The sequence below is a fragment of the Gordonia rubripertincta genome, from assembly GCF_038024875.1.
GTDB lineage: Bacteria > Actinomycetota > Actinomycetes > Mycobacteriales > Mycobacteriaceae > Gordonia > Gordonia rubripertincta.
In genome coordinates this window covers 3,391,932-3,507,274 of the sequence record NZ_CP136136.1, presented here as the reverse complement: position 1 = coordinate 3,507,274, position 115,343 = coordinate 3,391,932, and the positions used below count along the sequence as shown (strand labels likewise).

Below are 115,343 nucleotides of genomic sequence, written 5' to 3'. Positions count from 1 at the left end.
CGCGTGCGGTGATCTGCAGTTCGACCTTCGCCGCGTCGCTGATCTCGACAGCGGTCGCCCGCTCCCCGGCGATCGCCCACAGCCGGTTGACCAGACGCGCCGCCGGGCCATCCGGATTCGGTTCGGCCGCAACGAGTTCGGGGACCGGATCGGCGACCCGGCGAGCCCGGACGTTGGTCTCGAACGGCACCAGCCGGTCGTCCCAGACCCGCGCGGCGGCAGCGGCGAGATCTTCGGCCGATCCGGAGTTGTCCAGCCAGACGTCGGCGACCGCACGACGCTGCTCGTCGGTGGCCTGCGCGGCGATCCGAGCACGAGCATCGGCCTCGTCGACGCCGCGCATCGTGGTGAGGCGGTGCAGTCGGACGTCGGCGTCGGCGAACACGATCACGACGAGATGGAAGAACGGCGCGGTGTGATTCTCGACCAGCAGCGGGATGTCCTGGACGACGATGGCGTCGTCGGGCGCCGCCGCGAGCAGTTCCTGGGTGCGGGCGCCGATCAGCGGGTGGGTGATCCCGTTGAGCGTTTTCCGCGACTCCTCGTCGACGAACGCCTTGGCCGCGAGGGCGGGACGGTCGAGGCTTCCGTCGGCGGCCAGGATGTCGGAGCCGAAGGCCTCGACGAGCGCGGCAAGGCCCTCCGAACCGGGTTCGACCACCTCGCGGGCGATCTTGTCGGCGTCGATGATGTACGCGCCTCGTTCGACGAAGGTCTTTGCCACGGTCGATTTGCCGGCGCCGATGCCACCGGTCAGTCCAAGCCTGATCACGCCACCAGTCTGGCAAACAGGCTCCTGCCCGGTGCGCACCGGCGCCCCGTGTGTCGCCGTCGCGTCAGCCCGTGACCGCGACGAGTTCGACGGTCTCGTGCGGCAGGGTGGACTCGGCGACCTTCTCACCCGACTCCAGGTCGATCGCGAGGACCTTCTTCGACGCGGGTTCACTGACGTACGCGATGCCGCCCTGCACCACGACATTCGGCATCGGCGACTGCCACTCGTCGGGTTCGGACCACTCCCCGATCGCCGGGATCCGGGCGGTGCGGTTCCCGGTTGGGGCGTCGAAGACGTGCAGCGCGCCGTCCGTTCCGAGGATCACCGCGGAGCCGCCGGGCCCGCGTTCGAGCGACCGGAAGCTGTAGGAGGTACCGAGGTCGACCAATCGGAGGTCGCCGGTGCGGGTATCGGTGAGAGAGAAGCGCGTAGGCCGTTCGAGTTCCGCGTCCTCGTCACTCTTGTAATCCCCCAGCACGATCGGGGACCCGTGGTCACCGGCCTGGTTACCGATTCGGCCATAGGGGTCCGGGCTGGACACCTTGCGGATGTCGGTGCCGTCGACGATCAGGATCCCGTCCTCACAGCCGAAGGTCAGGCGTCCGTCGGACGCGGCCGCCTCGCCGTGGACACCGGGACATTCGTCGTTGCGGACGATCTCGGCCCGCTCCTTGTCCAGGATCGCGATACCGCTGCGCGATTCCTCGTCGCCGCGTGTGACAACCACCGATCCGTCCCCGCGGAACACCGCCACACCGTGATGGGGTTGTGGGACCGTGAACGTGGTGGCGACCGGGTTGCCGCGCAGCAGTTCTGCGGGTTCGACGATGTCGACCTGTCCGGTGCCGTCACTGAACAGACTGATGCGCGAGTCGTGGACCACGACATGTCCGGGTTCCGCTCCGCCGAAACGCATCTCGGTGAGCGACGGCTGGGTCGTGTAGTGATGCCCGTGGTCGCCGTGCGCCTTCGTCCAGGTCCCGGCGTCGAGGACCCGGAACCCGTCGGCCTCGGAGACGAACACATGCCGCCCGTTGCCTGCGCTGTTCAGTCGAACGAACCCGTCGAGGGGAAGGTCGGCGACCTGATCGAGTGTGGTCGCGTCGAGCACGAGGATTCCACCGTCGTAGCTGAGTGCGAGTCGCGGTGTCGCGCTTTGCTGTTCCGCGGGTCCGCTCGAGGACTCGGCGGACGGGGTCACCTGCTCGGTGTCACCGCATGCGACGAGCGCGATGGAGGACGCCGCGAGCAGGGCGAGGGAACGGGTCAGAGTTGTCCGTGGTGATAGCACTCGGACAGTCAACCGTCTAATGAAAATGATTGTCAACAACGCATGGTTACCGGCGACACGAGAGGAGTCAGGCGTCGCCGATCAGCGGCGCCAACCCGTCGAGCAGTCGCGCCAGGCCGAAATCGAACACCTCGTCGGGAGCCCCCGGCGCCTGATGATGCTCGCCTGCAACGGTTCCCACGCGATCGGCGAGCGGGAACTCGCCTTCGGGGATCACCGCGTCGAGTTCGGGTGCGACAGCCTCCCACCACTCCACGTCGGTCATGCCGCTGTCGGCCACCGCCGCGTCGGCCGCCAGTGCCTCCCGGGCGTTGCCGGTCACGAAGGCGGACAGGAGACCGAGGATGTGGTCGCGGTCGAGGTCCGAGACGTCCAGGGGTTCGAGCAGTTCGAGTTGGCGTTCGTAGCGGGCGAGCCGATGGGGGCCGAGAACCTGGCGCCACGGATTGGCGTCGATCAACCAGGGATGGGCCAGGTATTCGGCCCGCAGGTGGCGTGCGACCTCGGCGAGGGACTCCCGGATGGTCGAAGCCGGCCCAGGCATCGGATCGCCGGCGACCTGGTCCACCATGAGCGCGACCAGAACGTCTCGCGTGGGCACGTAGGTGTAGAGGGTCATCGGGCCGACGCCGAGCTCGGCGGCGAGTGTCCGCATCGACACCGCGGCCAGTCCTCGCTCGTCCGCGAGCGTGATCGCCTTGCCGACGATCTCGTCGACGGTAACCCGTTGGCGCGGACCACGCCTGGGCGCCTGAGGCTCCCGGCGTCCACGCCACAGCAACCGAACCAGGGCCCGCGCATCATCAGCGGTCGACACGTTGCACCCTTTCCGTACAGCGTACGAGATCAATACCGTACCCACCGGGTCCCGGCCGGTGTGGCAGGGACACGAAAACCCTCCCGGGAAGTTTCCCGGGAGGGCTTTCGTGTGCTCAGTGCAGATCTACTGCGGGAGCGGAGCTATCAGGCGTTGCCCGACAGCTTCTCGCGCAGAGCGGCGAGCTGCTCGTCACTGGCCAGCGAACCGCCGGTGGACGCGCCACCGGTGTTCGACGAGCCACCGCGGCTCTCCGAAGCCGACGAGTAGTCGGTCGGTGCGTTGGCAGCCTCGGCTGCCGCAGCGGCGAACTTCTCCATCTGGGCGGTGTGCATCTTGTGGCGACGCTCGGCCTCGGCGTACCGGGCCTCCCATGCCTCACGCTGCTTCTCGAAGCCTTCGAGCCATTCGTTGGTCTCGGCGTCGAAACCCTCGGGGAAGATGTAGTTGCCCTGCTCGTCGTAGCTGTCGGCCATGCCGTACTTCGAGGGGTCGAACTCCTCGGTGTAGTCCTCGTTGGCCTGCTTGAGGCTCAGCGAGATACGACGACGCTCGAGGTCGATGTCGATGACCTTGACCATCGCATCGTCGTTGACGGCGACAACCTGATCCGGCACCTCGACGTGACGCTCGGCCAGCTCGGAGATGTGGACCAGACCCTCGATGCCCTCGTCGACGCGGACGAACGCACCGAACGGCACCAGCTTGGTGACCTTGCCCGGGACGATCTGACCGATCGCGTGGGTACGGGCGAACTGGCGCCACGGGTCTTCCTGAGTAGCCTTGAGCGACAGCGAAACACGCTCGCGGTCCAGGTCGACGTCGAGGACCTCGACGGTGACCTCGTCGCCCACGGCGACGACCTCGGACGGGTGATCGATGTGCTTCCAGGACAGCTCGGAAACGTGGACCAGACCGTCGACGCCGCCGAGATCGACGAACGCACCGAAGTTGACGATCGAGGACACGACGCCCTTGCGGACCTGGCCCTTCTGCAGCTGGTGCAGGAACTCGCTGCGGACCTCGGACTGGGTCTGCTCGAGCCATGCACGACGCGACAGGACCACGTTGTTGCGGTTCTTGTCGAGCTCGATGATCTTGGCCTCGATCTCCTTGCCGATGTACGGCTGCAGATCGCGGACGCGACGCATCTCCACGAGCGATGCCGGGAGGAAGCCGCGCAGGCCGATGTCCAGGATCAGGCCGCCCTTGACGACCTCGATGACGGTGCCCTTGACGGCCTCGTCCTTCTCCTTGAGCTCCTCGATGGTGCCCCAAGCCCGCTCGTACTGCGCACGCTTCTTGGAGAGGATCAGACGGCCTTCTTTGTCCTCCTTGGTGAGGACCAGGGCCTCGACCTCGTCACCGACGTTGACGACCTCGTTGGGGTCAACATCGTGCTTGATCGACAGTTCGCGAGAGGGGATGACGCCTTCGGTCTTGTAACCGATGTCGAGCAGAACCTCGTCCCGATCGACCTTGACGATGGTGCCTTCCACGATGTCGCCATCGTTGAAGTACTTGATCGTGGAGTCGATGGCGGCGAGAAAGTCCTCGGCAGTGCCAATGTCATTGATGGCTACTTGCGGCGAGGTGATCGTGGGGGACGACATATGTTGAGTTGCTCCGGACAGGTGTGTAGTAGGTACAGTTCTTGACGTATTGCGCGGCACAAAACCCCTGATCAGAAGCATTTCGACCGGGGCGTGTGCCTGTCGCGCGTCATCGAGCGCACGCGCGTTCTCAAAGCCTACTCCAGCGGCATTGTGCTGGGCAAATGCCCTCGAGACGGCCACGCCGGGCGCACCCTGCAACGGCCCCTCGGATGACTTCGGCCGGATCGTGAGGCGTCAGGAACCCGGGTGCCGCTCCCCGGTGACCGAGTCGAGGAGAGAACGCAGCCGTGACCTCCGCCGGAATCGTGGACATGTCCCGTCCGGACACAGCGCACAGTCGGTGCCCGCCCGGTGATGCCGGTGTGCCGACCGGTCGTGACCGCACCGGCAGATGTCGTCGTCCACCCGGGAGAGGTTACCGGTCTCCCCCCTCGACGCCGGGTTCGACGAGTCGTCGGTCACGCCGGTCCCACTTCGGTGCACGTTCTTGCTAGACCGGATACTCGGCGACCCAGTCGACGAACATCTTCCCTCCGGGCGCCGTCACGCCGCCGAAGTTGTCGAGCTGCAGACACAGATGCATGGCACGCGGCGGAAACCGCGCGGTGTCGGTGGTCACGGCCCACCGGACGCCGTCGAGATACACCGCGATCCGGTCCGGGGTCCACTCGACCGCCCAGCTGTGCCACATCGTGGCGTCGGCGAACAAACCCGGAACAACCTGAGCGACACGAATTAGGTTGCGCGGCCAACGTTTACCGAATCGGCCAGAAAGAATCCGGCTGAGTATTGGCTCCTTGCCGGTACCACATAACACGTGCTATTCGTCCGCACGGATCACTCTCGATACTCTGAGGTACGCGCACGAAATACGACTCAATCGCGCTGTGACACGAGTGCCGCGGCAACCGTCCAGGCGATCGTGGGCCGAACCACCGGGTGCTGCACGCGTCTCTGGTTGACTGGTTCCGTGGCACATTCGATCGAGTTGTTACCCGACGACGACACCGACGCCTGGGTGCGGCGCCGCTGGTCGGCGCTCGCCGACGTCGGCCTTCCCAGTGCGCAGCGCGTGCGATCGGACACCAACCGTCCGCACGTCACCCTGTTGGCGGCCGGCCACATCACGTCGGCCGCCGATGCCGCCCTCGGTCCCGCCGCCCAGCGCCTACCGTTGCGGTGCATCATCGGGGCACCGGTCGTGTTCGGACACGGGTCCCGCCACACCCTGGCCCTGCTCGTCGTCCCCAGCACCGAGTTGCTGTCGCTCCACGCCCAGGTGGCACGCACGGTTCGCCCTCACACGGTTCACCCGGACGACGCCGCGGCCGGCGCCGAGAACCCGAGCACTTTCGCGCACGTCGAACCGGGCGGGTGGACCCCGCACATCACTCTGGGACGCCGCTTCACGTACCGCCAGATCGGCGAGGCCCTCGCCACGCTCGAACCACTGGGGTGAACCCGACCGGATCTGCACCTTCACCGCGCTGCGACGCTGGAATCCCGACGCCGGTACCGAGCACGTCGTGGCCGGTCGCGCCTGCTGACCAACAAAGATGTGAACCGAGTCGAAACCGCTCCGTGACCGGCCCGAGAGGCAGCGCTGCGATCGTTCCACCATGACGATCACACCCGGCAGCACCACACCGCCCGGTCCCGGCACCGACAGGTCGACTCTCGCCGCGTCGTCACCGAGCGCCGACGAGTTCGCCGAACGATTCCTCGACTCCACCCTGGCCACCGCGGAGACCATGAGCGTCTATCTCGGCGAACGCCTCGGCTGGTACCACTGCCTCGTCGACCACGGTCCGTTGACCGCCGACGACCTCGCTTCCCGCACGGCCACCGATGCACGGTACGCCCGCGAATGGCTCGAGATGCAAGCGGCTTTCGGCATTCTCGATGCCGACCTGTCCAGCAGTCCGGCGACATTCGGCATCTCACCCGGTGTCGCCGAGGTCCTCACCGACACCTCCAGTCGTTCCTATCTGGGCGCGCTCCCCCGGATGTTCGCCGCCGCATTCAACCGGCTCCCCGACCTGCTCGACGCCTATCGGTCCGGCGGCGGTGTGAGCTGGGAACAACTCGGAGCCGACGCACGCGAATGCCAGGCCGCGCTCAACAAGCCGTGGTTCGACGCCGAGCTCGCACCCGCACTCGCGGCCGTCGACCATCTCCATCAGCACCTGTCCCGACCGGGCGCGACGATCGCCGACATCGGCTTCGGCGCCGGCCATTCGACGATCGCCCTTGCTCGCGCGTACCCGCAGGCGACGTTCGTCGGTCTCGACGTCGACGCCGCGTCGGTGCAGATGGCACGGGACAACGCCGCTACCGAGGGGCTCGACGACCGGGTGCGGTTCCATCTCGCCGGCGGAGAGGAAGCCGCGTCACACGGACCGTTCGACGCCGCCTTCGCGTTCGAATGCCTCCACGACATGCCCCGGCCCGTCGAGGTTCTCAGCGCGGTACGGCAGGCTCTCGCACCCGGGGCGTCGATGATCGTCATGGACGAAGCCGTATCCGACGAATTCTCCGGTCCCGCAGACGAACTCGACAAGCTCATGTACGGGTTCTCGCTGTTCGTGTGCCTACCCGACTCGATGAGTTCACCGCCGTCGGTCGCCACCGGCACCGTGATGCGACCCGCTACCCTGCGGTCCTATGCCGAACAGGCCGGCTTCCAGAGCGTCGAGGTGCTGCCGATCGAGGACTTCGCCTTCTTCCGGTTCTACGAACTCCGCACCGGCTGAGATACGGCCTGCTCGCTCCGCTCCCGGCACCGAGTAACGAGCGGGCCGGCGGCGAGCAATATCATCGCAGCATGCCCACCGACGACGACGGCCGCGAGAGCACCACCGAGCAGGAAGCCTCCGTGCGGCCCCCGCGCATCCTGGGCGACGTCGACTCCGCGACGAGTGACCGAGCGAGCCGCTGGTGGTGGGACCACGACGCGGAGAACTACCACGACGAACACGGCGCCTTCCTCGGCACGTACACCGGCGGCGGCGACTTCGTCTGGTGCCCGGAGGGCGTCCGCGAGTCCGAGGCCGGACTCCTCGGCGAGATCGAGGGCCGCACGATCCTCGAGATCGGTTGCGGGTCGGCACCGTGTGCCCGCTGGCTCGCGGCGCACGGTGCACATGCCGTCGGCGTCGACCTGTCCCGGCGGATGCTGGGGATCGGTCTCGACGCCATGGACGCCGACGAGGTGCGCGTGCCGCTGATCCAGGCGACCGCCGAAACCCTGCCCTTCACCGACGAGTCCTTCGACGCCGTCTGCTCCGCGTTCGGTGCCATCCCCTTCGTCGCCGACTCCGCCGGGGTCATGGTCGAGGTGGCACGGGTCCTGAAGCCCGGCGGCCGTTGGGTTTTCGCGGTCAACCACCCGATGCGCTGGATGTTCCTCGACGACCCGGGTCCCGAGGGGCTGACCGTACGAATCCCCTACTTCAACCGCACGCCATACACCGAGACCGACCCGAGCGGGCAGATCACCTACGTAGAACACCACCGGACCATCGGCGACCGCGTGCGCGAACTACGTGCCGCCGGTTTCATCCTCGACGACATCATCGAACCCGAGTGGCCCGACGACCACGACCGTGAGTGGGGCCAGTGGAGCCCGTTCCGTGGACGCTACTTCCCCGGCACCGCGATCTTCTGCAGCCACAAGCCCGGATAGCCGCGGGTACGCCCGGCGTCTCAGAGCAACTTCGACAGAAACTCCCGCGTCCGCTCCTCCTGCGGGTTGGCGAGGAGTTCGCGTGGGTCGCCCTTCTCCACGACGACACCGCCGTCCATGAAGACCAGTTGGTCGGCGACCTCGCGCGCGGAACCCATCTCGTGGGTCACCACCATCATGGTCATGCCCGACGCGGCGAGTTCGCGCATCACCTTGAGAACGTCGCCGACGAGTTCGGGGTCGAGAGCCGAAGTCGGCTCGTCGAAGAGCATGAGCTTGGGTTCCATCGCGAGAGCGCGGGCAATCGCGACGCGCTGCTGCTGACCGCCCGACAGCTGCGCCGGGTAGGCGTCGGCACGGTCGGACAAACCGACCCGCTCCAGCAGGTACTCGGCGCGTTCGATCGCCGCCGCCCGCTGCTGCTTCTTCACCTGGATCGGCGCCTCGATCACGTTCTCGAGGGCGGTGCGGTGCGGGAACAGGTTGAAGTGCTGGAACACCATGCCGATGTCGCGACGTTGCGTGGCAGCGTCTTTGGCACTCATCTCGTAGAGCTTGCCGTTGCGCTCGCGGTAACCGATGAGGTCGCCGTCGACGTAGAGACGGCCGGCGTTGACGACGTCGAGATGGTTGACGCACCGGAGGAAGGTCGACTTACCCGAACCCGAGGGTCCGATCAGGCACGTCACCTCGCCTCGCGCGACCTCGAGGGAGATGCCCTTCAGGACCTGGACCGAGCCGAAGCTCTTGCACACCCGGTCAGCGAGGACCATCGGTGTCTCGGCGGAACTCATGCGTTCTCTCCCCCGGTCGTGCGGCCGGCTCCCGGTCCGTCCAGGATGTCCTCGGCCGTGGCGGTCTGCCCGTCGGCCATCGCCTTGAGCTGGCGTGCGGTGAGCGCGCGGGTGGCGCCCCGCGAATAGTGGCGCTCCACGTAGTACTGGCCGACCATCAGAATGCTGGTGACGACGAGGTACCAGGTGGAGGCGACGAGCAGCAGCGGGATCGGTTCGAAGTTGACGCCCGAGATGTCCCGCACTCGCCCGTAGAGGTCGAGGGTCAGCGGAACCGCCGCCACGAGGCTCGTCGTCTTGAGCATGGAGATCAGCTCGTTGCCGGTGGGCGGGATGATCACCCGCATCGCCTGCGGCAGTACGGTGCGGCGCATGGTCTGCGACCACGACATGCCCAGAGCGATCGACGCCTCGGACTGCCCCTCACCGACCGACGACACGCCTGCGCGCACGATCTCGGCCATGTAGGCGGCCTCGTTGAGACCGAGGCCGATGACCGCGAACAGGAATGCGGCATTGAGGGTTTGGATGTCGAAGGACGCGAACTGGTGGACGAACGGGATGCCGACGTCGATCTGCTTGTAGATCGCCGGGAACAATCCCCAGAAGACCAGCTGCACGTAGACCGGCGTCCCGCGGAAGATCCACAGGTACACCCCAGGCGGTGCCGCGCAACACCGGGTTCGGTGAGAGCCGCATGATGGCGAGCGCGACGCCGAGGACGATCGCGATGGTCATCGCCAGCACCGTGAGCGCCAGGGTGTACCCGACGCCGGACAGCACGCGCTGGTCGAACATGTACTGGGCGTAGGTACCCCACGCGTACGCCTCGTTGGTGGCCGCACCGTAGACGAACAGAGCCGCCAGCACGAGGATGATGACGGCGGCGATCCACTGGCCCGGTCTGCGGAGCGGCACCGCCTTGATGGGTTCCGGTTCGCCGGACGTGGTGGTGTCGGTCAGCGGTGAGGTCATCTCAGCTCACCGCCCCGTTGATGACGGAGACATCGATCATGCCCTCCTGCAGGCCCCAGTTGGCCGCGATCTCGTCGTACTGTCCGTTGTCCATCAGGTATTGGACCGCCTTCTGCATCGCTGGTCCCAGCGGTGAGCCCTTACGCACCGCCCATCCGTACGGCGCCGAGTCGAACACTTCCCCGGCGGCCTTCAGCTTCCCGTTGGTGCGTTTGATGGCGTACGCGGTGACCGGTGAATCCGCCGACATCGCGTCCACCCGGCCGAGGATCAGCGCGTTGACCGCCTCGTCCTGACTGTCGAACTTGACCTTGTCGATCGCCGGAAGGCCCCGGGCCACACATTCCGCGCTCTTGGCGGGGACCTCGTCGGTGTCCTCGTAGGTGGTGGTCTGCACCGCGACCCGCTTGCCGCAGGCATTCGACGGGTCGATGTCCTCGTCGGAGTCGGCGGCCTGCGCCCATTGCACGCCGGCGCTGTAGTAGGTCACGAAGTCGACCTGCTTCTCTCGTTCGAGTGTGTCGGTGAAGGACGACATCCCGACGTTGTACGTCCCCGCCTGCACCGACGGGATGATGGTGTCGAACTGCGATTCCTTGTAGACCGGCTGCAGGCCCAGTACCTTGCCGACGGCATTCATGAGGTCGACGTCGTAGCCGATGATCTGCCCGTTCGGACCCTTGAACTCGTTGGGCTGGTACGGCACGTTGACGCCGACGACGAGTCGGCCGGTACGCGCGATCTCGGGCGGAACGAGCGCCGCGATCGCCGGGACCTTCTGCACCTCGACGTTGATCGGGGTCACCTGGTTGGCGCGTTCGCGTTCCTCGTTGTTCACGCAGCCGGTGAGCACGACCGCGAGCGCGAGGAACACGCTGAACAGCTGGGCCACGCGCGACCGGACACAGCGCTGGTCGACCCGCGTCGAGGCCCGTTCCACAACACATCCCTTCGATGACGTACAGATCACCTGATCAGACCAACTCACTGTAGTTTGCGCCGGCTTCCACGGCTGGCTACCGGGGGTTCACGCATGTCTCCGCGCGCGTCACGCGACACGGGTCCGCCGCGCCACCTCGTCGGCGAACTCGCTGGTCGACGCTGTCCCGCCCAGGTCAGCGGTCGCGATCGCGGCCGCGAGGGTGGCGGCGACGGCGGCATCCATCCGCTCGGCCGCCCCGACGAGTGCCGGGTCGTCGGTCATCAGTCCGTACCGCCGGAACCCCATCGACACCGAGGCGATCATGGCGACCGGGTTGGCGACACCGCGGCCGGCGATGTCGGGAGCGGCACCGTGCGTCGCCTGTGCCATCACCTGGGTCGTCGAGCAGTTGACCGAACCGGCGATGCCGAGCGAGCCGGCGAGCTCCCCGGCGAGGTCCGACAGGATGTCGCCGAAGAGGTTCTCGGTGACGACGACGTCGAAGTCGGCGGGGCGGCGCACGAGCAGCGCCGCCATGGCGTCGACGTGCTGTTCGGTGACCTCCACGTCGGGGAACTCCTCGCCGACCTCCCGGCACGCGTCGCGGAACAGGCCGGTCGTCAGGCGCAGCACGTTCGCCTTGTGCACGATGGTCACCCGAGCCGGGCGCGCCGACGCCGCGCGGTCGCACGCGGCCTCGAAGGCGACCCGCGTGATGCGCTCACTCGCCGCGCGGGTCACGAGCCCCACGGCCAGCGCAACGTCGGGAGTCGGCATGAACTCACCGCTCCCGACCGCCATGTTGCGGTCGGCGTACAGGCCCTCGGAGTTCTCCCGGACGATCAGCACGTCGATGTCGGGTGCGTTGGCGGGCACCCCCGAAAAGGCCTTGGCGGGACGGAGATTGGCGAACAGCCCGTACCGGGTACGCAAAACCGCGCCCGGGGTGCGGCTGCTGTGCTCGGGCGGATACGACGCCGAGTCGTGCGGTCCGACGATCCAGAGGCCCAGTTCGTCGAGCGCCGACAATGTCGCGTCCGGCACTGGGTCGCCGTGGGACCCGATGGCGGTGGCGCCGAAGGGGAGTTCGTCCCAGTCGATCCGGAGGTCCTCGGCCGCCGCGGCCGCGTCGGCGACCGTGATGGCGGCGGGCACGATCTCCAGACCGATGCCGTCGCCCGTGAGAACGCCGACCCGCCTGGGCGAGGAGACCATCAGTGGGCCGCGTCGTCCCAGGACCGACCGAACCCGACCGACACCTCGAGCGGGACCGACAGCGTGATGGCGTTACCCATCTCCTCGCGCACCGCGGCCTCGACCGCGTCGCGCTCGCCGGCGGCCACCTCCACCACGAGTTCGTCGTGGACCTGCAGCAACACCCGCGACGTCAGTCTCTCGGCGAGGAAACGCTTGTGCACGTTGATCATCGCGACCTTGATGATGTCGGCGGCGGTGCCCTGGATGGGTGCGTTGAGCGCCATCCGCTCCGCGGACTGGCGTCGTTGCCAGTTGTCGCTGTTCAGATCGGGCAGGTAACGCCGTCGGCCGAACAGCGTCGCGGTGTACTCGTTGCGCCGGGCTTCGGCGACCACGTCGTGCAGATAGTCACGAACACCACCGAATCGCGCGAAGTACGCCTCCATCTGGTCCTTGGCCTCGTCGCGGCTGATCTTCAGCTGGGCCGCGAGCCCGAAAGCGCTGAGGCCGTAGGCGAGTCCGTACGACATCGCCTTCACACGGTGGCGCATCTCGGTGGTCACCTCGTCGATCGGCACCCCGAAGGCACGCGATCCGACGAAGTTGTGCAGGTCCTCGCCGGTGTTGAAGGCCTCGATCAACCCTTCGTCCTCCGACAGGTGCGCCATGATCCGCATCTCGATCTGGCTGTAGTCGGCGGTCATCAGGCAGTCGTAGTTCACTCCCGACGCCTGATCCGTCCCCACGATGAAGCCGCGTCGGATCTCGCGTCCGGCCTCGGTGCGGACCGGGATGTTCTGCAGGTTCGGTTCGGTCGACGACAGGCGGCCGGTCGCGGCGATGGTCTGGTTGAAGGTCGTGTGGATGCGACCGTCGTCGGCCACCGACTTCAGCAGCCCGTCGACGGTCACCTTCAGCCGCGTCGCGTCGCGATGCTCGAGAAGGTGTGCGAGGAAAGGATGTTCGGTCTTCTCATACAACGACTGCAGCGCGTCGGCGTCGGTCGTGTAACCGGTCTTGGTCTTCTTGGTCTTCGGCATGTCGAGCTTGTCGAAGAGCACGGTCTGCAGCTGCTTGGGCGAGCCGAGGTTGATCTGTTCGCCGATGACCTCGTAGGCGGACTCGGCGGCCGCGCGGATCCGGTCGTTGAACATCTGCGCGAGTGCGTTGAAGTGGTCGACGTCGACGGCGATGCCGGCGGCCTCGAGGTCGGCGAGCACGAACGACAGCGGCAGTTCCATCTCGGTGAGCAGCGGCTTGGAGTCGATGCGGTCGAGTTCGGTGTCGAGGGTGTCGGCGAGTTCCTGCACCGCGCGCGCCTCGAGCATGTGCTGTTCGGCGACCTTGCCCTCGGTGTCGTCGTCGAGCAGCGACATCTGGCCGTCGCCCGCACCGGTGTCGGCGCGCAGCTCACGGCGCAGGTACCGCAGGGCGAGGTCGTCGAGGTTGAAGGTCCGCTGCCCGGGGCGGACGAGGTACGCGGCCAGCGAGGTGTCGCTGGTGACACCGTCGAGCTCCCACCCGCGCGAACGCAGCGCGTGTACCGCCCACTTGGCCTCGTGCACGGCCTTGAGCGCCTGCGGGTCGGCGAGCCAGTTGGCCAGCGCCGCATCGTCTTCCGGCGTCAGCGCGGTCACGTCGACATAGGCCGACGAGCCGTCGGCGGCCGCGATCGCCAGTCCGGTCGGGTCGGACCCCACGACGACGTGCGGCGCGGTCACCGCGAGACCGGTCCGGCCGGTCCGGGCGTGTTCGTCCAGCCATCCCGCGACCTCGCCGGCGCCGAGGACCGAACCGTCGAGATCGAATCCCGCCTCGGCCTCCGGCTCGACGGAGCTCAGGGTCGAGAACAGGCGGTCGCGCAGGACGCGGAACTCGAGGTCGTCGAAGAGCTGGTGGATGCGGTCGCGATCCCAACCGACCATCGCGAGGTCTTCGGGGCCTGCGGGGAGCTGCATGTCGCGGATGAGCTCGGTGAGCTGACGGTTGGTCTGCACCGAGGCCAGATTCGCGCGCAACGCATCGCCGACCTTGCCCCTCACCTCGTCGACGTGATCGACGAGCGAGGCCAGCGACCCGTACTCGCGAATCCACTTCGACGCGGTCTTCTCCCCCACACCCGGGATGCCGGGCAGGTTGTCACTCGGGTCGCCGCGCAGAGCCGCGTAGTCGGGGTACTGGGCGGGGGTCAGACCGTACTTCTTCTCCACCTCTTCGGGGGTGAAGCGGGTGAGGTCCGAGACGCCCTTGCGGGGGTAGAGCACGGTGGTCGACGGGTCGACCAGCTGCAGCGAGTCACGGTCGCCGGTGACGATCAAGACCTTGAAGCCCTGTTCGCGCGCCTGGGTCGCGAGAGTCGCGATGATGTCGTCGGCCTCGAACCCCTCGATCGCCATGACCGTGACACCCAGCGCGTCGAGTACCTCCTTGGTGAGGTCGACCTGTCCGTTGAACTCGTCGGGCGACTTGGAGCGCTGCGCCTTGTACTCCGGGAACATCTCCGACCGGAACGTCTTCCGCGAGACGTCGAAGGCGGCCGCGATGTGCGTGGGTTCCTCGTCGCGCAGCAGGTTGATGAGCATCGAGGTGAATCCGTACACCGCGTTGGTGGTCTGCCCGGTGGCCGTCTTGAAGTTCTCGGCCGGAAGCGCGAAGAACGCCCGGTATGCCAGGGAATGCCCGTCGAGGAGCATGAGGACCGGTTGCTTGGTCTTGCCCTTGCTGCCGGTACGGGTAGCTGCCGGGGAACTCTGCGCTGGACTCACAGTCGCTGAGTCTAGTGATCCGTCCCGACACCCGGACCCGCCCCGCCTGGGGCGGCCGGAAGGGGCGGTCGGCCGGGTGGCGGCCGGGCGTCACATCGGCCGGTACATCGCCCAGACCTTGGGGCCGTCGAGAGGCAGTTCGAATTCCTCGGTGACCTGGAAACCGAACCGCTCGTACAGCGGGACGTTGAGAGCGTTGGAGCTCTCGAGGTAGGCCGGGCCGTCGATCTGCTCGAGCCGGTGCTGCAGCAGCGCCGTGCCGACACCGGCCCCCTTCACCGGCGCGCCGATCTGCCCCAGGTACCAGTGCGGTTCCTTCGGCCGGTGCTTGGCGAACTCGGCCTCGAGCTTGATCCCACGCCCGATCCGCGGTCCGAGGGTCCGGAGGAACTCCCAGGACGACACGAGCTGGGCCCGCGTCGAGATCTTGTGCCCGGGCGGATCCCAGGCGGCCGCACCGACCGGCTGCCCGTCGCGCATCGCGAGGTCGATCGTCGACCCCTTCCCGTGGATGTGGACGAGCAGCGTCCGGAACACCGCGCGGTGCCGAGAGGTGTCCGGATCCATCCAGACCGTCACCGGGTCGTCGGCGAACGCCTGCGCGAGCAACGCACTGGCGAGTTCGACGTCTTTCGTCTGTGTGATGGTCACCGGCACCATCCGACCAGCGTACGGCCCCGCCGGAGACGCCGGCACCACCTCGCGTCGACCGGAGCCGCCCTGCGCCCCAGCAGATGTAACTTCCGGGAAACCTCGTTGTCGTCACGTGGCGACGACGCTGCGGCTAATGTCCCGCAGGGTGACCGGCCGCGCACAGATCGCCCCCGGTCACGTGCCGATGGATGTCACTGGCGAACAGGTCCACAAGGAGGTACCTCCCTCGATGACAGAGCCTGACCGGCAGGTCGCACTCGTGTCCGACGACCGCACCGATCGGATTCACGCGCATCGCCCCGAGTGTCGGCCCGCCCGCCAGACCCGATCACCGTCCCGCCGCCCGCCATCCCGGCGTCGCACGTCGGTGTCGACGCGGCGCACCGCGCTGGCCGTACTGCTGTTCATCGCCGCGTCGATGCTGTGCGGGCTCGTCGGGACACCGTCCGCCGACGCCGCGCCCGACGAGGTCCGGGTGTTCGGTGTGCTGCGGAACGGCACCGAGAAGGTCGAGGGGGTGAAGCTCGAGGCCAAGGACGCGTCGGGCACCGTCGTCGGGACGGCAACGTCGTCGGCGACCGGCGCCTGGTCCATCATGGTCCCGCCCGGGAAGTACACCGTCGTCGTCGACACCGACTCTCTCCCAGACGATGTCGAGGTCCAGAGATCCGAGCTGCCGGTCGACGTCAGCGGTGGAACGGCACGCCCGGTCATCTTCTCGTTCGGCGAGGTTCGGACCGGCACGGAGGTCTCGGCGGTCGCCGAACTCACCCGTCTGGCCATCGACGGCATCCGCTTCGGTCTCATCATCGCGATCACCGGTGTCGGCCTCAGCCTGATCTTCGGGACGACCGGACTGACCAACTTCTCTCACGGTGAGCTGGTGACCCTGGGCGCAGTGGTGGCGTGGGTGTTCAACGTGAAGGTCGGGCTGCAACTGATCCCGGCCACGATCCTCGCGGTCATCGTCGGCGTCGGCATCGGCATCCTGAACGAGCTCGGTCTCTGGAGACCGCTGAGACGACGACGAACGGGGCTGATCGCGATGCTCGTCGTGTCGATCGGCCTCGCCCTGGTGATGCGGTATCTGATCCTGATCTTCTTCTCCGACCGGGCCGAACCGTTCAAGGACTACCAGGCGCAGACGCAGATCGGCTCGGGTCCGTTCGCGATCACCCCGGTGAATCTCGCCTGCATCGTCATCTGCATCGTCGTACTGCTCGGCGTGGCTCTGTTGTTGCAGCGCACCAGGATCGGCAAGGCCATGCGCGCCGTCGCCGACAACAAGGACCTCGCCGAGTCGTCCGGTATCGACGTCGACCGCGTGATCCTGTTCGTGTGGGCGCTCGCCGGTGGCCTGGCGACACTCGGCGGCGTGATGTTCGCGCTCTCCGAACTCGGCGGCCGCGTCCAGTGGGAGATGGGATTCAAGCTCCTGCTGCTGATGTTCGCGGGCATCACACTCGGCGGACTCGGCACGGCCTACGGCGCATTGCTCGGCTGCCTCATCGTCGGATTGTTGGTGCAGTTGTCGACCTACATACTCAGCCCCGACCTGAAGTACATCGGCGGCCTGTTGATCCTGATCATCATCCTGACCATCCGGCCCCAGGGCATTCTCGGATCGCGAGCGAGGATCGGCTGACCCATGGACATCATCTCAGCGCTACAGATTGCCTTCGCACAGCTCATCGGCCCGTCGGCGATCTTCTACGCTCTACTGGCCATCGGCCTCAACCTGCACTTCGGCTATGCCGGGCTGCTCAACTTCGGCCAGATCGCCTTCGCCCTCCTCGGCGGATACGGCGTGGGCATCATGGCCGTCAACTACGACCAGCCGCTCTGGCTCGGCGCCATCGTGGGTATCGCCGCAGCCGGCATGCTCGCGGTGGTCCTCGGCATCCCGACACTTCGTCTGCGAGCGGACTATCTGGCGATCGTCACCATCGCCGCGTCGGAGATCCTCCGCCTGGTGTTCCGGTCGACGTCGTCGGACGATTTCACCCACTCCACCAACGGGATCTACGGCTACGCGAGCGGGTTCTTCTCGATCAGCCCGTTCGACAACGGCAAGCAGTACTCGTTCTTCGGGGTCAAGTTCCTCGGCGGCGACCTGTGGTCGATGGTGGTGGGCTGGTCCGTCGTCCTGCTCCTGTGCCTCATGGTCTACCTGCTCGTCCACTCCCCCTGGGGTCGCGTGCTGAAGGCGGTGCGCGAGGACGAGGACGCCGCCCGATCGCTCGGCAAGAACGCCTATTCCTTCAAGATGCAGGCACTCATCCTCGGTGGCTGTATCGGCGGCCTCGCGGGCGTGTTCAACGCCCTCGCGACGCAGTCGATCAACCCGGACTTCTACTCCACCGCCCAGACCTTCTTCGCCTACGGCGCACTCATTCTCGGTGGTGCGGCGACGGTGTTCGGACCGGTCCTCGGCGCGATGCTGTTCTGGTTCCTGCTGGCCATCCCCGACGCACTGCTGCGCCAGGCCACGTCCGGCGACAACCCGATGCTGGACCTCTCGGCGCAGCAGGTCGGCGCGATCCGCTACGTGCTGCTGGGTCTGGCGATCATCCTGATGATGGTGTTCCGACCACAGGGACTCCTCGGCAACAAGCGGGAGGTGCAGCTCGATGCCTGATGACGGACGCCATTCGGCACACGACGACGAGCCCTCGACGCCGGTGGGCGACGCCGGGATCGTCGTCGACGAGACCGATCCCGACGTCGCCGCCACACGGGCGACGCGTCGCGATCTCACGACACTGTCGGCGCCCGAGCGCTCGCGACTGTTCGCGGAGGTGTCACCCGAACCGGGATCGGGAAAGCCCGACCCGATCATCGTGGTGGACAACATCTCCCGCACCTTCGGCGGCATCAAAGCGGTCCAGGTCGATCACCTCGAGGTGCAGCGCGGCGCCATCACCGGCCTCATCGGTCCCAACGGCGCCGGAAAGACCACGTTCTTCAACCTGATCACCGGTTTCGACAAGCCCGATTCCGGTACGTGGTCACTGAACGGCGAATCCCTCGGCCGGATGGTCCCGCACCAGGTCGCACGCCGCGGCATGGTCCGCACCTTCCAGCTGACCAAGGCGCTGTCGAAGATGTCGGTGCTCGACAACGTGAAGCTCGGCGCCACCGGCCAGCGCGGCGAGCACTTCCTCGCCGCCCTCGCCCCGTGGACCTGGCGCAAACAGGAAGCCGAGATCACCGAGCGCGCACACGAACTGCTGCGGCGGTTCAAGCTCGACGCCAAGGCCGACGACTTCGCCGGTTCGCTGTCCGGTGGTCAGCGCAAGCTGCTGGAGATGGCACGCGCGCTGATGACCGATCCCGAGATCGTGATGCTCGACGAGCCGATGGCGGGGGTGAACCCGGCCCTCACGCAAAGCCTGCTCGAACACATCAAGTCGCTGCGCGACGAAGGTGTGACCGTGGTCTTCGTCGAACACGACATGGACGTCATCCGCGACATCAGCGACTGGGTGGTGGTGATGGCCCAGGGCCAGATCATCGCCGAATCCCTGCCGGATCGCCTGGGCGACAACGATGCCGTCGTCGACGCATACCTCGGCGGACACCACGATCAGGCACTGGAGTTCGACGACCAGGGTCAACCCGTCGGTGCGACCGCGGTGCTCGCCGAACAGGTCGGGGCAGCCATCGAGGCCACTCTCGAAGAAGGTGGCGACCTCTCCGAGCCGGTCGAGTTGCCGCCCGTCGACCCGGGCAGGGTCGGAACAGACAAGAAGGAGACCGAGTGATGAGCTTGGCATCGAACGGCGGCTCGCTGACGCCGGCTCAGCTCGCGGCCACTCCCGACGAACACCGCAAACTTGCCACGAACGCACTGATGCGGGCCGACGACATCACGGCCGGTTACCTTCCCGGGATCAACATCCTCGAGGAGTGCAACTTCTTCCTGAACGACGGGGAGATCGTGGGCATCATCGGGCCGAACGGCGCCGGTAAGTCGACGCTGCTCAAAACCCTGTTCGGGCTGATCCCGGTACGTAAGGGCTCGGTCACCCTGCGCGGCGACGACATCACCTCGGCCAAGGCACACGTTCTCGTCGACAAGGGTGTCGGATACGTCCCGCAGACGCAGAACGTGTTCCCGGCGTTGACGATCGAGGAGAACCTCGAGATGGGCGTGTACCTGCGCCCGAAGACCTTCGCCAAGCGGTTCGAGTTCGTCTCGGAGCTGTTCCCACTCTTGTCTGAGCGTCGGAAGATCAAGGCGGGCGCGCTGTCCGGCGGGGAACGGCAGATGGTCGCGATGGGCCGGGCCCTGATGATGGACCCGGCGGTCTTGCTGCTCGATGAGCCGTCGGCAGGCCTGTCCCCCATGTTCCAGGACGAGGTGTTCATCCGCTGCAAGGCGATCAACGCGACCGGCGTCTCGATCATCATGGTCGAGCAGAACGCCCGCCGCTGCCTCCAGATCTGCGACCGCGGTTACGTTCTCGACCAGGGTCGCAACGCCTACACCGACACCGGTAGCAACCTGGCGAAGGACCCCAAGATCATCGAGCTCTACCTGGGCACACTGGCCGGCAGCTCGGAGAAGAAGACCTAGTGTCCTGAGTCATTAATTCGTGTGCAGTAGTGGGCGATGGAGTCGAGGATCTGGTCAGCGGTCTTGACCCACACGTAGGGGCGGGGGTTGTCGTTCCAGGTCTCGATCCACGCTCTGATGTCGGCATTGAGTGCTCGTACGGTGCGATGGGTGGAGCGTTGGAGTTTCTTGGTGGTCAGTTCGGCGAACCAGCGTTCGACGAGGTTCATCCAGGATGAGCTGGTGGGAGTGAAGTGGACAACAAACCGCGGGTGCGCGGTCAGCCATCGCTTGACCGCGGGTGTCTTGTGGGTGGAGGCATTGTCCATGACCAGGTGGACGTCGAGCTCGTCGGGTACCTCGGCGTCGATCTTGCGGAGGAATCCGATGAATTCCGTTGCGCGATGCCGTGAGTGAAGCGAACCGATGACTTTGCCCGACGCGATGTCCAACGCCGCGTACAGGCTGGAGGTGCCGTTGCGCACGTAGTCGTGGCTGGCCCGTTGCGGGGTGCCCGGGAGCATGGGAAAGATCGGCTGGGTGCGATCGAGCGCTTGGATCTGGGTCTTCTCGTCAACGCAGAGCACCAGGGCACGTTCGGGTGGGTTCATGTAGAGCCCGACGACGTCGCGGACCTTCTCGGTGAACATGGGATCTTTCGACAGCTTCCACGAATCCTGTTTGTGTGGAGCCAATCCGAACGCTCTCCATACACGCGACACGGTTGACTGTGACATGTCGAGATGCTCGGCCATCGCCCGCGTCGACCAGTGTGTCGCATTCGTCGGAGTGGTCTCGAGAGTCGCGGTGATCAAGTTTTTGATCTGCTCGTCGTCGACGGTGCGAGGTCGCCCAGGCCGGGGTTCGTCGAGCAACCCCTCGCAGCGGTGCTCGACGAACCGGCCTCGCCAGCGCCGCACGGTACCTCGGTTGAGGCCGAGTCGTTGTGCCACTTCAGTATTCGAACCGCCATCAGCGGCGGCGAGAACGATTCGTGAGCGCATCGCCAAACCCGAGGCCGTCGTTCGCCGACGCGCCCACCCTTCGAGCTCACGGCGCTCGTCATCAGTCAGAACACTATCCACTGCTCGCGGACCCCGGGTTGCCATTCCCTAGCCTAACAACCGAACGGAAATTAATGACTCAGGACACTAGTCTCGATCACGCGATCCGTTTCCGCTCACACGGGGACGGTGCGCGGCAACGGATTTCGTGGGCGGACAACCGCAGGGACCCTCGGCTCGTGAGCCGAGGGTCCCTGGTCTTGTGTGACTACTGTGCGGCCACCGACACGTACTTGCGGGTCGGGGTCAGCAGCTTGTTGTCCCCGTCGAACTCGAGGACACCATACGAGCCGACGCTGGGCTCACCGGCGGCGTTGAACGCCAAGTTGCCGGTCTTGCCGACGTAGGCGATCGTCTTGCCGCTCTTCAGCGCATCCAGGCACGCCTGGTACGAGTCGCAGTTCTCGTCGCCGTTGGTGACGCCGATGATGTTGGCGGCGATCGTGCGGCCGTCGGTCGACTTGGCTGCGGTCGCGGCGAGCGCACTCAGCACCGCGCCGTCGTAGCTCTCGCCCGAGTAGTTGAAGTCGATCAGCTTGGGATCGAGATCTTTCAGCGCGGACTGGAACTCACCGCTGGTCTGGGGTGAGCGGAGTCGTGCCCTTCATGCCCTTGAGCAGGCCGGAACCGACCGATTCACCGAGTGCGTTACCCATGTTGCCGTCTACGCCGTAGACGAGCTTGCCGTCGCTCGGTCCGATGCCCACCTCGTGCATACGGGTGAGGATCTTGGCGCTCTCCTCGAAGCCGATGAGAGCGATGCCGTCCGGGTTGAAGTTCTTCACCTGGTCGACCTCGGCATTGAACGACTGGGCGTTCGGGTCGTAGATGATCTTCTGGATCTGGTCGGCGGGCACACCGGCGGCCTCGAGGTCGCGAACGGTGTTGTCGGCCAGGCCCGTTCCGTACGGGTCGTTGAGCGCGAGGATGGACACACGCTGGACGCCGTCCTCGGCCATCGTCTGCGAAAGCGCCTGCGCCTGAAGGACATCTGCGGGCGCGGTACGAAAGTACTGTCCCTTGTCCTGGTAGCAGGTGAACTCGTCGGACGTGTTGGCCGGCGAGAACATGACGGCGCCCGCGTTGGCGATCTTGTCGATGACCTTCAGCGACACCGACGACGACGCCGCACCGATGATCACCTGGGTGCCGGCGCTGAGCTCGCGGTCGACGGTGGCGTTGGCGGTGTCGGTGGTGGTGTCGCCGGAGTCACCGGTGACCAGTTCGACGGGCTTGTCGAGCACGCCGCCGGCGGCGTTGATGTCCTTGACGGCCAGGTTGACACCGGCCACCATCGGCGGCCCCAGGAACGCGAGGGAGCCGGTCTCGGGGAGCAGCGTGCCGATCTTCAGCGGAGCTGTGCTCGCGGGGCCCGGCGTGGCCTTGGGGTGGGTTACAGGCCAGCTTCTGTGCGAGGCCCAGGCCGGGGGGTGCGGGCGTGGACTCAACGGCCGCGCTGGCCGACCCTCCGGAGCCTTCGTCGGAACCAGAGTCAGAGCTGCTGCAGCCGGCGACGACGAGTGCTGCCGCCGCCGTCATGACCACTGCCCCGCTCGTCAAAGAACGAAAGGACATCGATGTTCTCCTTGCGATTGGAGTTGTCACACGAAGGCGGTGCATCGAGATCGACGCTTGAACCGCGCCTCGCTGGAGAAAAGCTAGCGTGATCTTGTTGCCCCTGCGTAAAGACAGTGAAACTGACTTGCGCGCAGACGCATTGCGTCAAATCAACCTGTCCTTGGTCAGGGTGTTCCGAGAGTCTCCACCACGACCTGGGCCACGGCTTTCATCGTGGTCCGACGGTCCATCGCGGCACGCTGGATCCACTTGAACGCCTCGGGCTCGGAGAGGCCCTGCTTCTGCATGAGCAGGCCCTTGGCGCGTTCGACGAGCTTGCGGGTCTCCAGCCGCTCGTTCATCGTCGCGACCTCACGTTCGAGCAGCTTGAGCTCGTGATAGCGGCTGACGGCCACCTCGATGGCCGGCACGAGGTCGGCCTTGGTGAACGGCTTGACCAGGTAGGCCATCGCCCCGGCGTCGCGGGCCTTCTCGATGAAGTCCCGCTGACTGAACGCGGTGAGCATGACGACCGGCGCCAACCGCTTCTCCGCGATCTCCGTCGCCGCGTCGATACCGTCGCGGATGGGCATCTTGATGTCCATGATGACGAGGTCGGGGTTCAGGGACTCCGTGAGCTCGACGGCGACCTGCCCGTTCGGAGCCTCCCCCACGACGTCATAACCCTCTTCACGGAGCATCTCGATCAGATCCATACGGATCAGCGAGTCGTCCTCGGCCACCAGAACACGATGTGTTTTCGTGGTCTCCCCGGCCGTAGTGGTCGCACTGTCTGTCACTGTCACCATCCCCTCCTCCACGCCGTCGTCGAAACAGAAGAGTACCGGTTGCCGGGCCGGTCGGCCGATCATCTAGAGTTGGCTCCTGCACGGGGCAACCCGCGCACTGGCCCCCGTAGCCCAATTGGCAGAGGCAACGGATTCAAAACCCGTCCAGTGTCAGTTCGAGTCTGACCGGGGGCACACAATTGACCTGTTTGCAGGTGGTCCATTGTCTGTTGGCCTCGCCATGCACCCATGACGCATGGCAGTTGCATGACAATTGGCCTCCCCGCGCTTGGTTTCTACCCCGTCGGTCGCCACAGGTCCTGGGCGATCGCGACGATGTGCCACCGGCCAGCGGGGCGGAGTCCTCCGGTGTACGAAGAGGCGGCGCAGCTGCCGATTGAACCGAGCAACATCGTGTCCGCGTGTGGCCGACGAGACATCGCTACGCGCCGCGCGGAGTCGACATGAGTGTCGATGTAGAACGCCCGCGCGGAGTTATCGACCCAGTCGAGGACCAGAGCTGCGTCTCTTCCAAGGCCGCTGCGTCGAGTACGTCCGATGACGCGATGGTTCTTCCCGGCGTGTCCTTGGCGAGGTCGCTCAACCTGGCCGCTTCGTTCACCGGATCGCCGATGACGGTGTATTCGAAGCGATTCGCCGCACCGACATTGCCAGCCAGGCGCTCGCCGTATGAGACCCCGATGCCCGCGTCGAGTCGACCGTCGAACTGGATGTTGGCACACTAAGGCTTCGTGCCGTCCGCAGCGCGGCTCCGGATGCGCCATCGTGAGGCAGCGGCGCCCCGAACACCACCAACGCCGCATCCCCCTCGAATTTGTTTACGAATCCGTCGTGCAGCTCCGCGGTACTGACCACGCAAGCGAAGAAGTCGTTGAGCAGAGCGACTATTCGATCCGGCGGGTGAGTCTGGGACAGCGAGGTCGAACCGATCAGATCGATGAACAGCACTGCAACTTCGCGGAGTTCACCGCCGAGTGTCGGCTCCTCCTCTATAGCTCGAGCGGCGACGGCGTCGCCGACGTGCATTCCGAACAGTGATCCGTACTCCGGCCGACCTCGCCGGACGGAGACTTCTCGTTCCACGGCGAAGTGAGGCGTCGATCGATTTCTGGGCAGCGTCGACCTTCAAGGTCTACGAGTCGGCCCTCGCCTCTGCGAATCTCACACTCGCCGACGTCGACCTGGTCGAGGTGTATGGAGACGTTCACCGCATCTTTGACGCCGCGACCGCCACCGACGAAGGTCGACGGCGTTGGAACCTGCACGACCGCAACAGTTTCGCGCGCGCCATCCTCGGGCCTCTGGTTCGTGGCGAGGTCGATGCGGTGACTACCCAGGGCCCGATGGGCAAACAGATCGCCGCCATCACCGGCGCACGACGAGTCTACGAACAAACCGAGGAAGTCGACCCGGGGCGTCTGGCGAACAATGGGAACCCGGACCTTCTCACGGTCAGCGGCACCCTTGTAGACGAACAACCAGATCACGTCGCGGCAGTCATACGTGTCCTGCTCGAGGCCTCGGCCTGGGACCGCGACAACCCGGAGTCGACAGTGGATCTCTTCAGTCGCCGGTTGCAGACCCCGGCCGTCGAACTCACCCTCGGATATCGGGACATACCCACACATCTCGGCATCTCGTTACCCGACCACACCGTTGCGGTTCTCGACGCTCAGCAGGACTTCCTCGTATCCCAGGGCTTCGTGGCGAATCGCTTCGACCTCGGCACGTGGATCGACTCCCGACCCCTGCAGCTGGCCCGCACGCAGTTGACGCCCGGATAGTCCGGTGACTCCTGAGGCTGCATCCTCGTCCGGTTCACCTCACTCTATCGAGGAGCACTTCTTGCCCACGGTCACCTGGTCAACCGTGGATCATCAGATCGAAAAGCTCTGAGATTGTCGAGCACCGCTTCGGCGGCCTGTCGCATGGCCAGTGATTGCGACGGCGTGAGTGCGTTGAAAAACAGTTCACGGACACGGTCGACGTGTGCGGGCGCCGCGCGGCGGAGAATGGTCTGCCCTTTCTCGGTGATGCAGACGAGCTGGGCACGACGGTCATCTGTGCAGGCCTCGCGCCGGACGACGCCGCGCTCCTCCATCCGCCGCAGTTGGTGCGCCAGCCGACTTTTCTCCCACTGGAGTTCGCATCGCAAGTCGAGCGCCTGCAGACGGCCCTCCGGCGCTTCAGAGAGGATGGCGAGAACTTCATAGTCCGCGATGGACAAGTCAGAATTCGTCCGGAGGTCCTGCGCCAATGCGGCCGTCAGCTGCGCGTGCATCCTCAGCACACTTCGCCAGGTCCGGTGCTCGTCGGCGTCGAGCCACTCTGTCATGAAGATCGCTCAGTCCGGGCGGCGGCGACTGCTTCTCTGACTGCCGGTGCAACTTCGGCGGCGTATGTCTGGGTCGTGACGGTGTCGTCCGACGCCAGGACGAATCCGCTTGTGCCGTACGTCATCGCGACCTCGGTGAGCTGTTCCACCCACTGAGCCGGCGGGCCCTGCAGGAAGCCGCCGCCCTGGGGTGCTGAACCGGCCTCCGATGTTGAGGAAACGACGGATGTCCCGCGGATCGCGACCCGCCGCCCGAGCGGCGTCGTCGATGTGCCGGTTCATGTCGGTGAGCTGGCCGAGCCCATTCTCCAAGTACTGCATCGACGGCAACCAACCGTCGGCAGTGCGCCCGACCAGTCGAAGAATCCGGGGCTTGTAGGCGCCGACCCAGATTCCGACCGAATGCGCCGGTGCCGGGCCACGTTTGGCGCCGTCGACGCTGTAGTGCTCGCCGCTGATCGAGAGACGGGAATGATCGTCGGTGTCCCAGATGGCTCGGATGATGGCGATGGCCTCCTCCAGCGCGACGACGGATTCCCCGGGGGTCCGCTTCGGTCCGCCCATGCCTGCCACGCCGTCCCAGAATGCACCGGCGCCGATTCCCAGCTCTGCTCGACCACCGCTGAGCTGGTCGAGTGTGGCCGTGGCGCGCGCAAGTACGGCCGGTGGTCGGAGTGGGAGGTTGGCGACGTTGGCCGCGAGGTGGATGTGTTCGGTACGTGCTGCGGCGTACGCCAGCAAGGTCGAGGTGTCGTGGAAGGTGGGGATGTAAGGGTGATCCTGGAACGTGACGAGATCCATGCCCGCCCGATCGGCGACCACAGCCTGCTCGACGGCTCGATGGACGGGTTGGCTGACCGGCGTGACGAATGTGCCGAACAGCAGGTCGTGGCCGTAGTCGACGGCTCCGCCTGTGGTCATGAGATCCTCCGGTTGTCGTGCTGGGCAGGTGTGACGTTGAAGTTGTCCTGAAACAAGTTGTCGGAGTCCAGCTTCGCCTTGAGTCGCCGCAGTCGCTTCAGAGTGGCCGGCGGGAAGGCGTCGGTGAGTCGCGCCGGATCGCGGTCGCTTTCGAAGCTGAGGTACAGACCGTTGGACTGCCGGCGAATGGGTTCGAACCATCGGTCGACACGCTGGGCATTGCTTCCCATCACCGACAACGCAAAGTTCGCGTCGCGATGGGCGTACGCAGTCGCATCCGACGGCACATCGCCGACCGCTCCTCCGACGGTCCGGATCTGATACCAGTGAGACGCACCCGATCGAATCAGATCCGCTGACGCCGAGGCGAACCCGGCAGTGATCTCGTCCGTAAACGCGGAGCGCGACACCGGTTCACCGCGACCGTGATGGGGTGACTCGGGAAACATGGTCATTACTGCCGCGTACGGCGCGATGACGACCTGCTGTTGCACGAGCGGGGCGATCTCTGCGAATGGTTGCAACTGGTCGACGATCACCGACGGATCGGTGGAGTCGACCATCGCCATCACCTGCGCTGTCCCCTGTCCCAGTATCAGAAACGGGGTGGTCTCGCGCGGGGCGTCCTTGGCTACACGGCCGAAGTCTCGGAGGTAGGCCGCTGGGTCCGGGGCGTCGAACGCCAGTTGAGCCCACCCGACATTGTCGACCTCGTCAACGGTGAACTCGAAGGCCACCGCGACGCCGAAGTTCGCACCTGCTCCGCGAGCTGCCCAGAACAGCTCGGAGATGGTCGATGGTCAGACCGTGTGCGCGGCTGAGGAATCCGATGCCGCCGGCGGTGGCGAGGCCACCCACACCCACCCCGCCGTAGTCGCCCGAGCTCAACGCCCAGCCGAACGGCTGGAGTGTGGTGGCGACGTCGCGCCATCGGGCGCCGGGCCCGATGCGGACCAGTCGAGTGGCCTCGTCGAGGACCGTGATGTCGTTGAGTGCCCCGACATCGATGACCAGTCCACCGTCGTTCGTGGATCTGCCACTGATGCCGTGACCGCCGCTGCGCAGCCCGAGTGGAAGGTGCCGGTGCGTGCCTGCGAAGCTCACCGCACTGGCTACTTCCGAAACCGTCCTCGGCCTCAGGACGAGCCCGGGGTCACCCCCGCGTAGGTACGTCGAATGGAGCGTCCCGAAGGCGGGATCACCCGGTTCGACCGCACCGCCCACGAGATCCTCCGGGATCTCGTCGTAGCCGATCCCGGCCCGACGCCGGGCACGGACATCGTGACGACGAAAACGCTTCGAGGAGAGTGAGTTCGCCGGAAGGACGGTCTCGACCTCGGCCCGTGCGGCGGAGACGGTGATGAAGAAGGCACGCATGTCGCGCGAGACGACGTCGATGCCGTGTGTCGCGTCGATGCGAAGTACGAAGAGGCTCACGCCGTGATCGACCACCGACGACACGAGGGCTGATGAGTCGATTTCCGATCCACCAGGCAGCGTCACTCCGCGTCGTATTTCGCGGGGGTCGCGGCCGACCTCGACGGCCGCATGATCCACAGCGCTGTGTAGTTCGGCGAGCCGGGCTGGATCGTAGTCGCCGAAGTCGGCCATCCAGCCATCAGCCAGTCGGCCCGACACCGCCGCGATCGAGGAGTCAGATCCCGAGATCCAGATGGGGACCTCGCGGTCGAGGCTCGGGCCGGGTTCGGCACCGGCCAGGCGGTGATGAGTGCCGCTTCGACTGACGCGGCCGGGCCCGTTCGTGTCATGCAACGAGCGGATGACGGAGACTGCCTCGTCGATCCAGTCGACTTCTGTCGTCGCGGGGTCGCGCGTAAACGCGACCGCCGCTCGATTGTCCGAAAGCAACTGCAGGCTGCTCGTCGCCCGCGCAACAACGGACGCAGGTCGAGTAGTCGCCTCCAACCGGGGGACTACATTCACGGTGGTGGTCACCCCTGCTGACCATGCAGCAAGAGTCAGGGCGTCTAAACCGGTGTCGGCTGAGTCAGCGACGAAAATTACCTCGTAACCATGTTGTTCAGCTGCCCGGGCCAGGTCGGCAGTCAACCGGGGGTCCTGCGCCCCCGTCACCTCGACGCCGGTCCGGATCGAGTGGCCGCAATTGGTCATCACAGAACTCCCAGCATTCCGAACAAGACAGATGTTGACATATCAACCACTGTACTCGGAGTCGTTGATGTGTCAACCAAATCGGGGATTGCGGAGTTTTCGCTGGGTCTGGCCTAGGTATCTGGTGGGGCAGGCAGCGCACGACGCGCGGGGCGGTGCGTAACGGAGTGTTCCACGCACCGCCCCGGGTCGTTTCAGGATCGGCTGAGGATGGTTTCCAATGCCGCCGTGAGGGTCTGCTCAGGCTGTGCGTCTCGGTCCAGGGCGCGCCAAGCCACGTGGTTGTCGGGCCGGATGAGCACGGCGCCGGCGTTGCCGATCTCACCGACCTCGCCCCAGACGCCGTCGGTGTCGTCGAGGTCGACGCCGATGCGCGCGACCTTGATGGTGATGCCGAACTTGTCCGCGGCCACGGTTGCGGAGCGCGACCATTCGTCAGCATCGGTTCCGGCGATCAGGGCGAACGATCCGTCGTTACCGGTCAGGTCGTGGGTTGAAACCCGGTTGCCGTCCTTGGTGACCCAGGCGTGGGGTAGCCGGTGCCCGGGGCGGGTGGTCGGGGTGTAGATGGTGCCGCTGGCCGATCGGGGTGCGGGCGGGGTGCCGTCGGGAACCACTGCTCCGTTGTCGTAGCGGAAGCCGATCTCGACGTCGTGTGCCTGGAACTCGGCGCGTTGTGTGCCGATGGCGATGGCGGCTCGGTGACGCAACGCGTCTCCTAGGAGGCCGTCGGCGAATAGAGCATGGAACGCCGCGATGTTCGCTTCCAGCGGGGCGCCGGGGGTGAGGCCGATCCCGGCATCGATGACGGTGTGGTTGGTGAAGGCCATCAGCGCCCAGTCGGCGCCGTCCGTGCTGACTGGCTTGCGCTCGGATTCGTAGCTGTCGAGCAGCGCATCCGTGGCAGACCCCGAGAGCACCTGGGCGAGCTTCCAGGTCAGGTTGTGCGCGTCCTGGATTCCCGTGTTGAGTCCCAGTCCGGTGGTGGGCGGTTGGCGATGCGCGGCGTCACCGGCAAGGAAGATGTTCCCGATCCTCCAGCGGTCAGCGACGATCCGGTCGAGAATCCAGTGACTGACTTTGTGCACCTGGAGTTCGACCTCGGGCAGTCGCAGGAGTTCACGCAGCCGTGGTGCGATGGCTTCTTCGTTGAAGCGCTCGGGATCGTCGGGCCGGAAGGCGAAGTGCACGACCCACTCTTCGGAGTTGCGGCCCCAGGTCGGTCCCATCTGGACCATCGCGCCCGCGCCCCAGGAGTTCTCACCCTCCGGATTGAGGAACCAGGTGATCAGGGTGTGGTCGTCCCAGTACTCGGACAGATCGGCGGTGAAGTGGGTGCTGACCATGTCGACCATGTCGGTGGGGCCCACCATCTCGACGCCTTCGCGGGGGCCGATGGTCTTTCCACCATCGGCGGCGATCACGTATTTCGCGTTGACCGTGAACTTTTCATCGGTGTCCCGGTTGACCACCTCAGCCGTGACTCCATCATCGGTCTGCGACCAGCCGAGAACTTCGTGGTTGTAACGGATCTGTCCGGGAGCCCGCTTCTCGGCTTCCTTACGCAGCAACGGCTCGAGTCGAAGCTGTGGGTAGTTCGTCGAAAGGACGGGGCTGTCCGCCTGGTAGCGCTCGGCGAGCTCGCCGCCGCCGAAGGCGTCCATGCGGTGGATAACTTTGCGGTCGAGTGGTCCGTCGCCGCCCAGAGAAGTCATCCAGCGAATCTGGCCGAACTTGTCGATCGGCGCGCCGACCTCGTAGAGCGCGTCAGCGATGCCGTGCTGACGGAATACCTCCATGGTGCGCTGGTTCAGGTAGTGCGCCTTGGGCAGGATCGAGGTGCCCTGGTGACGCTCGACGAGCAGATGGTCGACACCGTGGTTGGACAAGAAGATGGAGCTGGTCAGTCCGCATCCCCCACCTCCGATGATGAGGACGGGGGTTTCGATGGTGGTCATCGCTGTTCCTTCACTTTCGTTGTTTACGTCGGCGGCGGTCGCCGCGCGGGAGTTGCGGTGATGGTGAGTGTTGACCGCCCATGGGGGTCAGACGCCAGCGAGAAGGGCCATGGGGTCTGAAAGATCCGGACTCGCGGCCAGCGCCCGTTCTTGAGTGGCGATCTCATCAGGAGCGTGCGCGTCCAGTACCGTGTAGTACCAATAACCCACTTGGGCGAGACCGCCTGTTTGGAACACGACGTGAGCGAACGTCCGCGTGCTGGACATGGCAACTCCTGATCACTCGCCACGTTCGTCAATCGCGTGTGGCTCCTGACACACATGACATACTGATGTGATCGCGGTTACCACTGGTCAGGGCACAGAGTTCGTCGTTCACTTTGAGCTCGAGACCAAAAGCGCCGGTCAGACGGGTGGACTTGGGAGTGATGAGCACGTGGTAGCTCACTGGACGAGTAGGTTGACCCCAGAGGGCCACTTCGCGGCAGACATCGACTCGTTGGGTCGCGACGGTCTTGTGGTGCGAGCTGAGCTCGGTGACGAGGTGGCCCGCTGGACGGTGCAGGTGGGCACACGTATCGCTGTGCGAATCACGGAAGAGATTCCGGTGCTGGGTGATTCGGCCCCGCACTTCGACGCCTTGCGGGTGGCGACCACGTCCACGACACTGCGGGCGTTGACATTGGTAGCTGGGTTGTCCGCAGAATCCGACAGTTTGACCAGCGACGAGGAAACAGAGATTGCAGCAGACTTTGCGCGGCGCGGTCTCGAACTCGAAGACCTGTTGCAGCTCCATTCGCGTCGGCTACGCCGAGCTGGCTGCTTCCTTGTTGGACGGCGCAGCCGAGAACGCCTCCGACGCCACAGCAGAAGTGCGCCGAGTGTCGGTGCTCCTCTTCGAGGCGATGGACGACTTCTCGAGCGGTGCGACCACGTCGTTCATGCGCGCGCAGGAACATTGGGCAGCGAGTGTTTCCGCGGCTCGACTCGACCTCGTGCAGACGATTCTGAAGGACTCGCCGATCGACCTTCTCCAGGCGGACTCGCTATTGAGCTACCCGCTCGCCGGCAGCCATTTGGCGATGATCGCGTGGACCGATCCCCAAGTGGGCCTGACCGATCGCGACCTTCGAACGACCGTCGAGGAACTGGCTCCTGCTGGGGCACGCCGTCGGGCACGCTGGTCATCCCGGTGGGTGCGCGAACTATATGGGCGTGGGCGGCGATACACACGCCCCATCGGCGACGTCTCGCTTTGCCCTCGATCGAGGGTCTGCAGATCGCTGTCGGCCAACCTGGCGCGGGTCTTCAAGGATTCCGACGCAGTCATCTCGAAGCACGTAGCATCGAGCGGCTGATCGGCCTCCGTCCAGATTCCCCCCACCGTGCGGTTGTGGCGACACACCAAGACCTCGACATGCTTGCTCTCGCCCTTGCCGATCCTGCTTCAGCCCAGAGTTTTGTCGACCGGCATCTGGGGTGCACTCGCTGATCCCGATGTACGTATGGCCGAGTTGCGCAGCACGCTGAGCCGCTACCTCGATGCGGATCGAAGCATCTCCAAAGTAGCCAACCTGGAGCAGATCTCACGTAATACAGTGACCTACCGGGTGCAACAGGCCCTATCTGTGTGCAATCATCCCGAGGGTGGGCCGACCACCCGGCTTCGGGTGGCGTTGATGATCTATGAGTGGCTCGCAGCCGCCGACTGATGAACGGCGCACCCCGCGGGTCTTCACGCCGGCGCGACGACCCGAGACAGTAGATCCCGGCCTCCGCTCAACGATCTCGACGTGCCGCCGCACGAGCGGCTTGGAACCGCTGCGCGTAGTCGACATACCAGTCCAAGGACCGAGAGTCAGCGACGGTCGCCCGGTTGATGGCCGCCTCGGGTGGCATCCCTTGGATCAGCTTCTTCACCGGAATCTCGAGGCGCTTACCCGTCCTGGTGGCCGGTATTGCCGGTACGTCGAGAATGTCATCGGGTACGTGTCGAGGGGATACGTTGCGGCGGACGGTGTCTCGGATCTTCTCGATGAGCTCGTCAGTGAGCTCGTGACCCTGCTTCAACACGACGAACAACGGCATGTGGTAGTCGCCGCCCGGTAGTTCGGCGCCGATGACAAGTGATTCCGCGATCTCGGGCAGTGTCTCGATAGCCTGATAGACGTCTGCGGAACCCATACGGATACCGCCACGGTTGAGCGTCGAGTCGGATCGACCGTGAACCTGGAAGGTACCTCGGGCGGTCCGTGTGATCCAGTCCCCGTGCCGCCACACTCCGGGAAAATCCTCGAAGTACGCGCCGCGATAACGGATTTGTTCCGGGTCGTTCCAAAAGTAGATCGGCATCGACGGCATCGGCGCGGTGATCACCATCTCGCCGACCTGGTCCATGACCGGCTCGCCGACATCGTTCCATGCCTCCACCGCCACCCCCAGGCAGGGCCCTTGCAGTTCGCCGGTGACCACGGGTGACATCGGATTCGCCCCAATAAAGGCCGTGGCAACGTCGGTGCCACCGCTGTCCGAACCCAGTTGGACATCCTCGGACACATGTTCATAGACCCAGCGCCACGTCGTGTCCGGCAGCGGCGAGCCGGTGGACATGATCGACCGCAGCGCGGTCAGATCGAAATCCCTTCCCGGTCTTGCTGCGGCCCTCTCGCACAAGGTCAGGTATGCAGCTCCGGTCCCGAATCGTGTCACCCGGTGTTCGGCGCAGATCTCGAATTGGTGGTCTGGGCGGCCGAGCGTGGGGCTGCCGTCGTAGGTGACGATGGCGCACCCAGTCGTCATCGCGTCGATCAGCATGTTCCACACCACCCAGGCGGTGCTCGCGGCAATGAACACCCGGTCGTCGGGACCCAGGTCGTAGTGCAACGCATTGGCTTTGAGCGACTCGAGCAGAATTCCGCCATGGGAATGAACGATCCCCTTCGGGAGACCGGTGGTCCCGGAACTGTAGAGCACCCACAGGGGATGGTCGAACGGTACCTGCTCGTATTCCGGGGCTGCGTCTCCCACCGCGAGGTCAGCGAAATCGAGGACACCGTCGAGGAATTCGAGCTTCTTGTCGCCAAGGTTGCGGACCATCACGGTGTGGCGGACGGTCGGCAGTTCCGCGGCCAGCGCCTCGACGGTCTCACGCCGGTCTAGGACCTTGCCGTTGAACTGATAACCGTCGACGCCGATTAGAATCGTCGGCTCAATCTGCGCAAATCTGTCGACCAGTCCCTTGACCCCGAAATCAGGCGCACAGCACGACCACACGGCGCCCACGCTGGCGGTGGCCAACACGGCGATCACTGTCTCGGTGATATTCGGCAACACCGCGGCCACGCGGTCTCCTGGCCGAACCCCGAGGCGTCGGAAGCCGGCCGCGACATTCGCTACCCGCTGTTCCAGCTCGCGCCAGGTAGTTGTGAGAGCCGATGCCGATTCGTGGAGTGCGATGATCGCCGGGTCGTCCCTGTCGGCACGGCGCAAGATGTTCTCGGCCCAGTTCAACCGGGCACCCGGGAACCACACGGCGCCGGGCATGTCAGCATCCTCGAGCACTGCCCTCGGTGGCGCCGATGCAAGGACGTCGAAGTAGGTCCAGATCGAATCCCAGAAAGCCGTCGGGTCATCGACCGACCATTGCCACAGTTCGCCGAACCCTTGGGTGCGGACCTCCCGGTCACTGGTCAGCCAGCGTTGATAGTCGGACATGCGGGTCGCGGCGACCCGGTCTGGTGACGGGGTCCACAGAACCTCGGGACTGGTCGTCACTTGTCGGCTCCTGTCACATGCGGGGCCTCGGCCAGCACTGCGGCTGGGTGCGGGCGTGTCGAGGAGATGAACCGATGCCGCATCTCACCGATCACATCAGCGTTGCTCACGAGCTCGTCCTCGGTCGTGATGAGTCGCTTCGGATCCCGGGTGAATCCGACTCCGGACGGGGTTCCGGTGAAGATCAGGTCACCGGGCCGCAGCTCGACGAAGGCCGAGAGGTACGCGACGAGGGCGGGCACGGAGAAGATGAGGTGGCGAGTGCTCGAACCCTGCATGAGCTCGCCGGAGAGGGTCGTCGACACCTCGACGTCGTCGGGATCGTGGAACTCGTCGAGGGTTACGACGGCCGGTCCGATGGGCGAAAAGCCGGCGAACGACTTGCCGAGGTTGAACTGCGGGGTGGGACCGGCCAGCTGGACCCCACGTTCTGACACGTCCTGCCCCAAGGTCAAGCCAGCGATGTGTGCCCAGCCGTCTTCAAGCGCCACATCGCGGGCCGGCGCACCGATGACGGCGACCAGCTCGACCTCGAAATCGACCAGATCACTCGGTAGCTCGATCGTGTCGTACGGACCCGCGATCGAGGCCGGGAACTTGGTGAAGATGACCGGAGCGTCTGGGTGCGGGATATTCGCTTCGGCGGCGTGGTCGGCGTAGTTCAGGCCGACAGCGAACACCTGACCCGGACGCGGAACCGGCGCTCCGAGCTCACCAGCCCGGAGGGGGGTCGTGGAAGACAGGTCAGCGCTCGAGGCCCAGTCCAGGAACTCGTCCCACCGGCCGTACACAGACTGGATGTCGCTGCTGAACTTTCCGGCGCTGACCTTCTCGACGTCCACGACACCGTCCCCGGTGTCGATCATCAGTCGATGGGATTGGTTGACGATCCGCATTGGTGTCCTCGCTGACGGAGTAGGCATGTGCTCGGCCTCAACGTTCGTGACCGAGAGTGGCGGTTCGGCCAGAGCTCTGGACAGCTTCGCCGTGGTGACATATGTTATAACAGTAGCGGTTGAGTGACAACCATCCCATACGTAGTCCCGACTGAATGCCCTCCGGCCGGCGAGTGGGTCGTTGACTCGACATCTGCGTGACCGCTCCTCGACCGCCGCGATAACGGATTCTTTAGCATTGTCAGCGACGAAAGGTAGCCAGTGCCTGACCCAGCAATCGAGGTAGGTGTCCTCGTAGGAAGCCTACGCCGCGAATCGGTGAACCGAAAACTCGCGTCCGCAATGGCTAGCCTTGTCCCCGAACGCCTTTCGTTCACCGAGGTCGCGCTCGGCGAACTGCCGATGTACAACGGCGACCTCGAGCCGGACCGACCTTCTCCGGTCGAGGTGTTCACCGACAAGATCCGGGGATTCGACGCGATCTTGATGGTGATGCCCGAGTACAACCGGTCGGTCCCCGCGGTACTCAAGAATGCCATCGACTGGGGCTCGAAGCCCCCACACGCGAACGCGTGGTTGGACAAACCTGTAGCTCTCACGGGGATCTCGCCGGGCGCGATCTCTACGGCGGCAGGACAACTACACCTGCGTCAGGTGCTCGGAGCACTAGGGGCCGCCGTCCTCGGCGGCGAGGCCTATCTGTCCACGCGTTCAGAACCGTTTCGCCCAGACGGAACCCTGCAAGATTCTGCGCGAGAGTTCCTCGGCGACTACCTGAATCGATTCGCGGACTTCGCCGGCAAGTTGCGCACAACCGAGGCTGCCCGGTGACGAGTACGAAGTCAACGCCCCCGGAGGAGATCGATGGACGCGTGCTCTCGGCCCTCCTCGCCTGCGAGCAGGTGATCGCGGACTCGTACGCACGGGCCGACGCCGATCAACGCGGGTCCGTCGCCGACCTGTTCGTGGAGGATGGGCGCCAACGGCTCGGCCCTGACGAAATGCACGGACGCGAGAACATCCGCGAAATCATGGGCGCTCGGGACGGTATGGGGCGTCGCACGCTCCATACCGTCAGCGACGTCCGAATGGTCGGCCCAGCGAGCGGCAACGAAGTCCATCTCTCATACAACGTGACGCTGTACCTGCTGTCCGGCGAAAGCCCCTGCATCCCCAACGCACTCGCTTCGGTTGCCGATGTCTTGGTTGAGCAGGATGGTCAATGGCTGCTGAAAAGTCGTGACCTGTCGGTACTGGCATCACACCACGGCTGAAGAGCTTTGTCGCGGTGGGGTTTCCACCGCGACACAGCCTGTGCAGTCACTCGAGGCCGTCGAACAGCGGCCGGATCCCGTCGGCGACCAGGATCTCGTTGTTGCTCGCCCCCGCCGCGATCATCGGCCACACCATCAAGTCGTCGCCGACGACGAAGTCGATGACCACGGGACGGTCGGTGACCGCCCGCGCCAGCTCGATCGTCTCCTCGAGCTGATCCCGCCGCTCGCAGCGCAGACCCACGCAGCCCAGAGCCTCGGCGAAGACGACGAAGTCCGGCACCCGTCGGGTCAGGGTGGCCAGGTCGACGCTGTGGTGACGGCCCTGGTAGTGCACCGTCTGCAGCTGGCGGACCATGCCAAGATTCCCGTTGTTGATCAGCGCCACCTTGATGGGCAGCCCCTCCTCCGCCGCGCACGCGAGTTCGCGGCCCGTCATCTGGAAGCAGCCGTCGCCGTCGACGGCCCAGACCTCGCGGTCGGGGTTCCCGACCTGGGCGCCGATAGCCGCCGGGACGGAGTACCCCATGGTCCCGAGGCCTCCGGAGTTCAACCACGTTCTCGGTGCATCGAAGCGGACGAAGTTCGCCGCCCACATCTGGTGCTGTCCGACACCGGACGCGAAGATCGTCCCGCTGCTGGACAGCTTGCTCACGGTTTCGATGACCCGCTCGGGTGACAGTGAACCGTCGGCCGGATCGTCGTAGCTCAGCGGATAGTCGGTGCGCATCCGATCCAGGTAGCCCACCCAGTGACCGATGTCAGGCTTCCGGCCGCGGGCAAGCTCGGGTCGCAAAGCTCTGCTCAAGGCCCTGATCGCGGTCCGCGCGTGTCCGACGATGCCGATGTCCGCGCGCCGGTTCTTGCCGATCTCGGCCGGATCGATGTCGACATGGATCACGCGAGCATCAGGCGCGAACGACCGTGCCGCACCGGTCACCCGATCGTCGAATCGCGCGCCGAGCGCGACGATGAGATCGCTCTTCTGCAGCGCCGCCACCGCGGCGACGGAGCCGTGCATCCCGGGCATCCCGTAATGCAGCGGATGGCCGTCCGGGAAGGCGCCTCGCGCCATCAGCGTGGTCACCACCGGGATGCCGGTCAGCTCGGCGAGTTCACGCAACGCATCTGCGGCGGACGCTCGCACCACACCTCCCCCGACGTACAACACGGGCGCGCTTGCGGCGAGGATCTCCTCCGCGGCGGACCAGATCGAATCGTCGGAAACCGTTGTGGGAAACTCGTATCCGGGGAGGTCAACCTCTGCGGGCCAGTCGAACGTGGTCGTGGCCGACAGCACGTCGGAGGGAACGGCGACGACCACCGGGCCGGGCCGGCCCGTCGCCGCGATGTGGAAGGCCTCGGCCAGAATCCGCGGCAGGTCGCCGGCGTCGGTCACCAGGAAACTGTGTTTGGTGATCGAACGCGTGATGCCGATGACGTCCACGTCACGGGACGAGTCCGTCCCGATGTCGTCGCGGTCGACCTGAACGGCAATCGCGACGACCGGGACCGAATCCATGTTGGCATCGGCAAGCGCGGTGATCGAGTTGGTGGCACCCGCTCCCGCCCCCGCCACGAACACACCGGTTCGACCCGTCGAAGCGGCGTAACCCGCCGCAGCGTGGCCGGCGCCCTGCTCGTGCCTCACACGGACGGCGCGCACCCCGGGCGAGTCAGACAGCGGCTCCCATACAGGGAGGAGGTCGGGAGTCGGCATCCCGAACACAGCCTCCACATGGAGCGCTTCGAGACCGCAGACGAGCGCGAGGGCGCCACTCATCCGCATGCGGTCGCGCGGGTCGGCGCCAGTACGGGTGCCGGCCAGATCGTTCGGGGTCGGACGCACACGCCGTCGACGAGGCGCTGCATCGGCGTCCAGAGTTGTCATGACAGTTGTCCTTATACTGCGGGTTTGTCGGTGGGTCGGTGCCGTTGTCACCCTAGGAGTGAGGCGATACGCTGGGCATTCTTGAGTCGGGTGATCTTGCTGGAACAGTGTCTGCGCAGGCGCATTCGTAGTCCGGGCTCGATATGGTTCGCGGCACCGGTGGAGATCAGCATGTTGATCCGGTGGTAGAACACAGCCGGCGTGACGCCGAAGTCGGGGAAGATGTACTCGTCCCCTGTTTCGAACGGCAGCCACTTGACTGCCCATCGCAGCATCTCGCGATCGGCGGTGGTGGGGAGTGCGCCTGCGTCTTGTAAATCAGTAGAGGTCGCTCGCATGGAACCCGCCTTCGAGTCGGTTCTTGATCGTGGTGAGGTACCGCGCGGCGTCGGCCCCGTCGACGACGCGGTGGTCATAAGAGATGGACAGGTACGCCATCGAGCGGACGTCAAGGCTTAAAGCACCGTCGCGGCGGGACGGTACAACCCGCTCGACGACTGCGCCGGTGCCGAGAATTCCCGTCTGCGGCTGGTTGATGATCGGGGTGTCGAACAATGCTCCGCGACTACCGGTGTTCGTCAGAGTGAACGTCCCGCCGCCGAGCTCGTCCGGCCCGATCTTGCCCGCACGCACGCGCTCGGCCTTGTCCGCGATCGCGCGTGCAAGACCCTCGATGCTGAGATCCTGGGCGTCACGAATGACCGGAACCATGAGCCCTTTGTCGCTGTCAACCGCAACGCCGAGGTGGACCCGACCGTGGTAAGTGATCTCGGTGACGTCGGCGTTCAGCGAGGCGTTGAGAACACGGTGGTCGGACAGCGCGGAGACCGCCGCCTTCGCAAAGAAGGGCAGAAACGAGAGCTTGACGCCCACGCGCGCGTAGAACTCGTCCTTGTGGGCGCGGCGAAGGTCGGCGACCGAGGTGACATCGGCCTCGAGCACCGTGGTGAGTTGCGCCGAGGTCTGCAGCGATTCGACCATGCGAGCGGCGATCGTGCGCCGGATACGCGGAAGCTTGTCGGTCACCGTCTCCAGCGAGCCCCTCGCAACGGACGGGGACGCCGAAATAGACTTACTGGCACCCTCTTTGAGGTCGCGAGGCTCCGGGGCCGCGGCGTGCTGCACTTTCTCCGGAGCCTTCTGCGCTGCCCCGTTCACCGAACCCAAGGCGGTTTCGGCTTTCGGGGCGGTCGCCTCGGGGGCCGGGGCAGCAGCGGGTTCCGGTTTCGAGGGTTCCAGTTCCGGCTGCTTGGGAGCCGGCGGCCGAGCGCGCTCTGGTGTCCGGTCGTCGGCCTCTGACGACGGACCCCGGTCCGTGTCGCCGTCGGGTGCGCCTGCTGATTCCGTCGACGAGCCTCCCTCGGTGTCGATGACGGCCAGGTCCGCACCGATCGCGACCACGTCGTCCTCGGACGCCAGGATCTCCACAAGGATCCCGCCGACCGGCGACGGGATCTCTGTGTCCACCTTGTCCGTCGAGACCTCGAGGAGCGCCTCCTCGGCCTCAACGCGGTCGCCGGGTTCTTTAAGCCATCGGGTGATGGTGCCCTCCTCGACACTCTCACCGAGGGCAGGCATGTGAACGGTCGTCGCGGACTGGGTACTGGTCATCGTGTGTCCTTGCGAGGTGGGTGGCCGGGCGGCGAATCGGTTGGGGCTGTATCGCTTCGGATCGGGAGAGGACTATTCGGGCAGGACGTCTAGCGCGGCCCGCACGATGCTGTCGGTGTCGATGCCGTGGTGGCGGTAGACGTCCTCGAGTGATCCGACCTGCCCGAACTGGCTGACGCCGAGCGACACCGAGGGAACGCGGTTCACGCCGGCGAGGAACGTCAGCGTGTGCGGGTGACCGTCGAGGACGGTGACCATCGGAGTTGCGCGCTCAGCGGGCAGCAGCTGGTCGAGGATCCAGGTGTCTGCTTCGCCCTGGCCCCGCCGGGCCTGCACTGCCTCGAACAGGAGTCCCGGGCTGGTGACGCACAGGATGTCGGCGTTGACCCCGGCCTGTTCCAGGCGTTCACCTGCGGCGATGGCCTCCGGCATCATCGCGCCCATGGCGACGATGGTCAGGCTCGCGTCCGGTCGCCGGATCAGCGGGTATCCGCCTGCGACGACCTGGCGTCGACGACGCTCGCGTGCGGCTGGGTCGGTGGGGACGTTGGCCAGAGACTGATCGACCGGGCGCGTCGACAACCGGAGGTAGGCCGACGTCCCGTTCGGACGTCCCAGACGGCCGATACTGGCCAGCAGGGTCCATTCGACGTCGATGCCGAACGCCGGCTCATACGAGATGCAGCCGGGCTGCTCCAGTCCGATCGACGGGGTCTTGATCGACTGGTGCGCACCGCCTTCGGCCGCGAGCGTCACGCCCGAGGGGGTACCGATCAAGATCGACTGCCCACCCGCGTAGATGCCGTACGACCAGGGCTCGAGGGCGCGCTCGACGAACGGGTCGTACATGACACCGATCGGAAAGATCGGCTCGCCCCAACGGCTCCAGGTCGCCCCCAGCTCGCCCATCAGGCCGACCAGGTTGGTCTCCGCGATGCCGAGCTCCATGTGCTGCCCCGTCGGCTTTTCACGCCAGTGCATCAGCGTCTCGGGGTCGTCGTCGAACCAGTTCTTGCGCTCGGCGGCCGACCACACGCCGACCTTGTTGACCCAACCGGCGAGGTTCGTCGTGCTGCTCACGTCGGGACTGACCGTGACGACTCGCTCAGCGACCTCCGGGGCGCTGCGGGTCAGGTCGAGGAGCACGCGTCCCAGGCCGGCCTGCGTGCTGGCCGTGCCCTTCGGGGTACGTCCGCTGTCGGCGGGAACCTCGGGTGTGTTCAGCGCCGGGATCGCGTCGCGCTTCAAACGCTCGGCGGTCGTCGCGCAGAGCCGACCCAATTCCGAGTCCTCGTCGAAGCGCCCCCACGGATTGTCGGCGTCGCGACCGAGGCGGCCGGCGAACTGTTCGAACTCCTCGACGCTCAGCAGGGACGAGTGGTTCTGCGGGTGGCCTTCGGTCGGCAGCCCGTAGCCCTTGATTGTGTAGGCGATGATGACGGTCGGCCGGGTGTCGTCGATCTGGCGGTAGGCCTCGATCAAGGCAGCCATGTCGTGGCCGCCGAGGTTGCGGATCGCCGCGGACAGTGTCGAGTCATCGAGGTCAGCGATCAAGCCCGTGATCTCGCTGCTGCCCGGCCCGTCACCCGGCAGACGATCGCGGACCTGTTCCGGCGTGCACCGCAGCAGACGCTGGTACTCGGCGTTGGGCATGTCCAGGATGCGGGTCCGCAAGGCCTGCCCGCCGGGCCGGGCGAAAAGGGACTCGAGCAGCGCGCCGAACTTGACGGTGATGACCTGCCACCCGGCGGCGTCGAACATTTTCTCCAGGCGTCCGGCGGCGATGTTGGGGACGACGCGGTCGAGCGACTGTCGGTTGAGGTCGACGATCCAGACCACCTCGCCCAGTTCGGCAACGCCCGGATCCAGGATCGCCTCCCAGACCGCACCTTCGTCGAGTTCGGCGTCACCGACCAAGGAGTACTGGCGGCCGCTCCCGGCGGTGCCCATGGCGGTCTGCACATAGCGGCGCGCGATAGCCGCCCAAATCGGTGCGGTGGCGCCGATTCCGACCGATCCCGTGGAGTAATCGACGGTGTCGGGGTCTTTGGAACGACTCGGGTAGGACTGCAGCCCCTTGTACTCACGGAGCGTGGTCAGGTACTTCTCTTCGAGATCGCCCAGGAGATAGTTGATGCTGTGCAGCACCGGCGACGCGTGCGGCTTCACCGACACCCGGTCCCCGGCCTGCAACTGCTCAAACCACAGCGCGGTCATGATCGCCACCATCGACGCGCTCGACGCCTGGTGGCCACCGACCTTGAGGCCACTCGTGTTCGGCCGCACCCGGTTTGCGTGATGGATGATCGCCGTCGACAGCCAAAGAACCTGTTCGGCAACCTCATCGAGAACCCGGGGGTCGATGTCAGCCGCCCGCGGGAAGACTGTCTCGGACCCGATCTCGGCCTTGTGCGTTGTGGACATTTATAGCTCCTGAGAATGGAATGCGCGATGGAGTCGCTGACGCCGTCGGATCTCGAAAGCGGGCCGGTTGCAAGGCTGGATGGCCACCGGGGTGCGAAGCGGCAGATCATCAGACGCGGCGTGGGTGACACCCTCCGACGAAACTGTTGTTATAACAGTGAACTATCAACGAGAAGTGCGCAATAGTCTGCTTCCACCATGCGCACTGTGCACACTATGCTGCAGAGACCCATCGAAGAGGGGTGCAATATGCCAAGATTCGGACTCGCCGACGCCATTGATGCGCGACTGCTCCTGGCCTTGAAGGGCGCCCCGCGGGCCACCGCCTTGGCGCTCGCCGAACACACCGGCCTGTCGCGGAACACAGTGCAGGCCAGAATCGCGAAGTTGGAGCAGTCCGCAACCTTGTATTCTTTCGAGCGGCGGGTGAACCCGGCGGCGTTGGGTTATCCGATTCATGCGTTCGTGTTCACGAATGTCCGTCAGCGACGGCTTGATTCGGTTGCGGACGCGCTGTCGGAAGTTCCTGAGGTCGTCGAAGTCCACGGACTCAGCGGCGTCGCGGATCTGCTCATCCACGTCGTCGCGCGAAACGTAGAGGACCTGTATCGGGTGGCCGGCGACATCTTGGCCATCCGAGGCGTCAAGCGGACCACGACGGGCCTGGTGATGCGTGACATGGTCCCGTACCGCGTGACACCGTTGATCGAGGCGCTGGCCGCCGATCGCCAAGACGAGCCGTAGCGAAACGGCCGTTATATCATTGCGCGGTCTATCGGAGGAGAGGTGACGACCATGGCTACGGCACGTGCCGACGAGGAGGCTCTGCCACTGCGGTCGCTGACCACAGTGTCGGTGCCCGATCAGGTGGCCAAGGAGATTCGTAGGGCAATCTTGTCCGGCGACCTCCGGGCAGGCCAGGCATTCTCACTGCGCAAGGTCTCGGCCCAGCTCGGCGTCAGTTTCATACCCGTCCGCGAAGCCCTCCGTGAACTCGAGGCGCAGGGTCTGGTAGTCATCCGTCCGGGCAAGAGCGCGATGGTGGCCCCCCTCAGTCACGACGATCTGCACGGCATCTATCGGCTACGGCGACAGATCGAGCCCGAACTCGCAGGACGGGCAAGCGCGTTGCTCACCAAGCAGGACATCGCGCAAGCGGAGAAGCACCTGGCGGTGTTCGCCGACGCCAGCCTGGACATCGACGACGTCTACGACGCTCACCATGCTTTTCATCAACAACTCCTCAAACCTGCTGCGACAGAATGGGATCTGCGAATCCTCGAGGGATTGTGGCATGCGGCCGAACGTTACGTTCGGTTGGCTTTTGCGGGGCTCGACTCCGATCCGAACGAGCCCGATCGTCGATGGCACACGCACCACGCGCTGCTTCAGGCGACGTTGACCGGCGATGCCGACACCGTCGCGGTGGCCACCCGTCAACACCTCGACGACAACGAGGAGATCGCCCTCCGTGCACTGGATCCCATAGCTTTTTGACCTGTGGTCGATACTGACCGCCGAGTGCCGGCGCCGCGCCCGAACGGTGACGCCCTGGACATGAAGCGCCGGTGGCGGTGCGGTTGGATGTGCCAACCGCACCGCCACCGGCGCGTCGTGTTGCGTATGTTACTGCCGTCAGTCAGTACGCCTCGGGGAGAAGGATGTCCCCGCGGGGAGTCTCGGGAAGATACTTGCCTTCACGGCATCCTTGGTGAATCTCGTCCTTCCCCAGACCGCTCGCGCGAGCCTCGACCAACTTGTCCGGATCGAACCACTCTCCGATGGGATTCTCGGCGAACTCTCGCGAGGCCCACATCCACTCCTTCGACTCACCCCAGCTGTCGAACGCGTCGACCTGGATTTCCACGCCGTTGCCTTCGGGGTCGGCGTAGTACATCGACATCGTCAGTCCGTGATCGAGGCACATGAACGGCTCGATACCCACCGCCTTGAGGCGGCTGTAGTTGTCGAGCCACTGATCGAAAGTGCCGTATTCGAATGCGGTGTGGTGCAAACCTGCGCTGGTCGGCTTGTCGATCGGCTTCTTGATCGCCGGGTGTGCGATCAGCGCGATGCGATGATTGGCTTCGTCGTTGGTCAGCCATGCAGCGGTCTCTGCGTAATGCACTGGAGTCAGGCCACATACGGTTTCGTACCAGGAGACCATCTCGTGCAACTTCAGCGTGAGGAACGTTGCGTGGTGGAACTTGGGAGCGATGACCGGACGCGGCCGGCGGGGGTATTCGGACATGATCACTTCTTTCTGTAGTGCATGGTCGAACGGCGCGACGGTCAGCGCGCCGAATGGTCAGGAGAAGAGCGGGCCGGTGAGTGTGAGACCCAGTGAGTCACCTGTCGATACGACGAAGCCGAACAAGAACAGTGCAGCGCCGGCGAGGGAGATGTCCTTGCTGAACTGGATCTGTTCGTTCATGCGCATCTCGACGTCGGTGTGACGCCAGAATGCGTGCATGAACGCGGCGGAGGGGATGAGGAAGGCCACGAGCATCAACGCCCCGAGATCCGTCCAGGCCCCCAGGACGATCAAGATGATCGCCACGAGCATCCAGATGCCGCTGCCGATCACGTACACACGTCCCGGGCGGAGTCCGCTGCTCTCGCAGTACTGACTCATCGCCGCGGTGTTGGTGAAATGTCCCAGCGCACCGCCGATGAAGATGGCGGCGAACAGGATTCGTCCGATGAGAATAACGATGTCCATGATGTTGTCCCGTTCTGGCGCTCAGACCGCTGCTGCAGCGGTTTCGACGGTGGCCTCCACCCGGCCGCTGATAATGCGGACGAGGCCGGCGACGTTGTCGAGTAGGGCGTCGCCGCGCCACGCGACGTGACCGTCCGGCCGCACGAGGACGAGATCGCGCTCATAGACCGCGCGCGCGTTGGCGTCGTCTATCGCAACGACCTGCAGGGGCAAGCCGGCGGCCGCAGCCTCTCGGACCAGAGCGTCGGCGGCATCGGTTCCGACAAAGGAGACCAGCGTGAACCGGTCGCGGAAGTGCTTGTGAATCGAACGCCCGTCGGCGAGGCGTACGTGAGGTGCGCGGGCGCCGGCGAGGGTGGACGGCGCGTAGGCCTCACCGTCGACCACGCTCAGCGGGCTGTCGTCGGCGACCACAACGGGCGATCCGTCGTAGCGGTAACCCATTTCGACGCCGTAGCTCTCATGCTCCCCGGTGTTAGACGCGAAGTAGTCGAACAGTTCACGACGGTGCTGGTCGCCCTCCGGGCCCTCGGCGTCGATGAGATCGAGGTCGATGAGCTGCTGAGCCTTCACATGGACATTGAGGTGCTTGAACGACCAGTCCCGCGCAGTGACCGCGACCGGGCGCCGCTCGAGTTCGTAGCTGTCGAGCAGGACGTCCCCGCCGGCTCCGTTCACGACCGCCGCCAGCTTCCAACCGAGGTTGAACACGTCGCCGAATCCGGTGTTGAGACCATATCCGCCAGTGGGGATCACCTCGTGGGCGGCATCACCGGCCACGAACAGACGCCCGTCCCGATACCTATCGGCGACAAGCACATTCGCATGCCAGACGCTGCTCTGCAGTACCTCGTCGATCTCGAGGCGACGGCCACATGCGGCGTTCAGCAACTCCTGCTTGTCGATGTCCTCGGTACGGACACCGTCCGTGATCGCGCTCGTCTGCAGGGTCCAGGTGTCGCGCTCGTCCTGGGCGATGATCGCGCCCACGCCTCCGCCTACGAAGAAGGTGTGCCAGAACTGGCCATGCGCGTGCAAGGTCTCGAGATCGCGGGACTTGAAATGGACCTGGCAGAACGAGATGACACCGCGTTCACCTTCCATGGTGAGTCCCATGGCACGCCGGACAACAGATCCTGCGCCGTCGCAACCGACGACGTAATCGGCCTCGAGCGCGAGTACCTCAGAAGTCGACGCCGAGGTGATCTGAACATGCGCGCCGGAGTCGTCCTGAGTGACGGCATCGACCCGCCACGGTCGGAGGACCTCGATGTTGTCGTCGGCCTGGCAACGACGCATCAGTAAGCGCTCGACCTCGATCTGAGTTACGCGTTGCCATGCCTGCGACGGCGTCGTGCCATCGTTGACCGACTCGATCCATGCCGTCATGCCGTCGACGCTCGGATACTTCCAGTGCCCGATCTGTCGTCCTGCCATAGAGGTCGCAAAGACGACGTCGTGCGAGTGATGCGCAGCCACACCGGCTGCTCGGATCTCCTCGGCGATTCCCAGTCGGTCCAGCAACTCCATGCTGCGGGCGTTCGTGAGATCCATTTTCGGGAATGTCGTTGTTACAGCATTGCGCTCGACGAGCGTCGATTTGACTCCATACAGGCTGAGCTCAAGCGCGAGGGTCATGCCGACGGGACCTGCCCCGGCGATGATGACCGACCGGCGGACGCCGGCGTCGGGAGCAACGGACGACGGGTCCGAGACGGCCGTTTGCGTCTCGTCGCTGAATGGATGACTCACTGGGTGCCTTTCTGAGAACCGGAGCGACTACCAGCCGATCCGGCTGACGAACCTGGCGTTATGCGGGTGATCTACCTCACACGCTACAGTCGTTATTTGTTATATCACCAGGTCGCTGTTGTGGACAATAATCCGCAAGTAGGGCTGAAAGCTGCTGACGTCTGTTCGGTGGCGAGGCCGACCGCTGGACGTTCGGTGTGGTGCTGGTCACTGTGTTCCAACCCATTGTGAACACTCCACCCGGCCGTTTCCAGCGGCTGAGACACAGTCACTCGTGCCCGAGTCTGTGCTACAGCCCAAACGCCACAACGAGTGCGGACGACTGAACGAGCGAAAGGATCGATCCGAATGCCCCACTGGACGCAAGGCCTTCATCGGAACCGCCAGTCCCAGCCGGAGGATGAATGGCTTAATCCGGACGCCGATCGCATTGGAACCACACTTGGCGCCGGCGCAGTGAGTTGGGCTGTTGAGGTGGGTGAGGACATCGCCGCAACGATCGTTCGCGAGTTGCCGACTATGGAGCAGACCGGGGCTCAGTTTCAGACCGTCCGCCGCGCGACCACGTCGACAGCGCTGCGTGCTCTTACCCTGGTCGCGGGAATTGCCGAGTCCGACGCCCAACTTTCCAGCCCGGAAGTAGAAGTGGTCGCCAAGGACTTCGCCCGCCGCGGCCTGGACTTGAATGATCTTCTCGCGACTATCCGCGTCGGTTACGCGGTATTGGCGGCGGCATTGCTCGACGCTGCACTACAACTCGTCCCAGCCCCACATAGCAGCCAAGAGATGCGTCGTGTTTCGGTTCTCCTGTTCAAAGTCCTGGACCACTTCACTTCCGTCGCCACCACGACCTTTCTCGAGGAGCGCAACGCATTCGTGGCCGGCGTGTCGGCGGCGCGTCTGGAGCTGGTCAAGAAAATCATCGAGGGCGATTCGGTCGATCGCGGTCGTGCGGACGAAGTACTCGGCTACTCGGTCGAAGCACACCACGTGGGTTTGGTGGCCTCGAGCCGCTCTCACTCGAATCACGACGTCCGGTCGGTGATCGATCCGGCCCTTCGTCACTGGGGCGTCGCCTCGGCAGTGCTGGTCATCCCCATCGGGTTGCAGACGATCTGGGCGTGGGGTGCGGTGAACCCGACGCACGGTACACCGACCCAGGGGCCACTTCCCGTCTTCGACGGGACGACCATCGCGATCGGCGAACCGGGTACGGGGCTCGAGGGATTTCGGCGCAGCCATTTGGAAGCGCGCGCCGTCGAGCGTCTTATCAACCTGCGGCGACCCCAGCGGACCGGACTGACCGTCGCCCATTACGAAGTCGGCCTGGAGTCCCTGCTGCTCACCGACCCGCCGGCGGCCGAGGACTTCGTCAAGCGGACGTTGGGTCCACTCGCAGACGATGACCCGCGATCCGCAGACCTACGTGGGACGCTCGGCCGGTACCTCGACATGGATCACAGCCTCAACAGGGTCGCTGCCGTTGAGCATATCTCGAAGAACACGGTGACCTACCGGGTCAATCGCGCACTGTCCTTGAGCGGACACGTGCCCGGCTCACCCACAACCGATCTACGCGCAGCGCTTCGGATAGACAGCTGGTTGAGAGGTCACACAACGGAGCCCTGACAGATGTCGTCGAGACCAGACGGTTTTGGGCTGCGACCCAAATCGCCGCGGCGCCTCTGTTCTGTGTACCAGTGCTTAATACGACGCCAACCGATGTACTTGTGTCACGCGCCACATACTGGGTTACGGCGAACCGAGAGATGGTTCGGGCGACCCGGCCCATTGTGATTGCAGCACAGCATTTTTCACTCATCTGCGCACGAGGCTGAGCGCCGAACCTCGACCTGCCCGTCACCAGCAGTGATCCCCCAAACCGGCACATCAGACAGAGAGATGACCATGACGACCACCACCCCCGAACTCGAGACGACGCGCACCCTTCTCGAAGCCGCTGACACGGATATCTCAGCGTTCTTCGCCCTCTTCTCCACCGACTGTGCTTTTCGTATGGGAAACAACGACGTGGTGACGGGCCGGGAGAACATCCAGGCCTGGGTCGCGACGTACCTGCGATCCGTCGCTGGTATGCGCCACGTGATCCTCGAGGAGTTCACATCCGGGAACATCACCGCGCTCCGGGTGGAGGTCACCTACACGATGCAGAACGGTGAGGAGTTCACCCTTCCCGCGGTCACCCGCACCAGGGTCGAGAACGGTGCAATCACGGAATACCTCATCTTCATGGATGTCAGCCCGGTGGTTGCCGCGACGTCGGGCCAGGCCATCCACCCGGGGTGAGCCGAGCGCCAACCCGCGCAACCCATTCGCGACTTCTCGACGACGAGAGAGTTCTCCTTTGCGACGCACTGTAAGTTCCAGATTGTCCGGTGGTTCCACGCTGTGCGCGTCTCTGTGCGCCTCAGCGCTTCTAGCGGTTGCCGCCAGTGGCTGCTCGAGTTCAGACCCGACGCCGTCGGCTCAACCCGCCGACAAACCGAACATCCTCATGGTCCTGCTCGACGACCTTGGTTACACCGACCTCGGTCCCTACGGCGGTGATGCAGCGACCCCCAACATCGACTCCCTTGCCCGGGAATCGCTGCAATTCACGAATTTTCACGCCTACCCCGTCTGCGCGCCCACCCGGGCCGCATTGATGACGGGCCAGGACCCCCACCGGGTCGGGCTGGGTTCGATGGAGGGGTTCACCGCGCCCGGCGTACCGACGACAACTCCGGGATACAAGGGAACGCTGGAAGGCGAGTACACCGGTGTGGCCGAGGTCCTCGCAGGAGCCGACTACTCGACTTTCCAGGTCGGCAAGTGGCACCTCGGCGAGGAGCCCGGGCAGACTCCTCGAGACCTCGGTTTCGAGCAGAATTTCACCATGTACGACGGGGCCGCTTCGCACTACGCCGACAAGTTGCGGCACGCTCCCCGCGATGTACCACCGGTGGACACGGTTGCCTATGAACGCAACGGAGAGCCCATCGAAGAGTTGCCCGACGACTTCTACTCCACCCACGCGTAGACCGATGAGTTGCTGCGCATGATCGACCAGAACGAGGAGACGGACAAGCCGTTCTTCGGATATCTGGCCTACACCGCGGTCCACGATCCCCTCCACGTGCCGGACGAGGCGCTGATTCAGAAGTATCTCAACGAGTATCTGGACGACAACGACTTCCAAGCGATGCGTACCGAACGCATCAACCGACTCGCCGACCGGGGCCTCATCAGTAAAGACGTCGCCACGCGTTGGCCGGCACAGACACCCGAATGGGACAGTCTGGATCAGGGGCAACGCCGCGACCTCGCCTATCGAATGGCCGTGTACGCAGCCATGATCGACGACGTCGATCAGCAGATCGGCCGACTGACGGATCGTCTGCGCGAGACCGGGGAATACGACAACACGCTGATCCTCCTGACCAGCGACAACGGCGCCGCCAGCGCGTCGCGAACCGTCTAGACCGCCAAACCGGGTGCCGCAGAATGGCAGGACGAGCACTATCAGCGCACCGGCGACGTCGAATCGTACGGTGCGCCAGGGTCGTACCCGACTCTCGGACTACCGAACGCGCAAGTGTCCTCTGGTCCATATTTCCATTCCAAGACAACCGTTTTCGAAGGCGGTACGCGCGTGCCGACCCTCGTGAAGACGCCAGGTGACAGTGGTTCGTCGTCGGGTCCCCGCGTGATAGACACCTACACGCATGTGGTGGATCTGTACCCGACCTTCACCGACTACGCGGGCACGGAAACGGTTGCCGGTGAGCCGCTTCTCGGGGGCTCGGCCAAGCCGCTGCTCGACGGGACGTCGGACAGTGTCGGCACCGACGAGTTCGGTATGGAGCTTTTCGGGCATCGGGTCTACCGCGAGGGCGACTGGAAGCTCGTCTACGCACCAGCGGTGGCCGGCGGGACAGGTCGCTACGCGCTCTACGACCTCGCCGCCGACCCCGGTGAGACCGCTGACGTGTCGACCCAGAACCCCGAGGTCGTCCAACGACTCTCGACCAAGTGGGATCAGTACGCGCGCGAGAACGGCGTGGTGCCGGCCCCCTTCGAAGCAGTCGAGGCGGCAGCCCCGCGGATCGCATCCCTGATGTACTCCATCGACTGGACGAACTAGGGACGCCGGCATGAGCGGTGACAGCACACAATCACCTTTACGTTGGAGTACGTCCGGGGCAGTCGCCTTGGACGCTCGTCCGCGGTTCGGGGCGTGACTCGACAATCACCTGTTGTCGCTGGTGGCTTGGCGTGGAAGGTCACCCCGGACCGTGACGGGTCGTTTCGGCCGCTGATTGAGATGTGTTCGCGAGCTTGTCGCTGTGTAAAGGTGTGCCGGCGAAACCACCCTGACGAGCCAGACGCATACGGAAGGGGCAGTATGGACGAAATCGTCTGGGTAGGAATCGATGTCGGTCGACATGCGCACCACGCCGCCGCGGTCGATGAGGCGGGAACGGTGCTGTGGTCTCGGCGGCTTCCCAACGATCAGCTGGCGATCGAAGCGCTCGTAGACCGGGTCGCCGACATGAAATTGGTGGTGTGGGCGATCGACATGACCGCACCGGAGTCCGCGCTGCTGCGGCATGTGCTGGCTGCGCGGCGCCAGGAGATCCGCTATGTGCCCGGCCGGGTCGTGCACAGCATGACTGGCGCTTTTGCGGGTGAGGGCAAGACCGATGCCCGCGATGCGGTCGTGATCGCCCAGACAGCCCGCCTACGTGGCGACCTCTCGGCGATTACCGCGCCCGACGACGTCGCGATCGAACTCGACCTGCTGACCGGACACCGCAACGACTTGGTCGCTGAACGCACACGAGGCATCAACCGCCTGCGCGGCCTGTTGACCCGCATCTTCCCTGCACTGGAGCGGTGTTTCGACTACTCAACACTGACCGGTCTGGCGTTCCTCACCCGCTTCGCCACGCCATCTGCGATCGCTGCGCTCTCCGACGACGAGATCTACGAACACCTCCGCGGGCACGGCGTCCGCCGACCGACCATTCCGAAGATGATCAACAAGGCGCGCGCCGCGGCAGCCTCGCAGACTATAGCTCTGCCTGGCGAGGCGACCACGGCCCTGCTCGTGCAGCAGGCGGCGGCCTCCCTGATGGCGCTTACACGCCAGATCGCCGAGCTGGACAAACAGATCACCGAGGTATTTCGCCGCCACCGTCACGCACGGATTCTCGAATCCGTTCCAGGTATCGGCACCCGAAGCGGCGCCGAGCTCGTTGCGATCACCGGCGGCGACCTCACTTCGTTCGGATCGGCCGCTAAACTCGCCGCCTACGCCGGTCTTGCTCCAGTGCCCCATGATTCAGGCAACCGTCGCGGCACCTTACGCAGGCCACAGCGCTACCACCGCGGACTACGCAAGGTGTTCAATATGGCCGCGCTCAACAGCTCTCAACGCGACGGCCCGTCCCGCGAGTTCTACCAGCGAAAGCGGCGCGAGAAGCGCTCTCACGTCCACGCGCTCATTGCACTCGCCCGACGCCTCGTCGATGTCGTGTGGGCGCTGATTCGCGACACACGAGAATGGGCCGCAGAACCTGCTTTTTCAGCGTCGGAAAGGTCTGCGTCGGCCGCTGCGTGAGATGGTCTCTATTGGGCGATCAGGTCTCGCATGACTTTACTGCCCGTGGGCAGAGGGAGACTGCTCTCCTTCAGGCCCCGCGGGGGTTGCGGGATAAACATCAGGCGGCGGCATGGGTAGGTCAGTGTGCTGAGGGCGGTAGCGGGTTCAGCCTGTCGCTGTGGTCAAGCCCCGAGTAGTGGTGTAACTCGTTTCTGATCCTTCGGGGGTCAGGCGGGTAGTTGCATCAGTGGATCGGTGGTCGCCTCCGTCGGTGTTGGGGTGTCGGTGGTCAGGGTAAGTCGGCAGCGGCTGAGGACTTCGAGTCCGAGGTAGCGGCGGCCTTCGGCCCATTCGTCGGTCTGTTCGGCCAGGACGGCGCCGATGAGGCGGATGATGGCGTCGCGGTTGGGGAAGATGCCCACAACGTCGGTGCGGCGGCGGATCTCGCGGTTGAGCCGTTCGGTGGGGTTGTTAGACCAGATCTGGCGCCACACGTCGTCGGGGAACCCGGTGAAGGCGAGCAGGTCCTCGCGGGCGTCGCCGAGGTGGTCGGCGACCTCGGGCAATCGGCCGTCGGTGTATTCGAGGAGCCGGTCGAACTGCTCGTGCACCGCGGTGGCGGTGGGCTGGTCATACACGCTGTGCAGCATCGCTTTTACCGCCGGCCACATGGACTTGGGGCACACTGCCATGAGGTTGGCGGCGTAGTGGGTGCGGCAGCGCTGCCATACCGCGCCGGGCAGGTTCGCTGCGATCGCCTCGATGAGCCCGGCATGAGCATCGGAGGTCACCAAGCGCACCCCGCCCAGGCCGCGGGCCACCAGGTCGGCGAAGAAGGTGTTCCACGATGCCTTGGTCTCACTGGTGGCCACCTGCATGCCCAACACCTCGCGGTGGCCGTCGCCATTGACGCCGGTCGCCAGCAGCACGACGGCCTTGACGACCTGCTTGTTCTCACGAACTTTGATCGTCAACGCATCGGCGGTGACGAAGGTGAACGGTCCGGCTTCGTCGAGGCGGCGGTGCCGGAATGCGGCGACCTGCTCGTCGAGGTCTTCGGCCATGCGTGAGACCTGCGACTTCGACAGTGAGTCGATGCCGAGTGTCTTGACCAGTTTGTCCATCCGGCGGGTCGATACACCGGCCAGGTAGCAGTCGGCCACGACGGTGATCAGCGCTGACTCGGCCCGCTTGCGACGTTCGAGGAGCCACTCGGGAAAGTAGCTGCCCGAGCGTAGCTTCGGAATGGCGACGTCGACGGTGCCGACCCGGGTGTCGAGGGGGCGGTGACGGTAGCCGTTGCGGCGGTTGGTGCGTTCGGAAGATCGTGCGTTCCATTCGGCACCGCACACGGCGTCGGCATCCGCCGAGAGCAGGGCGTTGATCATAGTCTGTAGCAGTTCGCGCATCAGATCCGGCGACGCGTCTGCGAGGGCTTGGCCGAGTAGGCCGGCAGGGTCGACAATATGGGGTGCGGTCATCGCGATGACTCCTCGAGGATTCTGTGGAAGGTTGACTCGAAGGATCACGCGGTGGCCGCTTTGCATCGGTCAACAACACAGCGTCAGACACGATCTCGGCCACCGAGTTACACCACTCTATGGGGCACTACTGTCGCTGTGAGACATGACCTGATGGTCGGGACTGATCTGCCACGACTCCAGATCAGGAGCGACGATCAAATCGTCGATACACCTGGCGGAACCACCAACATAGATGCAGTCGAAATCGAAATGTGCCGCTACGAACCAGGCGCGATCCGCAGGCCACCATAGGTGAGCGAGCAAACCGTGGAAGTTGTCGCCGGCGCGACTGATAGGGCCACCCAGCATGTAGTACCGAAAGCCGTCGCTTCCCAGCGCTATCCGCGGAACCGTGGGATCGATTTCACTGAAGGCGGTGTTGCCTTCCCAGAATCCGTAGAAGCAGGTCTCTGGCGTCTTGGTATGGCCCGCAAGCAACCTGGCAAGAGTAGAAACGTGCCTCGACGCGAGCTCGTCGCTCACGTTGTTCTGGCGGGGGCCGTAGGTCCAGAACATGCGGCTCGGCGAGGTGTACGCGCTGATCGCCGCGAACTGCATACCTGCGTGAGCAATCCCGCCAGATGCGCGTGCGACATCTGCCCACCGAACTGGGGTGACGGAACGGTTCGCGTTCTCGATCTCTGCCGGGTTCAGGACCCGCGCGTACTGGTCGAAACCCGCAGGTACCAGAGAACGCACCTCTGTGGGGTTCGCGTCGCCGAGTCCCCTCCTGATCCACTGTGCTGGCTCAAGGTCGCGAAGGAGGTCGCGGTCATCCCACTCACCACTCATCGTTCGAGGATCACATGACACATGTGATCGGACCACCCCCGGTCCTTCGGCGCCTTTCGACACGAGCGATCTACTCGGGCCTGCGTGCGGGCAGCGGGATGAATTGCCACTGATGAACGTAAGGCCTGCGAGTCATAGTTCTTTGACTGAGACTGCCCGAAATTCGTACCCGTCCTGCCAGGCGTGTTCGTAGGTGAACTCGACGGCTTGTCCCGGATGCAGTCGACGGAAACCGGTGCCGACAACTGCCGAATAGTGCGTCCAGACACCACCTGGGATAGAAGGAGAATCGAGTACTCCCCAGCCTTCGTCATCGAACCATTGCTGCACCGTGCCCATAGTGGAGGGTACGTCGGGAGGGGGACAGTCGATGGCCGCGACCACCGCTTTTTGGAGATCTTGTCGCATGAGCGTTAAACCGTCGGGGCCGGGCTCGCCGACGCTGATCCACAAACTGGTGGAGAATGCCCGAGTCGAATGCAGTGGCGGTGCAGTGGTTGTCGTAGCCCGCGGCCACGCGTCGGCTACCAGATAACGCATCCCCTTGATCGGTTCGACAGCTTCTGTCCACTCGAACTCGACTTCGGTACCCGGCCGCAAACCCATCGACGGTGTGGGTTGGCTCAAATCGGCCACAGCTTCAACTCGCAGCGATTGTTCCGTCGCATATGCCCCACCCGGACAGTCCTGCGAGTCGAAGACACCCCAGTCGTCACCGAACCGCCACTCTCGAACAACCCCGGTCGATGACATGACGCAACGGTAACCGCTAGGAGCCGTTCTACGGTCCCTCATTTCGCAAGCTCGATCGCGTCTGAGTCTCACCATAAGCGCGCCGTTGCATTTCCGCATTGAGATCCATGCTGCGCGCCGTCCTCGGCCGTTCCCGCGCGAGGATCGTCGTCAGCCGTCGCCACCGCGTCGAAGAGCACACCACAGCAAGCACGTTCGCGGATACGTCTCGTCGACATCGGAGCGGGCCGCTTCGCCATGGGTGACCACTTCGCGGAGGGATACCCTCAGGACGGCGAGCGGCCTGTCCACCGGGTCGACCTCCCGGCCTTTCGCCTCGCGGCGACGCCAGTGACGAATGCGCAGTTCGCGACGTTCGTCAAGGAGACCGGTCACGTGACCACCGCTGAGCAGTTCGGAGTGTCAGCCGTGTTCCACCTCGCGTTCGTCGGTGACCGTGCAGCGATCCTCCACCGGGCGGAACAGACACCCTGGTGGCTGGCGGTGAAAGGCGCCGACTGGAAACACCCGGATGGACCCGGCTCAAACATCTCCGACCGACAGCACCACCCGGTCGTGCACGTGTCATGGACCGATGCGACGGCCTACTGCGACTGGGCGGGCAACCGCCTTCCGACCGAGGCCGAGTGGGAGTACGCCGCGCGCGGTGGCGGCGCCGGGCATCGATACTCCTGGGGAGATGAGCTCACACCCCGCCAGCAGTGGAGATGCAACATCTGGCAGGGTGAATCGCCCCGGGTTTGCTGGAGGCTCGGTTAGTTGGTTCCAGCAACGGCCGGGACCGGGTTCTCACGGTAGCTGGTGACCGTGTGGGTGGACCAGTAGCTGGCCTCGTACTCGACGGGCGGGACGTATCCGATCTCGCCGTGCAGACGGCGATGATTGAACCAATCTATGTACTCGGCGACGGCGATCTCGACCTCGCCGACACCGCCCCAACTACCTCGCGGACGCATGACTGGGTTACGAATACACTCGGCCTTGAACAACGAGTTGAATGCCTCGGCCATCGCATTGTCGTACGAATCACCCTTGGAGCCAACGGAAGTCACCGCATCAGCGTCGGCGAGACGTTCGGTGTAGCGGATGGCCCGGTACTGCACTCCGCGGTCGGAGTGGTGGATCAGCCCGGCCACATCCTGGCCGGCACGCGAGCGCGCCCACAACCCCATGTCCAGGGCGTCAAGAGCGAGGTCGGTGTGCATGGTGGTCGAGACCTGCCAGCCCACGACCATCCTCGAGAAGACGTCGAGGATGAACGCGGCGTACACCCACCCCGAATGCGTACGGATGTAGGTCAGGTCCGCCACCCACAGCGCGTTGGGCGCCGCCGCGGTGAACTGCCGTTCGACACGATCTGCCGGCTGTGGCGTTTCGGCCCCCTCGCTGCAAGTGGTCTTCCGCGTCTTCAATCGCGTTATCCCCTGCAGCCCATCAGCTTTCATCAACCGTTCAACAGTGCACCGGGCCACGCCGATACCCTTCCTGCGCAGTTCGGCATGAACTTTGCGGGCACCGTAGACGCCGAAATTGTCGGCATGTACGGTGCGGATCTCACCGAGGATCTCACGGTCACGGACCACACGTGGCGCCTCGACTCGTCGACAACTCAGATGGGCTCGTACCGTGGACGGAGCGATCTGGGCAGCCGTATCTCTCAGGGCCACACAGATCGGATCGACTGGCGTGTTCGCCGCGATGCGTGGCGACGAACTCCACGATCAACGCTGTGGGCGGTCGATCTCCGCCGCAAAGAAAGCCGATGCCTGCTTCAAGATCGTGTTCGCGCGCCGCAGCTCACGGTTCTCCCGTTCCAGCTGCGCGATCCGCTCAGCCTCGCTGGTCGTGGTACCTGGTCGTACGCCGCCATCGATCTCGGCCTGCTTAACCCAGGTGCGAAGCGCCTCAGGGTGCACACCGAGTTGATCGCCGATCCGTTTGAGCGCTCCTGGCCGCGTGGCCGGGTCCCGACGGGCCTCCACCGCCATCCGCGTCGCCCGCTCCTTCAGCTCAACGCTGTACTTCCGTGGTGCTGCCATGCTCTCCATCCTTCACAGGTTCGAGAGCCTCCGACAAACCCGGGGCTATTCAAACCCGGGGCTATTCAATAGCCAGTCACTGGCCCTTCGAGCAATGGGGACGATTCCTGCCCGAATACACCACCGCCGCCAGCATCCTCGACCGGCTACTGCACCACGCCACCATCGTCATCACCGACGGCGACTCCTACCGCATGACACACCGAACGGAGGTACCACCCACCTAGAACATCCCGCACAGGGTGGGGACTTTTACCTGGCCACCAGCGGGGACATCAAACTGGCCGTTGACAACATGGGCGGGTGGGTCGGCGGACAGGCACGCTACGTCATGGTTCCTTATGCAGACTGGAACCTGCTCAAGTTCCCCAACAGGGAACAGGCGCCCGAAAAGATCTTGGACCTCACAATGCTGTCGGACATCCTTCCCACTGGATTTCATGGCTGCGTCACGGCCGGCGTCGGTGTGGGATCGACGGTTTACGTCGCCGGGGCCGGTCCGGTGGGCCTTGCGGCCGCGGCGGGCGCACAGCTACTGGGTGCCGCAGTGGTCATTGTGGGAGACCTCAATAGGGACCGGTTGGCGCAAGCGAAATCGTTCGGGTGCGAGACAGTCGACGTCTCCCTCGGCGACCCCCGAGATCAAATCGAGCAGCTCCTCGGGGTACCCGAGGTCGATTGCGGGGTCGACGCCGTAGGTTTCGAGGCACGGGGCCATGGAGACAGCACCTCCTCCGAAGCACCCGCCACCGTGTTGAACTCGCTCATGGAGTTGACAGCGGCGGGCGGATCCATCGGAATACCGGGTCTTTACGTCACCGGCGACCCGGGAGGGGTCGACGCATCGGCGAAACGAGGCGCGCTGTCACTCAGCCTGGGGACAGGATGGGCGAAATCCCTGTCGCTCGCTACCGGCCAGTGTCCTGTCATGCAGTATCACCGGCCATTAATGAATGCGATTCTTCACGATCGTATCGAGATCGCTAAAGCGGTCAACGCCCAAGTAATACCGCTCGAACAGGCTCCTCGCGGGTACTCGGAGTTCGACACCGGAGCGGCGACAAAGTTCGTCCTCGACCCTAACGAGATGATAGGCAACCCCTAATCGCTCACGCGGCGCCGGTTGAGCGCACATCGTCGACCGCGCCGCGACCTGGGCGTACATGGTCACGGCAGCGCATTCGTGACGGCACTCATTTCGTAGTCGTTCGCCTCCGAGATTCGCAACACTCGTGCCATGAAGTAGGTGCAGGCGTCGTGTTCATCCAGATACAGCGCCGACAGCAGCCCTGCACCCCAGCCACAGTCCACCATCAACGCAGGCGCGCATGGCCCCCCGGCCCCCAAGTCCGACAACACTGTGCCGCGTCTGAGGTGACGTCACGGGTTTACCGCCCATGCGGCGACGTGTCGGCGAATCAAGGGCTGAATGCTCTTCGAACGGCGCCGGCGAATGGCTCGCAGTCGGATGCACAACGAGTTCTACACGATTCCCTCGGTCGGGTGGGTTCGATATGTATGGCTCCCGGGTGCAAGCCGAGCTACCAGACGCAAGTTGTCGATGAATTGTGTCTGGGCAGTTTCCGTGAGTGGCTCGATGAGTTTTGCCTGCACGCCGCTGACTGCGGGTTCGATGAACCGCAGCGCTGTGATCGCGGGCTCCGCAAGCCGGACAGGCCGGCTGCGTTTGTCGACCACATCGGCGACAGGAACGATCCAGCCTCGCGCTGTCAGCCTCCGCACTATGTCAAGCGTGGTCGACGAGTCCAGAGATGCGAGTGTCGCGATCTCTGTATGAGTCGCGACTTTGCGTTCAGCGATTGCCCACAAGACCGCGTACTGGGGCCCGGTCACGTCTGGCACCATGGTCGCCCATTGTCCGGTGTGGAACTGTTGGGCCCTGCGCAACAGATAGCCCGGTGTGTACGCCAGCCGCAGGCCGTGCACGGAGTCCGTCTGATCCTGCACGGGAAGATCGTTGATCCGGGCCACGGCGCCGAGCTGCTCGACGAATAGATGACGTTCCCCTGCCGGCAGAGGAGACAGCAAGTGTGTCTGAACGTCCCTGGCCGCACGTGAGATCGCGGGGAAGTCCGCGCTCGCACGATCGGTCAGACGCAGGAGACGGCGTCGGCGGTCTGCGTCGTCTTGTGCGCGCTCCAGCCATCCATTCTTGACCAAACGACCGACCACACCCGCTGCAGTAGCCTTATCTAGCGACGCCAGCACGCCAGCGGTCTTCTGATCGATGTTGTCCCAACCGTTTACGACCACGAGGACCGCGTACTGCGGACCCGTCACGCACGGCACCAACACGGCCCACGAATCGGTGTGTACCTGTTGTGCCCTACGAAGTAGGTGTCCAGGCGCTCCGAGCGGGCTGATCATCGAACTGCTGTCCACTCCGCCCCTTTTTCGTCGAGTTCTCGCGTTGATCGTTAGTACACATAGAACACCGACGGTAGATCAACCGCAAGCCGACTTTGCCTGCCCACTTGTAATTGGTTCGTATACGTACTACCGTGTGAGTCACGCCACAGCCTAGTGGTTGTGCATGATCAAGATTGCGAGTACAGCGATGCGCTATCACGCGGACAATCCCCATCTAGATGGGTTTTACGCCGACATCGACGAGCTGCACCTACAGCCCCTGTGGGAAATGCGGGGACTATTGACCCCAAATCCCAAAGTGAGTGCCGTACCCCACGTATGGGGATCCGCCGAGCTGAGGAAGGCGGCGGAGCGCTCGGGCCAGCTGGTGCCTATCGACCGCGGCGGCGACCGTCGGGTGCTGGCGCTGTCCAACCCTGGCCTCGGCGGTAAACCGTTCATTTCATCGACTCTGTGGGCTGCCGTCCAGTTTCTGCAGCCAGGCGAACTGGCACCCGCCCATCGACATACGCCGTCGGCCCTGCGATTCGTGCTCGACGGCGGCGGGGTTTACACCCTCATCGACGGAGACCCCATCGTCATGGAGCGTGGCGATCTGGTTCTGACTCCGGCCTGGACATTCCACGAACACCACAACCCGAGCGACCAGTCGATGATGTGGCTCGACGTGTTGGACCTGCCCATCGTCGCAGCACTCGACGCCGTGTTCTTCGAAGAAGGGCCAAGCGCCGAAGCCGATCAATCCGTTGCACCGCAGTCGCTCTCCGAGCAGCGGTACGGGCAGGGGCCGGGCCTGGTGCCCACCGGGGTAAGCCAGATTTCGCACGATCGGGCGTTCTCCCCGCTGACCGTCTACCGCTGGGCGGACACCGACGCCGCCCTGAATGCACTCCTGGAAGCCGACGCAAGCGGCCACGCCGAGCTGCGGTTCCGCGACCCCAGCCGCGATCGGGACGTGATGCCCACGCTGAGGTGTGAGATGCGGCGCATCTCGCCCGGTGTTGCCACCCCTGTCGATCGTCAGACCGGAACGCGAGTCTGCGCTGTACTCAACGGGTCGGGCTCGGTGACACTCGGGCGGGAGGTTTACTCCCTGACCGCCGGGGACATCTTCGTGGTGCCGTCGTGGTGCATCCACCAACTGCAAGCCACAACCACCATGGATGTGTTCACCACCAGCGACGCCCCTGTTCTCGAGGCACTCGAGCTGTTCCGCCGCTCCGAGGTGCCGGCATGAAGATCGCCACACAGGCCAACGGCTCGGTCCATGATCATCCACTCGATGTGCTGATAGTCGGCGGCGGGATCGGTGGTCTGGCAACCGCGTTGGCCGTCGCCCGTGCAGGACGTCGCGTTCACCTGGTTGAACAAGCAGCCGAGTTCAGCGAGATCGGGGCCGGACTACAGCTCGGCCCGAACGCGATGCGCGCGTTCGACCAGCTGGGCGTCTACGAGTCGATCGCGGCGAAAGCGGTCTTCCCCGAGCGGGCTCTGATCCGCGACGCCGTCACCGGCGAGCTGCTGACCACGCTGCAGCTCGGTGCGCGATGCGTCAAGCACTTCGGCTACCCGTATGTCGTGGCGCACCGCAGTGACATCCTCGCCGCACTCCTCGAGGCGTGTCGCGCCGAACCACGCATCACCCTCGAGAACAACCGCACCGTGGTGAGTGCCGACGACACCGGCGACGAAGCGCGCGTGCAGTTCACCGACGGTGCCATCTACCGGGCAGCAACGCTGATCGGCGCCGACGGCATCAAATCACGAGTGCGCCGCATATTCGACACCACCGAACCGACATTCAGCGGCCAGATCGCCTACCGCGGAGCGATCGACATCGCCGACGTTCCCGGCGATGTCAGTGGCGACGAAGTACTGCTGTGGATCGGGCCGAGAGTGCACCTCATCCAGTACCCGGTCCGGAGCGGCACCATGTACAACCAGGTCGCCGTCTACGACCGTCCCGCCGGGCAGACTGAACCCATCGGTCATCTCGACGAGTTCGACGCCGCATTCGCGATCACATGCCCCGAAGTCCAACGCGCCGCCCAGCAAATCGACAAAACCCGATACTGGCCGGTCTGCGACCGCACCCCACTGCACACCTGGTCCGGCCAACATGCGGTGTTGATCGGCGACGCCGCGCACGCCATGCTGCAGTACCTGGGCCAAGGCGCATGCCAAGCCCTCGAAGACGCATTGGCACTCGGCGACGCTCTCGGCGAGCACCACGACGAACCACAGGTCGCATTCAAGAAATACGAGATCGCACGGGTCGAACGGGCGACACGGTGCCAAGAAGTAGCCCGCCCCTGGGGCGCACTGTGGCACACCAACGACCCGACGCTCCTCGCACTTCGCAATCGAGTCTTCCGACTACGGGCCGCCGACGACTACAGCGACGTGGAGTGGCTGTACGCCGATCCCACCGCGACTTCCGACACAGCACCTACATCCACCCTCAAGGACCCCCTGTGAAATACACCAGTTTCCGTTCGACTTCCGGCTACGAATCGGTCGGCGCGCTCGTCGACAACGACACACGAATCATGGACGTCGGCTCCCGACTACCTGCATCAACTGCTGGCCTGAGCCCGATGCGCAGGCTCCTCGAACACCACGGTGCGACACTCCCGACATCTGCGGAAGAGTTCCTCGGGCTCCCCGGTTTCGACGCCGCAACCGTGGAGATCCTGCCCCTGGTTCCCGACCCCGGAAAAATCATTGCCGCGCCGGTCAACTATTTCGACCACAAAGCGGAAATGAACGAGGATGCCCATATCGACGCTCTCGGCGTCTTCCTCAAAGCACCCACCTCGGTACTCGCGGCAGGCCGAACCGTCGAATTGCCCTACACGGACCGCCGATTCGATCAGGAAGGTGAGCTCGCCTTCGTCATCGGCACCACCGCCCGCAACGTCACTGCCTCCGAGGCTCCCAACTACATCGCCGGTTACACATGCCTACTGGACATGACGATGCGGGGAGGCGAAGATCGGTCAACCCGCAAGTCCTTCGACACCTTCACTCCCGTCGGCCCATTCCTGGTCACTCCCGACGAAGCCGGCGACCTATCCACCATGCGCCTGCAAACACGCGTCAACGGTGAACTTCGCCAGGACGCGGACATCTCCGCCCTGATCTGGGGAGTTGCCGACCTGCTGGCCTACGCCTCCTCGGTGATGACCCTGCACCCCGGAGACATCCTCACCACCGGCACGCCCGCCGGTATCGGTCAGATCCACGATGGAGACACCATCTCTGTCGAAATCACCCGCTTGGGCACACTCGAAGTGGCCGTGAGCGCCAAGACAGCGGTCGCTTGTCCCACCAAGGGCGCCAACCGAGGCCCCAAACCACCCGAGACCGTCACGCCAGTGGCGCGACGCTGACCTTCGGCCCAACACGTCCAGGAGTACCTGATGGCGCGCACAAAACCACGTAAGTGGATCGCCGACGAGATCGCCACACTCGATCCGCACACCGACTACGAACGAATCTGGTCGCTGTCGAGCACCTACTACGTCAATGACTTCCTCATGGACTGGGTGTATGCAATCACTTTCCCACGATTCCTCGTGACCCTCCGCGGCGCGGATGCTGTACTGCGCGACGGAAAAGGAAAGATCTACACCAACCCCAACAAGCGTATGGACGACACCAGCCGCCACATGCTCGTGTGGTGGGAAAACGGCCCAGAACACCCCGCAACGCAACGATCGGTCAAGTCGCTCAACAAGCTTCACCGGTACTGGGCCAAGCAGTATCCAGGACGGTTCGGCTTCAACGAAGACTACGTCTACACCCTGTGCTACGAAGCAGCGATGATGCACCGGCTGCGGTTGAGCCTGGGCATGAGCGGATTTGACGAAAAAGTCCAGATCGCGGCATGGGAGTTCTGGTCCAGAATGGCCGCACTCTTCACCAACATCGCCGACGAAGGCGACCAACCACTTGAGGGGTTCCCCGCCGACTTCGCGGGAATCAACGCCTATATGGATTGGTATGAGTCCCTGCAGTGGCCCGAAAACCCGCTGGGACCCGAAGTCGCCGATGTCATCCTGCGTCCGTTCGCCGAGCGGTACTTTCCCCGATGGTTGCACCCCTTGGCCTACGCGCTCGTCACCTCGTTCTACCCCGATTTCGTGTTCACTGTGCACGGCATCAAACGGCCACACCGAATCGTCCGGGCCGTGATGAGAGGCGCCATCCGGATCGGGCTCACCGCGAGCGAACGGATCGCCGCCGATCCCGAACAATCTCTGCCCGAGCTCCATCGCGCGCGCAAGGCCAAACCGACTCGATCGGTGGCCTCAACCCACAGCAACACCACTGACGTCGGATCGGACGGCGCGCGCTGCCCATTTCGAGGAACCGAGGCGCCTGCGGCTGAGCGCACCGAGCCATCCGCCGACGTGTTCACCGAAACCGAGAGAGCCATCGCCGACGCCTGACATCAAGCCCCGACCGCCATGCCCACCACCGACTCCAGCGAAGGACTAATCATGACCACCGACCACCACTCCCTATTCATCGGCGGCACCTGGACTGAGCCTCAATCCGACAGCCGCATCACTGTCTATTCGGCATCGACCGAAGCCGTTATCGGATCGGTCCCCGAAGCTGGCAAGGCCGACATCGACGCAGCCGTCACCGCGGCCAGACGGGCATTCGACGAGGCCGGTGGCTGGGCCGAATGGGAGCCCGCACGTCGTGCCGACGTCCTCGACCGCCTCGCCGACGAGTACGACAACCGGGCCGAGGACATCTTCCGCGCAGTCTCTCAGCAGAACGGCATGCCCATCGCGATCGCACGCCAGCTGGAAGTTCTACCTTCGGTGCTGTTTCGCTACTACGCCGGCCTCGTACGCAAACAACCCCTCGAGGAAGTACGAGACGGCATGCTCTCGAAAACCGTCACAGTTCGACGCAGTCCGGTCGGTGTCGTCGCCGCGATCGTTCCCTGGAACGTCCCGCAAACCCTCACCGCCACCAAGCTCGCACCCGCACTCGCCGCGGGCTGCACCATCGTGATCAAACCCTCCCCCGAAACCGTGCTCGACGCCTACCTCCTCGCCGAAGCCGCACAGGCCGCCGGCGTCCCGCCCGGCGTGGTGAGCATTGTGCCCGGTGGCCGCGACATCGGGGCGTACCTCGTTTCCCACCCCGGCGTGGACAAGGTGGCCTTCACCGGTTCGACCACGGGTGGTCGAGCCGTCGCAAAGGCCTGTGCCGAACTGTTGCGCCCGGTCTCGTTGGAACTTGGCGGAAAATCGGCCGCGATCATCCTGGACGACGCCGATCTCGACCTGAGCACCGTCGGACAGTCCCTGTTCGCATCCACCCTGGCCAACAACGGACAGGTGTGCTTCCTCGGCACCCGGATCCTCGCCCCCCGCAACCGATACAACGAGGTCGTCGACACCTTCGCCGATCTGATCACCTCAGCACCGGTCGGTGACAGCCTCGACGAGAGCACCCTCATCGGACCGATGGCCAGCAAGAACCAGCGCGATCGCGTCAGCGGCTACATCGACGTCGGCACCGCCCAAGGTGCCCGCGTTGTCGTGGGCGGAGCGGGTACACCGCCCGGCCTCGACCAAGGATGGTTTGTCAAACCGACATTGTTCGCCGACGTCGACAACACGGCCACCATCGCGCGCGAGGAGATCTTCGGCCCAGTCCTGACCGTCATCGCCCATGACGGCGACGCCAACGCCATTCGAATCGCCAACGACTCCGACTACGGCCTAGGCGGCACCGTATGGTCCAGCGACCCCGAGCGGGCCATGGCAGTCGCGGGAGCGGTACAGACCGGCACCATCGGACTCAACGGATACGCCCCCGACCCGGTGGGCCCGTTCGGTGGCGTCAAGTCCAGCGGCATCGGCCGCGAGTTCGGCCCCGAAGGACTCGCCGCCTACCAGCAGCTCAAGTCCATTTACCAGTTCAGCTGATCCCCGACGCTCACCTCGCGACCACAGAAGGTTCAACGATGGCCATCACACACCCCACCCGTGACAAACCCACACGCAAATGGATCGACCGCCGTATCGCCGAGCTCGATCCTGAAGTCGACTACGTCGAGATTGTGCGGCTGACCACGCTCTACCGGGCAAACGCGATGCAGATGGACTGGTTCTATACCGTCGGAACTCCCGCAGCAGGCATCTCCCCGGCGGTCAACGATGCGGTGCTCCGCAACGGCACCGGAAAGTTCCTCACCCAATCGGTTAAACGACGCGATGACTCCGTCGACCATCTGCTGCTGTGGTTTGAGCACGGACCAGATGCAGCCGCCACCAAAAAATCGATCAGCATGGTGAACAAATACCACGCGCACTTCGCTCGCGATTACCCCACAGGGTTTTCCGACCCGGAGGATTACATCTATATCCTCTGCCTCAACGCCACGCTGGTCCACATTGCCTCCACCAGCCTAGGGCTGCGCGGTTTCACACCCCAAACAGCAGCGCGCGGCATACCTGTTCTGGTCCGACATCACTGACCAGTTCACCACTCCCGCTGGCCAGTCGGTCACCGAATTGGCCCAGTTCCCTGCATCGTTCGCCGACATGGTCGCCTACGTCCACGACTATCAACACCGACCGTGGCCTGTTCACGCGCCCAGCAGAGACGGCACACTCGCGGGCGCCGACCGATTTGCCGCCACATGGTTCCCGCGACCGTTGCAGTTCTTCGGCCGCGCACTGATCACTGCCTTCTTTCCCGACGATCTGCGACGCGCCCACGACGTCCCCGCACCACCGAAACCTGTCGCGTGGGCCGCACGGCGGTTCATGAAGACGATGATGCAGCTCAGTGATTCCGTCCTCAGCGATCCAGTTGAGACATACCTCGACAAACGTCGACGCAAGTCCTTGACCGGGGCCCCTGCCAGCGCCGTGGACACTGCAGTACACCGCAGCATCGGCCCAGCAGCTGCCGGATGTCCTCACCTATCTGCCGCGAGACCGTAAACAGCTGAGTCTAGGCCTGACCCGCTGCCCCCACGTTCCGACACCGAACCGCTCGTACTACCCGCCACAGATCCAACAGAACCAACGGTGTCGACATCACCCGTTCGAAGCCGCTCGCCGCATTCCAACAGGATTGCCGGGCAACCACTTTCAAGCTTCACCGCATCCAGACGATCTCTGACGCGGTCAACTCACGCCGTCCCAAGACCCGACGGACCACATCTAGCACGCACAACGAAGTGCACACACCGCTCACCGGAGGTTCCTATGACTGCAATCGTCCCCGGCGTTCCGCTGCCCACCCACCTCAGTCATGTCGCGTCGGTGCTGTCAGACGCGGTGATCGACGACCGAGACGAGGGCGTCTATCGCGCCAACCGCAGAATCTTCACCGACGACGAGATCTTCGAGCTGGAGATGAAGTACATCTTCGAAGGCAACTGGATCTACCTCGCCCACGAAAGCCAACTGGCCAACCCAGGCGACTACTTCACCACCTATATCGGACGCCAGCCCATCGTCATCACCCGCGACACTAGCGGCGAACTACACTGTCTCATCAACGCCTGCGCGCACCGCGGAGCGATGATCTGCCGGCGTAAGACCGACAACCGCTCCACCCTGACGTGCCCGTTCCACGGGTGGACCTTCCGCAACGACGGCACCCTCCTCAAGGTCAAGGACCCTGACGGCGCGGGCTACCCCTCCACCTTCGACGTCGACGGATCGCACAACCTGACCAAGGTCGCCCGGTTCGGAAACTACCGCGGCTTCCTGTTCGGCAGCCTCAACCCCGATGTCGTCGAGCTCGAAGAGCACCTGGGTGACACCACCAAAGTCATCGACATGCTCGTCGACCAGTCGCCTGACGGCCTGGAGGTGCTGCGGGGATCATCCACCTACACTTTCGACGGCAACTGGAAGGTGCAGGCGGAGAACGGCGCCGACGGATATCACGTCACCGCCACACACTGGAACTACGCGGCCACGACCTCGCGTCGCAACACCGGAGAGTCCAAGAACGACACCAAGGCCCTCGACGCCGGAGGCTGGGGCAAGTCCGGCGGCGGCTACTGGTCCTACCCCAACGGGCATCTCTGCCTGTGGACCTGGGCGGCCAACCCCCAAGATCGTCCACTGTGGGAGAAAATGGACGAGCTGAAAGAGCAGTTCGGCGCCGCCAAGGGCGAGTTCATGGTGAAGGGCTCGCGCAACCTGTGCCTGTACCCGAACGTCTATCTGATGGACCAGTTCTCCACACAGATCCGCCACTTCCGCCCCATCACCCCGGACAAGACCGAGGTCACGATCTACTGCATCGCCCCCAAGGGTGAGAGCGACTCCGCTCGCGCACACCGCATCCGCCAGTACGAGGACTTCTTCAACGCATCCGGTATGGCCACCCCCGATGATCTCGAGGAGTTCCGGTCATGCCAGCTCACATTCCAGGCAACCGCAGCGCCCTGGAACGACATGAGCCGGGGCGCTGAGCACTGGCTCACCGGCCCCGACGAGGTCGCCAAATCGCTGGGCATGCCGGGCGTCATCTCTGCCGGCCTCAAGAACGAAGACGAAGGCCTCTACCCCGTACAGCACGGCTACTGGCTCCAGACCATGCGACGAGGTCTCGAAGTTGAGGAATCTGTAGCCAAAAAGGCCTAGCGCATCAGGTTTCGCTGTTGTGCGACACGACCGGCCCGACTGGCCCGACCGATGGAAGTGACCTATGACCACCACCCCATCCACCGCCGGAGTCCACGATTCCGGCGTTGGTACCACACTCATCACGCAGAACATCATCGAACAGTTCCTCTATCGCGAAGCTCGCTACCTCGACGACCGCGAGTTCGAGAAATGGCTTGAGTGTTACGCCGACGACGTCGTCTACTGGATGCCGTCTTGGGACGACAACGATCGCCTGGTGGAAGACCCCCACCGCGACATCTCGCTCATCTACTACGGCAACAAAGGCGGCCTCGAAGACCGGGTGTTTCGGATCCGCACTGAGCGGTCGTCCGCGACATCGATTCCGGAGCCACGCACCAGCCACAACATCAGCAACGTCGAGGTGATCGAGCGGCGCGGGGACATCGTTGACGTTCGTTTCAATTGGCACACCATGTATTTCCGCTACAAGACGGTGGACCCGTATTACGGCACATCGTTCTACACAATCGACTTCTCCGGCGAGCAGCCACTCATCCGGCGTAAGACGATCGTGCTCAAGAACGATTACATCCACCACGTGGTGGACATCTACCACTTCTAAGGGACCCTCATGACTGTCACGACCGGCCGGCGGACCACGACAAGTGGAACGTCGCCCGAACCTACGACCTACCGGGTGGCACTCGGATTCGAGGACGGGGTCACCCGATTCATCTCCTGTCGTGAGGACCAAACGGTTGCCGACGCCTCCTATCGCCAGCGCATCAACATTCCCCTCGACTGCCGGGACGGGGCGTGCGGCACCTGTAAATCCCTGTGCGAGTCCGGAATCTATGACGGCGGCACCTACATCGAGGACGCGCTGTCCAATGCCGAAGCCGCACAGGGTTATGTGCTGCCCTGCTCCATGCAGCCTCGTTCCGACCTCGTGCTCCAGATCCCGGCGACCTCCGACATTGCCAAGACGCAGGCCTCGACCTTCGCTGGCGAACTGACCGAACTCGACCGGTTATCTGCGTCGACCATGCGGATGTCAGTCGACATCCCCAACCGATCAGAACTTGCGTTCCTACCCGGTCAGTACGTCAACATCACGGTGCCCGGTGTCGACAGTCCCGACGGCACCCCCATCACCCGGTCGTACTCGTTCTCCAACGACCCCGACGACGACCGCCTGACCTTTCTGGTGAAGCTCAGCCCCGGTGGAGCGATGTCGACCTACCTCTCCGAGCGCGCCAAAGTCGGTGACGCCATCACCTTCACCGGACCGCACGGCTCATTCTTCCTCCGCGAAGCAGACCGACCCGTGCTGATGCTTGCCGGCGGGACCGGTCTGGCACCGATCATGTCTATGCTGAGGTCGCTGCGCTCCACTCGTAGTGAGCGTGCTGTCCACCTGATCTACGGGGTCACCAATGACGCCGACCTTGTCGCCGTCGACGAAATTGACCGCCTTGCAGCCGACATGCCTCGCTTGAGCTGGGATCATTGCGTAGCAGATCCAGACAGCTCCGCTGCCAACAAGGGCTACGTGACCAGCCTCATGGCCCCCGAACACCTCCACAACGGGGAAGCCGCTGTCTACCTGTGTGGCCCCCCGCCAATGGTCGAGGCCGTCCGAACTCACCTCGCCGATACCGGTGTCGCGCCCATCGGGTTCTACTACGAAAAGTTCGCACTGGCGGCCGCCCCCGCGAGCATCGATGCATCCAACGGTACCGCCGCACCGGTCGAGATTGAGAACCACTCGGATGGTGACAGCACCGGCCCTCTTCGGGGCGACGAACTGTTGCCCTCACCTGACGCCCGGTCGGTCGCCGGCCAACTCATATTCCGCCCGAGTTACGTGAATGCCTGGACTGACACCATTCCGCCGTCACGAACCGACGAGACGAAGCTGCAGGTGGGCAATCAACGAGTGTGGCTGGCCGACACAACGTCCGTGGGTGTGCTTCACGAGGCTGCCACCCTGATCACCGGTTGCACACGATCGATCGCCGGACAAACAATCTTCGACCAGCGCGTACTCAACCCCCTCATCACCACCCGGCCGGATCATCCGGCTCCCGGTGCCCTTGCAAGCCCAGCTGCAGCTGCGACGCAACCGATCGAGTACAAGCCGGTGGTCGGGTCGCAGGGCTATCAGATCGGCGAGGAGCATCCTGCTCTCCACGAGTCCGACGCCCTGTTCGAAGCGCGAGCCGCGCTGGAACTGGGTGCGGTAGAACTCACGCTGGGCAGAATGTCGAGTCAGCAGCTGTCAGGGTATCGACTCCTCGCCGAATCCACTCTGCCGTATGTGGCGGGCGAAGCGTTCGTCGACGCCGAGCAATATACCGAGACCAACGCGGCCTTTCACGACTACCTTTTCGCGCAGACCAAGAACAAGCATCTGCTTGAGGCCTACAGAGCGCTCGGTGTAAAGGGGCGCATGAGCGAGGTTTTGCGCAACGCGACCTGGTGCCATCCCCTATGCGCTCGTGATCATGTCGACATGGTCGAAGCATTCGAGTCACGAGATCGTGACGCGGCTCGCGAGCTGGTCGCAGTACACGCCGACCGGGCGAAGCAGACCATGCGGCGCGCGATGGAAGACGAACTCGCTTCTCAGCGTCCCCGCTTTGTCACGCCAGGGCGTTTCGCCGACAAAGTGGTCGTGGTAACCGGTGCGGCACAAGGCATTGGCGCACAAACGGCACGCCGGATCGCGGCCGAGGGCGGCGCACTCGTTCTCGTCGACCGATCGGAACTGGTTGAAGAACTCCGCGCCGAACTCGGGCCGAAGATCCCCGCGGTAACCGTGACCGCCGATCTCGAGCACTACGAGGGCGCAGAGCATGCTACCCACCGCGCTATCACCGAATACGGACGAATCGACGTGTTGATCAACAACGTCGGTGGCGCTATCAACTTCAAACCGTTCACCGAGTTCTCCAGCACGGAGGTTCGAGCCGAAATCGACCGTTCACTGCTGACCACGCTCTACACTTGCCGCGCAGTCCTACCAGGCATGGTCGGCCAAGGACACGGAGTGATTGTCAACGTCTCCTCCGCCGCTACCCGGGGCATTCACCGAATTCCCTACTCAGCCGCGAAGGGCGGGATCAACGCCCTGACGGCGTCGCTCGCAGTCGAGTACGCCACCAGCGGCATTCGAGTCGTCGCGACCGCTCCAGGAGGTACAGAAGCACCGCCGCGACGCATCACGCGTGGGACCCCCAAAGCACGGACAGACGTCGAACGAGGCTGGTTTCAAGCCCACATCGACCAAACCATCGACTCATCGTTGATGAAGCGTTACGGCACCCTGGACGAGCAGGCATCCGCGATCTGCTTCCTTGCTTCTGACGAAGCAACCTACATCACCGGGACAGTGCTGCCCGTTGCAGGCGGCGACCTCGGCTGACCGAAGACCAACGCTGGCCCAAGACCCCCACCCCTGACGGCGGCCACCTCGACGAGCCCACCCTCAACTTCGTTCACCGCCCTTGAACTGACCCGCCACACCGGGTCACCCACCCCTGCGACCACCGATCGAGGACACAACCCCCACGTCGCCACACGCCGCTACGACCAGGCCGGTCTTTGCTGCAATCACCCATACAACCCTCAAGGACCGCAGGTTGGAACCCTTCACAGACTGCACCGGAATCGCGATACCACTGCGCCGCAGCAGCATCGACACAGAACAGTTCGCCCAAGGCACCACCCCCACCACCGGACCCTGTTCTCCGGCGGTCCCGGCGCGACCGGACGCAGCTACTCCGACTTCCCCACCATCATCGACTCGACCCGCACCCGACTACTGACCTTACCTACCACCACTGTGGTGCACACCGGACACGGCGATGACACCCCAAATCGGTGAGGAGGCCCCGCACCTCAAGGAATCGATCACCCGCGGTCACTAGCGACCGACCCACTGACCCACCCATCCCCATCGAAGCTAGCAACGAACTTCTAGGAGAGCCATGCCGATTCGGCGATCGTCCATCGTTTTGATAGTCCTCGGAGTCATCCTGGTCGTGCTTGCGGCCCTCACCAAATTCGTGGTCGAACCCAGCGTCTCGAAGATGCCGACCTCGCTTGACGTCACCAACACCTTCACCGGTACCGGCACCCTTCTCAATGCTGCTGCAGTGCAGGCCGGAGACATGCAAAATGCCGTTGCCCGAGACGTTCCCGTCTCTGTCGTACGCCACACCTACGTCTCCGACTCCGAAGGCGACACCGCGATCGTCCATGACGACTTCACCGTCAACGCCCCCAACGGGGTGAGCCTGCCCACCAACCACACCTACGCCATCGACCGCACAACCATGGGGGCCGCGGACGCCCCCACCGGTCAGCAAGTCGAAGAGCACGAGGGTCTCACCATCGGACTTCCGATCAACCCCGACGCCGGTGCGGAATACACTCTCTACGACTTCGCGCCCAGTCGACCTTCCCGATGATCAGCAACGGCTCATCAACGGTGGCCGGCCGCGAGGTCCTCAACTACACCGTCACTGCTCGTGGACCACTGAAGGACCCCGCTATCGCCGGAGGCCTGCCCCCGGCCCTGCCCAAGGAGCAGATCGCCCAGATCGCCGCACTTCTTCCCCCGTCGACCCGCGACCAGATCACAGCCGCGCTCCCGAGCCTGCCCAACCCGGTGCCGATCAGCTACACCGCTGATTCCACGCTCGGCCTGTCCGCGGACGCGACGCTCGGCACACCCGTCGACGGCACCCTCAAACAGCAAGTGATCGCCAATATCTCGGTCGATGGTGACGAGGTGGCCCTCATGCCGGTCCTCGCACTGGACACCACGCTCGACGACGAATCAGTCACCGCCGCCGCCGATACAGCATCATCGACATCGATGCTGCTCAGTCTGATCAGCCTGTGGATTCCATGGGCGCTCCTCCTCGTAGGACTCGCCCTGATCGTCTGGGGCGCACTGCGCCGCAAACCGGCCGCGCCCACCGCCGGCGAGACGGCACCCACCGATGCTGACTCGCCAGTGTCGAGCTGAAGCCCCGACTGGCGGGGCTGAGGACACCCAGTCACTCGGCCCCGCCTACGTCGCGATGAAAGGACCCATGATCGTGACCACCGACGACCACACCGCCATGGTTGAGCTGGGGATGCGATGGTTGCCCTTCGGCGGCCCACCTCCCGAGCAGATCATGGTGACCTACGGGATCACCGCAGACGCCTTCTACCAACGCATCCTCGACTACCGAGGAGCGACAGCCGTACCACCGGAGCTGTCTGCCTTCGCGCGGTCGCAACTGCGTCCTCGCGCTTCCCGTCGTACCGCCTGACACCTACCGGAGATCACTCACACCGTGCCCACCCCAGCCCCACGTCGCGACATCAACGAACACGACCTAGTCGTCTCGTCCGAGAAGACCCACGCCGCCGGTGTCAAAGCCGTGCTGGTGTCGCCGCAACGCGGTATGCGCGATCACTCTTCCGGGCGTCCGGGTGTTGGTTGATCGCTTCGACGATGGCGAGAATCTCGGGATGCTCTGTCCACAGTTTTTGGCCGGTCGCGCTAAAGCGATGCCACCGCACGAGGTAGAAGGCCCAGCCTCGTAGCAGATCGATCCCAGCCCAATCAGGAACTCGATGATCGCGCTCATAAGCTGTGATCAGCACCTGCAGGACTTCGAGCAACTGGTTCGAGTCAGTAGCGAGTCGCTTATAAGCGTTGTAGCGCAGCGCCCACTTGATCAACTGCATCTCATACTCGGCATCCACGGGCCGATCCTTCCACTAAGGGGTTTACACAGGACACCGCCGCGGCGGCAGCAGGGCCGGGACCAACGGCCCCGGCCCGGCATCTGGTCTAACCGCGAATCACAACCTCAATGGCCCCGACATCGACTCCGTAGGTTTCCGCGAGCCCGGCCTTTGCCTCCTGGATGGTCAGTGCATGTGGTGCGGTCGCCGCGGACGTTGGAGCAACGGTGTTGCTTTGCGGTCCCGGCAGCCACTCCAGTCCATCTAGCTGGATGCCGAGATCGTCGAGATTGGTGTAGCGGACAGGGTTGCGGTGCCCACCCCAGACTTCAGACTGGTTGATCGTCGCGTACTCGCTGAACTCGATTCGCCAGCGGTCGTCTGCTGGGGCAATTCGGGAGATCTTCCCTACGAGAAAGGCGCTACCGTGCGGTTCGGTCGCGTCTGCGTACGCCTCAGGGTTGTACGCGTTCTGGGTGCACACCACGTACGTGCACTTCCTTGCGCGGGCGGGATCGAGCTTCCACACTCCGGACCCGCCCTCTTCGAGGATCGAGTCGAGGCTCTTGGCGGTGAAGACGAGGATGGTGTTTTCCGTGTTTGTGTTTGCCATGCCACTAAGTTAGATACTTCGTAGATACTTTGTGGATACATTAGTCCAACTTATCTCGATACTTGCGATGACCCGCACCGCGTCGCAGCGATCGCCTCGTTCTTCCTTGCGGAGGGTATCTTCGCTGAGTTCGGCATCGACGATCTGCACATCTTCACGCCCCTTGGCGAGGGCGTCCCTGGCTCCGTTGGGATCCGCCGCATCGAGGCCGAGTTTCCCGACTGGCAGTGGACCAACCGAGACCAGACCTGATCGACGGCGGCGGAGGCAACGGATTCAAAACCCGTCCAGTGTGAGTTCGAGTCTCACCGGGGGCACCAGGAAACGCAGGTCTGCGAAGTTCGCGCAAACCGGTTGCATACCGACCGGAGTACGTTCAGCAATGTCTGAGATCAGTTTAACGTCACGATTCTCCCACCGACCGACGTCATTTCGACTTACAGACTTCGATCGAAGTCTGTAAGTCGAAATGAGGTTCGGGAGTGACTCGGTCGGCACGGTCAGGGCGGCGTGCGCGACTCGGCGAGGTGGACACGACGGCGCTGCCCCAGCATCTACCAGGACAACACCGGTTCGTCGTCGCCGATGACGATCCCGACCTCGCTGTGATGCACGGTCCGGACCCCGAACAGTCGATCCAGAAGCTCGTCGGCGCCCACGTCCACATGCGCCGCCCAGCGTCGGCCCCGGTGCCGTGCGCGCGACGACGTGACCGTCACCGAGGCCGGTGATCCGGCGAAGTCCACCCTCACCTGGCCGCACCCACCCGGTCCGACCTGGGCCGCGAGCAGCGTGAGCGAGTCAGCGGAACAGATCACGTTTCCGGCGATCTCGACGACGAACCTGCACCGCGACAGCGTCGACGCGTCCGGATCGCCGACACGGATTCGTGAATCGTCCACGCCCAGTTGGATGAGCAAAGCGTGGGCATGCGCGCCCGAGAGCCAGACAGCAGCATCCATCCCTCGCAACGCGCCGGCGACAGTACGCATCAGCGATGCCGCGGTGTGTCCCGACGTCCGCACGAGCACCACGATGTCCGGGATCGAGTACAGCAGGCCGGCAGTACGGGCCGCCGGATCGGTGATGAGCGGGGCGAGCGCGAGGGCTTCGACATTCTTCTCCGAGATCCGTTCGGGCACTGAACGTTCCGCCCAATCGGGACCGTCGTGCCAGGCGAGGGCGTCGGGTTCGTGGGCGAACATCGCGCCCATCATGAAGGACCGGTTCGCGAATTCCCAGTCCTCGCCGCCGTAGTGGACGAACGACGGGTCGAAGCCTCCGACGTCGTCGAACAATTGACGGCTACAGGTCATCACCGCGCTGATCAGATACTTGTAACCGTCCCAGCCCGGGTTCAGAAGGTTGGACGTGCGGTCGTACGCATCGACCAGCCATCCGGGTTCGCAGTCGTGCGAGGATTCGAGCGGCCGTTGTTCGGACAACCACTCCACCACCGAGTCCGGGGCGACCCGACTCAGGTCGGCGTGCTTACGCCGTCCGACCACGAGTGCGTCGGGCGCCGCAGCGGGCAATCTGATCGACTGCAGGATGTAGTCCGGTGTCGGCACCGTGTCCGAGTCGAGGAAACACAGGACCGTACCGCTCGACGCCGCGACACCCCAGATTGCGGGCGGCTGCCGCTCGGAAGCCTCTGTCCTCCTGCGTCACCACGGTGATGTCGAGTCGCGATGTCCACGCACTCACATCCGGCGAACACGTCGAACCATCGTCGGCGACGATCACCTCCAGACGATCCGGCGGGTGGCTCTGGTCTGTCAACGCCTCGAGGACCAACGCGAGTTGGTGGGGTTGGTTGTAATACGGGATCACGACACTCACCAGCGGCGTCGACGGAGCCACGCCGACCAGGTCCCAGCGGTTGTCGGGCACTACGGTTCGGCCGTCGCCGAGCCTGATGACGGTCATGCACTCCACCGCCGGAACAGTCGCTCGTGAGCCCGGCCGACGTCGGCGGCAGTGGGCGACGGCGTCACCGCCGGATCGATCCAGGTGCTCACGGGATCAGCGAACGCGCTCTCGAGTGCGGTCCGCAGAGCAGCATCGTTGTCGGCGTGCATCGTCACGACGCCCGGGGAACGAGCGGCGAGCTCGTCGGTGTAGGCGGTGCTCGGGACCAGTGGTCGGCGGCCGGCGGAGATCCAGGAGTTGATCGACCCGGAGGCCGACATGTGCCGGTGATACGCGACCGGAACCGTGACCTCGGCCGACGCCCGGACCAGTTCGTCGTCGGCCAGGAACCCCGTGACCGTGCACCGCCGTCCCATCTCCGCAGCGACCTTCGCGAGTTCATCGGCGAGGTCCTCGTGGCCAGGTGACGGCGTGCCGAGCGCGACGAAACCGATGGACGGGTCGAGACCGGACATTGCCTGCAGTGTCTCCAGGTGCCCCTTCCCGGGGTACAGGTAGCCGAGGACGCCAACCGTCGGTTCCGCTGATTCCGAGGGCTTGTCGACGCGGAGGGGGTCGAACATCAGCGGTATGACCGCGACCCCGATCGTCGCGTCGACGTACTCGGCGAAGAGCGACGCCTCGTGGTGACTCGACACGATCACACCCGTTGCGGCCCGCGCCACCGCGCGAAAGAAGTCGGCACGTGCCCGCATTGCCGGTCCGTCCGAGGGCTGCGGCAGGTCGTGGAAGGTCACCGAGACCGGCCGGTCCAGTGCCGCGAACAGGGCGAGGACGCTGTCACGAGCTTGCCGTGGCGTACGTCCGAACAGGCGATCGGTCACGTGCACGTGCACGAGCGCGCACTCGTCCAGTCCTGATGCGACACCGGTGCCGAGCGTGAGCACGTGCACGAACCGATGATGCGCGCTCTCTGCACTCACGGCATCGAAGACCGACTGCGCATATCGGACCACGCCGTGTGAGCGGGGTCCGACCAGCAGATGACCGATCGACCCCGTCACGACAACCCCAAGATTTCGATGAGGTCGGCGTAACGGTCCAACACTGCTCCGATGAACTCGGGATGGTCTGCGTACCAGCGCATCTGGCGACGGCGAACGTCGTCCTCGGTCAGCGCCGCACCGTCGACGTCCCACGATGCCCGCGGGCACGCGTCGATCCCCAGCGCGTCGATCACTCGTCGCTCCAAGGGCGCTCTGATGTTGCCGAGCAGGTCGCGTGAGGGCGGGACCGGTGCCGACGCCCCGAGCGAGTCGAGGATCCGGGTGCCGAGGGTGAGCAACACCCTGTTTCCAGGGTGGTTGATCGTGTGGGCGGCGTCGGCCCCAAGGTCGAGCAGGATGTCGGAGATCTCGATGTCACAGTGCCGCCGCTCGCGGACTGCGAGCTGATCCACGCTCCATTGCGCTGCCTCCCGGATGCGTTCGGCGGTGACGTCGACGTTCCAGTCGTCGAAGCGGTCGCGACCGGCCACCACTGCGAGGACCGTTCGCAGATCGTGGTACGGAACCGCCGCGGGTACTGCGGACGGCTGCGCTGGGTGTCGGGCGATGACCTGGAACGGAAACAATCCGCCGTAGCGAATGACCGGCCAGACGATGACGGACGCCGATGGCGCCAGGTCTGCCAGGTCCGAGGTTCCGATCGGAAATCCCCGGTACCCGGCACGCACCGGTTGGGAGACGATGATCGCTGCTCTGCTCAGGAGGTCCTCGACCCGCGCCATGTCGGCGGACTCGAGTTCGTGGACCGGTGGGACGCGAACGGTACGGAACGGGAGATCCGAAGAGCTGGACAGGACGATCCGCAATGCCTCGGCCTGGCAGTTCCCCCAGACGACGAGTAGCTTCCGGTCATTGTCCACCGGCGCCTCGGTGACGCCGTAGAACTCCCCGTAGTGCCGGGACCGGCCGTCGGCCGACACGTCATCGGTCGTCCTCATACGAGCTCCCTAGTGCGTCGGACGACGCGATGGGTCCCTGTCATCGAAGTACCGGCTCCCCTCCTGATGGGCCCCTGGTCGGTACCCCTGCACCGCTCGTATATCCGTTTCGCCCGCTGACGAATCATCGACCAGGTCACACAGAGGCACGACGACGGCGACGAACTCGTCGAGTGTGTGCCGGCGGTGTCGATCGATCGGTGTCGGCGACGTGACACCCCGGGGGCCCGGGTGTGTCCGAGAAGCGGCCCTAGCGTCGGAAGAGCTTGTTCCCCAGCCACACCAGCGGGTCGTACTTCTGATCCACAACCCGTTCTTTCATCGGGATCAGCGCGTTGTCGGTGATCTTGATGTCCTCGGGACAGACATCGGAGCAGCACTTGGTGATGTTGCAGAACCCCAGGCCGTGGTCGTTCTGGGCCGTATCCCGCCGCTCAGCCGTGTCGAGCGGGTGCATGTCGAGCTCGGCGATCCGCATGAGGTAGCGGGGGCCGGCGAAGGCCTCCTTGTTCTCCTCGTGGTCGCGGACCACGTGGCAGGTGTTCTGGCAGAGGAAGCACTCGATGCACTTACGGAATTCCTGCGAGCGCTGCACGTCGACCTGCTTCATGCGGTACTCCCCCGGCCCCAGATCGGGCGGCGGGGTGAACGACTGGATCTCGCGGGCTTTCTGATAGTTGAACGAGACGTCGGTGACGAGGTCGCGGATCACCGGGAAGGTGCGCATCGGGGTCACCGTGATGACCTCGTCCTCGGTGAACGTCGACATCCGGGTCATACAGAGCAGCTTCGGACGGCCGTTGACCTCTGCCGAACACGATCCGCACTTGCCCGCCTTGCAGTTCCAGCGGACGGCGAGGTCGGGGGCCTGGGTTGCCTGGAGGCGGTGGATGATGTCGAGCACTACCTCGCCGTCGTTGGCGAGGACCGTGTAGTCCTCGAGCCCACCGCCTTCGGTGTCACCGCGCCATACTCGGAACTTCGCGTCGTATCCCATGTCAGTCCTCCGACTGTCCCTCGGCTCGCTCGCCTCCGGCGCCGGGATGACCGGCGATCTCGGCCGCGGTGTAGTACTTTTCGATCTCCTCGAACTCGAAGAGCTCCAGCAGGTCCGGCCGCATCGGCTCCTGCTCTTCCTCGACGACCTCGACCTCTGGCACCGGTGAGTCCGTGCTCGTGTCGGCGGTACAGACCAGCAGCGTGTTGCGCCAGGCCGAATCCATCGACGGATGGTCGTCGCGAGTGTGTCCGCCACGACTCTCGGTACGCATCAGCGCCGCCTTGGCGACACATTCACTGACCAGCAACATGTTCCGGAGGTCGATCGCCAGGTGCCAGCCCGGGTTGAATTGGCGGTGACCCTCGACCTGCATGCTGCCGAGCCGGTTCCGGAGGTCGGAGAGCACGCGGAGTGCCTCCTGCATCTCCGCCTCCTTGCGGATGATGCCGACGAGGTCGTTCATCGCCTGTTGCAGGTCCATGTGCAGCGTGTACGGGTTCTCCGGCTTGCCGTCGGCGGGCGGATCGAACGGAGACAGCGCGTATTTCGCCGCCCGGTCGATATCGTCCTGCGCGATCTTGGGCCGGTTTCCCAGCGACTCGACATACGACGCCGCGCCGAGCCCGGCTCGTCGACCGAACACCAGCAGATCGGACAAGGAGTTGCCGCCCAGGCGGTTCGACCCGTGCATGCCGCCCGAGCACTCACCGGCGGCGAACAGACCGGGCACTCGCGACGCCGCGGTGTCGGGGTCGACCTCGATCCCGCCCATCACGTAATGGCAGGTGGGGCCGACCTCCATGGGTTCCTTCGTGATGTCCACGTCGGCGAGCTCTTTGAACTGGTGATGCATCGACGGCAGGCGCCGGATGATCTCCTCGGCCGGCATCCGGGACGCGATGTCGAGGTAGACGCCACCGTGCTCGGTGCCGCGGCCGGCCTTGACCTCCTCGTTGATCGCGCGGGCGACCTCATCGCGAGGAAGCAGATCCGGTGTGCGGCGGGCGGAGTCGTTGTCCGCGAGCCACTCGTCGGCCTCCTTCTCCGTCTCCGCGTACTGGCCCTTGAACACCGGCGGGATGTAGTCGAACATGAACCGCTTGCCGTCGGTGTTCTTGAGGACGCCGCCGTCACCGCGCACGCCCTCGGTCACGAGGATGCCTTTCACACTGGGCGGCCACACCATCCCGGTCGGGTGGAACTGGACGAACTCCATGTTGATCAGGCTCGCGCCCGCGCGTAGTGCGAGCGCGTGCCCGTCGCCCGTGTACTCCCAGGAGTTCGACGTGACCTTGAACGACTTGCCGATACCGCCCGTCGCGACAACGACCGCAGGTGCTTCGAACACGATGAACCGGCCCGACTCACGCCAGTACCCGAACGCACCGGCGATGGCGTCGCCGTCCTTGAGGAGCTCGGTGATGGTGCACTCGGCGAACACCTTGATCCGGGACTCATAGTCGCCGGTGGCCGCGAAATCCTCCTGCTGCAGCGAGACGATCTTCTGCTGCATGGTCCGGATGAGTTCCAGCCCGGTCCGGTCGCCGACGTGTGCCAGGCGCGGATAGGTGTGGCCGCCGAAGTTGCGCTGCGCGATTCGCCCGTCTGCTGTCCGGTCGAACAGCGCCCCGTACGTTTCCAGCTCCCACACCCGGTCGGGTGCTTCCTTGGCGTGTAGTTCGGCCATGCGCCAGTTGTTGAGGAACTTCCCACCCCGCATCGTGTCCTGGAAGTGGGTCGCCCAATTGTCCTTCGCGTTCGCGTTACCCATCGACGCCGCACAGCCACCTTCGGCCATCACGGTGTGTGCCTTGCCGAACAACGACTTGCACACGACCGCGACCGAATGACCCTTCTCCCGGGCCTCGATGACCGCCCGCAGGCCGGCACCACCCGCACCGATCACCACGACGTCGTACTGGTAGCGTTCCGGTTCGGTCATCTAGCGCGACTCCCAACGTTGAAAACGGTTGCACAACAAGCGTTGCGCCCTCAGTCGATCAACCCACGAACCTCAGATCCGAGATCGTGTTGCTGGCCACCAGCATGATGTAGAAATCGGTGAGCACGAGCGTGCCGAGCGTGATCCAGGCGAATTGCATGTGCTGGGTGTTCAGCTTGGAGACCTGGGTCCAGATCCAATACCGCACCGGATGTTTCGAGAAATGCTTGAGCCGGCCACCGGTCACGTGCCGACAGGAATGGCAGGACACGGTGTAGATCCAGAGCAGAATCACGTTGACCACGAGGATCACATTGCCCAGTCCCAGGCCGAAACCGCCGCCCTTGGCGTGGAACGAGACGATGACGTCGTAGGTGTTGATCACCGAGATGATCACGGCCGCATAGAAGAAGTACCGGTGCGAGTTCTGGATGATCAGCGGCAGGCGCGTCTCCCCGGTGTACTTGGTGTGGGGCTCGGCGACAGCACATGCCGGCGGCGACAGCCAGACCGACCGGTAGTAGGCCTTGCGGTAGTAGTAGCAGGTCAACCGGAACCCGAGCAGGAACGGCAACGTGAGAAACGCCAACGGAATCCACATCGGGAGTTCCGGGAACGGCGTGCCGAAATGACTCGACCCGGGGACGCACGACTCGCTCAGACACGGCGAGTAGAACGGCGTCAGGTAGTGATAGTCGGCGACGTAGTAGGCGCTCCGGATGAACGACCGCACGGTCGCATAGATGACGAACGCCGCGAGACCGAGCACCGTCAGCAACGGCGACAGCCACCATCGGTCTGTCCGAAGAGTGCGCGCCGTCAGGCGCGCCCGTCTCGGGGAGAAGACCCCGAGTGAATCCCGCTCAGCCGCGGGCGCGCTCACTTCGTCCGCTCACGCGAGTGGAACCCGAGCCCTTCGTCCTGGGCACCGAGCCATGCCGACTCGTCGGACTTGCTGTCCGGCACGTAGACCCGGTCCTGTCCCGGCTTCTGCTGCGGCTTCAGCTTCGGCGGATTCTGCTCGAAGTCGTGCAGATCGATGTCGAGACGATCGAGGTCGTTGACCATCCGGCGGACGCTGTCGGCGTCACCGTAGCGAGTCTTCAAGGTCACCAGCTGATGGCGCAGCGCCTGGATGCTGTGATGGAGTGCGTTGATTTCGGCATTTATCATGGCGATCCCTCCGGCCACTATGTGATGTTCCACACAGTACCGCCAGAGTATGGATCGTCAACGGTTTTCGTCGAACGTGTCGCGGGGCCGCTTTCATGGGGCGCTCCTGCCGGTGACGCTCTGGGCGGAAGCCCACATCCAGCCACCCAGGGAATGGGAGCCTTGATCCGTCCCATTCATGCACGGGCACGCGAGGAAGACACGGACGATGAGCGATGACGAAAACGCTCCGTCGGGCGAGCGTCCACGCGCCGAACGACGCTGGACAGCTTCGGTGTTCGTGCTCCTCTCGATGCTGATACCGTTCCTGCTGCCCTCCCGCTATGCAGCGGGGACCAGCTGGCTGCTGCCCGCCATCGAGGGCGCGGTCCTGCTGGCCTTGGTCATCGTCGACCCGGGCCGCATCGACCGACCCGGACGCCGGGTGCGGGGACTGTCGATCGCGTTGGTCGTCGTGATCGCCGCGGGGGCAGCTTGGGCGGCCGGCCGGTTGGTGTGGGATCTGCTGCACGGGAATCCGGACACGACGGTGGCCAACGAGCTGCTTCTGTCGGGTGCACTCGTGTGGCTGCAGACCGTTCTGGCCTTCGGGTTCCTGTACTGGGAGCTCGACGGCGGCGGACCCGTGAACAGACATCTGCACCCGCGGCGGCATCCGGATCTCGCCTTCCCGCAACAGCTCGACCCGAGTCTTGCACCGCCCGGATGGCGGCCGGTGTTCTTCGACTACCTGTACCTCGCGCTCACCAACGCGACCGCGTTCAGCCCGACCGACGTCATGCCGCTCGCCCGGTGGACGAAGCTCGCCATGGCCGCGCAATCGATCCTGTCGATCGTCGTGCTGAGCCTCGTCGTGGCGAATGCGGTGAACCTGCTGGGGTCGACCTAGGCGGGCTCACGGATCACCCCGAAGTGGCGGACCGAGCCCGAGAGTCCGGGCAGTTCCTTCGCCGAACTCCACGACCACAACCCGTCGCCGCTGTCGGAGTAGAAGTACCGGCGCTGCTTGTACGCGTCGACGTACATGCGCCAGTTGCCGTTCGGGAGCTTCACCAGCGCCATACCCTCGACGAAGCGACCGAAACTCCGCATCGGGACGAACCGGTAGGGACCGGTGAGCGACTTCGCCACCGCGTGTTCGATGACCTTCCTGGTCTCGTTCTTGGTGAACGCGTGGTACGTGGAGCCGACCTTCACCACGGTCGTGTCGATGTGGTCCGCACCAAGGCTGAGGATCGGAATCGGCGGACTCCACAGTCGAAGGCCGGGTTCGAGCGCCGTCATCACGTACGGCACGAAGCCTCCACCGGTCGACATCGACAGGATGATGTTGACGCGCCCGCCCTCGACGAAGAACTCCGGCGCCCACGCCTTGGTGGTGAAGGGCGACAGCGACGGTCCGTCGCTCGAACCGGCCGACCCGAACGACAACGACCCGGACGAAGAGCCGAACACTCCCTTTCCATCGCCCGTGCCGGGCAGGAAAGCGCAACACAATGGAACCGGGTAGTCGTGCATGAACGCCCAGTTCACGCGATCTCGGCTCCGCGCGAACCCGATGGTGTTCTGGCCGGTCGTATAGGCGACGTAGTACCAGCCGTCCGCACCGTGGAAGATGCTTGGATCGCGCACCACGCCTGATGGCGGACGGTAGGCACCAAAGCGAAGCGGCCGAAACCGGCTCGCATCCGTGGACTGGTACACGTCCATGTGACGGGAACTGGTGTTGGAGAACGCCACCATGGTGTACCGCCAGTTCGGCACCGCCTCGGCGGTGCCCGCAGTTGCGACGAGCAGGCCCGCGAATACCAGCATCGCGACAGAGACAGCACCGATGCGACTCGACCGAGTGCGACTTCGCTGAGACAGCATCATCTGAGCAGTATCCGCGAAAGCGACTGTGGCGCGCGCAAATTTCCCCGATACGACTATCGAGACCCTTGGTGCCCCGAGATCCGATCGCCGGGCGGAGCCGCTCTACGCCATGACTCCGACTCCTCGCCGCGGCGTACCCGCGCGGGTGACATCCGTATGACGTTGTGCCCGGAAACCGGGCACAACGTCATACGGATCCAGTCCGGCCGTCTGCCATTCAGGACTGAGGAGCCGCCTTCAACGCCGGCGGAGTCCACATGCCGTCGAGGATCTCGGGGCGCGGGCGGTAGAGGCGGATGAGGTAGTTCCAGCCCTCCGGCGTCACGATCGCGTTCGGCGGAACGTCGCCGGAGGCGTCCGGGATGAACCGGACAGTGATCGAACCGTCGTCGTTGCGGACGCCGGTGACGCTGTTGACCGTATAGAGGTCCTTGTCGTTGGGCTCGAAGAAGCCGGCCGCGTTGTAGACCGACACCGACCAGAACGCGTCGACCGGGACGTCCGCGAAGACGAGTTCGTAGTGTCCGGGACCGGTTGCCGGGTCGACACCCACGTAGGTGGCCTCCGACGTCGGAAGTCCGCCCCAGCCCGCGGCACACCCGATGAGGTGGCGGACCGGGTCGACTTCTTCGCGGGTGCCGAAGGTGCGGTCGAACGAGTCGAGGCCCTTGGCCAGCTCCAGGAGTCCGTTACGGGTCGCGTCGAGGCTCCCGGTGTCGTAGTCCGGCGAGACGAACGCGTCCGCGCACCCCGGCGTGATGGTCACCTGATTCTGTAGCTCGCCCACCACGGCGACGTCGGCAGCATCGGTCGGATCGACCAGGATCCGCACGGCGACGAGGACATACCGCGATCCGTACTGTTCCCGCGTCAGCGTGTGCTCGCCCGCAGCGTGCAGAACACCGCCGACGTAGTGGTCCTCGTTCACGATCATCGCGGAGACATAGCGCTCGCCCGCGTCGGGCAGTGTGAGGACAGCCGGCTCACCGAGGTCGACGACGGCGAAGCTGTAGAGGGTGTCGCGGTTGAGCCGGATCACCGTCTGCTCGTCGGTCGAGGCGGGCTCCCGATTGTGGCGGAACCTCCCCACCCCACCGGCAGCCAGTTGGATGTCGGCGAACATCCGGTGCGTCTCCGCCCGAACGAAATTGTCCACGTTGACATGTCCCGACATAGGTTGTCTCCCTCTACTGGAAAGTCGTCAGGAAGCCTAGCTGGCGAGCTCGACAGCCTCGCGCGTCGACACGGCGGCACGTCGCATGCCGGTGACGAAGAGCACCAGTCCGACGACGATCCAGGTGGCGAGGGTCAGACCGGCGGTGAGACCGCCGGATCCGCCGAAGTACGCGGCCGAGCGGACCAGGGTTCCGGCCGCACCCGGCGGCAGGATCTGGCCGACGGTACCCAGCCCGGACGGCAGCCATGCAGCCGAACCGGCGATACCGGCCAGCGGGTTGCCGAGGAACATCATGACCATCGCGCCGATGGTGAAACCCTTGGCGCCGAAAGCATTCTGCAGGCCCGCGAGCGGGATCGCCAGGGCGGCGATCCCGAGCGCGATCGAACCGGCGACCGCCCAGAACGTCGTGGACCACAGTCCCGTGATCTCGACGCACTGGAGCTGATCGTCGGGATCGGCCTCATCACACGTCCTCAGCCCGACGCCGTCCAGGAGGCGACCCCGAACCTCGTGCCGCGCCTGGTGTCCATCCTGTTGGCGGGTATGCGTCCGTCGACCGACGACTGACCCGCGTCTCCCTCAGATCCTCCCGCGCGCGGCCCACGCAGTGGCTGAGACGGTGAACCGCCCGTCGCCGAGACGCTTCCGCGCTACCGTCTCGAGCTCACTCCGCGCGGCGGCGTCGAGCGACTGCGTGTACTCGCCCGCGGGACCGATACCGAAAGTGTAAGGCTCCCACCATTCCTCGAAACTCGGATGCACGACGTCGACGGTGAGAGGTTCCTCGACGACGTTCTGCAGTCCGGCCGTGGCGAAGAGCTCCGTGAGATGACCGCGGTGCGCGCCGGAGAGCAGAGCCTCATCCTGCGCCTCGGGGTCGAGAACGTGTACCGCATCCCAGAACGGGGCGAGCGCTCCGGTCGGTCCGTCCCACACACAGGCCGCAACGGTCCCGCCCGGACGGGTCACACGCGCCATCTGCGTGAGTCCACGAACCGGATCCGTCATGAAATGAACCACCAGCTGCGCGAGCGCATGGGTGAATTCGGCTGTGTCGTAGGGCAATTCTTCGGCAGTACCGCGGCGCACGTCGACGTCCGGGAATCGTTCGCGACAGGCATCGACGAAGGGTGGGGACGGATCGATCGCACTGACCGCAGCCCCCAGAGTCAGCACGTGAGCGGTGAGCGCGCCGGGTCCACACCCGACATCCAGGACATCCGCGTCGGCACCGACCCCCGCGAAGGTTGTGAAGACCTCGGCGAGCGGATCGGCGTAACGGTCCATGAAGCGTCCGTACGCCTCGGGCGGGACGGCGAAACCCACTCGTCCATGCTACGACTCATCGGCCATCCGAACCTCACGTCGACCGATCTCGGTCGACCCGGGGGCGAGTCTTCGCCGGCGTTCGCTCAACCACGTTGCCCGAAGACGGCCGTCATCCGTTCATACCAATGAAATCGGACCCGACACATGCGCACTTGGGGGCGGTGCGACAATCACACCGCTGGAACCCGGGAAAGCGTTCGGACGTCGCCAGGCGGCCGAGTGTGGCCATCGCGGCGACGGCACCGACCTCACGCAGACGAAGTGGAGAGCGACCGATGGAGCGTTTGCACCTCCTTGGCGACGGTGATCTCACAACCGCACAGTCGATCCTGAACTGGATCAAGACCCCATGACAGAGGGGTAGCTCCCCTCGATTCCGGACGCGGCCTTTCCCCCGCCGCCCCGGAGTTCCCCAAGGAAGATCCCTCGCGCCCTCCCCCGACAGAAACGCGCGAGGGATCTTCCTTGCAGAAGGCTACTTTACAAACCGTACCTTTTGTATAGACAACGTACATTGTCTTGGTCAGCGTCCGGCGCGGCGGCCACAGTCCCGATGAGCCGATGACGGCCGGGCAGTGGCTGACCGCCACCGAGCGGGGCAAACTGGTGGCCATGACCATCGCCACCGACCTCGGGCTCGCCCCTGGTCCCGCGACCCCGCTTCCGGGTGTCCCGCTCGCCAGGTCGATGCAGAGTCGCAGCAACATCCCGATGGTCGGGTGGCCGACGATCGCGACCCCCGACGGGGACGTCGACACCACCGTCCGCCCTTTCGACGACGACCGGCTGGTGGGCGCGGTGCGCGTGGGTCGCGACGGTGCCGGGCGATCGCTCCGCTCCGAGATCGGGGACGCGCTGGAGCCGGTCGGCGCGGCCGGATGATGACGCGCAACCACACGCAGGACGGCAAGTCGCCACTTCGCGACTCGTTGCTCGACGCGCTGCACGACCTGCTGACGGAGCGGGACTGGTCGGCGGTGCGTATGTCGGATGTCGCCGCCGCCACCACTGTCAGCCGGCAGACCGTCTACAACGAGTTCGGGTCGAGATACGGACTGGCGCAGGGATATGCGGTTCGGTTGGCGAACCGTTTCGCGGGTCATGTCGCCGATTCGCTCGCCGACCACGTCGACGACGTCACCGGCGCGCTGCGCACCGCGTTCACGGAGTATTTCACCGGCGTGGCCACCGATCCCCTGATCGCGTCGCTGCTGTCCGGCGAGGCCAAACCCGATCTGATGAAGCTCATCACGACCGATGTGGCGCCGATCATCGCCACCGCGAGCGACCGACTGGCACAGGCATTCCGCGAATCGACATGGTTGTCGATGCCCGACTCCGACACCGAAAGGATCTCGCGCGCGATCACCCGAATGGCACTGAGCTACGTCGCGATGCCTCCCGAAGGTGACCGCGACGTCGCGGCAGATCTCGCCGAAATCATCTCTCCCGCCATTGAGGCCGCACGGTCTCGGGACTGAGCTCCCCGAGCCGCTGCGCTGCGATCAGACCCTGGACAACATCCCTCAGACGGTGCCGAACGACGATATCGTCGACCGTGCTACCCAGAGCCGTTCTCAGGGGCGGATCTCAGCGCGTAGAACTCAAGCGCGCCAATCGCTTCCCGACTCCCCGCCGAAGCACACTGCGATAGACGCGTTCCGTCAGCGGAGTGCGCGCATCCTCCGGGTCCACGAGTTCGTTCTCGGCGATGATCGACGCCTCGTCCTCGATCACCTCACGGTCGAACCGTTCGAGTGTGCGGCCCGGGGTGGTCAGCGACTCGATCGCGCCGACGAGCGAATCCTTCTCTCGCACAGCGTCGTCGAAGACCTCAGCGGCGACGTCGAGATGTTCCGACAGCAGCCGGGTCCGCATCGACGCGATGGTGTCGCGGATTCTCGCATCGTCGGGGTCGTCGCGGCGCGCCTCGATGGCCACATCGCACTCACTGTCGAAGCCCAGCGATCGGTTGTTGAGATTGGACGAGCCGACGCGCAGCAGGATGTCGTCGACGACGAGGACCTTGGCGTGCACGTAGATCTCTTCGCCCTCCGACGTCACCGGGTAGTAGGCACGGAACCGGTCGTAGACGTCGGCACGCCACAGCATCCGGAGGAGTTTGTGCCGTGCGCCGTCCATGGCGAGCCGTTCGACCGGGCTGTCGGCGTGCCGGGGAAGGACCATGACGATCTCCGGACCGTCGGGTTCGGCGAGCCGTTCGGCCAGTGCGTCCGCGATCTCGCGGGCCGCCAGATACTGGCTCTCGATGTAGATCGTGCGCCGGGCCGCTGCGAAGGCCGCCTTGTAGAGCCGGCGGATCTCGTCGACCTCGTCACGATCGTTGTAGTGCGGGATGGTGCGGGCGACCCCGACCTCGCAGTCCGTGAACGTGACCCCGAGATCCTCGGGCCAGATGTCGGGACCGGCGGTGTCGACGAGTGGCGCCAGACGCTCACCGGTCGCGGCTTCCCACCGGTCGACGGCGACACCCGCGACGACACGTGCCGCATCCCCGTCGAGCGCGACCGTCACATCATGCCAGGGACCATGTGGTTCACCGTCAGGACCACGACGAAAGTCGTTGTGCGACAGATGTTCCGAAGTATCCCAGCGATTCACCGTCATATCGATGCCGCCGCAGAACGCGAACTGGTCGTCGATGACCGCGATCTTCTGGTGGTGGGCGGCCGACACCGGATGCGCAGCATCGATCCGGAAATGCAGACGACGCCCGGTGAAGAGATCCTGGACGAAGGGCGGCGCTACCCCGCGCAACATCCCGGTGAACGCCCCGGTGCTCCAGCGCAGCACGTAGATCTCGAGGCCCGCGCGATTCGCGCCGAGCCATTTGAGGAACTCCCCGAGCCGGTCGGGAACCTCGCCCTCCGGTGACCGCGGGTCCAGGCTGATCCGGGTGTCGACGTCCCAGCCGATGAGGATGACGCGGCGTCGCGCCTGCAGCAGGGCCGACTTGGCGTGCAGGAAGTAATCCGCCGCATCGACGATGCAGGCGACGCGGTCGGCGGTGGCGATCTCCCGACAGGTGTCCCCCGCACGCAGTATCGGCTCGTGCCCCGGTTCGTCCGTCATGTCGTCTTCCGCCCCGTTCTTCTCACGGTCGTGGTTCGCAGCCCCCGCCAGCCCGTCATTCTGCCAAGGCCCGATACGCGGCGCGGCACCGCACCGTGTGGGGGTCCTTACACTCGTCGAGGTGAGACCCGACCCGGCCAGTGACCTCGGAGAACGCAGGGACCTCGACGAACGCAGGGACCTCGACGAACGTTCGCCGCGCCGGCGACGCCGGCCGCTCGTCGTCGCAGCAGCGGTCGTCGTGGTCCTGATGCTGAGCTCCGGGCTGATCGCCTGGCGCACCGTTCCCGAGCGGTGGCTGCCCTGGGACACGGCGGAGTTCCCCCAAGTCGACGCAGCACAGCTGACGCCGGCCCAGAACCGGATCGTGCAGTTGCTCCGCGCCGAGCACGCCGCACAGCGCCCGGGCACGTTCTACTCCGAGGGCGTCGACGAACCGTGGTGCGCGAACTTCGTCAGCTGGATCATGCGCGAGGCCGGGACACCGTTCGCCAACCCCCACTCGGGACATTGGCGCATCCCCGGCGTGTTCACCCTGCAGGAGTACTTCGAGGACACCGGACGTTTCGAGCCGGTCGGCGACTACACGCCCCGCGTGGGCGATGTCGTGCTCTACGACCGGTCGTCGGCGCTGGGCCAGCACACCAATATCGTGGTCGGCGTCGACGGCGACGAGGCCACGACGGTCGGGGGCAACGAGATGCGGAAGATCCGGGTACACGATCTGGACTGGAGGTCCGACGGCGGCGTCGTCGGGTTCGGACGCATCGACGTCGGGCGGGGTGTCGACCGGTGAAGCGCGGCACCCGGCAGGCCTACCGCTCGCTCCGGCCGCTCTGCGACCCAACATACGACTGCCCACAGCAATTCACGATCGGCCGAGGTCACATCTCGGGCTACGAGGCCCGGGCGCACGTCGACAAACGGCCCCACCGCCACCGGAACGGGTTCGGCACAGCGACGACAGGAATGACATGAGCTTCGACGGATTCCCGGAAGCCGCTCTCGACTTCTACGACGATCTCGAGATAGACAACTCGAAGTTCTTCTGGGAACAGCACAAAGAGATCTACCGAACCGCAGTCGCGGAACCGATGACGGCGCTTGCCGAAGAACTCGCCGACGAGTTCGGTACTGCCAAGCTCTTCCGCCCGTACCGAGATGTGCGCTTCTCCAAGGACAAGTCGCCGTACAAGACGCACCAGGGCGCATTCGTCGCGGTGGCACCGGCCACCGGGTACTACATTCAGATCGGCGCACCCGGAGTCCGGGTCGGCGCGGGTTTCTACGAGGCGGGACCGGCACGCCTCGCCGAACTGCGGAAGGCCATCGACCACGACCGGCACGGTCCCGAGCTCGAGCGCATCGTCCGCAAACTCCTCAAGGCCGGCTGGGAGATCGGCGGTGACCGCCTGAAGACCGCGCCCCGCGGTTACGACGTCGATCACCCGCGCATCGAACTGCTGCGCCACAAGTCGCTCTTCGCCGGCCGCGACTACGGCTTCGACGACGTCATCCACACCTCGGCACTCGTCGACCGCGTCCGCCAGGACTGGCGGGAGACCAATACGCTTGTCGACTGGCTCGTCCGCCACGCCGCCACCTGAACGATGAGCCTCCCGAACGACTTTCGCGCCGTTCACAGCACATCCGAGGGGCCCGAGGGACACGAATCGGTAGCGGTTCGCGCTCTCACCCCTACCGCTCGGATCGGCGAGTTCATACTGACAGCGAGCCTGTAGCGATGACGCCGCCCACCGCGTCACCGTCGCATCGACCTGCGTCAGCATCTCGGGCGTGCGATTCTTGCTCGGTGATGTCCGATTACGTGATGTCCGCTCGCGGGCGGAGGAGCCGGTAGATGACCGATCATGTTCACCACGGTCACATCTTCCATCTGGCCGGCAGCCCGTTGATCACCGAAGCGTCCGATGCTCTTGTGGAGATCCCCGACGGTGCGCTGGCGGTCGGGGCCGACGGCAGGATCAAGTACTGCGGTGAGAGGTCCGGCCTACCAGCGGAGTTCGTGCCCGCTCAGCACCATGATCACCCCGGCGGCTATCTGATCCCCGGATTCGTCGACACGCACATCCACTTCCCGCAGACCTATGCGGGTGACTCCTACGGTGGCGGGCAGCTTCTGGAGTGGCTGAACCTCTGCATCTTCCCGTCGGAATCGAAGTTCGCCGATCCCGAGTTCGCGCGGGCCGCGGCAGTCGAGTTCACCAAGAGACGGGTCGCGGCCGGCACGACCGCGATGATGGCGTTCGGGTCGGCATTTCCCCACGGGCAGGACGCGCTGTTCGAAGAGACCCGCAAGGCGGGGCTGCGCCTCGTCTCCGGGCGCGGAATCCAGACCGTCGGGGGCGACACCGCAAAGCCACTGCTCACGTCGGAGGCCGACGCGATCCGCCTGACCAGGGACGAGATCGAGAAGTGGCACGCCGTCGACACCGGGGACCACCACACGGCGCTCCTGCACGTCGCGATAGTGCCGAGGTTCTCGTTGTCGGTGACGACCGAAACCCTGCGGAACCTCGGCGAGCTCTACGACGAGTACCGCGACCGAGGCGTCTACGTGCACACCCACCTCAACGAGAACAATCGGCCCGGTACCGGAGAGATCGACACCACCAAGGACGTCTATCAGGTCGACTCGTACCTCGACACCTACGACGGCAAGTTCCTCCCCGGGTCGCGGATCGGCGGAAAGAGCCTCCTCGGTCCGCGCACCATTCTCGCGCACAGCGTCCACTGCCAGGATTCCGAACTGGTGCGCATGGCCGAGACCGGGACCTCGATCTCCCACTGTCCGGTGTCGCAGCTGTTCCTCGGGTCCGGCACGATGCCGTGGAAGCGCACGGTCGCATCCGGGGTCAACATCTCCGCGGGAACCGATTTCGGCGGTGGTGACGAGTGGTTGATCCCACGTGTTCTCGGTGACGCCTTCAAACAGCACATCACCGAACCCGGCGAGGCCGGAGTGTCGATGCACCCGGCGGAAATGCTGTTCATCGGAACCCTCGGTGGTGCCCGCGCGCTCGACATGGAGAACCGCTTCGGGAACTTCGATGAGGGCAAGGAAGCGGACTTCCTCGTCGTCGAACCGGACGACGGCCTGAAAGCCAGACTGGACAACGCCGTTCGCTCCGACGACCCCGTACTCGCGCGGGACCAGACTCTCTTCGGGTTGCTCATGGGAATCCGCGACTCCTCAATCGCCGAGGTCTACGTCCAGGGCCGACAAGTGGTCCTGTAGCCAGTGCAATGGTCATCACCCTGTCGGTCTTCCATCCCGCCTCGCAGCCGGAATTCACCGATTGGGCGGCATCACTCGCCGAGTCGGCGGCCGACACCGAGGGGTGCCTCGGAACCGACATCTCGACGGTGGCCGACGGGCATTTCGAACCGGCCGTGGCGGCGACCTTCGTCGACTCCGAGGCCAGCGACCGCTGGATCGACAGCACCCGGCGGGCGCAGATCCTGCGCCGCGGAGGCGATCTGGGCTGGTTGCCGTCGGCGCCTACGCTCGAACTCGTCGACGGCGAGGCTCCGCCGCCCGGCGTCGGCGCCTTCCGTCACGAGATCCTCCCGGAGAAGTCCGCCGAGTTCCTCGACGCCCAGCGCGAACTGACCAGCGCCGCATCGGAGTTCAGCGGATACGAGGGAACCGCACTGTTCATCGACGACGCCGCGGAGTCTGCGCTGTCGGTGCTGCGCTTCCGCACCGACCGGCAACTGTCGGCCTGGGTGTCCTCCCGGGAACGCGACGAAGCGCTCGACACATTGCGGTCGAGTCTCACCCACGACTTCGAGACGATGTCGGCCACCACCGCGTTCGGCACCACGGTGCGCACCGACCGCGGCCGCGTCCGGCAGACGCCGAACTGGAAGTCGGCGATGATGGTGCTGCTTGTTCTGTACCCGACGGTGATGTTCCTGTCCCGTTTCCTCGGACCGGTCCTCGACGAGGCCGGGGCGCAGCCGTGGCTCGCATTGTGGCTCAGTCAGGTCGTGAGCGTCGGGTTGATGCAGTGGTGGTTCATGCCGTGGGCAGCCAAACCGTTCCGCCGCTGGTTGGATCCGGTGGACGGCAACGGTTGGCGCAGCAATCTGGTCGGGGCGGTGGCGATTCTGCTGATCTACGTCGTGTGCCTGGCGATCTTCGCCAACGTCACCTGGCTCCAGTTCTGGGACTACGCGGACAGCTGATTCAGTCGAACACCCCGTCGAGGTAGACCCACCGCCCGTCGTACCGGGTGAACCGGCTGCGTTCGTGGAGTGACCCTCGTTCGGAGTCGGACTTGTAGTACGCGGTGAAGGTGACCTCTCCGTCGGTGTCGAACGGCGATCCGCCGGCTGTCGACTCGACGTCCAGGCGGTACCAGCGCATCGCGTCGTCGAGTTCGAGGTCCTCCGGGCGGGTGTCGGGATGCCAGCTGGCCAACAGATGGTTGCGATCACCGAGGGCGAAAGCGGTGAAGCGCGAGCGCATCAGCGCCTCGGCGGTCGGCGCGGCGCGCTCACCGGCGAGGACCGGTCCGCAGCACTCGCCGAAGGGAAAGCCGGACAGACACGGGCAACGCGCGTCGGGATCACGGTTTGCCGATTCGGTGTTCACTCCCCGCATCTTAGGGGTAGACAGAAACGAGATCACCCCAAGAGGCGGTCCGATTGCCCATGAGGCGAGAGGGCCGGCGCCAACGGAGGGAGAATCCTTGTCCGACAACGTCTATCGGGTCATCGAAGTGGTCGGTTCGGCCGCGACCGGCACCGACGACGCGATACGGAACGCCATCGCCCGTGCGTCGCAGACGGTCAACCACCTCGACTGGTTCGAGGTGACCGAGACCCGCGGTCACATCGAGGACGGTCAGATCGCGCACTTCCAGGTCACCTTGAAGGTGGGCTTCAAGATCGACGGCGCCTGACCCCGGGGCCGAGACGTACTAGTCACCGGCAGCGGCGGTGAGGAACGCGCCGATCTCGCACGCGACGGCCTGCGGTTGGTCGAGCATGCTCAGCACCGCTGCGCCGGGGATCTCGGCATAGCGGCCCCGCGGCGCGAGTTCGGCGAGGCGAGGGCCGTGCGCCGAGGGCATCACCCGGTTGTCGGGCGACCACAGCACGAGCACCTCGCCGTCGAACCCCCGCAGCGCCTCCGTTTTCCGAACCAGTTCGGCGGAATCGAACGATGTCGACGCGTACTTGGTGACGTCGCGCCGGATGCGTGGGTCACGCAGGACCGGGTCCGTCCATCGGCGCACTCGTTCGTCGTCGACGGGCTTGTCGACCATCCATCCCCACAGCATCGGCAATCGCCGAAGCCACCCGATGCGCAGTTGGCGTGCCGCGAGGGTGATGCCACCGGGCATGCGAACGGCCAGCGTCGCCATCTTGCCGGGCAAACCCGGCGGGAAGTTCTCGAAGGCCTCACACGGCAGGACCACCATCCGGGCGACACGCTCGTCACGCCCCAGGGCCGTCAGGAAGAGTGCACCGCCCCAGTCGGAATGGATGAGGGTCACGTCGCGCAGGTCGAGGGCGTCGAGAATGTCCGCAACCAGTCCGACCATCCCGTCCATCGACAGGTCCGCGTCCTCATTGAGCGGAACCCGGTGCGACCCGAGGGGGAGGATCGGCCGGATGTAGCGAAACCCGCTCGGCAGCAACGGGGTCACCTCATCCCACACCGTGTGGTCCATGAGCAGGCCGTGCAGGAACACCACGGGCGGCCCCGCACCGTCCTCTGCATACTCGACGGTGCCGGCCGGCGTCTCGACGCGCTTGAGAACACCCGACGCGGCGCTCGTCTTGTGGTTGAGCTCGGACATGGCACTCGCTCCTCACCTCGGACGGACGAGACCGATCCGGCCTCTAGAATGATCATTCTAGAATTATTGTTCTAGAATTGCCAGGGTGAAGACCGATGAACGCATCGTGGTGGCGATGACCGAGCTCCTGCGCCGGCAGGGATATGCCGCGACCGGGATCAAACAGGTCGTCGAGACGTCCGAGGCCCCCATCGGATCGATCTATCACCACTTCAAAGGCGGCAAGCGCGGCATCGCGGCCGCCGCACTCCGGCAGTCCGGCGCGGCCTACGGCGAGTTGGTCGGCATGCTCCTGACCCCCTACGACGACCCCGCCGACGGGATCGAGGCGGCATTCGGCGCCGCAGCGGAGACCATCGAGCAGGGTGGGTGGCTGAACATGTGTCCGGTCGGGACCGTCGCCGGCGAGATCGCCGACGCCGAACCGGGCCTCCGGGAGATCGCCGCCGAGGTCATGTCGTCGTGGATCGACACCGGCACGGCACTGTTCACGGCGCGCGGACTCCCCGAGGCAGACGCCCGCTCACTGATGTCCGCGGTGGTCTCGGCGCTCGAAGGAGCGTTCATCGTCGCCCGCACCCAGCGCTCCACCGACGCGATCCTCGCCGCGGGTCGAGCGATGGGCTGTTACGCGCGTGCTCTCGCCACACAGGCTCGGGTGGAAGCGATCTCAGAGTCGGGCGAGGTACGTCGGTAGGGCGTCCTCGACAACAAGGGACTGCAAGGCGAAGCGGAGCTGGGCCGAGACGTACCGCTCGAGGTCGTATCCGGGCGCGAAATGCCAGTGCTTGAGCGCCCATCCGTGCGCCAGCATCATCAGGTCGAAGACCACGAGGTCGGCGTCGACGTCGAGGATGAGCCCGGCCTCGATACCGGCGGTGACCGCGGCCCGCATCGGTGCCGAAGTCTCCACCTCGAGCTCCTTGATCCGCTCGCGTCCTGCGGCGTCGAGCGTACGGCTCTCCCGGTAGGTCAGCACGACGGCGTCACGGTTCTCGTCGACGATGGTCGCGTACTGGCGGAATCCCGCGATCAACTGTTCGACGGGGTCGTCACCGGCTCGGTCCATGGCGGGCTGGAGCTGATCGCGGAAGGCCTCGAGGATGTCGACGATGGCAGCGAGCAGGATCTCTTCCTTGCCGCCGAAGTACTTGTAGAACAGGCCGACGCTGACCTGCGCCTCCTCGGCGAGCGCCTGCATCGACATCTGGTGGAAGCCGGTGCGCTCCATGACCTTCACCGCGGCGTCGAGCAGCTGACGGCGGCGCGTGGTGACGCGCACCGCGCGCACCGCCTCCTCGACGGCCAGGTCGGCCGACGATCTCGCCGTGGCGGGTTTCGCCATCGCAGTACTTCCTTCTGGTCCGCTCATGGGCATCGATCCGGGCCACCGGACTGTGGACCCGGCACGATGAATCAGGGTTCACTCACTGTACAAGTCCTACAGACCGAGGTCCTTGGCGACGATCGTCTTCATGATCTCGGTGGTGCCGCCGTAGATGGTCTGGATGCGGGCGTCGACGAATGCCCGCGACACCGGGTATTCACGCATGTAGCCGTAGCCGCCGTGCAGTTGCAGGCAGCGGTCGGCGGTGCGCACCTGCAGCTCGGTGGCCCACCATTTGAGTTTCGCGGCCCGCGCCGGCGTCAGCTCTCCGGCCACGTGTTCGGCGACGCAGTCGTCGAGGAACGTGCGGGCGATGTCGAGTTCGGTCGCGAGCTCGGCGGCGACGAACTGGGTGTTCTGGAACGACGAGACCGGCGATCCGAAGGCGGTGCGCTCCCGCACGTACTCCAGGGTGCGCGCGAAGGTGCCCTCGGCGGCCGCGACGGCACCGACGGCCAGCGACAGCCGTTCCTGCGGAAGGTTGCGGACGAGCTGGTAGAAGCCCTCACCCTCCTCGCCCAGCCGGTTGGCCGCGGGGACGCGCATGTCCTCGAAGGAGAGTTCGCTGGTGTCTTGCGCGTGCAGGCCGATCTTGTCGAGTTTGCGACCCCGCACGAATCCGGGAGTGTCCGCCTCGACGACGAAAAGCGTGAGCCCCTTGTGCTTCTCGGAACTCGTCCGGGTGGCGACGACGAAGAGGTCGCCGTTGCGGCCGTTGGAGATGAAGGTCTTCGCACCGTTGACGACGTAGTGTTCGCCGTCGCGGACCGCGGACGTGCGGATACCGGTGAGGTCGCTGCCCGCCCCGGGTTCGGTCATCGCGATCCCCAGCACCGTGTCGCCGCCGACCACTCCGGGCAGCCAGCGCGCCTTCTGCTCGTCGGTGGTCAGTTCGGTGAGATACGGCAGTACGACGTCGTTCTGCAGGGAGAAGGCGATGGCCTCGGCGGCGGCTCCGGTCCGCGCCACCTCGTCGATCAGGATCGCGTTGTAGCGGAAGTCGTCGACACCAGGGCCACCGAACTGTTCGGGTACGGGAAACCCGAGGAGTCCGTTCTTGCCCGCCTCGACGAAGAGGCCGCGGTCCCACTGTCCGGCGTTCTCCCAGGCGGCGTGGGCAGGCGTGATCTGTTCGGCCACAAAGCGTCTGACCGTCTCGCGGAAGTGCTTGTGTTCGAGCTCGTGGTTGAGTGAGGACATGATTCTCCCGTTCGGGTGTGTCAGCCGTGGACGCGGTCGGTGGCCGGCGCGACGAATGCGCCGTCGGTCATCTCCCGTGCAGCGGATTCGGCGGCCTTGTAGTGCAGCTTCTTCCCGGTCGCCGACACGGGTAGGGACTCGACGATGCGGTATGCGCGTGGCCGTTTGAAGCTGGACAACATCGGATGTGTGCGGCAGTACGCGTCGAGATCCTCTGGCGTCGGCGCCTCCCCCTCGGCGGGCACGATGTAGGCGACGACGAGACTTCCCCACTGCTCGTCGGGGACACCCACCACGAGCGAATCCGACACGCTTGGATGGCCGTTCAGCGCCTCCTCGACCTGTACCGGGTGGACGTTCTCGCCGCCGGACAGGAGCATGTCGTCCTTGCGTCCGACGATGGTGACGAACTCGCCCGAATCCCAGGTGGCCAGGTCGCCGATGTGCAGCCAGCTCCCGTTGTACTTCGCCCTCTCCTGCTGTGGGGAGTCGTAGTAGGCGGCCGCGCATTTGGGCGACCGAATGATGACCTCGCCGACTTCTTCACCGTCGCGGGCGACGACCTCATCCGGGCTCGCCAGATGGCCGTCGTCATGGACGCGGACCACGCGGACGTCGTCGTCGATGCAGGCGCGACCGGCGGTGCCGGCGTGATCGGGCAGGTCGCCGGGACGCAGGAAGGTGTTCCAGAAGCCCTCGGTGCTGCCGTAGCCGTTGAAGATCCGCGGGGTGAGGACCTGCTGGTAGCGCAGCGCGGCCTCACGTTCGAGCGGTGCGCCCATCGTGACGATGCCGCGCAGACTGGAGAGATCGCGCGGGTTCGCCGACTGTGCGCCGGCGAGCATCGCCAGGTTGGTCGGCGCACCGATCAGGAACGTCAGCCGGTACTTCTCCACCCAGTCGAGCGTCAGCTCCGGATCGAAAGTGCGCATCGGGACGACCGAGGAACCCAGGTAGAACGACGGATTGGGCCCGGCGCAGTAGAGTCCGCCCCGGTGGAACCACGGCGTCATGTTCAGCGTCCGGTCGTCCGGGGACAGCGGGAAGTGCATGATCACGTCGTGCGCCGAAAAGATCTCGATGGCCGAGTTCATCGGCACCGCCTTGGGCATCCCGGTGGTCCCTGACGTGTACAGCCGGGTGGTCTCGTCGAAGACGCCACGCGCGACCGTCGGCGCCGCACCGCCGGTGACGGGTAGGTCGTCGAAGCGGATGGAGCCGGGGACGAGATCCCCGTCGCCGACTCCGACGAGCAGTTCCGGCGTGTGGTCGGCGAGTGCGATGGCCTCGCCGACCATCGCACCGATGGAGGCGTCGTAGACGTAGACCTTCGGTCGGCTGATGTCGAGGATGACGGCCGTCTCGCCCGCCGCGAGCCGGAAGTTCACCGGCGACCCGACCGCTCCGGCCGCCTGCGTCGCCAGGTAGAGCTGGGCGAACTCCGGGCCGTTCAGCAGCTGATAGCCCACCACGTCGCCGTCGGTCACCCCGCGGTCGGCGAGACCGGCCGCGAGTTCGTCGACCGCCGAACCGAGTTCGGCGTAGGTCCACTGGCGGTCGGTCAGGGGATCGATCATCGCGACCTCGCCGGCATAGCGGCCGACGTTGCGCCGGAATCCGTTCAGATAGGTGAACTCGTGCTCGAAGAAGCTGCGGTACGCGTGTGCGTCGTAGACGTAACTCGTCTCGGGGGTCATGTCGATTCCCTCGGTTCTCATCTCGGTCCGGGGTGGGTGGTGGCCGGTCAGCCGGCCATGGTGAGACCGCCGCTGACGCTGATCACCTGGCCGGTGATGAACGACGCCGCGGGCGAGGCGAAGAACAGGACGGGCGCGGCGACCTCGTCGGGGCGGGCGAGCCTTCGGAACGGGATCGCCTTCACCAGAGCCTCTTTCAGCTTTTCAGGCTGCGCCTGGAACAGCGGGGTGTCGGTCGGTCCGGGGCAGACCGCATTGACGGTGATCTGATATCGCGCCATCTCCCGCGCGAGCGACTTCGAAAGTGCGATGACGCCGCCCTTCGCGCCGGCGTAGATGGTCTCGCCCGCCGATCCGACGCGACCGGCGTCGGAGGCGAGGTTGACGACGCGGCCGCCCTGCCAGCCGTCGGCCTTCGACGCCTCCACCATGCCGGGCAGGAACGCGCTGGCCATGTGCACGGGGCCGAGGTAGTTGATGGCCACCACCTTCTCGGCGAATTCGGCGGTGGCGTTGAGGAACTGGTCCGTGCGGTCCCAGCCGGCCGCGTTGACGAGAATGTCGGGGACACCGACCTCCGCGTTCACGGCGTCCCGCAGTTCGTCGACCTTCGCCCGGTCGGCGACGTCGACGGCCATCGGGATGATGGAACCGGCCTCCTCCGCGGTGCGCTTGGCGGCATCGAGGTCGAGGTCGGCCGCGACCACCGTGGTGCCCTCTGCCGCGAAGCCGAGCGCGATGGCCTTGCCGATGCCGGACCCGGCTCCGGTCACGACGGCGATGTGCTTGTCACTCATGAGATTTCCTCTGTGCTGTCGCTGGACGGTGATCAGGCACCGACGTACTGGTTGAACTGCGGTGTGCGCTTCTCCGCGAAGGCGTTGGCCCCCTCGAGTCCTTCGGGGGAGTGCGTGAAGAGGTCGAGCGCGCTCATCGCGAGATTCGACAGCCCGGCCTGATGATCGGTGTCGGCGTTGAAGCTCTGCTTGAGGAAACGCAGCGTGGTGGGCGACTTCTCGGCGATCTCGGCGGCGATCTTCTTCGCCTCGTCGAGCAGGTCCGCGGCCGGGACGACCCAGTTGACCAGACCCCACCGTTCGGCGGTCTCGGCGTCGTACTGCCGGCAGAGGTACCAGATCTCACGGGCCCGCTTCTCCCCCACGACACGGGCGAGGAAGGCCGAGCCGAACCCGGCGTCGAAGGAGCCGACCTTGGGCCCGGACTGACCGAAGCGCGCGGTGTCGGCGGCGATGGTGAGGTCGCACAGGACGTGCAGCACGTGACCACCGCCGATGGCGAGTCCGTTGACCGCGGCGATGACCGGTTTCGGGATGTCGCGAATCGTCTTGTGCAGGTTCCCGATCTCGAACATGCCACTCTCGCTCGGTCCGTAGTCGCCGGTCTCGGCACGCTGTTTCACGTCTCCGCCGGTGCAGAACGCCTTCTCGCCGGCTCCGGTGAGGATGACCGCCTGCACGCCGTTGTCGGCCCAGGCACGTCGGAAGGCGTTGATCATCTCCTCGACCGTCTTGGCCCGGAAGGCGTTGTACCGGTGCGGTCGATTCATGGTGATGATCGCAGTGGGACCCTCGACCGTGTAGTCGATGTCTTCGTAATCCATCCTGCTCACTCCTTGTGTGGGGAATCGCCCGGGGCATGTCAATGCGGTGCGTCTGCAGTGGTCAGCGGCGCCGTGGGCGCCCCAGGAAGCCCGTTGATGAACCTCTGTATTGGTATGAGTGAACGTACATTCATTCACTTGTGTGTGTCAAGGGTCACTGCTTGGGCGATGCCGATCCGAGCGGTTCGTTCGCCATGCGCAGGGGGCCGGGCGAACCTAGACTTCGGGGACCATGAGATTCACCCAGACCATCTCCGGCACGACCTACGAGTTCGACGGCCTCCTCGAACTCATGGCGAAGGCCACACCCCGCCGCTCGGGTGACGAGCTCGCCGGCTGTGCCGCCACGTCGGATGCCGAACGTGCTGCTGCGGCATGGCAATTGGCCGACGTCCCACTGTCGGGGTTTCTCGAGGATCTCCTGGTCCCCTACGAGTCGGACGAGGTGACCCGCCTCATCGTCGACACCCACGATCGCGCGGCCTTCGGCGAGATCTCGCACCTGACCGTCGGCGGGTTCCGCGACTGGCTGCTCGAGATCTCCACTCGCTCCGACGCCGCCGAACGCATCGCCCGCGTCTCCCCTGCCGTCACTCCCGAGATGGCGGCCGCCACATCGAAGATCATGCGCAACCAGGATCTGATCCTGGTTGCCTCGGCCATCCGGGTGACCTCGGCCTTCCGCACCACGATCGGACTACCCGGCCGGATCGCCACCCGCCTGCAGCCCAACCACCCGACCGACGATCCGCGCGGAATCGCCGCGGCCACGCTCGACGGCCTGCTGATGGGTTGTGGCGACGCGGTGATCGGGATCAACCCGGCGTCGGACTCACCGCAGGCGACTGCCGACCTACTGCACATGCTCGACGAGATCCGTCAGCGGTTCGAGATCCCGATGCAGTCCTGCGTCCTCTCCCACGTCACCACCACCGTCGACCTGATCGGTCAGGACGTCCCGGTGGACCTCGTGTTCCAGTCCATCGCCGGAACCGAAGGAGCCAACACGGGATTCGGCGTCAATCTCTCGATCCTGCAGGAGGCCAACGAGGCCGGCCGGTCCCTGCGGCGCGGCACGGTCGGCGACAACGTCATGTATCTGGAGACCGGGCAGGGATCCGCGTTGTCGGCGGGCGCCCACCTCGGCACCGGCGGCAAACCCGTCGACCAGCAGACCCTCGAGACGAGGGCGTACGCGGTGGCCCGCGCCCTGGATCCGTTGCTGATCAACACCGTCGTCGGGTTCATCGGCCCCGAATACCTCTACGACGGCAAACAGATCATCCGTGCCGGACTCGAGGACCACTTCTGCGGCAAACTCCTCGGCCTCCCGATGGGCGTCGACGTCTGCTACACCAACCACGCCGAGGCCGACCAGGACGACATGGACACCCTGCTCACACTCCTCGGCGTCGCCGGTGCGGCCTTCGTCATCGCGGTACCCGGCGCAGACGACGTCATGCTCGGCTATCAGAGCCTGGCCTTCCACGACGCGCTGTACGTCCGCCAGGCGCTCGGGTTGCGTCCCGCACCGGAGTTCGAGGCGTGGCTCGCCCGCCTCGGGATGTCGGACGCCGACGGCCGAATTCTGCCGGTCGATCCGTCCTCCTCCCCGCTACTGCCGCTGGCTGCGGGCCGATGACCACATCCGACGGGTCTCAGCAATCCCCGGTCCCCGACGACGGCGACGACGTCTGGGCCACGATGAGGCGGACCACCCAGGCGCGCATCGGTTTGGGACGCGCCGGGAACTCACTGCCGTCGCGCCGGGTGCTGGAGTTCCAGGCAGCTCATGCGGCAGCGCGGGATGCCGTCCACGAACCCCTCGACGCCAGGGCCTTCGCCGAATCACTCGCCGACCTCGACGTCGGGGATCCGGTCGCCGTCACGAGCCGGGCGTCCGACCGTGGCGAGTACCTGCGCCGGCCAGATCTCGGCCGTCTGCCCGAGGATCTGTCCGCCCTCACCGAATCCGGCGCCGAGATCGGCATCGTCATCGCCGACGGACTGTCGCCGCGCGCGGTCGTCGATCACGCGCACGGCTTGGTGGCCGCACTCCTCGACGCTTTCGAGGGTCGCTACACCATCGCCCCGCCGGTCATCGCCACCCAGGCCCGCGTGGCGCTCGGCGACCACATCGGCGAAGCACTCGGCGTCACGACCCTGATCGTGATCATCGGTGAGCGACCGGGACTCTCGGTCGCCGACAGCCTCGGCATCTACCTGACCCACCTGCCCCGGCCCGGCCGCACCGACGCCGATCGCAACTGCATCTCCAACATCCACCCGCCGGACGGGCTGAACTACGAGGTCGCCGCACGGGTCACTGCAGCGCTGGTCGACGGTGCCCGCAAACTCGGCCGCTCGGGGGTTGCCCTGAAGGACACCTCGCGTCAGGCCGCCCTCGAGAACATCGACGACGCAGACGAACTCACCGTCGACCCGTCCTGACCGGGCGCCCGGTCGACACTCTCACATCCCGAGGATCTTGGCCTTCTGCGCCGCGAACTCGGCTTCGGTGAGGATGCCCTGCTGGTACAGCGCGCCGAGCTCTTTCAGAGCCGTGATCGTATCCATGCCGCTCGACTGCGCCGGCGGCTGGGGAGGCTGGGGCGGAGGCGGCGACTCCGGGTACGGCGTCGGCGCGTACTGCGGGTCGGGGTACCGCTGAGCAGTCGGGTCCTGTTGCGTGACGGTCCCCTGCTGTGCCCAGCGACTCGCCTGGCGACGAGACACCCGATTGCTCACCGCCGTGGCGGTTCCGGAGATGACGGCCGTGCGGGCGACCCCGCGGATCAAACCTGGCATGATGTCTGTCCCTTCATTCCTCGATCGCCTCGAGCGTCTCGAGCAGCGCGTCGACCGGGATACGGCCCGACGCGACCACTCGCCCGCCGTTGTTGCGCAGGGCGGTGGCGAACGGTGCCGCCCACAGGTTCTCCCACACGAGAATCGCTGCGCTGGAGCCGGGTTCCAGCGCAGCGGCGGCCTCGCCGATGTCCGTGTCGTCGAGGATCGACGTCGCCGCCCCGTCGAAGATCGCGAATTCGGCGCCCAGCTCCCCGATCTCGAGTTCGGCGATGGTCCCGTCGTCCCCCTTGGACAGGAATACGATGTCGATGAGTCGCACGATCCCACGGTCGATCAGATCCATCAGGTAGGGCAACGCCTCACCCGTGGGCCGGGTTCCCGCCCACTCGACGACCACGTAGTCGACCGGGCCGAGTTCGCGATCCGCCGGCTCGGAATCCGCGGTCATGACCGCAGATCCACGACGGACCCACCCGGCTCGGACTCGTACAGTGCGCCGATCTCGGCTGCGTACTTGGTCGCGATCGGGTTGCGGCGCAGCTTCATGGTCGGGGTCAGCTCGTCGCCGCCCGGGTCCCACGCGGCCGGGACGATGGTGAACCGTTTCACCTGCTCGACCCGGGACAGCTTCCCGTTGCCGGTCCGGATCGCCGCGGAGACCTCCTCGACGATCTCGGGATGCGCCGACAGTTCGACGAGATCAACGCCGGGCATGTCCAGCTTCTTCGCCCGCGTCGCAACCGCCTCGGGGTCGAGGACCACCAGCGCCGACACATACGGCTTCGCGTCGCCGATGGCCACGACCTGACTGATCAGCGACGACGCCGCCTTCATCGCGTTCTCGATGTTGGTGGGCGACATGTTCTTTCCGGACTCGCTGATGATGAGTTCCTTCTTGCGGTCGACGATGGTGACGTTGCCGTCGTCGTCGATCGTCGCGATGTCACCGGTGGACAGCCAGCCCTCGGCGTCGATCGTCTCGGCCGTCTTCTCGGGCTGTTTGCGATAGCCGCGCATGACCACCGGACCGCGGACGAGCAGTTCCCCGTCGGCGGCGAGCTTGACCTCCATGCCACGTACCGGGGAGCCCACGGTGCCGACCCGCAGATTGTCCGGGGTGGTCATCGTCGACACACCGGTGGTCTCCGACATGCCCCACACCTCGAGCACCGGAATGCCCAGGCCCAGGAAGAACTTCAGCACTTCCGGCGGGATGGCGGCCGCTCCGGAACCGGCGAACGACACCTCGTCGAGCCCCAGTGCCGCGCGCACCTTGTGTAGGACCAATTTGTCGGCCAGTCCGTGTTGGACGCCGCCGAGGAGGCCCGTCCCCTTGCCGTCGATGCGAGCCTGCGCGTCGGCCGCGCCGACCCCGAAAGCCCAACCGGCGAGGGCCTTCTTGACCGGACTCGACTCCTCGGCGAGTTTGGCCTCGATGCCGGCGCGGATCTTCTGCCACACGCGCGGGACCCCGAAGAAGAACGTCGGGTGCACGTCGGGCAGCGCTGCGGCGATCTCACGCGGATCGGGCACGGTGGTGATCTGGATGCCGCGCATCATGTTCGCCGCATGCGACGACACGCGGTCGGCGATGTGCGCGGCCGGGAGGTAGGAGATGGCGCGGTCGTCGAACCCGACCTCGAGCTTCTCGGCCAGCGCCGCCATCTCCGCGACGATGTTGCGGTGGGTGATCTCGACACCCTTGGGCGGCCCGGTGGTGCCCGACGTATAGATCAGTGTCGCGAGGTCCTCGGGTTCCACCGCCTGCCACGACGCGGCGAAGTCGAAACCTGCCGGCGGAGGCGTGTGTTCGACGTCGTCGAGCGAGATGGTGCCGTCGGCCACGCCGTCGACGACGACGATGCGTTCGACGGCCGTGTTCGCGGCGGTGATCACCGGCAGGAACACCTGCTCGGTGATCACGATCTTGTTCTCGGCATTGCCGAACAGGTACTCGATCTGGTCGGGCGCGCTGGTGTTGTAGATCGAGAACGGGACCGCACCGAGGTGGAGGGCCGCGGTGTCGACGAGGTGGAACTCCGGCCGGTTGGTGAGCATGATGCCGACGGTGTCCCCGCGTCCCACGCCGAGTGCGGCGAGACCGCCGGCGATCGCCTCCACGCGGGTGGCGTACCGCGACCAGGTGATCTTCTGGATGCCACCGACGGTACGGATCGCCACGGCGTCCGGACGGACGGTGACGGTCTGCTGGAACGAGGCGGGGAGCGTCGACACGTCGACGCCGGTTTCATGGGGAAAGGTGATCAGGTCTGCTGCGGTCATCTGGGTTCCTACTTGCCAGTGCAACGGTTGTGGTGCAAATCACACTAGCGAGCAGTTGCCCGGCAAGGATCAGATCACGCAAACGCGACCCGGATCGACAACCTGCAGGTCAAGACCGTTTGTCAAGCGAAGGACTCGAGTTGATCGGCGACAGCGTCCACGCCCCGTCACCCGTCAGTTCGAGCACTTCGGTGTGGTGCTGATCGGTGGTGCTGCGGTGGCTGACCGACACCAGGATCGTCTCCGGGAGTTCGGTGCGGACCAGTTGGAACAGCGCGTACTCGAGGCCCTCGTCGACCGCCGAGGTCGCCTCGTCCATGAACACCGCCTGCGGCTTCGTCAGCAGGATGCGGGCGAAGGCCACGCGCTGCTGCTCACCCGGTGACAGGACCTTGGCCCAGTCCTCCTCGTCGTACAGGCGGTCGACCAGATGCGGCAGGAATACCGTCTCCAGAGCCTGTTTGATGGCGTCGTCGCCGACGTCGTCGGGCAGCGCCGGGTAGGCGACGGCTGTGCGGAGGTCACCGAGCGGGATGTACGGCATCTGGGACAGGAACAGGGTGTGCGCGTCCGGGGGACGGGAGAACTCGCCGTCGATGAACGGCCACAGGCCGGCGAGACCGCGAAGCAGAGTGGTCTTACCCGAACCGGACCGGCCCTTGACGACGAGTGCGTCGCCCGGGTCGAGCGAGATGTTGAGCGCGCGGATCAGCTCGTCGCCGGTCGGGGTCGTGACGTTGACGTCCGCGAGACGAACAGCCCGGTCCCGATCGACGGTGGCGATCTCGGGCATGGCACGCGACTTGACGTCGGCATCGGCGAGTCCGTCGAGACGGATGATCGAGGCCCGCAGACCGGTGAAGTCGTCGTACGCGGTCCGGAAGAACGACAACGCGTCGTGCATCTCGCCGAAGGCCGACGCCGTCTGCTGCATGTCACCGAGTTTGATCTGTCCGTCGAAGAACCGTGGGATCTGGACCAGGTACGGGAACACCACCGCGAGCTGACTGACGCCGAAGTTCCAGCCGACGAAGGCCATCTGGACGTGGATGATCTGCCAGTAGTTCTTGATCACCGCCGCGAAGCGTGACATCAGGCCGTTGTGCTCGACGCGTTCGCCGCGGTAGAACGCAATATTCTCGGCCCCGTCGCGAACCCGGACGAGGGCGTAGCGGAAGTTCGCGGTGAGACGTTCTTGCCAGAAGTTGAGTCGGATGAGCGGACGGCCGATGGCGAACGCCACGACGCTGGTCACGAGCACGTAGACCAGGACCAGCCACATCATCATCCGCGGGATCTCGACGCCGAGGAGCGTCACCGGCCCGGACAGGTCCCACAGGATCTTCGAGAAGGACACGATCGAGGCGACCGCGGTCAGCACGCCGTTGGTCGACGAGCCACCGCCACCCCAGAGAAGCGACGATCCGACCGAGGCGACGTTCGTGATGTCGGCCTGGATGCGCTGGTCTGGGTTGTCGACGCCGGGATGGATGTCGGTCGGCTTCTGCGACGGCTCCGAGGTTCGGCGGAACCACTTTCGGCGCATGAGGCCCGAGCTGAGGTCGACGAAACGGTTGCGGTAGAAGGCACGCCCGTTCATCCAGTCCGCCGCCGCGCCGCCGGTCATCCAGCGGCGGAGGTTGATCTCGAAGGCGGCCCCGACGTAGATCTCGATCATCGTGCGCACGACGTGGAGCGTGGCGAGGATGCCGAAGACCGCCATCGAGTGCCAGAAGGCGTCCTTGCCCATCTGGAGCATCTCGGCCCCCTGCGGGCCGCCGGCCAGTCCTTCGGCCGCGGTCTGGAGACCGGTGAACAGGTCGTTGCTGAAGTACGAGAAGAGCACGGTGATCCGCACACCGAGCAGTGCGAGTACTGTCAGCAGGGCGGCCAGTCCCCAGGCCTTGAGCCGGGTGCCGGGCTCGGTGAAGAAACCACCGATCACGCGCCACAGGGGTCGGCCCCATCGGCTGAAGCGGGCGAGCAGGAAGCCGATGACGAGCATCGCGACCGCGGCGATCCCGAATGCGATGGCCAGCCACTTCAAGCTGGCCCAGACCTCGTTGCCCCAGTCGATGCTGTACTCCACGCACGCTCCCTACGCCTCGGATGTCGCAGCCGGAACACCGGCGACATCGCGGCCCGGCTGACTGCGGGGTGTCGAAAAAGAAATCGACACAACGGGTCCGGGCAGAACAATGATCCGGCGAAGTTTAACCCGGGGTTCACCGCCTGTCCGGACAACTCCGCCCATGTCGCGCTGGGGAACGACGGAGACCCGGTGTGTTCAGCCGAGCGGCCGGAGGACCGCACCCTTCTGGAGGGCAGCGGTCGACACGGTCTGCGAGAAGCTCTCACCGACGCGGACGACGTAACCGGCGTCGGTGTACTCCACCCCGTCGATCTCGAACGTCAGTTGGCAGCCCGTGTCGCTGCGGAGAAACCCGGTGAGCGAGGTCTTGGAGACCTCCCCGCCCGCGGCGTCGTAGATGAAGACCGGTGTCCCCCGGGCGATCTGTCCGCCGCCGGGCAGCGAGGCGACCTCGGTGACACAGTCGGCGACGACACCACCCTTCGCGGTCAGCGTCGGGGTGCGCAGCACACCCAGCAGCAAGGCGCCGATCGCGAGGGCGGCGAAGAGCACCATCGCGATCGTCGTACCCACGATGACCGGCACCCGGGTCTTGCGCTGCCACGTGCGACGCGGCAACGGAGGGCCCGGGTCCAGCCACATCTCCTGGCCCGTGGTCATTTCCGGTGCGTCACTTCTTCGGCGGGAAGTACTTGATAAGGGCCTCCTGGACGACCGACGTCGCGAGCGTGCCGTCCCGCGTCCAGAATCGTCCCGAGCCCATGCCGCGCGATCCGGTCGCCACCGGCGAACGCGTCGCGTACAGCAGCCAGTCGTCGAAGCGGAACTCGCGGTGGAACCACATCGAGTGGTTGACGGTCGCCGCGAACAGTCGGTCGATACCCCAGGACAGTCCGTGAGTGGTGATGATCGAGTCGAGCACCGTCGTGTCGGAGGCGTAACACATTGCGGCGACGTGCATCACGGGATCGTCGGGCATCACGCCGTCGGCCTTCATCCACACCCGGTTGTCGGTGAGCTTGCGTCCCGCCTCCTTCGCCTTCCAGCTCGGATCGTTGGCGAAGCGGATGTCGACGGGATGCAGAGCGTTGACGAAGGTCGCGATGCGGTCCTCGTAACCCTTGAAATGCTCACCGAGAGGAGGCAACTCCTCCGGGTAGGGCACCTGCGGGATCTCGACGGCGTGCTCGAGCCCGGCGGTGTTGTCCTGGAAGGCCACCAGCATCGTGAAGATCTCTTCGCCGTCCTGCTTGGCGGTGACCTGCCGGTTGGCGAAGGACTTGCCGTCGCGGAACCGGTCGACGTGGTACTCCATCGGTTTGGTGACGTCGCCGCCACGGATGAAGTGCGCGTGCAGAGCGTGGATCGGCGGGTTTCCGCGGGTGAGGCTGCGAGATGCGGCCACCACACCCTGCCCGAGGAGCTGCCCGCCGAAGGTCCGAGCCGTGACCTGCTCCGGGTGGTGCCCGATGAACACGTCCTCGTCGCGACGTTCGACGTCGAGCAGTGCCAGCAGCTTGCCGAGATCCCCGGTCTGTTCCACGGTCATGGCCTTCACCCTAGTGACAGACCGGGGCTCACCGTCCTGGTGGTCTGCTCAACGCCTCCGGCATCAGTGATCTTCTTCAACGCCTCCGGCGTCAGTGGTCCTGCTCGCCGATGCGATGGACGTGGATCATGTTGGTCGAGCCGACGGTGCCGGGCGGGGCACCGGCCACGATGACCACCACGTCGCCCTCCGCCAGGCGGCCGATGCGCAGCAGCTGGTGGTCGACCTGGTCGATCATGTGATCGGTGGTGTCGACGTGGTCGACGATGAAGGTCTCCGTGCCCCAGCTCAGGGCGAGCTGACTGCGCACCTCCTGGGTCGGCGTGAAGGCCAGCAACGGCAGGCGCGAGTGCAGGCGGGCGAGGCGTCGGACGGTGTCGCCGGACTGGGTGAACGCCACGAGGGCCTTGACCTCGAGACGCTCACCGATGTCGCGGGCCGCGTAGGAGATGACGCCACGCTTGGTGCGGGGCACATGCGAGAGCGGCGGCACGTCACGCGGGCCGGTCTCGACGGCCCGGCAGATGCGGTCCATGGTGCGGACGGTCTCGAGCGGGAACTTGCCCACCGACGTCTCGCCGGACAGCATGACCGCGTCCGCACCGTCGAGCACCGCGTTCGCGACGTCGGAGGCCTCGGCCCGGGTGGGGCGCGAGTTCTCGATCATCGAGTCGAGCATCTGGGTCGCGACGATCACCGGCTTGGCGTTCTCACGGGCCATCTGGATGGCCCGCTTCTGCACCAGCGGCACCTCCTCGAGCGGTAGCTCGACGCCCAGATCGCCGCGGGCGACCATGATCGCGTCGAACGCCAGGACGATGGCCTCGAGGTTCTCGATGGCCTCCGGCTTCTCCAGCTTCGCGATCACCGGCACCCGGCGACCCACGCGGTCCATGACCTCGTGGACGAGTTCGATGTCCGACGGGCTGCGCACGAACGACAGCGCGACCAGGTCGACGCCCAGGTTCAGTGCGAATTCGAGGTCGGCGATGTCCTTCTCGGACAGTGCCGGCACCGAGACGCTCATACCCGGCAGCGAGAGGCCCTTGTTGTTGCTGACCGGGCCGCCCTCGGTCACGGTGCAGACCACGTCGTTGCCGTCGATCGCGGCGACGGTGAGTCCGACCTTGCCGTCGTCGACGAGGAGACGGTCGCCGGGGCTCGCGTCCTCGGACAGGTTCTTGTAGGTGGTGGAGACGCGGTCATGAGTGCCCTCGACGTCGTCGACGGTGATCCGGACCTCCTCTCCCGTCTCCCAGACGGTGGCGCCGTCGCAGCCGTCGAAACGGCCCAGCCGGATCTTGGGACCCTGCAGGTCGGCGAGGATGCCGACGGCCTTCTCCGCCGCATCGGAGGCCTTGCGGACGCGCGCGTAGACGGCAGCATGGTCCTCATGCTTGCCGTGGCTGAAGTTCATCCGGGCCACATCCATACCGCTGGCGACGAGTTCCTTGAGTTTCTCGTCGCTGGAGGTGGCCGGACCCATGGTGCAGACAATTTTGGTTCGCCGAGTCACAACCTCACCTTAGTCCCGTCGGAGACGCATCTCCACGCGCCGCCGAAGTCGTCACCCGGGGGTCACGCGGTGTTGTCGCTGGTGACAGCCCACTACTTTCCGGTACGGATTTCGCGTCACATGGGCAGCCCGCGCGTGTTCCCCGTCATCGTCGGGCGGGGGTTCTCGACCCGCGCGCCCGTCAGCGTACGGCCAGCGGCAGTGCTGCCGGACGAACCGGTGACGGGAGGTCGGATTCGCCGACGAGGAATTCGTCGACGGCCCGGGCCGCCGACCTGCCCTCGGCGATCGCCCACACCACCAGCGACGCACCACGATGAGCGTCACCACACACGAAAACGCCGGGAGCGTCTGTCTGCCAATCACTTCCGCAGGATATGGCCCCACGCTTGTTGGGCTCGATCTCCAGACCCGACAGCAGGTCACCACGTTCCACACCGGCGAAACCGATCGCGAAAAGCGCAAGTTCGCAAGGGATCTCGAACTCCTCCCCGACCGGTCGGATCTCGCGTCGACCATCGGCGTCACGTTGCACCTCGACCTCGGCGAGCACCATGGTGGTGACGTTGCCCTCGTCGTCGCCGAGGAAGCGCTGCACGGCCACCTGGTACTTGCGCTCGCCGCCCTCGGCGTGCGCGCTGGAGGTCCGCATGACCAGCGGCCAGGTGGGCCACGGCGATCGGTTGTCGTCGCGTTCGTCGGGAAGTTCGGGGTTGTAGTCGAGCTGGACCACCGACGCCGCGCCCTGTCGGTGGGCGGTGCCCAGGCAGTCCGCGCCGGTGTCGCCGCCGCCGATGATGACGACGTGCTTGCCGGCCGCGGTGATCGGCGACGGGCCGTCACCCTCACACTCGCGGTTGGCGGGCACGAGATGTTCCATCGCCAGGTGGACGCCGTTGAGCTCGCGGCCGGGCACCGGGTTGTCGCGGGCCTCCATGGCTCCGATGGCCAGGACGACGGCGTCGTGTCGATCCCGCAGGTCCTCCACCGACAGATCGGTGCCGACGTCACAGCTGGTGACGAATTCCGTTCCCTCCGCGCGCATCTGGGCGATGCGCCGATCGATGTCGGACTTCTGCAGCTTGTACTCCGGGATGCCGTAACGCAGCAGCCCGCCGAGCCGGTCGTCGCGCTCGTAGACTGTGACGTCATGTCCGGCACGCGTGAGCTGTTGCGCCGCAGCGAGTCCCGCTGGTCCCGAACCGACCACGGCCACCGATTTGCCCGTCTTGGAGGCCGGCGGTTCGGGGCCGATGACGCCTTCGGCCCACGACTCGTAGGCGATGGTCTTCTCGATGCGCTTGATGGTGACGCTGCCACCGGTCGCGCGCTCGGAGATCGACAGGACGCACGCGGCCTCACACGGCGCCGGACACACCATCCCGGTGAACTCGGGAAAGTTGTTGGTGGCGTGGAGTCGACTGCTCGCGGCATCCCAGCGACCACGGCGGACGAGGTCGTTCCATTCCGGGATCAGGTTGCCCAGCGGACAACCCGCAGTTCCGGAGTGACAGAACGGGATACCGCAGTCCATACACCGGCGCGCCTGGGTGCTGACCTCCGCGAGCACCTTCGTCGGGTCGTCGGCGTGCACGTAGACGTCGTCCCAGTCCTGGACGCGTTCGGCGACCGGACGGTACTTCGCTTCTTTCTTCGGGACCTCCAGGAACCCGCGCGGATCAGCCACGTGCCGCCTCCATGATCGCTGAATCGACGTCGCGTCCCTCGGCCTCGGCCATCCGGGCCGCGTCGAGGACACGCTTGTAATCGGTCGGCATGACCTTCGTGAACGCCAGGCAGCGCCGGGGCCAGTCCGCGAGGATCGACGCACCGATCGCCGAGCCGGTCAGCTCGGCGTGCTCGGTGATGGTCTCCTTGAGCCAGGCCAGGTCGTCGGGGTCGGGGCGCATGAGTTCGACCATCGCCATGTTGACCTTGTCGGGGTCGAGGTCGTGCACGAAGGCGATGCCACCCGACATCCCCGCCGCGAGGTTGCGCCCGGTCGGCCCGAGGACCACCACACGCCCGCCGGTCATGTATTCGCAGGCGTGGTCGCCCACGCCCTCGACGACCGCGGTCGCACCCGAGTTCCGCACCGAGAACCGCTCGCCGACGCGGCCGCGCAGGTACACCTCGCCCGACGTCGCGCCATAGAGGATGGTGTTGCCCGCGATGACCTGGTCCTCGGCGACGAACCACGAGTCGGGGTGCGGGGCGACGACGATCTTGCCGCCGCACAGCCCCTTGCCGACGTAGTCATTCGTGTCGCCGGTGAGCCTGATCGTCACTCCCGGCGGGAGGAACGCGCCGAGCGACTGCCCGGCCGAACCCTCCAGCTTCACCACGATCGTGTCCTCGGCCAGGCCCACCGCACCGTAGCGACGGGTGACCTCGGCGCCGAGCAGCGTGCCCACGGTCCGGTTGACGTTGCGCACCGGCAGCTCGAGCGTCACCGGGTGGGCGTCCTCCAGCGCGCCTTCGGCGAGCTGGATGAGCGTCTGGTCGAGCGCACGGTCGAGTGCGTGGTACTGCTCCCGCACCCGCCTGCTCGGCCCCTTGCCTTCGACCTTCCGGAAGATCGGCGACAGATCGAGACCCTTCGACTTCCAATGTGCCACGG

General features: G+C 65.3%; 102 protein-coding genes, 2 tRNA genes and 10 pseudogenes (2 of these 114 cut by a window edge). 49 read left to right on the top strand and 65 right to left on the bottom strand.

The annotated features are described in order from the left end of the window. From coaE to RVF83_RS15950, 5 genes are all read right to left on the bottom strand, one after another. Window positions 1-772 carry the 5' portion of a dephospho-CoA kinase gene (coaE, locus tag RVF83_RS15970; protein ID WP_039881261.1) on the bottom strand. 125 nt of this gene lie to the left of the window's left edge, so the window shows 772 of its 897 coding nt (coding positions 1-772); the start codon lies at window positions 770-772; the stop codon falls past the left edge of the window. A gap of 64 nt (window positions 773-836) precedes the next feature. Continuing rightward, window positions 837-2,066 (bottom strand): zinc metallochaperone AztD, encoded by a 1,230-nt coding sequence (gene aztD / locus RVF83_RS15965; protein WP_005201072.1) that lies wholly within the window; start codon window positions 2,064-2,066, stop codon window positions 837-839. 67 nt (window positions 2,067-2,133) lie between these two features. Next, on the bottom strand, window positions 2,134-2,883 hold the full coding sequence (locus RVF83_RS15960; RefSeq protein WP_005201077.1) for a TetR/AcrR family transcriptional regulator: 750 nt from the start codon (window positions 2,881-2,883) through the stop codon (window positions 2,134-2,136). A 146-nt stretch (window positions 2,884-3,029) separates the two neighbouring features. After that, the gene (gene rpsA / locus RVF83_RS15955) at window positions 3,030-4,496 is read right to left on the bottom strand and encodes a 30S ribosomal protein S1 (RefSeq protein WP_005201078.1); all 1,467 of its coding nucleotides are present in this window, start codon (window positions 4,494-4,496) and stop codon (window positions 3,030-3,032) included. A gap of 493 nt (window positions 4,497-4,989) precedes the next feature. After that, complete coding sequence (locus RVF83_RS15950; RefSeq protein WP_039881262.1) at window positions 4,990-5,208, bottom strand: family 16 glycosylhydrolase; 219 nt, start codon at window positions 5,206-5,208, stop codon at window positions 4,990-4,992. A 261-nt stretch (window positions 5,209-5,469) separates the two neighbouring features. Between RVF83_RS15950 and RVF83_RS15945 the strand changes: the two are divergent. The 3 genes and pseudogenes from RVF83_RS15945 to RVF83_RS15935 all read left to right on the top strand — a co-directional run bounded on the left by RVF83_RS15945 (window position 5,470) and on the right by RVF83_RS15935 (window position 8,184). Further along, a pseudogene (locus tag RVF83_RS15945) lies at window positions 5,470-6,046 on the top strand (2'-5' RNA ligase family protein). A gap of 72 nt (window positions 6,047-6,118) precedes the next feature. Further along, window positions 6,119-7,252, top strand: a complete 1,134-nt coding sequence (locus RVF83_RS15940) for a class I SAM-dependent methyltransferase (protein WP_005201081.1) — start codon at window positions 6,119-6,121, stop codon at window positions 7,250-7,252. A 71-nt stretch (window positions 7,253-7,323) separates the two neighbouring features. Next, on the top strand, window positions 7,324-8,184 hold the full coding sequence (locus RVF83_RS15935) for a class I SAM-dependent methyltransferase (RefSeq protein WP_005201082.1): 861 nt from the start codon (window positions 7,324-7,326) through the stop codon (window positions 8,182-8,184). Window positions 8,185-8,204: 20 nt separating this feature from the next. Here the strand turns inward: RVF83_RS15935 and RVF83_RS15930 are convergent, their stop codons facing one another. The 6 genes and pseudogenes from RVF83_RS15930 to RVF83_RS15905 all read right to left on the bottom strand — a co-directional run bounded on the left by RVF83_RS15930 (window position 8,205) and on the right by RVF83_RS15905 (window position 15,497). Beyond that, window positions 8,205-8,978 (bottom strand): amino acid ABC transporter ATP-binding protein, encoded by a 774-nt coding sequence (locus tag RVF83_RS15930; protein ID WP_279404832.1) that lies wholly within the window; start codon window positions 8,976-8,978, stop codon window positions 8,205-8,207. After that, window positions 8,975-9,953 (bottom strand): annotated as a pseudogene (locus RVF83_RS15925) (amino acid ABC transporter permease). The gene RVF83_RS15930 and the pseudogene RVF83_RS15925 overlap by 4 nt, the downstream one beginning before the upstream one ends. A 1-nt stretch (window position 9,954) precedes the next feature. After that, the gene (locus tag RVF83_RS15920) at window positions 9,955-10,893 is read right to left on the bottom strand and encodes an ABC transporter substrate-binding protein (protein ID WP_005201087.1); all 939 of its coding nucleotides are present in this window, start codon (window positions 10,891-10,893) and stop codon (window positions 9,955-9,957) included. Between the two features lie 108 nt (window positions 10,894-11,001). Further along, window positions 11,002-12,090 (bottom strand): isocitrate/isopropylmalate dehydrogenase family protein, encoded by a 1,089-nt coding sequence (locus RVF83_RS15915; protein WP_005201089.1) that lies wholly within the window; start codon window positions 12,088-12,090, stop codon window positions 11,002-11,004. Next, window positions 12,090-14,837, bottom strand: coding sequence for a DNA polymerase I (gene polA, locus RVF83_RS15910; protein ID WP_005201092.1), 2,748 nt, complete (start codon window positions 14,835-14,837; stop codon window positions 12,090-12,092). The genes RVF83_RS15915 and polA overlap by 1 nt, the downstream gene beginning before the upstream one ends. A gap of 90 nt (window positions 14,838-14,927) precedes the next feature. Continuing rightward, window positions 14,928-15,497 (bottom strand): GNAT family N-acetyltransferase, encoded by a 570-nt coding sequence (locus RVF83_RS15905; RefSeq protein WP_005201093.1) that lies wholly within the window; start codon window positions 15,495-15,497, stop codon window positions 14,928-14,930. 223 nt (window positions 15,498-15,720) lie between these two features. On the opposite strand from RVF83_RS15905, the gene RVF83_RS15900 reads away from it, so the two are divergent. From RVF83_RS15900 to RVF83_RS15885, 4 genes are read left to right on the top strand one after another with little or no spacing between them, the layout of a single operon-like run. Beyond that, entirely contained in the window at window positions 15,721-17,136 is a 1,416-nt protein-coding gene (locus tag RVF83_RS15900) for an ABC transporter permease subunit (protein ID WP_005201094.1), read from the top strand. Window positions 17,137-17,139: 3 nt separating this feature from the next. Next, a complete protein-coding gene (locus RVF83_RS15895) occupies window positions 17,140-18,129 on the top strand; it encodes a branched-chain amino acid ABC transporter permease (protein WP_005201095.1) in 990 nt (329 codons plus the stop codon). Next, window positions 18,122-19,255 carry an ABC transporter ATP-binding protein gene (locus tag RVF83_RS15890; RefSeq protein WP_005201096.1) on the top strand — a complete coding sequence of 378 codons (1,134 nt, stop codon included), beginning with the start codon at window positions 18,122-18,124 and terminating at the stop codon, window positions 19,253-19,255. The genes RVF83_RS15895 and RVF83_RS15890 overlap by 8 nt, the downstream gene beginning before the upstream one ends. Next, entirely contained in the window at window positions 19,255-20,070 is an 816-nt protein-coding gene (locus RVF83_RS15885; RefSeq protein WP_005201097.1) for an ABC transporter ATP-binding protein, read from the top strand. Before RVF83_RS15890 ends, RVF83_RS15885 begins: the two co-directional genes overlap by 1 nt. Here RVF83_RS15885 and RVF83_RS15880 read toward each other — a convergent pair. From RVF83_RS15880 to RVF83_RS15870, 3 genes and pseudogenes are all read right to left on the bottom strand, one after another. Beyond that, complete coding sequence (locus RVF83_RS15880; RefSeq protein WP_341261950.1) at window positions 20,067-21,158, bottom strand: IS630 family transposase; 1,092 nt, start codon at window positions 21,156-21,158, stop codon at window positions 20,067-20,069. The two genes, RVF83_RS15885 and RVF83_RS15880, sit on opposite strands and share 4 nt — an antisense overlap. Window positions 21,159-21,321: 163 nt before the next feature. Further along, window positions 21,322-22,688: pseudogene (locus RVF83_RS15875) on the bottom strand (ABC transporter substrate-binding protein). A 167-nt stretch (window positions 22,689-22,855) separates the two neighbouring features. Next, entirely contained in the window at window positions 22,856-23,479 is a 624-nt protein-coding gene (locus tag RVF83_RS15870) for an ANTAR domain-containing response regulator (RefSeq protein WP_039880900.1), read from the bottom strand. Between the two features lie 100 nt (window positions 23,480-23,579). On the opposite strand from RVF83_RS15870, the gene RVF83_RS15865 reads away from it, so the two are divergent. Next, window positions 23,580-23,653 (top strand) — tRNA-Leu (locus tag RVF83_RS15865). A 423-nt stretch (window positions 23,654-24,076) separates the two neighbouring features. On the opposite strand, the gene RVF83_RS15855 is transcribed toward RVF83_RS15865, so the two are convergent. Continuing rightward, window positions 24,077-24,505: an adenylate/guanylate cyclase domain-containing protein gene (locus RVF83_RS15855; protein WP_083877555.1), complete on the bottom strand. Its 429-nt coding sequence runs from the start codon at window positions 24,503-24,505 to the stop codon at window positions 24,077-24,079. Between the two features lie 8 nt (window positions 24,506-24,513). Between RVF83_RS15855 and RVF83_RS15850 the strand changes: the two genes are divergently transcribed. Next, on the top strand, window positions 24,514-25,263 hold the full coding sequence (locus tag RVF83_RS15850; protein ID WP_005199823.1) for an ABC transporter substrate-binding protein: 750 nt from the start codon (window positions 24,514-24,516) through the stop codon (window positions 25,261-25,263). A gap of 71 nt (window positions 25,264-25,334) precedes the next feature. On the opposite strand, the gene RVF83_RS15845 is transcribed toward RVF83_RS15850, so the two are convergent. The 6 genes and pseudogenes from RVF83_RS15845 to RVF83_RS15820 form a co-directional block, all read right to left on the bottom strand. Then, entirely contained in the window at window positions 25,335-25,814 is a 480-nt protein-coding gene (locus RVF83_RS15845) for a MarR family winged helix-turn-helix transcriptional regulator (protein ID WP_005199824.1), read from the bottom strand. After that, a pseudogene (locus RVF83_RS15840) lies at window positions 25,811-26,735 on the bottom strand (LLM class flavin-dependent oxidoreductase). Before RVF83_RS15840 ends, RVF83_RS15845 begins: the two are co-directional and overlap by 4 nt. After that, the gene (locus RVF83_RS15835; protein WP_005199826.1) at window positions 26,732-27,472 is read right to left on the bottom strand and encodes a hypothetical protein; all 741 of its coding nucleotides are present in this window, start codon (window positions 27,470-27,472) and stop codon (window positions 26,732-26,734) included. Before RVF83_RS15835 ends, RVF83_RS15840 begins: the two are co-directional and overlap by 4 nt. Further along, complete coding sequence (locus RVF83_RS15830) at window positions 27,450-28,868, bottom strand: LLM class flavin-dependent oxidoreductase (protein WP_005199827.1); 1,419 nt, start codon at window positions 28,866-28,868, stop codon at window positions 27,450-27,452. The genes RVF83_RS15835 and RVF83_RS15830 overlap by 23 nt, the downstream gene beginning before the upstream one ends. A 194-nt stretch (window positions 28,869-29,062) precedes the next feature. Continuing rightward, window positions 29,063-30,826 carry an FAD-dependent monooxygenase gene (locus tag RVF83_RS15825; protein WP_005199828.1) on the bottom strand — a complete coding sequence of 588 codons (1,764 nt, stop codon included), beginning with the start codon at window positions 30,824-30,826 and terminating at the stop codon, window positions 29,063-29,065. A gap of 87 nt (window positions 30,827-30,913) precedes the next feature. Beyond that, window positions 30,914-31,093, bottom strand: a complete 180-nt coding sequence (locus RVF83_RS15820) for a hypothetical protein (protein ID WP_005199829.1) — start codon at window positions 31,091-31,093, stop codon at window positions 30,914-30,916. A 473-nt stretch (window positions 31,094-31,566) separates the two neighbouring features. On the opposite strand from RVF83_RS15820, the gene RVF83_RS15815 reads away from it, so the two are divergent. Together RVF83_RS15815 and RVF83_RS15810 are read left to right on the top strand one after the other, a co-directional pair. Beyond that, window positions 31,567-32,184 (top strand): hypothetical protein, encoded by a 618-nt coding sequence (locus tag RVF83_RS15815; RefSeq protein ID WP_005199831.1) that lies wholly within the window; start codon window positions 31,567-31,569, stop codon window positions 32,182-32,184. Between the two features lie 147 nt (window positions 32,185-32,331). Then, window positions 32,332-32,538, top strand: a complete 207-nt coding sequence (locus RVF83_RS15810; protein WP_005199832.1) for a helix-turn-helix domain-containing protein — start codon at window positions 32,332-32,334, stop codon at window positions 32,536-32,538. 67 nt (window positions 32,539-32,605) lie between these two features. On the opposite strand, the gene RVF83_RS15805 is transcribed toward RVF83_RS15810, so the two are convergent. Further along, a complete protein-coding gene (locus tag RVF83_RS15805; protein WP_051989336.1) occupies window positions 32,606-34,540 on the bottom strand; it encodes an acetoacetate--CoA ligase in 1,935 nt (644 codons plus the stop codon). A 56-nt stretch (window positions 34,541-34,596) separates the two neighbouring features. Next, window positions 34,597-35,496: a fumarylacetoacetate hydrolase family protein gene (locus tag RVF83_RS15800; protein ID WP_005199834.1), complete on the bottom strand. Its 900-nt coding sequence runs from the start codon at window positions 35,494-35,496 to the stop codon at window positions 34,597-34,599. Between the two features lie 261 nt (window positions 35,497-35,757). Between RVF83_RS15800 and RVF83_RS15795 the strand changes: the two genes are divergently transcribed. Beyond that, on the top strand, window positions 35,758-36,327 hold the full coding sequence (locus RVF83_RS15795) for an NADPH-dependent FMN reductase (RefSeq protein ID WP_005199835.1): 570 nt from the start codon (window positions 35,758-35,760) through the stop codon (window positions 36,325-36,327). After that, on the top strand, window positions 36,324-36,770 hold the full coding sequence (locus tag RVF83_RS15790) for a nuclear transport factor 2 family protein (RefSeq protein WP_157226863.1): 447 nt from the start codon (window positions 36,324-36,326) through the stop codon (window positions 36,768-36,770). Before RVF83_RS15795 ends, RVF83_RS15790 begins: the two co-directional genes overlap by 4 nt. A gap of 46 nt (window positions 36,771-36,816) precedes the next feature. Here the strand turns inward: RVF83_RS15790 and RVF83_RS15785 are convergent, their stop codons facing one another. From RVF83_RS15785 to RVF83_RS15770, 4 genes are all read right to left on the bottom strand, one after another. Continuing rightward, on the bottom strand, window positions 36,817-38,661 hold the full coding sequence (locus RVF83_RS15785) for an acetolactate synthase large subunit (protein ID WP_083877556.1): 1,845 nt from the start codon (window positions 38,659-38,661) through the stop codon (window positions 36,817-36,819). Between the two features lie 47 nt (window positions 38,662-38,708). Beyond that, window positions 38,709-38,999 carry a DUF3263 domain-containing protein gene (locus RVF83_RS15780; RefSeq protein ID WP_005199838.1) on the bottom strand — a complete coding sequence of 97 codons (291 nt, stop codon included), beginning with the start codon at window positions 38,997-38,999 and terminating at the stop codon, window positions 38,709-38,711. Continuing rightward, a complete protein-coding gene (locus RVF83_RS15775; RefSeq protein ID WP_005199839.1) occupies window positions 38,980-40,272 on the bottom strand; it encodes a 2-oxo acid dehydrogenase subunit E2 in 1,293 nt (430 codons plus the stop codon). Before RVF83_RS15775 ends, RVF83_RS15780 begins: the two co-directional genes overlap by 20 nt. Before the next feature lie 72 nt (window positions 40,273-40,344). Beyond that, the gene (locus RVF83_RS15770) at window positions 40,345-42,696 is read right to left on the bottom strand and encodes a transketolase-like TK C-terminal-containing protein (protein ID WP_005199840.1); all 2,352 of its coding nucleotides are present in this window, start codon (window positions 42,694-42,696) and stop codon (window positions 40,345-40,347) included. A gap of 249 nt (window positions 42,697-42,945) precedes the next feature. On the opposite strand from RVF83_RS15770, the gene RVF83_RS15765 reads away from it, so the two are divergent. Both RVF83_RS15765 and RVF83_RS15760 read left to right on the top strand, forming a co-directional pair. Continuing rightward, window positions 42,946-43,440, top strand: coding sequence for an Lrp/AsnC family transcriptional regulator (locus RVF83_RS15765; RefSeq protein ID WP_005199841.1), 495 nt, complete (start codon window positions 42,946-42,948; stop codon window positions 43,438-43,440). A gap of 51 nt (window positions 43,441-43,491) precedes the next feature. Further along, on the top strand, window positions 43,492-44,193 hold the full coding sequence (locus tag RVF83_RS15760) for a GntR family transcriptional regulator (protein ID WP_005199842.1): 702 nt from the start codon (window positions 43,492-43,494) through the stop codon (window positions 44,191-44,193). Window positions 44,194-44,335: 142 nt separating this feature from the next. Here the strand turns inward: RVF83_RS15760 and RVF83_RS15755 are convergent, their stop codons facing one another. Genes RVF83_RS15755 through RVF83_RS15745 form a run of 3 tightly spaced genes read right to left on the bottom strand, consistent with a single transcriptional unit; the run spans window position 44,336 to window position 47,170 of the window. Continuing rightward, window positions 44,336-44,947 carry a VOC family protein gene (locus RVF83_RS15755; RefSeq protein WP_005199843.1) on the bottom strand — a complete coding sequence of 204 codons (612 nt, stop codon included), beginning with the start codon at window positions 44,945-44,947 and terminating at the stop codon, window positions 44,336-44,338. A 57-nt stretch (window positions 44,948-45,004) separates the two neighbouring features. Next, the gene (locus RVF83_RS15750) at window positions 45,005-45,418 is read right to left on the bottom strand and encodes a DoxX family protein (protein ID WP_005199844.1); all 414 of its coding nucleotides are present in this window, start codon (window positions 45,416-45,418) and stop codon (window positions 45,005-45,007) included. A gap of 21 nt (window positions 45,419-45,439) precedes the next feature. Continuing rightward, window positions 45,440-47,170, bottom strand: a complete 1,731-nt coding sequence (locus RVF83_RS15745) for an FAD-dependent monooxygenase (RefSeq protein WP_005199845.1) — start codon at window positions 47,168-47,170, stop codon at window positions 45,440-45,442. Between the two features lie 348 nt (window positions 47,171-47,518). Between RVF83_RS15745 and RVF83_RS15740 the strand changes: the two genes are divergently transcribed. The 5 genes and pseudogenes from RVF83_RS15740 (at window position 47,519) to RVF83_RS15720 (ending at window position 52,793) form a co-directional block, all read left to right on the top strand. Next, window positions 47,519-48,799, top strand: a complete 1,281-nt coding sequence (locus tag RVF83_RS15740; RefSeq protein WP_005199846.1) for a helix-turn-helix domain-containing protein — start codon at window positions 47,519-47,521, stop codon at window positions 48,797-48,799. Window positions 48,800-49,078: 279 nt separating this feature from the next. Further along, window positions 49,079-49,477 (top strand): nuclear transport factor 2 family protein, encoded by a 399-nt coding sequence (locus RVF83_RS15735; RefSeq protein WP_174351906.1) that lies wholly within the window; start codon window positions 49,079-49,081, stop codon window positions 49,475-49,477. Beyond that, window positions 49,425-50,651: pseudogene (locus RVF83_RS15730) on the top strand (sulfatase-like hydrolase/transferase). The gene RVF83_RS15735 and the pseudogene RVF83_RS15730 overlap by 53 nt, the downstream one beginning before the upstream one ends. Window positions 50,652-50,876: 225 nt before the next feature. Continuing rightward, complete coding sequence (locus RVF83_RS15725) at window positions 50,877-51,314, top strand: hypothetical protein (protein WP_341261947.1); 438 nt, start codon at window positions 50,877-50,879, stop codon at window positions 51,312-51,314. A 261-nt stretch (window positions 51,315-51,575) separates the two neighbouring features. Beyond that, window positions 51,576-52,793 carry an IS110 family transposase gene (locus RVF83_RS15720; protein ID WP_005199851.1) on the top strand — a complete coding sequence of 406 codons (1,218 nt, stop codon included), beginning with the start codon at window positions 51,576-51,578 and terminating at the stop codon, window positions 52,791-52,793. Between the two features lie 209 nt (window positions 52,794-53,002). Here RVF83_RS15720 and RVF83_RS15715 read toward each other — a convergent pair whose 3' ends face one another. The 3 genes from RVF83_RS15715 to RVF83_RS15705 all read right to left on the bottom strand — a co-directional run bounded on the left by RVF83_RS15715 (window position 53,003) and on the right by RVF83_RS15705 (window position 55,843). Beyond that, window positions 53,003-54,256 (bottom strand): IS256 family transposase, encoded by a 1,254-nt coding sequence (locus tag RVF83_RS15715; protein ID WP_005199596.1) that lies wholly within the window; start codon window positions 54,254-54,256, stop codon window positions 53,003-53,005. Window positions 54,257-54,373: 117 nt separating this feature from the next. Beyond that, window positions 54,374-55,090, bottom strand: a complete 717-nt coding sequence (locus RVF83_RS15710; protein ID WP_168432612.1) for a hypothetical protein — start codon at window positions 55,088-55,090, stop codon at window positions 54,374-54,376. Between the two features lie 132 nt (window positions 55,091-55,222). After that, on the bottom strand, window positions 55,223-55,843 hold the full coding sequence (locus tag RVF83_RS15705) for a cold-shock protein (RefSeq protein WP_005199974.1): 621 nt from the start codon (window positions 55,841-55,843) through the stop codon (window positions 55,223-55,225). Between the two features lie 237 nt (window positions 55,844-56,080). Here RVF83_RS15705 and RVF83_RS15700 point away from each other — a divergent pair, with 237 nt between their 5' ends. Beyond that, on the top strand, window positions 56,081-56,602 hold the full coding sequence (locus RVF83_RS15700; protein WP_247602394.1) for an SUMF1/EgtB/PvdO family nonheme iron enzyme: 522 nt from the start codon (window positions 56,081-56,083) through the stop codon (window positions 56,600-56,602). On the opposite strand, the pseudogene RVF83_RS15695 reads toward RVF83_RS15700, so the two are convergent. Next, window positions 56,599-57,882: pseudogene (locus tag RVF83_RS15695) on the bottom strand (IS3 family transposase). The gene RVF83_RS15700 and the pseudogene RVF83_RS15695 overlap by 4 nt on opposite strands. Before the next feature lie 62 nt (window positions 57,883-57,944). Here RVF83_RS15695 and RVF83_RS15690 point away from each other — a divergent pair. Both RVF83_RS15690 and RVF83_RS15685 read left to right on the top strand, forming a co-directional pair. Beyond that, window positions 57,945-58,109 (top strand): annotated as a pseudogene (locus RVF83_RS15690) (ATP-binding protein); the annotation flags it as partial. Between the two features lie 65 nt (window positions 58,110-58,174). Then, a pseudogene (locus tag RVF83_RS15685) lies at window positions 58,175-58,987 on the top strand (formaldehyde dehydrogenase, glutathione-independent); the annotation flags it as partial. Window positions 58,988-59,364: 377 nt separating this feature from the next. Here RVF83_RS15685 and RVF83_RS15680 read toward each other — a convergent pair. Beyond that, on the bottom strand, window positions 59,365-60,183 hold the full coding sequence (locus tag RVF83_RS15680) for a MarR family winged helix-turn-helix transcriptional regulator (RefSeq protein WP_005200072.1): 819 nt from the start codon (window positions 60,181-60,183) through the stop codon (window positions 59,365-59,367). 253 nt (window positions 60,184-60,436) lie between these two features. Between RVF83_RS15680 and RVF83_RS15675 the strand changes: the two genes are divergently transcribed. The 13 genes and pseudogenes from RVF83_RS15675 (at window position 60,437) to RVF83_RS15615 (ending at window position 74,230) form a co-directional block, all read left to right on the top strand. Next, the gene (locus RVF83_RS15675) at window positions 60,437-61,510 is read left to right on the top strand and encodes a cupin domain-containing protein (RefSeq protein WP_005200071.1); all 1,074 of its coding nucleotides are present in this window, start codon (window positions 60,437-60,439) and stop codon (window positions 61,508-61,510) included. Next, window positions 61,507-62,751: an FAD-dependent monooxygenase gene (locus RVF83_RS15670; RefSeq protein ID WP_005200070.1), complete on the top strand. Its 1,245-nt coding sequence runs from the start codon at window positions 61,507-61,509 to the stop codon at window positions 62,749-62,751. Before RVF83_RS15675 ends, RVF83_RS15670 begins: the two co-directional genes overlap by 4 nt. A 206-nt stretch (window positions 62,752-62,957) precedes the next feature. Next, a complete protein-coding gene (locus RVF83_RS15665) occupies window positions 62,958-63,665 on the top strand; it encodes a fumarylacetoacetate hydrolase family protein (RefSeq protein WP_255220813.1) in 708 nt (235 codons plus the stop codon). A gap of 30 nt (window positions 63,666-63,695) precedes the next feature. Further along, entirely contained in the window at window positions 63,696-64,727 is a 1,032-nt protein-coding gene (locus RVF83_RS15660) for an oxygenase MpaB family protein (RefSeq protein WP_005200068.1), read from the top strand. A 51-nt stretch (window positions 64,728-64,778) separates the two neighbouring features. Continuing rightward, a complete protein-coding gene (locus RVF83_RS15655) occupies window positions 64,779-66,230 on the top strand; it encodes an aldehyde dehydrogenase (RefSeq protein ID WP_005200067.1) in 1,452 nt (483 codons plus the stop codon). A gap of 38 nt (window positions 66,231-66,268) precedes the next feature. Beyond that, a complete protein-coding gene (locus RVF83_RS15650) occupies window positions 66,269-66,781 on the top strand; it encodes a hypothetical protein (RefSeq protein WP_341261946.1) in 513 nt (170 codons plus the stop codon). Between the two features lie 739 nt (window positions 66,782-67,520). Then, complete coding sequence (gene benA, locus RVF83_RS15645) at window positions 67,521-68,915, top strand: benzoate 1,2-dioxygenase large subunit (RefSeq protein ID WP_005200065.1); 1,395 nt, start codon at window positions 67,521-67,523, stop codon at window positions 68,913-68,915. 64 nt (window positions 68,916-68,979) lie between these two features. Continuing rightward, window positions 68,980-69,522, top strand: coding sequence for a benzoate 1,2-dioxygenase small subunit (gene benB, locus RVF83_RS15640; RefSeq protein ID WP_005200064.1), 543 nt, complete (start codon window positions 68,980-68,982; stop codon window positions 69,520-69,522). A gap of 9 nt (window positions 69,523-69,531) precedes the next feature. Further along, entirely contained in the window at window positions 69,532-72,327 is a 2,796-nt protein-coding gene (gene benC, locus RVF83_RS15635) for a benzoate 1,2-dioxygenase electron transfer component BenC (RefSeq protein ID WP_005200063.1), read from the top strand. A 315-nt stretch (window positions 72,328-72,642) separates the two neighbouring features. Beyond that, a pseudogene (locus RVF83_RS15630) lies at window positions 72,643-72,832 on the top strand (MBL fold metallo-hydrolase); the annotation flags it as partial. Window positions 72,833-72,892: 60 nt separating this feature from the next. Beyond that, window positions 72,893-73,375: a porin PorA family protein gene (locus RVF83_RS15625; RefSeq protein ID WP_005200062.1), complete on the top strand. Its 483-nt coding sequence runs from the start codon at window positions 72,893-72,895 to the stop codon at window positions 73,373-73,375. Next, window positions 73,372-73,938 (top strand): porin PorA family protein, encoded by a 567-nt coding sequence (locus RVF83_RS15620; protein ID WP_005200061.1) that lies wholly within the window; start codon window positions 73,372-73,374, stop codon window positions 73,936-73,938. The genes RVF83_RS15625 and RVF83_RS15620 overlap by 4 nt, the downstream gene beginning before the upstream one ends. 67 nt (window positions 73,939-74,005) lie before the next feature. Beyond that, the gene (locus RVF83_RS15615; RefSeq protein WP_005200060.1) at window positions 74,006-74,230 is read left to right on the top strand and encodes a hypothetical protein; all 225 of its coding nucleotides are present in this window, start codon (window positions 74,006-74,008) and stop codon (window positions 74,228-74,230) included. A 103-nt stretch (window positions 74,231-74,333) separates the two neighbouring features. Here the strand turns inward: RVF83_RS15615 and RVF83_RS15610 are convergent, their stop codons facing one another. Continuing rightward, window positions 74,334-74,669, bottom strand: coding sequence for a hypothetical protein (locus RVF83_RS15610; protein WP_005200059.1), 336 nt, complete (start codon window positions 74,667-74,669; stop codon window positions 74,334-74,336). An 88-nt stretch (window positions 74,670-74,757) separates the two neighbouring features. Continuing rightward, entirely contained in the window at window positions 74,758-75,264 is a 507-nt protein-coding gene (locus RVF83_RS15605; RefSeq protein WP_005200058.1) for a hypothetical protein, read from the bottom strand. 206 nt (window positions 75,265-75,470) lie between these two features. On the opposite strand from RVF83_RS15605, the gene RVF83_RS15600 reads away from it, so the two are divergent. Next, a tRNA-Leu gene (locus RVF83_RS15600) sits at window positions 75,471-75,584 on the top strand. 234 nt (window positions 75,585-75,818) lie between these two features. On the opposite strand, the pseudogene RVF83_RS15595 reads toward RVF83_RS15600, so the two are convergent. The 7 genes and pseudogenes from RVF83_RS15595 to RVF83_RS15565 form a co-directional block, all read right to left on the bottom strand. After that, window positions 75,819-77,193: pseudogene (locus RVF83_RS15595) on the bottom strand (glycosyltransferase). Then, the gene (locus tag RVF83_RS15590) at window positions 77,190-78,200 is read right to left on the bottom strand and encodes a hypothetical protein (protein WP_005200056.1); all 1,011 of its coding nucleotides are present in this window, start codon (window positions 78,198-78,200) and stop codon (window positions 77,190-77,192) included. The pseudogene RVF83_RS15595 and the gene RVF83_RS15590 overlap by 4 nt, the downstream one beginning before the upstream one ends. After that, window positions 78,197-79,141 carry a WcbI family polysaccharide biosynthesis putative acetyltransferase gene (locus RVF83_RS15585; RefSeq protein ID WP_168432613.1) on the bottom strand — a complete coding sequence of 315 codons (945 nt, stop codon included), beginning with the start codon at window positions 79,139-79,141 and terminating at the stop codon, window positions 78,197-78,199. Before RVF83_RS15585 ends, RVF83_RS15590 begins: the two co-directional genes overlap by 4 nt. Before the next feature lie 250 nt (window positions 79,142-79,391). Further along, window positions 79,392-80,138 (bottom strand): succinate dehydrogenase/fumarate reductase iron-sulfur subunit, encoded by a 747-nt coding sequence (locus RVF83_RS15580; RefSeq protein ID WP_005196091.1) that lies wholly within the window; start codon window positions 80,136-80,138, stop codon window positions 79,392-79,394. A gap of 1 nt (window position 80,139) precedes the next feature. Continuing rightward, window positions 80,140-82,083 carry a fumarate reductase/succinate dehydrogenase flavoprotein subunit gene (locus tag RVF83_RS15575; RefSeq protein ID WP_005196092.1) on the bottom strand — a complete coding sequence of 648 codons (1,944 nt, stop codon included), beginning with the start codon at window positions 82,081-82,083 and terminating at the stop codon, window positions 80,140-80,142. Between the two features lie 58 nt (window positions 82,084-82,141). Then, the gene (locus RVF83_RS15570) at window positions 82,142-82,966 is read right to left on the bottom strand and encodes a hypothetical protein (protein WP_005196093.1); all 825 of its coding nucleotides are present in this window, start codon (window positions 82,964-82,966) and stop codon (window positions 82,142-82,144) included. Continuing rightward, the gene (locus tag RVF83_RS15565) at window positions 82,963-83,256 is read right to left on the bottom strand and encodes a hypothetical protein (protein WP_005196094.1); all 294 of its coding nucleotides are present in this window, start codon (window positions 83,254-83,256) and stop codon (window positions 82,963-82,965) included. The genes RVF83_RS15570 and RVF83_RS15565 overlap by 4 nt, the downstream gene beginning before the upstream one ends. 208 nt (window positions 83,257-83,464) lie before the next feature. On the opposite strand from RVF83_RS15565, the gene RVF83_RS15560 reads away from it, so the two are divergent. Next, the gene (locus RVF83_RS15560) at window positions 83,465-84,145 is read left to right on the top strand and encodes a hypothetical protein (RefSeq protein WP_005196095.1); all 681 of its coding nucleotides are present in this window, start codon (window positions 83,465-83,467) and stop codon (window positions 84,143-84,145) included. Here RVF83_RS15560 and RVF83_RS15555 read toward each other — a convergent pair. The 3 genes from RVF83_RS15555 to RVF83_RS15545 all read right to left on the bottom strand — a co-directional run bounded on the left by RVF83_RS15555 (window position 84,142) and on the right by RVF83_RS15545 (window position 86,608). Further along, window positions 84,142-85,131: an arabinofuranosidase gene (locus RVF83_RS15555; RefSeq protein ID WP_039880116.1), complete on the bottom strand. Its 990-nt coding sequence runs from the start codon at window positions 85,129-85,131 to the stop codon at window positions 84,142-84,144. The two genes, RVF83_RS15560 and RVF83_RS15555, sit on opposite strands and share 4 nt — an antisense overlap. 217 nt (window positions 85,132-85,348) lie before the next feature. After that, entirely contained in the window at window positions 85,349-86,305 is a 957-nt protein-coding gene (locus RVF83_RS15550) for a DUF1214 domain-containing protein (protein ID WP_005196098.1), read from the bottom strand. Between the two features lie 36 nt (window positions 86,306-86,341). Next, window positions 86,342-86,608 carry a hypothetical protein gene (locus RVF83_RS15545; protein ID WP_005196099.1) on the bottom strand — a complete coding sequence of 89 codons (267 nt, stop codon included), beginning with the start codon at window positions 86,606-86,608 and terminating at the stop codon, window positions 86,342-86,344. On the opposite strand from RVF83_RS15545, the gene RVF83_RS15540 reads away from it, so the two are divergent. Continuing rightward, on the top strand, window positions 86,601-86,756 hold the full coding sequence (locus tag RVF83_RS15540; RefSeq protein WP_247602395.1) for a hypothetical protein: 156 nt from the start codon (window positions 86,601-86,603) through the stop codon (window positions 86,754-86,756). The two genes, RVF83_RS15545 and RVF83_RS15540, sit on opposite strands and share 8 nt — an antisense overlap. 134 nt (window positions 86,757-86,890) lie before the next feature. On the opposite strand, the gene RVF83_RS15535 is transcribed toward RVF83_RS15540, so the two are convergent. Further along, window positions 86,891-87,637 carry a class I SAM-dependent methyltransferase gene (locus tag RVF83_RS15535; protein WP_039880117.1) on the bottom strand — a complete coding sequence of 249 codons (747 nt, stop codon included), beginning with the start codon at window positions 87,635-87,637 and terminating at the stop codon, window positions 86,891-86,893. Between the two features lie 564 nt (window positions 87,638-88,201). Between RVF83_RS15535 and RVF83_RS15530 the strand changes: the two genes are divergently transcribed. Both RVF83_RS15530 and RVF83_RS15525 read left to right on the top strand, forming a co-directional pair. Then, window positions 88,202-88,522, top strand: coding sequence for a hypothetical protein (locus RVF83_RS15530; protein ID WP_051989259.1), 321 nt, complete (start codon window positions 88,202-88,204; stop codon window positions 88,520-88,522). Next, window positions 88,519-89,121, top strand: a complete 603-nt coding sequence (locus RVF83_RS15525) for a TetR family transcriptional regulator (RefSeq protein WP_005196107.1) — start codon at window positions 88,519-88,521, stop codon at window positions 89,119-89,121. The genes RVF83_RS15530 and RVF83_RS15525 overlap by 4 nt, the downstream gene beginning before the upstream one ends. A 109-nt stretch (window positions 89,122-89,230) precedes the next feature. On the opposite strand, the gene RVF83_RS15520 is transcribed toward RVF83_RS15525, so the two are convergent. Then, window positions 89,231-90,733 (bottom strand): phospholipase D-like domain-containing protein, encoded by a 1,503-nt coding sequence (locus RVF83_RS15520; RefSeq protein ID WP_005196109.1) that lies wholly within the window; start codon window positions 90,731-90,733, stop codon window positions 89,231-89,233. A 250-nt stretch (window positions 90,734-90,983) separates the two neighbouring features. On the opposite strand from RVF83_RS15520, the gene RVF83_RS15515 reads away from it, so the two are divergent. From RVF83_RS15515 to RVF83_RS15500, 4 genes are all read left to right on the top strand, one after another. Then, on the top strand, window positions 90,984-91,529 hold the full coding sequence (locus tag RVF83_RS15515; RefSeq protein ID WP_039880124.1) for a CHAP domain-containing protein: 546 nt from the start codon (window positions 90,984-90,986) through the stop codon (window positions 91,527-91,529). A gap of 178 nt (window positions 91,530-91,707) precedes the next feature. After that, window positions 91,708-92,340 (top strand): DUF2461 domain-containing protein, encoded by a 633-nt coding sequence (locus tag RVF83_RS15510; RefSeq protein ID WP_005196123.1) that lies wholly within the window; start codon window positions 91,708-91,710, stop codon window positions 92,338-92,340. A 254-nt stretch (window positions 92,341-92,594) separates the two neighbouring features. After that, window positions 92,595-93,992, top strand: a complete 1,398-nt coding sequence (locus RVF83_RS15505) for an amidohydrolase family protein (RefSeq protein ID WP_005196132.1) — start codon at window positions 92,595-92,597, stop codon at window positions 93,990-93,992. A gap of 8 nt (window positions 93,993-94,000) precedes the next feature. Continuing rightward, entirely contained in the window at window positions 94,001-94,945 is a 945-nt protein-coding gene (locus tag RVF83_RS15500; RefSeq protein WP_005196133.1) for a hypothetical protein, read from the top strand. 1 nt (window position 94,946) lies between these two features. On the opposite strand, the gene RVF83_RS15495 is transcribed toward RVF83_RS15500, so the two are convergent. Then, window positions 94,947-95,363 carry a YchJ family protein gene (locus tag RVF83_RS15495; protein ID WP_051989260.1) on the bottom strand — a complete coding sequence of 139 codons (417 nt, stop codon included), beginning with the start codon at window positions 95,361-95,363 and terminating at the stop codon, window positions 94,947-94,949. An 88-nt stretch (window positions 95,364-95,451) separates the two neighbouring features. Between RVF83_RS15495 and RVF83_RS15490 the strand changes: the two genes are divergently transcribed. Then, entirely contained in the window at window positions 95,452-95,664 is a 213-nt protein-coding gene (locus RVF83_RS15490; protein ID WP_005196137.1) for a dodecin, read from the top strand. Between the two features lie 18 nt (window positions 95,665-95,682). On the opposite strand, the gene RVF83_RS15485 is transcribed toward RVF83_RS15490, so the two are convergent. Next, window positions 95,683-96,567, bottom strand: coding sequence for an alpha/beta fold hydrolase (locus tag RVF83_RS15485; protein WP_005196139.1), 885 nt, complete (start codon window positions 96,565-96,567; stop codon window positions 95,683-95,685). Between the two features lie 85 nt (window positions 96,568-96,652). Between RVF83_RS15485 and RVF83_RS15480 the strand changes: the two genes are divergently transcribed. Beyond that, window positions 96,653-97,264: a TetR/AcrR family transcriptional regulator gene (locus RVF83_RS15480; protein WP_005196142.1), complete on the top strand. Its 612-nt coding sequence runs from the start codon at window positions 96,653-96,655 to the stop codon at window positions 97,262-97,264. Here RVF83_RS15480 and RVF83_RS15475 read toward each other — a convergent pair. The 5 genes from RVF83_RS15475 to RVF83_RS15455 all read right to left on the bottom strand — a co-directional run bounded on the left by RVF83_RS15475 (window position 97,238) and on the right by RVF83_RS15455 (window position 102,472). Then, the gene (locus tag RVF83_RS15475; RefSeq protein WP_005196143.1) at window positions 97,238-97,912 is read right to left on the bottom strand and encodes a TetR/AcrR family transcriptional regulator; all 675 of its coding nucleotides are present in this window, start codon (window positions 97,910-97,912) and stop codon (window positions 97,238-97,240) included. The genes RVF83_RS15480 and RVF83_RS15475 overlap by 27 nt on opposite strands. A 96-nt stretch (window positions 97,913-98,008) precedes the next feature. Then, window positions 98,009-99,154, bottom strand: a complete 1,146-nt coding sequence (locus tag RVF83_RS15470) for an acyl-CoA dehydrogenase family protein (protein ID WP_005196144.1) — start codon at window positions 99,152-99,154, stop codon at window positions 98,009-98,011. A gap of 20 nt (window positions 99,155-99,174) precedes the next feature. Beyond that, on the bottom strand, window positions 99,175-100,851 hold the full coding sequence (locus RVF83_RS15465; RefSeq protein ID WP_039880127.1) for a class I adenylate-forming enzyme family protein: 1,677 nt from the start codon (window positions 100,849-100,851) through the stop codon (window positions 99,175-99,177). A gap of 47 nt (window positions 100,852-100,898) precedes the next feature. Then, the gene (locus RVF83_RS15460; protein ID WP_005196146.1) at window positions 100,899-101,648 is read right to left on the bottom strand and encodes an SDR family NAD(P)-dependent oxidoreductase; all 750 of its coding nucleotides are present in this window, start codon (window positions 101,646-101,648) and stop codon (window positions 100,899-100,901) included. A gap of 32 nt (window positions 101,649-101,680) precedes the next feature. Further along, window positions 101,681-102,472, bottom strand: a complete 792-nt coding sequence (locus RVF83_RS15455) for an enoyl-CoA hydratase-related protein (RefSeq protein WP_005196147.1) — start codon at window positions 102,470-102,472, stop codon at window positions 101,681-101,683. 232 nt (window positions 102,473-102,704) lie between these two features. Here RVF83_RS15455 and RVF83_RS15450 point away from each other — a divergent pair, with 232 nt between their 5' ends. Both RVF83_RS15450 and eutC read left to right on the top strand, forming a co-directional pair. Then, on the top strand, window positions 102,705-104,114 hold the full coding sequence (locus RVF83_RS15450; RefSeq protein WP_005196148.1) for an ethanolamine ammonia-lyase subunit EutB: 1,410 nt from the start codon (window positions 102,705-102,707) through the stop codon (window positions 104,112-104,114). Further along, on the top strand, window positions 104,111-104,923 hold the full coding sequence (eutC, locus tag RVF83_RS15445; protein ID WP_005196154.1) for an ethanolamine ammonia-lyase subunit EutC: 813 nt from the start codon (window positions 104,111-104,113) through the stop codon (window positions 104,921-104,923). Before RVF83_RS15450 ends, eutC begins: the two co-directional genes overlap by 4 nt. Before the next feature lie 21 nt (window positions 104,924-104,944). Here eutC and RVF83_RS15440 read toward each other — a convergent pair whose 3' ends face one another. From RVF83_RS15440 to gltB, 9 genes are all read right to left on the bottom strand, one after another. Beyond that, entirely contained in the window at window positions 104,945-105,280 is a 336-nt protein-coding gene (locus RVF83_RS15440; RefSeq protein ID WP_005196155.1) for an SHOCT domain-containing protein, read from the bottom strand. 13 nt (window positions 105,281-105,293) lie between these two features. Next, window positions 105,294-105,731, bottom strand: a complete 438-nt coding sequence (locus RVF83_RS15435; protein ID WP_005196157.1) for a DUF6325 family protein — start codon at window positions 105,729-105,731, stop codon at window positions 105,294-105,296. Further along, window positions 105,728-107,566: an AMP-dependent synthetase/ligase gene (locus RVF83_RS15430; RefSeq protein WP_005196159.1), complete on the bottom strand. Its 1,839-nt coding sequence runs from the start codon at window positions 107,564-107,566 to the stop codon at window positions 105,728-105,730. Before RVF83_RS15430 ends, RVF83_RS15435 begins: the two co-directional genes overlap by 4 nt. A gap of 109 nt (window positions 107,567-107,675) precedes the next feature. Further along, on the bottom strand, window positions 107,676-109,655 hold the full coding sequence (locus RVF83_RS15425; RefSeq protein ID WP_005196161.1) for an ABC transporter ATP-binding protein/permease: 1,980 nt from the start codon (window positions 109,653-109,655) through the stop codon (window positions 107,676-107,678). A 198-nt stretch (window positions 109,656-109,853) separates the two neighbouring features. Further along, window positions 109,854-110,318, bottom strand: coding sequence for a hypothetical protein (locus tag RVF83_RS15420; RefSeq protein WP_005196162.1), 465 nt, complete (start codon window positions 110,316-110,318; stop codon window positions 109,854-109,856). A gap of 10 nt (window positions 110,319-110,328) precedes the next feature. Beyond that, a complete protein-coding gene (locus RVF83_RS15415; RefSeq protein ID WP_005196163.1) occupies window positions 110,329-111,207 on the bottom strand; it encodes an acyl-CoA thioesterase in 879 nt (292 codons plus the stop codon). Window positions 111,208-111,298: 91 nt separating this feature from the next. Next, window positions 111,299-112,723 (bottom strand): pyruvate kinase, encoded by a 1,425-nt coding sequence (gene pyk / locus RVF83_RS15410; RefSeq protein WP_005196165.1) that lies wholly within the window; start codon window positions 112,721-112,723, stop codon window positions 111,299-111,301. 181 nt (window positions 112,724-112,904) lie between these two features. Continuing rightward, a complete protein-coding gene (locus RVF83_RS15405; RefSeq protein WP_005196167.1) occupies window positions 112,905-114,410 on the bottom strand; it encodes a glutamate synthase subunit beta in 1,506 nt (501 codons plus the stop codon). Next, on the bottom strand, window positions 114,403-115,343 hold the end of the coding sequence (gene gltB / locus RVF83_RS15400; RefSeq protein ID WP_005196169.1) for a glutamate synthase large subunit. Its footprint extends 3,631 nt past the window's final position; the window shows 941 of its 4,572 coding nt (coding positions 3,632-4,572); the start codon falls outside the window, past its right edge — the gene reads right to left on this strand; its stop codon occupies window positions 114,403-114,405. Before gltB ends, RVF83_RS15405 begins: the two co-directional genes overlap by 8 nt.

Coding starts and splice junctions, on each gene's coding strand:
- RVF83_RS15620 (WP_005200061.1), top strand. CDS start 73,372: ATGATCAGCAACGGCTCATCAACGGTGGCCGGCCGCGAGGTCCTCAAC.
- RVF83_RS15530 (WP_051989259.1), top strand. CDS start 88,202: ATGACGGCCGGGCAGTGGCTGACCGCCACCGAGCGGGGCAAACTGGTG.
- RVF83_RS15560 (WP_005196095.1), top strand. CDS start 83,465: ATGAGCGATGACGAAAACGCTCCGTCGGGCGAGCGTCCACGCGCCGAA.
- RVF83_RS15505 (WP_005196132.1), top strand. CDS start 92,595: ATGACCGATCATGTTCACCACGGTCACATCTTCCATCTGGCCGGCAGC.
- RVF83_RS15805 (WP_051989336.1), bottom strand. CDS start 34,540: ATGTCCGACTATCAACGCTGGCTGACCAGTGACCGGGAGGTCCGCACC.
- RVF83_RS15750 (WP_005199844.1), bottom strand. CDS start 45,418: ATGGACATCGTTATTCTCATCGGACGAATCCTGTTCGCCGCCATCTTC.
- RVF83_RS15555 (WP_039880116.1), bottom strand. CDS start 85,131: ATGATGCTGTCTCAGCGAAGTCGCACTCGGTCGAGTCGCATCGGTGCT.
- RVF83_RS15905 (WP_005201093.1), bottom strand. CDS start 15,497: ATGGTGCCGGTGACCATCACACAGACGAAAGACGTCGAACTCGCCAGT.
- RVF83_RS15895 (WP_005201095.1), top strand. CDS start 17,140: ATGGACATCATCTCAGCGCTACAGATTGCCTTCGCACAGCTCATCGGC.
- RVF83_RS15510 (WP_005196123.1), top strand. CDS start 91,708: ATGAGCTTCGACGGATTCCCGGAAGCCGCTCTCGACTTCTACGACGAT.
- RVF83_RS15565 (WP_005196094.1), bottom strand. CDS start 83,256: ATGATAAATGCCGAAATCAACGCACTCCATCACAGCATCCAGGCGCTG.
- eutC (WP_005196154.1), top strand. CDS start 104,111: ATGACCACATCCGACGGGTCTCAGCAATCCCCGGTCCCCGACGACGGC.
- RVF83_RS15650 (WP_341261946.1), top strand. CDS start 66,269: ATGGCCATCACACACCCCACCCGTGACAAACCCACACGCAAATGGATC.
- RVF83_RS15540 (WP_247602395.1), top strand. CDS start 86,601: ATGACCATCGCGCCGATGGTGAAACCCTTGGCGCCGAAAGCATTCTGC.
- RVF83_RS15930 (WP_279404832.1), bottom strand. CDS start 8,978: ATGAGTTCCGCCGAGACACCGATGGTCCTCGCTGACCGGGTGTGCAAG.
- RVF83_RS15885 (WP_005201097.1), top strand. CDS start 19,255: ATGAGCTTGGCATCGAACGGCGGCTCGCTGACGCCGGCTCAGCTCGCG.
- RVF83_RS15470 (WP_005196144.1), bottom strand. CDS start 99,154: ATGTCCTCACTCAACCACGAGCTCGAACACAAGCACTTCCGCGAGACG.
- RVF83_RS15475 (WP_005196143.1), bottom strand. CDS start 97,912: ATGGCGAAACCCGCCACGGCGAGATCGTCGGCCGACCTGGCCGTCGAG.
- RVF83_RS15700 (WP_247602394.1), top strand. CDS start 56,081: ATGGGTGACCACTTCGCGGAGGGATACCCTCAGGACGGCGAGCGGCCT.
- RVF83_RS15830 (WP_005199827.1), bottom strand. CDS start 28,868: ATGACCAATTGCGGCCACTCGATCCGGACCGGCGTCGAGGTGACGGGG.
- RVF83_RS15820 (WP_005199829.1), bottom strand. CDS start 31,093: ATGTCCAGCACGCGGACGTTCGCTCACGTCGTGTTCCAAACAGGCGGT.
- RVF83_RS15825 (WP_005199828.1), bottom strand. CDS start 30,826: ATGACCACCATCGAAACCCCCGTCCTCATCATCGGAGGTGGGGGATGC.
- RVF83_RS15440 (WP_005196155.1), bottom strand. CDS start 105,280: ATGCCAGGTTTGATCCGCGGGGTCGCCCGCACGGCCGTCATCTCCGGA.
- RVF83_RS15550 (WP_005196098.1), bottom strand. CDS start 86,305: ATGTCGGGACATGTCAACGTGGACAATTTCGTTCGGGCGGAGACGCAC.
- RVF83_RS15735 (WP_174351906.1), top strand. CDS start 49,079: ATGACGACCACCACCCCCGAACTCGAGACGACGCGCACCCTTCTCGAA.
- benC (WP_005200063.1), top strand. CDS start 69,532: ATGACTGTCACGACCGGCCGGCGGACCACGACAAGTGGAACGTCGCCC.
- benB (WP_005200064.1), top strand. CDS start 68,980: ATGACCACCACCCCATCCACCGCCGGAGTCCACGATTCCGGCGTTGGT.
- RVF83_RS15940 (WP_005201081.1), top strand. CDS start 6,119: ATGACGATCACACCCGGCAGCACCACACCGCCCGGTCCCGGCACCGAC.
- RVF83_RS15500 (WP_005196133.1), top strand. CDS start 94,001: ATGGTCATCACCCTGTCGGTCTTCCATCCCGCCTCGCAGCCGGAATTC.
- RVF83_RS15460 (WP_005196146.1), bottom strand. CDS start 101,648: ATGAGTGACAAGCACATCGCCGTCGTGACCGGAGCCGGGTCCGGCATC.
- RVF83_RS15435 (WP_005196157.1), bottom strand. CDS start 105,731: ATGACCGCGGATTCCGAGCCGGCGGATCGCGAACTCGGCCCGGTCGAC.
- RVF83_RS15880 (WP_341261950.1), bottom strand. CDS start 21,158: ATGGCAACCCGGGGTCCGCGAGCAGTGGATAGTGTTCTGACTGATGAC.
- RVF83_RS15760 (WP_005199842.1), top strand. CDS start 43,492: ATGGCTACGGCACGTGCCGACGAGGAGGCTCTGCCACTGCGGTCGCTG.
- RVF83_RS15755 (WP_005199843.1), bottom strand. CDS start 44,947: ATGTCCGAATACCCCCGCCGGCCGCGTCCGGTCATCGCTCCCAAGTTC.
- RVF83_RS15810 (WP_005199832.1), top strand. CDS start 32,332: ATGGCCGAGTTGCGCAGCACGCTGAGCCGCTACCTCGATGCGGATCGA.
- benA (WP_005200065.1), top strand. CDS start 67,521: ATGACTGCAATCGTCCCCGGCGTTCCGCTGCCCACCCACCTCAGTCAT.
- RVF83_RS15420 (WP_005196162.1), bottom strand. CDS start 110,318: ATGACCACGGGCCAGGAGATGTGGCTGGACCCGGGCCCTCCGTTGCCG.
- RVF83_RS15915 (WP_005201089.1), bottom strand. CDS start 12,090: ATGGTCTCCTCGCCCAGGCGGGTCGGCGTTCTCACGGGCGACGGCATC.
- RVF83_RS15450 (WP_005196148.1), top strand. CDS start 102,705: ATGAGATTCACCCAGACCATCTCCGGCACGACCTACGAGTTCGACGGC.
- RVF83_RS15625 (WP_005200062.1), top strand. CDS start 72,893: ATGCCGATTCGGCGATCGTCCATCGTTTTGATAGTCCTCGGAGTCATC.
- RVF83_RS15525 (WP_005196107.1), top strand. CDS start 88,519: ATGATGACGCGCAACCACACGCAGGACGGCAAGTCGCCACTTCGCGAC.
- RVF83_RS15465 (WP_039880127.1), bottom strand. CDS start 100,851: ATGACCCCCGAGACGAGTTACGTCTACGACGCACACGCGTACCGCAGC.
- RVF83_RS15670 (WP_005200070.1), top strand. CDS start 61,507: ATGAAGATCGCCACACAGGCCAACGGCTCGGTCCATGATCATCCACTC.
- RVF83_RS15740 (WP_005199846.1), top strand. CDS start 47,519: ATGCCCCACTGGACGCAAGGCCTTCATCGGAACCGCCAGTCCCAGCCG.
- RVF83_RS15495 (WP_051989260.1), bottom strand. CDS start 95,363: ATGCGGGGAGTGAACACCGAATCGGCAAACCGTGATCCCGACGCGCGT.
- RVF83_RS15580 (WP_005196091.1), bottom strand. CDS start 80,138: ATGGGATACGACGCGAAGTTCCGAGTATGGCGCGGTGACACCGAAGGC.
- RVF83_RS15775 (WP_005199839.1), bottom strand. CDS start 40,272: ATGACCAGTACCCAGTCCGCGACGACCGTTCACATGCCTGCCCTCGGT.
- RVF83_RS15900 (WP_005201094.1), top strand. CDS start 15,721: ATGACAGAGCCTGACCGGCAGGTCGCACTCGTGTCCGACGACCGCACC.
- RVF83_RS15515 (WP_039880124.1), top strand. CDS start 90,984: ATGCTGAGCTCCGGGCTGATCGCCTGGCGCACCGTTCCCGAGCGGTGG.
- RVF83_RS15765 (WP_005199841.1), top strand. CDS start 42,946: ATGCCAAGATTCGGACTCGCCGACGCCATTGATGCGCGACTGCTCCTG.
- RVF83_RS15800 (WP_005199834.1), bottom strand. CDS start 35,496: ATGCGGATCGTCAACCAATCCCATCGACTGATGATCGACACCGGGGAC.
- RVF83_RS15605 (WP_005200058.1), bottom strand. CDS start 75,264: ATGGCAAACACAAACACGGAAAACACCATCCTCGTCTTCACCGCCAAG.
- RVF83_RS15675 (WP_005200071.1), top strand. CDS start 60,437: ATGATCAAGATTGCGAGTACAGCGATGCGCTATCACGCGGACAATCCC.
- RVF83_RS15615 (WP_005200060.1), top strand. CDS start 74,006: ATGATCGTGACCACCGACGACCACACCGCCATGGTTGAGCTGGGGATG.
- RVF83_RS15485 (WP_005196139.1), bottom strand. CDS start 96,567: ATGTCCGAGCTCAACCACAAGACGAGCGCCGCGTCGGGTGTTCTCAAG.
- RVF83_RS15780 (WP_005199838.1), bottom strand. CDS start 38,999: ATGCGAGCGACCTCTACTGATTTACAAGACGCAGGCGCACTCCCCACC.
- RVF83_RS15890 (WP_005201096.1), top strand. CDS start 18,122: ATGCCTGATGACGGACGCCATTCGGCACACGACGACGAGCCCTCGACG.
- RVF83_RS15430 (WP_005196159.1), bottom strand. CDS start 107,566: ATGACCGCAGCAGACCTGATCACCTTTCCCCATGAAACCGGCGTCGAC.
- RVF83_RS15455 (WP_005196147.1), bottom strand. CDS start 102,472: ATGGATTACGAAGACATCGACTACACGGTCGAGGGTCCCACTGCGATC.
- RVF83_RS15660 (WP_005200068.1), top strand. CDS start 63,696: ATGGCGCGCACAAAACCACGTAAGTGGATCGCCGACGAGATCGCCACA.
- RVF83_RS15785 (WP_083877556.1), bottom strand. CDS start 38,661: ATGACAACTCTGGACGCCGATGCAGCGCCTCGTCGACGGCGTGTGCGT.
- RVF83_RS15705 (WP_005199974.1), bottom strand. CDS start 55,843: ATGTCATCGACCGGGGTTGTTCGAGAGTGGCGGTTCGGTGACGACTGG.
- RVF83_RS15520 (WP_005196109.1), bottom strand. CDS start 90,733: ATGACGGACGAACCGGGGCACGAGCCGATACTGCGTGCGGGGGACACC.
- rpsA (WP_005201078.1), bottom strand. CDS start 4,496: ATGTCGTCCCCCACGATCACCTCGCCGCAAGTAGCCATCAATGACATT.
- RVF83_RS15935 (WP_005201082.1), top strand. CDS start 7,324: ATGCCCACCGACGACGACGGCCGCGAGAGCACCACCGAGCAGGAAGCC.
- RVF83_RS15845 (WP_005199824.1), bottom strand. CDS start 25,814: ATGACAGAGTGGCTCGACGCCGACGAGCACCGGACCTGGCGAAGTGTG.
- RVF83_RS15415 (WP_005196163.1), bottom strand. CDS start 111,207: ATGACCGTGGAACAGACCGGGGATCTCGGCAAGCTGCTGGCACTGCTC.
- RVF83_RS15770 (WP_005199840.1), bottom strand. CDS start 42,696: ATGTCCACAACGCACAAGGCCGAGATCGGGTCCGAGACAGTCTTCCCG.
- RVF83_RS15585 (WP_168432613.1), bottom strand. CDS start 79,141: ATGAGGACGACCGATGACGTGTCGGCCGACGGCCGGTCCCGGCACTAC.
- RVF83_RS15575 (WP_005196092.1), bottom strand. CDS start 82,083: ATGACCGAACCGGAACGCTACCAGTACGACGTCGTGGTGATCGGTGCG.
- RVF83_RS15715 (WP_005199596.1), bottom strand. CDS start 54,256: ATGACCGCACCCCATATTGTCGACCCTGCCGGCCTACTCGGCCAAGCC.
- RVF83_RS15545 (WP_005196099.1), bottom strand. CDS start 86,608: ATGGTCATGATGTTCCTCGGCAACCCGCTGGCCGGTATCGCCGGTTCG.
- RVF83_RS15870 (WP_039880900.1), bottom strand. CDS start 23,479: ATGGTGACAGTGACAGACAGTGCGACCACTACGGCCGGGGAGACCACG.
- RVF83_RS15655 (WP_005200067.1), top strand. CDS start 64,779: ATGACCACCGACCACCACTCCCTATTCATCGGCGGCACCTGGACTGAG.
- RVF83_RS15855 (WP_083877555.1), bottom strand. CDS start 24,505: ATGCACGTCGGCGACGCCGTCGCCGCTCGAGCTATAGAGGAGGAGCCG.
- RVF83_RS15720 (WP_005199851.1), top strand. CDS start 51,576: ATGGACGAAATCGTCTGGGTAGGAATCGATGTCGGTCGACATGCGCAC.
- RVF83_RS15710 (WP_168432612.1), bottom strand. CDS start 55,090: ATGAGTGGTGAGTGGGATGACCGCGACCTCCTTCGCGACCTTGAGCCA.